102 protein-coding genes, 2 tRNA genes, 1 pseudogene and 1 riboswitch (1 of these 106 running past the window's edge) are annotated in these 112,800 nt (G+C 72.8%); of the genes and pseudogenes, 42 read left to right on the plus strand and 63 right to left on the minus strand.

The annotated features are described in order from the left end of the window. Window positions 1-212, plus strand: the 3' portion of a protein-coding gene (sodX, locus tag ABZ873_RS04025; RefSeq protein WP_360864729.1) for a nickel-type superoxide dismutase maturation protease. The gene continues 211 nt to the left of window position 1, outside the view; 212 of the gene's 423 nt are visible here — the last part of the coding sequence; the start codon falls outside the window, past its left edge; its stop codon occupies window positions 210-212. Here sodX and ABZ873_RS04030 read toward each other — a convergent pair. Further along, the gene (locus ABZ873_RS04030) at window positions 116-745 is read right to left on the minus strand and encodes a CGNR zinc finger domain-containing protein (protein WP_360864732.1); all 630 of its coding nucleotides are present in this window, start codon (window positions 743-745) and stop codon (window positions 116-118) included. The genes sodX and ABZ873_RS04030 overlap by 97 nt on opposite strands. Window positions 746-827: 82 nt before the next feature. On the opposite strand from ABZ873_RS04030, the gene ABZ873_RS04035 reads away from it, so the two are divergent. Further along, window positions 828-1,598 carry a class I SAM-dependent methyltransferase gene (locus ABZ873_RS04035; protein ID WP_360864735.1) on the plus strand — a complete coding sequence of 257 codons (771 nt, stop codon included), beginning with the start codon at window positions 828-830 and terminating at the stop codon, window positions 1,596-1,598. Window positions 1,599-1,702: 104 nt separating this feature from the next. Here the strand turns inward: ABZ873_RS04035 and ABZ873_RS04040 are convergent, their stop codons facing one another. The 3 genes from ABZ873_RS04040 to ABZ873_RS04050 form a co-directional block, all read right to left on the minus strand. Further along, complete coding sequence (locus ABZ873_RS04040) at window positions 1,703-2,464, minus strand: amino acid ABC transporter ATP-binding protein (protein ID WP_360864738.1); 762 nt, start codon at window positions 2,462-2,464, stop codon at window positions 1,703-1,705. Further along, window positions 2,464-3,333 carry an amino acid ABC transporter permease gene (locus ABZ873_RS04045; RefSeq protein ID WP_360865035.1) on the minus strand — a complete coding sequence of 290 codons (870 nt, stop codon included), beginning with the start codon at window positions 3,331-3,333 and terminating at the stop codon, window positions 2,464-2,466. Before ABZ873_RS04045 ends, ABZ873_RS04040 begins: the two co-directional genes overlap by 1 nt. Window positions 3,334-3,444: 111 nt before the next feature. Then, window positions 3,445-4,407 (minus strand): ABC transporter substrate-binding protein, encoded by a 963-nt coding sequence (locus tag ABZ873_RS04050; protein ID WP_360864741.1) that lies wholly within the window; start codon window positions 4,405-4,407, stop codon window positions 3,445-3,447. A 526-nt stretch (window positions 4,408-4,933) separates the two neighbouring features. On the opposite strand from ABZ873_RS04050, the gene ABZ873_RS04055 reads away from it, so the two are divergent. The 4 genes from ABZ873_RS04055 to ABZ873_RS04070 all read left to right on the plus strand — a co-directional run bounded on the left by ABZ873_RS04055 (window position 4,934) and on the right by ABZ873_RS04070 (window position 8,006). Beyond that, on the plus strand, window positions 4,934-6,136 hold the full coding sequence (locus ABZ873_RS04055; protein WP_360864744.1) for an NADP-dependent malic enzyme: 1,203 nt from the start codon (window positions 4,934-4,936) through the stop codon (window positions 6,134-6,136). A gap of 124 nt (window positions 6,137-6,260) precedes the next feature. After that, complete coding sequence (locus ABZ873_RS04060) at window positions 6,261-7,223, plus strand: zinc-binding dehydrogenase (RefSeq protein WP_360864753.1); 963 nt, start codon at window positions 6,261-6,263, stop codon at window positions 7,221-7,223. A 64-nt stretch (window positions 7,224-7,287) separates the two neighbouring features. Continuing rightward, window positions 7,288-7,497, plus strand: coding sequence for a helix-turn-helix domain-containing protein (locus tag ABZ873_RS04065; RefSeq protein WP_360864755.1), 210 nt, complete (start codon window positions 7,288-7,290; stop codon window positions 7,495-7,497). Continuing rightward, window positions 7,497-8,006, plus strand: a complete 510-nt coding sequence (locus tag ABZ873_RS04070; RefSeq protein ID WP_360864758.1) for a Clp protease N-terminal domain-containing protein — start codon at window positions 7,497-7,499, stop codon at window positions 8,004-8,006. The genes ABZ873_RS04065 and ABZ873_RS04070 overlap by 1 nt, the downstream gene beginning before the upstream one ends. Window positions 8,007-8,213: 207 nt before the next feature. On the opposite strand, the gene ABZ873_RS04075 is transcribed toward ABZ873_RS04070, so the two are convergent. From ABZ873_RS04075 to ABZ873_RS04085, 3 genes are all read right to left on the minus strand, one after another. Then, the gene (locus ABZ873_RS04075) at window positions 8,214-9,119 is read right to left on the minus strand and encodes a helix-turn-helix transcriptional regulator (RefSeq protein ID WP_360864762.1); all 906 of its coding nucleotides are present in this window, start codon (window positions 9,117-9,119) and stop codon (window positions 8,214-8,216) included. Between the two features lies 1 nt (window position 9,120). Further along, the gene (locus ABZ873_RS04080; RefSeq protein WP_360864765.1) at window positions 9,121-10,095 is read right to left on the minus strand and encodes a DUF4097 family beta strand repeat-containing protein; all 975 of its coding nucleotides are present in this window, start codon (window positions 10,093-10,095) and stop codon (window positions 9,121-9,123) included. A 200-nt stretch (window positions 10,096-10,295) separates the two neighbouring features. Continuing rightward, window positions 10,296-11,228 (minus strand): LysR family transcriptional regulator, encoded by a 933-nt coding sequence (locus ABZ873_RS04085; RefSeq protein WP_360864768.1) that lies wholly within the window; start codon window positions 11,226-11,228, stop codon window positions 10,296-10,298. A 213-nt stretch (window positions 11,229-11,441) separates the two neighbouring features. Between ABZ873_RS04085 and snpA the strand changes: the two genes are divergently transcribed. After that, complete coding sequence (gene snpA / locus ABZ873_RS04090; protein ID WP_360864771.1) at window positions 11,442-12,095, plus strand: snapalysin; 654 nt, start codon at window positions 11,442-11,444, stop codon at window positions 12,093-12,095. A 57-nt stretch (window positions 12,096-12,152) separates the two neighbouring features. On the opposite strand, the gene ABZ873_RS04095 is transcribed toward snpA, so the two are convergent. The 4 genes from ABZ873_RS04095 to ABZ873_RS04110 all read right to left on the minus strand — a co-directional run bounded on the left by ABZ873_RS04095 (window position 12,153) and on the right by ABZ873_RS04110 (window position 16,001). After that, entirely contained in the window at window positions 12,153-12,737 is a 585-nt protein-coding gene (locus ABZ873_RS04095; protein ID WP_360864774.1) for a dihydrofolate reductase family protein, read from the minus strand. Window positions 12,738-12,806: 69 nt separating this feature from the next. Further along, the gene (locus ABZ873_RS04100) at window positions 12,807-13,406 is read right to left on the minus strand and encodes a GNAT family N-acetyltransferase (protein ID WP_360865038.1); all 600 of its coding nucleotides are present in this window, start codon (window positions 13,404-13,406) and stop codon (window positions 12,807-12,809) included. Between the two features lie 139 nt (window positions 13,407-13,545). Further along, window positions 13,546-14,604: a family 2 encapsulin nanocompartment cargo protein polyprenyl transferase gene (locus ABZ873_RS04105; RefSeq protein WP_360865041.1), complete on the minus strand. Its 1,059-nt coding sequence runs from the start codon at window positions 14,602-14,604 to the stop codon at window positions 13,546-13,548. Beyond that, complete coding sequence (locus ABZ873_RS04110; protein WP_360864776.1) at window positions 14,595-16,001, minus strand: family 2B encapsulin nanocompartment shell protein; 1,407 nt, start codon at window positions 15,999-16,001, stop codon at window positions 14,595-14,597. Before ABZ873_RS04110 ends, ABZ873_RS04105 begins: the two co-directional genes overlap by 10 nt. Window positions 16,002-16,233: 232 nt before the next feature. Between ABZ873_RS04110 and ABZ873_RS04115 the strand changes: the two genes are divergently transcribed. From ABZ873_RS04115 to ABZ873_RS04130, 4 genes are all read left to right on the plus strand, one after another. Continuing rightward, a complete protein-coding gene (locus ABZ873_RS04115) occupies window positions 16,234-16,683 on the plus strand; it encodes an Rrf2 family transcriptional regulator (protein WP_360864780.1) in 450 nt (149 codons plus the stop codon). Between the two features lie 151 nt (window positions 16,684-16,834). Beyond that, window positions 16,835-18,031 carry a globin domain-containing protein gene (locus tag ABZ873_RS04120; protein ID WP_360864783.1) on the plus strand — a complete coding sequence of 399 codons (1,197 nt, stop codon included), beginning with the start codon at window positions 16,835-16,837 and terminating at the stop codon, window positions 18,029-18,031. A gap of 128 nt (window positions 18,032-18,159) precedes the next feature. Next, the gene (locus ABZ873_RS04125) at window positions 18,160-18,750 is read left to right on the plus strand and encodes an N-acetylmuramoyl-L-alanine amidase (RefSeq protein WP_360864786.1); all 591 of its coding nucleotides are present in this window, start codon (window positions 18,160-18,162) and stop codon (window positions 18,748-18,750) included. Between the two features lie 65 nt (window positions 18,751-18,815). Next, the gene (locus ABZ873_RS04130) at window positions 18,816-19,697 is read left to right on the plus strand and encodes a pyridoxal-phosphate dependent enzyme (RefSeq protein WP_360864789.1); all 882 of its coding nucleotides are present in this window, start codon (window positions 18,816-18,818) and stop codon (window positions 19,695-19,697) included. A gap of 254 nt (window positions 19,698-19,951) precedes the next feature. Here ABZ873_RS04130 and ABZ873_RS04135 read toward each other — a convergent pair whose 3' ends face one another. After that, window positions 19,952-21,532: a Na+/H+ antiporter gene (locus ABZ873_RS04135; RefSeq protein WP_360864792.1), complete on the minus strand. Its 1,581-nt coding sequence runs from the start codon at window positions 21,530-21,532 to the stop codon at window positions 19,952-19,954. Window positions 21,533-21,587: 55 nt separating this feature from the next. Here ABZ873_RS04135 and ABZ873_RS04140 point away from each other — a divergent pair, with 55 nt between their 5' ends. The 3 genes from ABZ873_RS04140 (at window position 21,588) to ABZ873_RS04150 (ending at window position 23,499) form a co-directional block, all read left to right on the plus strand. Beyond that, window positions 21,588-21,848, plus strand: a complete 261-nt coding sequence (locus ABZ873_RS04140; protein ID WP_360864796.1) for a UBP-type zinc finger domain-containing protein — start codon at window positions 21,588-21,590, stop codon at window positions 21,846-21,848. Window positions 21,849-22,054: 206 nt separating this feature from the next. Continuing rightward, window positions 22,055-22,468, plus strand: a complete 414-nt coding sequence (locus ABZ873_RS04145) for an anti-sigma regulatory factor (RefSeq protein ID WP_360864799.1) — start codon at window positions 22,055-22,057, stop codon at window positions 22,466-22,468. Next, on the plus strand, window positions 22,465-23,499 hold the full coding sequence (locus ABZ873_RS04150) for an RNA polymerase sigma factor SigF (RefSeq protein WP_360864802.1): 1,035 nt from the start codon (window positions 22,465-22,467) through the stop codon (window positions 23,497-23,499). Before ABZ873_RS04145 ends, ABZ873_RS04150 begins: the two co-directional genes overlap by 4 nt. Before the next feature lie 52 nt (window positions 23,500-23,551). Here ABZ873_RS04150 and ABZ873_RS04155 read toward each other — a convergent pair whose 3' ends face one another. Further along, window positions 23,552-23,995: a hypothetical protein gene (locus ABZ873_RS04155; protein ID WP_360864805.1), complete on the minus strand. Its 444-nt coding sequence runs from the start codon at window positions 23,993-23,995 to the stop codon at window positions 23,552-23,554. Window positions 23,996-24,079: 84 nt separating this feature from the next. Between ABZ873_RS04155 and ABZ873_RS04160 the strand changes: the two genes are divergently transcribed. Together ABZ873_RS04160 and ABZ873_RS04165 are read left to right on the plus strand one after the other, a co-directional pair. Further along, window positions 24,080-25,045: a diacylglycerol kinase family protein gene (locus ABZ873_RS04160; RefSeq protein WP_360864808.1), complete on the plus strand. Its 966-nt coding sequence runs from the start codon at window positions 24,080-24,082 to the stop codon at window positions 25,043-25,045. A 322-nt stretch (window positions 25,046-25,367) separates the two neighbouring features. Then, window positions 25,368-25,625: a WhiB family transcriptional regulator gene (locus ABZ873_RS04165; RefSeq protein WP_003953983.1), complete on the plus strand. Its 258-nt coding sequence runs from the start codon at window positions 25,368-25,370 to the stop codon at window positions 25,623-25,625. 169 nt (window positions 25,626-25,794) lie between these two features. Here the strand turns inward: ABZ873_RS04165 and ABZ873_RS04170 are convergent, their stop codons facing one another. Beyond that, window positions 25,795-27,267 (minus strand): PAS domain-containing sensor histidine kinase, encoded by a 1,473-nt coding sequence (locus ABZ873_RS04170; protein ID WP_360865043.1) that lies wholly within the window; start codon window positions 27,265-27,267, stop codon window positions 25,795-25,797. A gap of 624 nt (window positions 27,268-27,891) precedes the next feature. Here ABZ873_RS04170 and nagB point away from each other — a divergent pair. Then, complete coding sequence (gene nagB, locus ABZ873_RS04175; RefSeq protein ID WP_360864812.1) at window positions 27,892-28,677, plus strand: glucosamine-6-phosphate deaminase; 786 nt, start codon at window positions 27,892-27,894, stop codon at window positions 28,675-28,677. Between the two features lie 82 nt (window positions 28,678-28,759). On the opposite strand, the gene ABZ873_RS04180 is transcribed toward nagB, so the two are convergent. The 4 genes from ABZ873_RS04180 to ABZ873_RS04195 all read right to left on the minus strand — a co-directional run bounded on the left by ABZ873_RS04180 (window position 28,760) and on the right by ABZ873_RS04195 (window position 33,617). Next, window positions 28,760-30,259 (minus strand): glycoside hydrolase family 3 protein, encoded by a 1,500-nt coding sequence (locus ABZ873_RS04180; RefSeq protein WP_360864815.1) that lies wholly within the window; start codon window positions 30,257-30,259, stop codon window positions 28,760-28,762. A 7-nt stretch (window positions 30,260-30,266) separates the two neighbouring features. After that, the gene (locus tag ABZ873_RS04185; RefSeq protein WP_360865046.1) at window positions 30,267-31,085 is read right to left on the minus strand and encodes a carbohydrate ABC transporter permease; all 819 of its coding nucleotides are present in this window, start codon (window positions 31,083-31,085) and stop codon (window positions 30,267-30,269) included. A 68-nt stretch (window positions 31,086-31,153) separates the two neighbouring features. Beyond that, window positions 31,154-32,173: a sugar ABC transporter permease gene (locus ABZ873_RS04190; RefSeq protein WP_360864819.1), complete on the minus strand. Its 1,020-nt coding sequence runs from the start codon at window positions 32,171-32,173 to the stop codon at window positions 31,154-31,156. 163 nt (window positions 32,174-32,336) lie between these two features. After that, window positions 32,337-33,617: an extracellular solute-binding protein gene (locus ABZ873_RS04195; RefSeq protein ID WP_360864822.1), complete on the minus strand. Its 1,281-nt coding sequence runs from the start codon at window positions 33,615-33,617 to the stop codon at window positions 32,337-32,339. 289 nt (window positions 33,618-33,906) lie between these two features. On the opposite strand from ABZ873_RS04195, the gene ABZ873_RS04200 reads away from it, so the two are divergent. The 6 genes from ABZ873_RS04200 (at window position 33,907) to ABZ873_RS04225 (ending at window position 41,567) form a co-directional block, all read left to right on the plus strand. After that, window positions 33,907-34,671 carry a GntR family transcriptional regulator gene (locus tag ABZ873_RS04200; protein WP_360864825.1) on the plus strand — a complete coding sequence of 255 codons (765 nt, stop codon included), beginning with the start codon at window positions 33,907-33,909 and terminating at the stop codon, window positions 34,669-34,671. 122 nt (window positions 34,672-34,793) lie between these two features. Further along, a complete protein-coding gene (locus tag ABZ873_RS04205; RefSeq protein WP_360864827.1) occupies window positions 34,794-37,013 on the plus strand; it encodes a carbon starvation CstA family protein in 2,220 nt (739 codons plus the stop codon). Continuing rightward, a complete protein-coding gene (locus tag ABZ873_RS04210) occupies window positions 37,010-37,207 on the plus strand; it encodes a YbdD/YjiX family protein (protein WP_360864830.1) in 198 nt (65 codons plus the stop codon). Before ABZ873_RS04205 ends, ABZ873_RS04210 begins: the two co-directional genes overlap by 4 nt. Window positions 37,208-37,354: 147 nt before the next feature. Next, a complete protein-coding gene (locus ABZ873_RS04215; protein ID WP_360864833.1) occupies window positions 37,355-37,852 on the plus strand; it encodes a GNAT family N-acetyltransferase in 498 nt (165 codons plus the stop codon). Between the two features lie 44 nt (window positions 37,853-37,896). Beyond that, a riboswitch (cobalamin riboswitch) is annotated at window positions 37,897-38,026 on the plus strand. Between the two features lie 143 nt (window positions 38,027-38,169). Then, the gene (locus ABZ873_RS04220; RefSeq protein WP_360864836.1) at window positions 38,170-40,551 is read left to right on the plus strand and encodes a ribonucleoside-diphosphate reductase subunit alpha; all 2,382 of its coding nucleotides are present in this window, start codon (window positions 38,170-38,172) and stop codon (window positions 40,549-40,551) included. Next, a complete protein-coding gene (locus ABZ873_RS04225; RefSeq protein ID WP_360864839.1) occupies window positions 40,551-41,567 on the plus strand; it encodes a ribonucleotide-diphosphate reductase subunit beta in 1,017 nt (338 codons plus the stop codon). The genes ABZ873_RS04220 and ABZ873_RS04225 overlap by 1 nt, the downstream gene beginning before the upstream one ends. A gap of 105 nt (window positions 41,568-41,672) precedes the next feature. Here ABZ873_RS04225 and ABZ873_RS04230 read toward each other — a convergent pair whose 3' ends face one another. Further along, window positions 41,673-41,885, minus strand: a complete 213-nt coding sequence (locus tag ABZ873_RS04230; protein WP_360864841.1) for a hypothetical protein — start codon at window positions 41,883-41,885, stop codon at window positions 41,673-41,675. Window positions 41,886-41,966: 81 nt separating this feature from the next. Between ABZ873_RS04230 and ABZ873_RS04235 the strand changes: the two genes are divergently transcribed. After that, window positions 41,967-42,935, plus strand: a complete 969-nt coding sequence (locus ABZ873_RS04235) for a helix-turn-helix domain-containing protein (RefSeq protein ID WP_360864843.1) — start codon at window positions 41,967-41,969, stop codon at window positions 42,933-42,935. Window positions 42,936-43,009: 74 nt separating this feature from the next. On the opposite strand, the gene def is transcribed toward ABZ873_RS04235, so the two are convergent. The 8 genes from def to ABZ873_RS04275 all read right to left on the minus strand — a co-directional run bounded on the left by def (window position 43,010) and on the right by ABZ873_RS04275 (window position 50,569). Then, window positions 43,010-43,645 (minus strand): peptide deformylase, encoded by a 636-nt coding sequence (gene def, locus ABZ873_RS04240; RefSeq protein ID WP_360864846.1) that lies wholly within the window; start codon window positions 43,643-43,645, stop codon window positions 43,010-43,012. A 68-nt stretch (window positions 43,646-43,713) separates the two neighbouring features. Next, window positions 43,714-44,706 carry a hypothetical protein gene (locus ABZ873_RS04245; protein WP_360864849.1) on the minus strand — a complete coding sequence of 331 codons (993 nt, stop codon included), beginning with the start codon at window positions 44,704-44,706 and terminating at the stop codon, window positions 43,714-43,716. 121 nt (window positions 44,707-44,827) lie between these two features. Then, complete coding sequence (locus ABZ873_RS04250) at window positions 44,828-46,090, minus strand: HD domain-containing protein (protein ID WP_360864851.1); 1,263 nt, start codon at window positions 46,088-46,090, stop codon at window positions 44,828-44,830. Continuing rightward, complete coding sequence (locus tag ABZ873_RS04255; protein ID WP_360864854.1) at window positions 46,087-47,616, minus strand: HD-GYP domain-containing protein; 1,530 nt, start codon at window positions 47,614-47,616, stop codon at window positions 46,087-46,089. The genes ABZ873_RS04250 and ABZ873_RS04255 overlap by 4 nt, the downstream gene beginning before the upstream one ends. A gap of 200 nt (window positions 47,617-47,816) precedes the next feature. Continuing rightward, window positions 47,817-48,122 (minus strand): mycothiol system anti-sigma-R factor, encoded by a 306-nt coding sequence (gene rsrA, locus ABZ873_RS04260; protein ID WP_360864857.1) that lies wholly within the window; start codon window positions 48,120-48,122, stop codon window positions 47,817-47,819. After that, window positions 48,119-48,763, minus strand: coding sequence for a sigma-70 family RNA polymerase sigma factor (locus tag ABZ873_RS04265; protein WP_360864860.1), 645 nt, complete (start codon window positions 48,761-48,763; stop codon window positions 48,119-48,121). Before ABZ873_RS04265 ends, rsrA begins: the two co-directional genes overlap by 4 nt. Before the next feature lie 296 nt (window positions 48,764-49,059). Next, window positions 49,060-49,713 (minus strand): alpha/beta family hydrolase, encoded by a 654-nt coding sequence (locus tag ABZ873_RS04270; protein WP_360864863.1) that lies wholly within the window; start codon window positions 49,711-49,713, stop codon window positions 49,060-49,062. Window positions 49,714-49,750: 37 nt separating this feature from the next. Continuing rightward, the gene (locus ABZ873_RS04275; protein ID WP_360864866.1) at window positions 49,751-50,569 is read right to left on the minus strand and encodes an SOS response-associated peptidase; all 819 of its coding nucleotides are present in this window, start codon (window positions 50,567-50,569) and stop codon (window positions 49,751-49,753) included. A gap of 53 nt (window positions 50,570-50,622) precedes the next feature. Between ABZ873_RS04275 and ABZ873_RS04280 the strand changes: the two genes are divergently transcribed. The 4 genes from ABZ873_RS04280 (at window position 50,623) to ABZ873_RS04295 (ending at window position 54,209) form a co-directional block, all read left to right on the plus strand. After that, window positions 50,623-51,336, plus strand: a complete 714-nt coding sequence (locus tag ABZ873_RS04280; protein ID WP_360864869.1) for a M50 family metallopeptidase — start codon at window positions 50,623-50,625, stop codon at window positions 51,334-51,336. Window positions 51,337-51,404: 68 nt separating this feature from the next. After that, complete coding sequence (aroA, locus tag ABZ873_RS04285) at window positions 51,405-52,766, plus strand: 3-phosphoshikimate 1-carboxyvinyltransferase (protein ID WP_360864872.1); 1,362 nt, start codon at window positions 51,405-51,407, stop codon at window positions 52,764-52,766. Between the two features lie 8 nt (window positions 52,767-52,774). Then, entirely contained in the window at window positions 52,775-53,785 is a 1,011-nt protein-coding gene (rsgA, locus tag ABZ873_RS04290; RefSeq protein WP_360864876.1) for a ribosome small subunit-dependent GTPase A, read from the plus strand. Window positions 53,786-53,885: 100 nt separating this feature from the next. Continuing rightward, window positions 53,886-54,209, plus strand: coding sequence for a multidrug efflux SMR transporter (locus ABZ873_RS04295; RefSeq protein WP_360864879.1), 324 nt, complete (start codon window positions 53,886-53,888; stop codon window positions 54,207-54,209). Here ABZ873_RS04295 and ABZ873_RS04300 read toward each other — a convergent pair. Next, window positions 54,175-54,717 (minus strand): TetR/AcrR family transcriptional regulator, encoded by a 543-nt coding sequence (locus ABZ873_RS04300; protein WP_360864882.1) that lies wholly within the window; start codon window positions 54,715-54,717, stop codon window positions 54,175-54,177. The genes ABZ873_RS04295 and ABZ873_RS04300 overlap by 35 nt on opposite strands. 143 nt (window positions 54,718-54,860) lie before the next feature. Here ABZ873_RS04300 and hisN point away from each other — a divergent pair, with 143 nt between their 5' ends. Together hisN and ABZ873_RS04310 are read left to right on the plus strand one after the other, a co-directional pair. Next, window positions 54,861-55,664 (plus strand): histidinol-phosphatase, encoded by an 804-nt coding sequence (hisN, locus tag ABZ873_RS04305; protein ID WP_360864885.1) that lies wholly within the window; start codon window positions 54,861-54,863, stop codon window positions 55,662-55,664. A 209-nt stretch (window positions 55,665-55,873) separates the two neighbouring features. Next, window positions 55,874-56,269 (plus strand): CBS domain-containing protein, encoded by a 396-nt coding sequence (locus ABZ873_RS04310; protein WP_360865049.1) that lies wholly within the window; start codon window positions 55,874-55,876, stop codon window positions 56,267-56,269. Between the two features lie 116 nt (window positions 56,270-56,385). Here ABZ873_RS04310 and ABZ873_RS04315 read toward each other — a convergent pair whose 3' ends face one another. After that, a complete protein-coding gene (locus tag ABZ873_RS04315) occupies window positions 56,386-57,855 on the minus strand; it encodes a catalase (protein WP_360864888.1) in 1,470 nt (489 codons plus the stop codon). Window positions 57,856-57,982: 127 nt separating this feature from the next. Here ABZ873_RS04315 and ABZ873_RS04320 point away from each other — a divergent pair, with 127 nt between their 5' ends. Continuing rightward, the gene (locus ABZ873_RS04320; protein ID WP_360864891.1) at window positions 57,983-58,399 is read left to right on the plus strand and encodes a Fur family transcriptional regulator; all 417 of its coding nucleotides are present in this window, start codon (window positions 57,983-57,985) and stop codon (window positions 58,397-58,399) included. 134 nt (window positions 58,400-58,533) lie between these two features. Here ABZ873_RS04320 and ABZ873_RS04325 read toward each other — a convergent pair. The 4 genes from ABZ873_RS04325 to ABZ873_RS04340 form a co-directional block, all read right to left on the minus strand. Beyond that, window positions 58,534-58,607: transfer RNA gene (locus ABZ873_RS04325), tRNA-Met, on the minus strand. A gap of 58 nt (window positions 58,608-58,665) precedes the next feature. Then, entirely contained in the window at window positions 58,666-60,525 is a 1,860-nt protein-coding gene (locus ABZ873_RS04330; protein ID WP_360864894.1) for a tetratricopeptide repeat protein, read from the minus strand. A 192-nt stretch (window positions 60,526-60,717) separates the two neighbouring features. Beyond that, window positions 60,718-60,791: transfer RNA gene (locus ABZ873_RS04335), tRNA-Met, on the minus strand. A 53-nt stretch (window positions 60,792-60,844) separates the two neighbouring features. Beyond that, on the minus strand, window positions 60,845-63,733 hold the full coding sequence (locus ABZ873_RS04340; RefSeq protein WP_360865052.1) for a UPF0182 family protein: 2,889 nt from the start codon (window positions 63,731-63,733) through the stop codon (window positions 60,845-60,847). 132 nt (window positions 63,734-63,865) lie between these two features. Here ABZ873_RS04340 and ABZ873_RS04345 point away from each other — a divergent pair, with 132 nt between their 5' ends. Further along, window positions 63,866-64,435 (plus strand): PPA1309 family protein, encoded by a 570-nt coding sequence (locus ABZ873_RS04345; RefSeq protein ID WP_360864898.1) that lies wholly within the window; start codon window positions 63,866-63,868, stop codon window positions 64,433-64,435. Window positions 64,436-64,477: 42 nt separating this feature from the next. Here ABZ873_RS04345 and ABZ873_RS04350 read toward each other — a convergent pair whose 3' ends face one another. From ABZ873_RS04350 to ABZ873_RS04365, 4 genes are all read right to left on the minus strand, one after another. After that, window positions 64,478-65,569 carry a PDZ domain-containing protein gene (locus tag ABZ873_RS04350; protein WP_360864901.1) on the minus strand — a complete coding sequence of 364 codons (1,092 nt, stop codon included), beginning with the start codon at window positions 65,567-65,569 and terminating at the stop codon, window positions 64,478-64,480. Between the two features lie 122 nt (window positions 65,570-65,691). After that, the gene (locus tag ABZ873_RS04355) at window positions 65,692-65,925 is read right to left on the minus strand and encodes a hypothetical protein (RefSeq protein WP_360864904.1); all 234 of its coding nucleotides are present in this window, start codon (window positions 65,923-65,925) and stop codon (window positions 65,692-65,694) included. Between the two features lie 144 nt (window positions 65,926-66,069). After that, on the minus strand, window positions 66,070-66,531 hold the full coding sequence (locus ABZ873_RS04360) for a molybdenum cofactor biosynthesis protein MoaE (RefSeq protein ID WP_360864907.1): 462 nt from the start codon (window positions 66,529-66,531) through the stop codon (window positions 66,070-66,072). Between the two features lie 232 nt (window positions 66,532-66,763). Beyond that, complete coding sequence (locus ABZ873_RS04365) at window positions 66,764-67,942, minus strand: SDR family oxidoreductase (protein ID WP_360864910.1); 1,179 nt, start codon at window positions 67,940-67,942, stop codon at window positions 66,764-66,766. A gap of 193 nt (window positions 67,943-68,135) precedes the next feature. Between ABZ873_RS04365 and ABZ873_RS04370 the strand changes: the two genes are divergently transcribed. Both ABZ873_RS04370 and ABZ873_RS04375 read left to right on the plus strand, forming a co-directional pair. Then, window positions 68,136-69,581, plus strand: coding sequence for a zinc-dependent metalloprotease (locus ABZ873_RS04370; protein WP_360864913.1), 1,446 nt, complete (start codon window positions 68,136-68,138; stop codon window positions 69,579-69,581). Continuing rightward, window positions 69,578-70,111: an NUDIX hydrolase gene (locus tag ABZ873_RS04375; protein WP_360864916.1), complete on the plus strand. Its 534-nt coding sequence runs from the start codon at window positions 69,578-69,580 to the stop codon at window positions 70,109-70,111. The genes ABZ873_RS04370 and ABZ873_RS04375 overlap by 4 nt, the downstream gene beginning before the upstream one ends. A gap of 58 nt (window positions 70,112-70,169) precedes the next feature. Here the strand turns inward: ABZ873_RS04375 and ABZ873_RS04380 are convergent, their stop codons facing one another. The 4 genes from ABZ873_RS04380 to ABZ873_RS04395 all read right to left on the minus strand — a co-directional run bounded on the left by ABZ873_RS04380 (window position 70,170) and on the right by ABZ873_RS04395 (window position 74,047). Further along, the gene (locus ABZ873_RS04380; RefSeq protein WP_360864919.1) at window positions 70,170-70,925 is read right to left on the minus strand and encodes an AIM24 family protein; all 756 of its coding nucleotides are present in this window, start codon (window positions 70,923-70,925) and stop codon (window positions 70,170-70,172) included. Window positions 70,926-70,941: 16 nt separating this feature from the next. Next, a complete protein-coding gene (locus ABZ873_RS04385; RefSeq protein ID WP_360865055.1) occupies window positions 70,942-71,622 on the minus strand; it encodes an AIM24 family protein in 681 nt (226 codons plus the stop codon). 20 nt (window positions 71,623-71,642) lie between these two features. Beyond that, window positions 71,643-73,316: a TerD family protein gene (locus ABZ873_RS04390; protein ID WP_360864922.1), complete on the minus strand. Its 1,674-nt coding sequence runs from the start codon at window positions 73,314-73,316 to the stop codon at window positions 71,643-71,645. 191 nt (window positions 73,317-73,507) lie between these two features. Continuing rightward, a complete protein-coding gene (locus ABZ873_RS04395; RefSeq protein WP_360864924.1) occupies window positions 73,508-74,047 on the minus strand; it encodes a M48 family metallopeptidase in 540 nt (179 codons plus the stop codon). A 223-nt stretch (window positions 74,048-74,270) separates the two neighbouring features. Between ABZ873_RS04395 and ABZ873_RS04400 the strand changes: the two genes are divergently transcribed. Then, complete coding sequence (locus ABZ873_RS04400; RefSeq protein ID WP_360864928.1) at window positions 74,271-75,353, plus strand: ThiF family adenylyltransferase; 1,083 nt, start codon at window positions 74,271-74,273, stop codon at window positions 75,351-75,353. Window positions 75,354-75,429: 76 nt separating this feature from the next. Further along, complete coding sequence (locus tag ABZ873_RS04405; protein ID WP_360864931.1) at window positions 75,430-76,758, plus strand: AarF/ABC1/UbiB kinase family protein; 1,329 nt, start codon at window positions 75,430-75,432, stop codon at window positions 76,756-76,758. Window positions 76,759-76,785: 27 nt separating this feature from the next. Here the strand turns inward: ABZ873_RS04405 and ABZ873_RS04410 are convergent, their stop codons facing one another. From ABZ873_RS04410 to ABZ873_RS04430, 5 genes and pseudogenes are all read right to left on the minus strand, one after another. After that, window positions 76,786-76,992 carry a hypothetical protein gene (locus ABZ873_RS04410; RefSeq protein WP_360864934.1) on the minus strand — a complete coding sequence of 69 codons (207 nt, stop codon included), beginning with the start codon at window positions 76,990-76,992 and terminating at the stop codon, window positions 76,786-76,788. Window positions 76,993-77,093: 101 nt separating this feature from the next. After that, window positions 77,094-77,426, minus strand: a pseudogene (locus tag ABZ873_RS04415) (hypothetical protein). After that, window positions 77,423-77,794: a WhiB family transcriptional regulator gene (locus ABZ873_RS04420; RefSeq protein ID WP_360864937.1), complete on the minus strand. Its 372-nt coding sequence runs from the start codon at window positions 77,792-77,794 to the stop codon at window positions 77,423-77,425. The pseudogene ABZ873_RS04415 and the gene ABZ873_RS04420 overlap by 4 nt, the downstream one beginning before the upstream one ends. Window positions 77,795-77,977: 183 nt before the next feature. Next, window positions 77,978-78,301, minus strand: a complete 324-nt coding sequence (locus ABZ873_RS04425; protein WP_360864940.1) for a hypothetical protein — start codon at window positions 78,299-78,301, stop codon at window positions 77,978-77,980. Window positions 78,302-78,468: 167 nt separating this feature from the next. Beyond that, a complete protein-coding gene (locus ABZ873_RS04430) occupies window positions 78,469-80,646 on the minus strand; it encodes an ATP-dependent DNA helicase UvrD2 (RefSeq protein WP_360864943.1) in 2,178 nt (725 codons plus the stop codon). Between the two features lie 170 nt (window positions 80,647-80,816). Between ABZ873_RS04430 and ABZ873_RS04435 the strand changes: the two genes are divergently transcribed. The 4 genes from ABZ873_RS04435 to ABZ873_RS04450 all read left to right on the plus strand — a co-directional run bounded on the left by ABZ873_RS04435 (window position 80,817) and on the right by ABZ873_RS04450 (window position 82,855). Further along, on the plus strand, window positions 80,817-81,077 hold the full coding sequence (locus ABZ873_RS04435; protein WP_360864946.1) for a mycoredoxin: 261 nt from the start codon (window positions 80,817-80,819) through the stop codon (window positions 81,075-81,077). A gap of 263 nt (window positions 81,078-81,340) precedes the next feature. After that, a complete protein-coding gene (locus ABZ873_RS04440) occupies window positions 81,341-81,547 on the plus strand; it encodes a hypothetical protein (protein WP_360864949.1) in 207 nt (68 codons plus the stop codon). Beyond that, window positions 81,531-82,028, plus strand: a complete 498-nt coding sequence (locus ABZ873_RS04445; protein ID WP_360864952.1) for a DUF6879 family protein — start codon at window positions 81,531-81,533, stop codon at window positions 82,026-82,028. Before ABZ873_RS04440 ends, ABZ873_RS04445 begins: the two co-directional genes overlap by 17 nt. Continuing rightward, window positions 82,025-82,855 carry a helix-turn-helix transcriptional regulator gene (locus ABZ873_RS04450; protein WP_360864954.1) on the plus strand — a complete coding sequence of 277 codons (831 nt, stop codon included), beginning with the start codon at window positions 82,025-82,027 and terminating at the stop codon, window positions 82,853-82,855. The genes ABZ873_RS04445 and ABZ873_RS04450 overlap by 4 nt, the downstream gene beginning before the upstream one ends. Before the next feature lie 461 nt (window positions 82,856-83,316). Here the strand turns inward: ABZ873_RS04450 and nudC are convergent, their stop codons facing one another. The 5 genes from nudC to ABZ873_RS04475 form a co-directional block, all read right to left on the minus strand. Then, window positions 83,317-84,258 (minus strand): NAD(+) diphosphatase, encoded by a 942-nt coding sequence (gene nudC / locus ABZ873_RS04455; protein ID WP_360864957.1) that lies wholly within the window; start codon window positions 84,256-84,258, stop codon window positions 83,317-83,319. Window positions 84,259-84,308: 50 nt separating this feature from the next. Next, window positions 84,309-85,739, minus strand: coding sequence for a dipeptidase (locus ABZ873_RS04460; RefSeq protein ID WP_360864960.1), 1,431 nt, complete (start codon window positions 85,737-85,739; stop codon window positions 84,309-84,311). A 9-nt stretch (window positions 85,740-85,748) separates the two neighbouring features. After that, entirely contained in the window at window positions 85,749-89,363 is a 3,615-nt protein-coding gene (locus tag ABZ873_RS04465) for an ATP-dependent DNA helicase (RefSeq protein WP_360864963.1), read from the minus strand. A gap of 116 nt (window positions 89,364-89,479) precedes the next feature. Then, entirely contained in the window at window positions 89,480-93,142 is a 3,663-nt protein-coding gene (locus ABZ873_RS04470; protein WP_360864967.1) for a UvrD-helicase domain-containing protein, read from the minus strand. 180 nt (window positions 93,143-93,322) lie between these two features. After that, complete coding sequence (locus ABZ873_RS04475) at window positions 93,323-93,706, minus strand: MGMT family protein (RefSeq protein WP_360864969.1); 384 nt, start codon at window positions 93,704-93,706, stop codon at window positions 93,323-93,325. 167 nt (window positions 93,707-93,873) lie between these two features. On the opposite strand from ABZ873_RS04475, the gene ABZ873_RS04480 reads away from it, so the two are divergent. Both ABZ873_RS04480 and ABZ873_RS04485 read left to right on the plus strand, forming a co-directional pair. Continuing rightward, window positions 93,874-96,717 (plus strand): lysylphosphatidylglycerol synthase transmembrane domain-containing protein, encoded by a 2,844-nt coding sequence (locus tag ABZ873_RS04480; protein ID WP_360864972.1) that lies wholly within the window; start codon window positions 93,874-93,876, stop codon window positions 96,715-96,717. A 203-nt stretch (window positions 96,718-96,920) separates the two neighbouring features. Then, window positions 96,921-98,537, plus strand: a complete 1,617-nt coding sequence (locus tag ABZ873_RS04485; RefSeq protein ID WP_360864975.1) for an alpha/beta hydrolase — start codon at window positions 96,921-96,923, stop codon at window positions 98,535-98,537. An 89-nt stretch (window positions 98,538-98,626) separates the two neighbouring features. Here the strand turns inward: ABZ873_RS04485 and moeZ are convergent, their stop codons facing one another. The 12 genes from moeZ to ABZ873_RS04545 form a co-directional block, all read right to left on the minus strand. Next, a complete protein-coding gene (gene moeZ, locus ABZ873_RS04490) occupies window positions 98,627-99,805 on the minus strand; it encodes an adenylyltransferase/sulfurtransferase MoeZ (RefSeq protein WP_360864978.1) in 1,179 nt (392 codons plus the stop codon). An 84-nt stretch (window positions 99,806-99,889) separates the two neighbouring features. Continuing rightward, the gene (locus ABZ873_RS04495; protein ID WP_360864981.1) at window positions 99,890-100,645 is read right to left on the minus strand and encodes a spherulation-specific family 4 protein; all 756 of its coding nucleotides are present in this window, start codon (window positions 100,643-100,645) and stop codon (window positions 99,890-99,892) included. After that, window positions 100,633-101,631 (minus strand): NAD-dependent epimerase/dehydratase, encoded by a 999-nt coding sequence (locus ABZ873_RS04500; protein WP_360864984.1) that lies wholly within the window; start codon window positions 101,629-101,631, stop codon window positions 100,633-100,635. Before ABZ873_RS04500 ends, ABZ873_RS04495 begins: the two co-directional genes overlap by 13 nt. 140 nt (window positions 101,632-101,771) lie before the next feature. Further along, on the minus strand, window positions 101,772-102,674 hold the full coding sequence (locus tag ABZ873_RS04505; RefSeq protein ID WP_360864988.1) for a hypothetical protein: 903 nt from the start codon (window positions 102,672-102,674) through the stop codon (window positions 101,772-101,774). Next, window positions 102,671-104,329: a DUF3492 domain-containing protein gene (locus ABZ873_RS04510; RefSeq protein WP_360864991.1), complete on the minus strand. Its 1,659-nt coding sequence runs from the start codon at window positions 104,327-104,329 to the stop codon at window positions 102,671-102,673. Before ABZ873_RS04510 ends, ABZ873_RS04505 begins: the two co-directional genes overlap by 4 nt. A 203-nt stretch (window positions 104,330-104,532) precedes the next feature. After that, window positions 104,533-106,161, minus strand: a complete 1,629-nt coding sequence (locus ABZ873_RS04515) for an ABC transporter ATP-binding protein (RefSeq protein WP_360864994.1) — start codon at window positions 106,159-106,161, stop codon at window positions 104,533-104,535. Next, on the minus strand, window positions 106,158-107,150 hold the full coding sequence (locus ABZ873_RS04520) for an ABC transporter permease (RefSeq protein WP_360864997.1): 993 nt from the start codon (window positions 107,148-107,150) through the stop codon (window positions 106,158-106,160). The genes ABZ873_RS04515 and ABZ873_RS04520 overlap by 4 nt, the downstream gene beginning before the upstream one ends. Beyond that, on the minus strand, window positions 107,147-108,130 hold the full coding sequence (locus tag ABZ873_RS04525) for an ABC transporter permease (protein WP_360864999.1): 984 nt from the start codon (window positions 108,128-108,130) through the stop codon (window positions 107,147-107,149). Before ABZ873_RS04525 ends, ABZ873_RS04520 begins: the two co-directional genes overlap by 4 nt. Continuing rightward, on the minus strand, window positions 108,127-109,863 hold the full coding sequence (locus ABZ873_RS04530; RefSeq protein ID WP_360865002.1) for an ABC transporter substrate-binding protein: 1,737 nt from the start codon (window positions 109,861-109,863) through the stop codon (window positions 108,127-108,129). The genes ABZ873_RS04525 and ABZ873_RS04530 overlap by 4 nt, the downstream gene beginning before the upstream one ends. A gap of 197 nt (window positions 109,864-110,060) precedes the next feature. Further along, window positions 110,061-110,156 (minus strand): Ms4533A family Cys-rich leader peptide, encoded by a 96-nt coding sequence (locus tag ABZ873_RS04535; RefSeq protein WP_351301183.1) that lies wholly within the window; start codon window positions 110,154-110,156, stop codon window positions 110,061-110,063. Between the two features lie 57 nt (window positions 110,157-110,213). Further along, on the minus strand, window positions 110,214-111,782 hold the full coding sequence (locus tag ABZ873_RS04540; RefSeq protein ID WP_360865005.1) for a DUF3152 domain-containing protein: 1,569 nt from the start codon (window positions 111,780-111,782) through the stop codon (window positions 110,214-110,216). Window positions 111,783-111,787: 5 nt separating this feature from the next. Then, the gene (locus tag ABZ873_RS04545) at window positions 111,788-112,783 is read right to left on the minus strand and encodes an alpha/beta hydrolase (protein WP_360865008.1); all 996 of its coding nucleotides are present in this window, start codon (window positions 112,781-112,783) and stop codon (window positions 111,788-111,790) included. Window positions 112,784-112,800 lie beyond the last annotated feature (17 nt).

Here is a 112,800-nt window from a genome sequence, read left to right on the forward strand (position 1 = left end):
GGGTGCTGGGCGACAACCCGTACAACGCGACCGGCGACAGCACCGACTACGGGCCGGTGCCCGCCGAGCTGGTGCTGGCGACGGCCGTGCTGCGCCTGCGGCCGCGCGAGGCGGATCAGCGCTCGCTGAAGGCCCGGCTGTCCTGGGCGGTGTCGGCGCTGCGGGTGCTGCGCGCGGACTCCTCGGCCTCCAGCCGCTTGCGGGCCCGGTAGGCGGCGACGTTCGCCCGGGTGGCGCAGCGGTCGGAGCAGTAGCGGCGGGAGCGGTTGGTGGAGGTGTCGAGGTAGGCGTTGCGGCAGGGCGCGGCCTGGCACAGGCCCAGCCGGTCGGGGCCGTGCTCGGTGAGGGCGAAGGCCAGGCCCATGGCCGCCATGGCGGCGTAGCCCGCGGAGGCGTTCGAAGGGTGCTCGGCGAGGTGGATGTGCCAGTCGGGGCCGCCGTCGTCCTTGAGGAGCTCGTGGCCGGAGACCTGGGGGCTGACGGGGAACTCCAGGAGGAGGGAGTTCAGCAGGTCGACGGCGAGGACGTGGTCGCCGCCGTCGGCGGCCTCGAAGACGGCGCGCAGGCGGCCGCGGACGTTGCGGAAGCGGGTGACGTCGCCGTCGGTGACGCGGCGGGCCATCTGCTGGCTGGCGCCGAACAGGGCGCGCACGGCGTCCACCGAGGTGAGCGTGTCCTTGCTGCGGGCCGGCTCCTCGGTGTTGACCAGGCGCACGGCGAAGTCCGAGTAATGGGCCAGTTCCACTTGTAGTCCTTACGGCTGCGGATTAATGTCTCGGGTAAGAGCTGAGACGTCTTCGAGGGTATTACGCATGGAGGGGTTCGGGATGACGGATACGACCGCGGCGACCGGCACGACCGACTGGCAAGCCTGGCAGGACAGCTGGGACCGTCAGCAGGAGTGGTACATGCCCGACCGCGAGGAACGCTTCCGGGTGATGCTGGACATGGTCGAGGCACTGGTGGGACCCACTCCCCGGGTACTGGACCTCGCGTGCGGTACGGGAAGTATCACGGACCGCGTGCTCAAGCGGTTCCCGGACGCCACGAGTACGGGCGTCGATCTCGATCCCGCGCTGCTCGCCATCGCCGCCGGGACCTTCGCCGGTGACGAGCGCGTCACCCTCGTCACCGCCGACCTCAAGGACCCCGCCTGGTACGCCGCCCTCCCCCACGAGTCCTACGACGCCGTGCTGACCGCCACCGCCCTGCACTGGCTGCCGAGCGCCGGCCTGGAGGTCCTGTACGGGCAGCTCGCCCCGCTGGTGGCGCCGGGCGGGGTCTTCATGAACGCCGACCACATGCCCGATCCGCAGACCCCCCGCATCAACGCCGCCGAGCGCGCCCACCGGCACGCCGGCATGGACCGGGCCAAGGCCGCCGGGGCGCTGGACTGGCGCGAGTGGTGGGAGCTGGCCGCCGCCGACCCGGTGCTGGCCGGGCCCACCGCGCGCCGCTTCGAGATCTACGGGGAGCACGCGGACGGCGACACCCCCTCCGCGGCGTGGCACGCCGCCACCCTGCGCGCCGCCGGCTTCGCGGAGGCCCGTACGGTCTGGCGCTCGCCCTCCGACGGCCTGGTGCTGGCCGTCAAGTAGGCCCCCGGCCCGCGCCCCCGGGCCGCGGGCCGGACACCCGGTGGCGCACGAACGCCCGAGGGGCGGTACGGGGGTCCCGTACCGCCCCTCGGGGCTGCGACCGACTACAGCACCTTCGACAGGAACGCCTTCGTCCGGTCGTGCTGGGGGTTGCCCAGCACCTCGCGCGGGTGACCCGACTCGACGACCACGCCGCCGTCCATGAAGACGAGGTTGTCGCCGACCTCGCGGGCGAAGCCCATCTCGTGCGTGACCACGATCATGGTCATGCCCGATTCGGCGAGGTCCCGCATGACGTCGAGGACGTCACCGACCAGCTCGGGGTCCAGGGCCGAGGTGGGCTCGTCGAAGAGCATCAGCTTCGGCTCCATGGCGAGCGCGCGGGCGATCGCCACGCGCTGCTGCTGGCCGCCGGAGAGCTGGCTCGGGTAGTTCCCGCCCTTCTCCCCGAGGCCCACGCGGTCCAGCAGGCGGATGGCGCGCTCGCGGGCCACCGCCTTGGACTCGCGCTTGACCATGACCGGCGCTTCCATGACGTTCTCGATGGCCGTCATGTGCGGGAAGAGGTTGAAGCGCTGGAAGACCATGCCGATGTCCCGGCGCTGGGCCGCGACCTCGCTGTCCTTCAGCTCGTAGAGCTTGTCGCCCTTCTGGCGGTAGCCGACGAGGTCCCCGTCGACGTAGAGCCGTCCGGCGTTGATCTGCTCCAGGTGGTTGATGCACCGCAGGAACGTCGACTTGCCGGAGCCGGACGGGCCGACCAGGCAGAAGACCTCACGCGGGGCGACCTCCAGGTCGATGCCCTTGAGGATGTGCGCGGCACCGTAGGACTTGTGGACGCCCTCGGCCTTCACCATGGCAGTCATCAGGCCACCGCCTTGCGGTTCGAGAAGATGGACAGTTTCGCCTTGACCTTCTGCAACGGCGTGGGCGGCAGGGTGCGGAGCGCGCCACGGGCGTAGCGGCGCTCCAGGTAGTACTGGCCCACGCTGAACACGCTGGTCAGCGCGAGGTACCAGATGGAGGCGACGAAGAACATCTCCATGACCGCGAAGGAGGTGGAGGCGATGTCCTGCGCCGCGCGCAGCAGGTCGAAGTACTGCACCGCGACGACGAGCGACGACGTCTTGAGCATGTTGATGAACTCGTTGCCCGTCGGCGGCACGATCACGCGCATGGCCTGGGGCAGCACGACGCGGCGCATGGTCTGCGTCCGGGTCATGCCGAGCGCGTGGGACGCCTCGGACTGGCCCTCGTCGACCGACTGGATGCCGGCGCGGACGATCTCCGCCATGTACGCGCCCTCGTTGAGGCCGAGGCCCAGCAGGGCGGCCAGGAACGGCGTCATGACCTGGGTCATCTCGTCCTTGTAGAACCCGAGGTTCAGGATCGGGAAGATCAGGGCGAGGTTGAACCAGATGAGGAGCTGCACGTACACCGGGGTGCCGCGGAAGAGCCAGATGTAGAACCAGGCGATGGTGCTGGTGACCGGGTTCTTCGAGAGGCGCATCACGGCGAAGAGGACACCGAGTACGAGACCCAGCGCCATCGCGGTGACGCTGATCCAGATGGTGTTCAGGACACCGCGCAGGATCGACGGGTCGAACAGCTTCTCCGGCACGGTCGCCCAGCGCACGTTGCCCTGCGAGAAGGCGATGGCGAGGGCCACGACCAGGCCGATGACGACCACGGCACTGATCCAGCGGCCGTAGTGGCGGACCGGGATGGCGCGGATCGCCTCGGGGGGGACGGACCCGGCCGGCGGGGTGTCCGCCGGGCCCGGGACCTTGTCGAGCTTGTCAGTCACAGTGACTGCCCTTCAGTGTGCTGCGGTGGTACGCGGAGATCAGGAACCGGCGTTGATCTTGGCCTCGGTCACGGCGCCGGAGCCGGCGTTCCACTTGTCCAGGGCGGCCTTGTAGGTGCCGTCCTTGATGATCGCGTCCAGGGCTTCCTTGAGCGCGTCGCGCAGCTCGGTGTTCTTCTTGTCCACCGCGATGCCGAAGAGGCCGGCGTCGGTCGGGTTAGCGATGGCCTCGAAGTCGTTGCCGCCGCCGGCGGTCTGCGCGATGTACGCGGCGACCGGGGAGTCGTTCAGGTCGGCGGCGGCGCCACCGGCCTTCACGCGGGTCTGGGCCTCGGCGTCGGTCGGGAAGGACTCGACCTTGAGCTCACCCTTGCCGTCCGTCTTGCACTTCTCGGCCTGGGTCTTCGCGGACTCCTCGTACGTGGTGCCGCGCTGGACGGCGACCGTCTTGCCGCACAGGTCGTCGAGGGTCTTGATGCCCTGCGGGTTGCCCTTCTTGACCAGGATGCCGGTCGAGGCGGAGAAGTAGTCGACGAAGTCGACGCCCGCGCCGGTCTTGGCGCCCTTGTCGTCCAGGCCCTCCTGGCGGGCCTTGGTGTCGGTCAGGGAGGACATGACCAGGTCGCTGCGGCCGGTCTGCATGCTGCCGATCAGCGTGTCGAAGGTGCCGGACTCGAACTTGAACGAGACACCGAGCTGCTTGCCCAGGGCCGCCGCCACGTCGGGGTCGACGCCGACGATCTTGCCGCCCTCGGTGAACTCCATCGGCGCGTAGGTCGCGTCGGTGCCGACCTTGATCACACCGGCGTCCTGGATCTTCTTCGGGAGCTTGGAGAAGAGCGGCGCGCTGCTGTTGTTCGCCGCACCCGAGGGGGTGGAGGTCGCCTTGTCGGTCTGGTCGCCACAACCGGTGAGGATCAGGGCGCCGGCGACCGCGATCGCGCCGACCGCGGCGATCCGGGACCGGGCGGCGGTCGTACGACGGGTGGTGCTTGCGGTCATGGCTTCGTTCCTCCGACAGGGGTGGAAAAGCATCGAAAAACGGTCGGACACGCACCATCGAGTGTCGCGACCTTGTGTGATTACGGCATCTTGCCATTCGGACTGAGACATTCAGGCTGCCCGTCAGGTCAAAATCGCATAACGGGCGACCGGGGTAGGCCAACAGGACTGCGGGCAAGGGGCTTCGGGGCCGCAGATACTGCCGTGACCAGGGCTTTTGAGCGCAGTTTCTGCGGCGCGTCTCGCCCATCGGACGGCAAGGTTTGGACTTTTCGCCAAAAGGCGGGCAAGTGACCTACGGTTGAGCCGGAATCGACTCGTCTGAGCGAGTGTTCTTCGGGTAGAACAGATCCTTACACCCCTCATCCGGGGCTCAGGGCGCGCGTGCGGCGCGCCCGCGCGTACGAACCTCCCCTTCGCGGAGACGGGCCAACCGTTGACGCGGAGTACGGACGCGGTGCCCGCCCACCCCTTAACCAGGAGTGGCCACCCTCAATGAACATAAGGAATTAAGGGGTCACACGAAGTGGCAGCGGAGATCGTCAACCCTCGCAGCGACAGTGCGACGGACAACAACCCCGACGCGGTGTTCGCGCTGCACCGGGGCGGCAAGATGGCCATCCAGGCCACCGTCCCGGTCAACGACAAGGACGACCTGTCCCTGGCGTACACCCCCGGCGTGGCGAAGGTGTGCACCGCCATCGCCGAGCAGCCGGAGCTGGTCAACGAATACACCTGGAAGTCGAACGTGGTCGCCGTCGTCACCGACGGTACGGCCGTGCTCGGCCTCGGTGACATCGGCCCGGAAGCCTCCCTCCCCGTGATGGAGGGCAAGGCCATCCTCTTCAAGCAGTTCGGTGGTGTGGACGCGGTCCCGATCGCGCTCGCCACCAAGGACACGGACGAGATCGTCGAGACGGTCATCCGTCTGGCGCCGTCCTTCGGCGGGGTCAACCTGGAGGACATCTCCGCGCCCCGCTGCTTCGAGATCGAGCGCCGCCTCCAGGAGGCGCTGGACATCCCGATCTTCCACGACGACCAGCACGGCACGGCCATCGTGACGCTGGCCGCCCTGCGCAACGCCGCCAAGCTCACCGGGCGCACCCTCGGCGACCTGCGCGCCGTGATCTCGGGCTCGGGCGCGGCGGGCATCGCCATCGCCAAGATCCTGGTGGACGCGGGCATCGGCGACGTCTGCGTCACCGACCGCAAGGGCGTCGTGTCCGCGGACCGCTCCGACCTGACGGACGTCAAGGCGGAGATCGCGGGCCTGACCAACAGGACCGGCCTGACCGGCTCGCTGGAGCAGGCGCTCGCCGGCGCGGACGTCTTCATCGGCGTCTCCGGCGGCACGGTCGCGGAGGAGGCGGTGGCGACGATGGCGAAGGACGCCTTCGTCTTCGCCATGGCCAACCCGAACCCGGAGGTCCACCCGGACGTCGCGCACAAGTACGCGGCGGTCGTGGCCACCGGCCGTTCGGACTTCCCGAACCAGATCAACAACGTCCTGGCCTTCCCCGGCATCTTCGCGGGCGCCCTCAAGGTGCGCGCGAGCAGGATCACCGAGGGCATGAAGATCGCCGCCGCGGACGCCATCGCCGGTGTCGTCGGTGACGAGATCTCCGCCGACTACGTGATCCCCTCGCCGTTCGACGCGCGCGTCGCGGAGGCCGTGGCCTCGGCCGTGGCCGCCGCCGCCAAGGCCGACGGCGTGGCCCGCCTGGTCTGAGGCAGCACGTGGGGAGGCCCGGCCGGATCGACTCCGGCCGGGCCTCTTCGCGTACGGGGCCGGGCGGGGGGTGTGACGGGAACGGGGGTGGCTGCGGAGGCTACCGGGCGGTAGCGTCGCGGCCATGTTCGCTGCCTACGCCGCCCGAATCGACCGTGACCAGCCGCTGAACGGCCTTGAACTGGGCGACCGCCCGGCTCCGGAGGCCCGGCCCGGCTGGGTGACCGTGAACGTCAGGGCCGCCTCCCTCAACCACCACGACCTGTGGTCGCTGCGCGGAGTCGGCATCGGGGAGGAACGCCTCCCCATGATCCTCGGCTGCGACGCAGCCGGGACCGACCAGGACGGCAACGAGGTCGTCCTGCACTCCGTCATCGGCCAGAGCGGCCACGGCGTCGGCCCGGACGAGCCCCGCTCGATCCTGACCGAGCGCTACCAGGGGACTTTCGCCGAGCAGGTCACCGTGCCCGCCTGGAACGTGCTGCGCAAGCCCGCCGAGCTCTCCTTCGAGGAGGCCGCCTGCCTGCCCACCGCCTGGCTGACCGCCTACCGGATGCTGTTCACCAACGCCGGGGTCCGCCCCGGGGACTCCGTCCTGGTGCAGGGCGCGGGCGGCGGGGTCGCCACCGCCGCGATCGCCCTCGGCAAGGCGGCGGGCCTGCGGGTCTACGCCACCAGCCGGGACGCGGCCAAGCGGGAGCGGGCCGTGGAGCTGGGCGCGGTGGAGGCGTACGAGCCGGGGGCGCGGCTGCCGCAGCGGGTGGACGCGGTGATCGAGACGGTGGGCGCGGCCACCTGGTCCCACTCGGTGAAGTCCCTGCGCCCCGGCGGCACGCTGGTGATCTCCGGCGCCACGAGCGGAGACCGGCCGGCGCACGCCGAGCTGACCCGCATCTTCTTCCTGGAGCTCAAGGTGGTCGGCTCGACCATGGGCTCGAAGGAGGAGCTGGAGGACCTCCTCGCCTTCTGCGCCACGACGGGCCTGCGACCGGTCATCGACGAGGTCCTGCCGCTGGACCGGGCCCGCGAGGGCTTCGAGAAGCTGGCGTCGGGCGACCTCTTCGGCAAGATCGTCCTCAAGCCCTGAGCCCCGGCGGGCGCTCCTGTCAATGTGGGTTGACGTCACCTCCCCGTCAACCTACATTGACACCATGACGGAAGCGACCGATCTCGCCGAACGGGCCGGTGACCGCGACCCGCGCGTGGGCCTGCGTGCCGTGGCGGCACTCCGCCGGCTGCTGGAGCAGCTGGAGTCCGTACAGGTACGCAGCGCCCGCGCGCAGGGGTGGTCCTGGCAGGAGATCGCGGCCGAGCTGGGCGTCAGCCGGCAGGCCGTGCACAAGAAGTACGGGAGGCTGTGATGTTCGAACGTTTCACCCGCGATGCCCGTTCGACCGTGACGGGTGCCGTGGCCGAGGCCCGGCGGGCGGGCGCGGCCCGGGTCACCGAGGAGCACCTGCTCCTCTCGCTGCTGGCCCTGGGAGCCCTGGACCCGCTCGGCGTCGACGCCCCGGCGGTGACCGCCGACCTGGCGGCCGCACGCCGCCGCGGCGGCATCTCCCGCGCGGACGAGAAGGCCCTGGCGGAACTCGGCATCGACCTCGCCGAGATCATCACCCGCGTGGAACGGACCCACGGCGAGGGCGCCCTGGCCACTCCGGCACTCCGCCGCACGGGACGGGTCCGCCTCACGGAGGACGCGAAGAAGACCCTGCAGCAGTCCCTCCGCATCGCCCTGGGCCGCAAGGACCGCCACATCGCCCCCCTCCACCTCCTCCTGGCCCTCCTCTCCCACCCCGGCCCGATCTCCGAAATCCTGACGGACCACGGCATCACGTACACCACAGCAGAATCCACCCTGGCGGCCTAGCCAACGCGTAAGGCGCGGCAACCAAACCCAGCCCCGCCGGCGCTTGAGGCGCAGCAACGGCGCCGCAGCCGAACGACGGCCGGGGGCCAAATCCAGCCCCGCCGGCGTTTGAGGCGCGGGGCCCGGGGCGGAGCCCCAATCCCAGCCCCGCCGGCGCTTGAGGCGCGGGGTGCGGGGCGGAGCCCCGGAGGCGGCGGCGCGGACGGGCTACGGCGTCGGCCCCAGCGTCCCCCGCAGCCGCGCGGCGGCAGCCGCAAGATGGTGACGGGCCTCGGCCAGCCGATCCGCGGTCACCCCATGGTCCCGCGCAGCATCCCGCACCTCGTCCCGGAACCGGTCCAGCAACCGGTCAAGATCCCGCGCCGCATCCCCACTGGGCACCAGATCCGCAGCCCACTCCGCAGCCCACTCCGAGGCGGGAGCCTCAGCATCCCCCCGAGCCGCGCTCCCAGCGGCAGCACCCCCGCCACCCCCCAACCACGCCCCCGCCAAACTCCCCAGCACGCCCCCCGACCGCGCAAACTGCTCCTGCAACTGCCCAGCGATCCGCTGGACCTCCTCCCGCGCCCGCTCCTGCGCCTCTTTCGCCTGGCGCCGCGCCGCCTGCGCCTCCTCCCGCGCCCGCCGGCTCTCGTCCTTCGCGCGCCGCGCCTGCTCCTTCCACTCCTGCCGGGCCTTCCGCAGCTCCTCCTTGGCCACCTGCCAGGACTCGTCGTCGACCCGGGTCGCCGACGCGCTCGCCGCCTCCCGCATCTCCCGCCGCAGATCACCGGCCGCGCCCCGCACATCGCTGCGGATCTCGGCCGCCAGCTCGCTCACCGAGTCGCGGATCTCCAGTTCCAGATCCGCCAGCTCACCCCCGCGGTCGGCCAGTTCGGCGCGGCCCGCCTCCGTGATCGAGTACACCTTCCGCCCGCCCTCGGTGGCGTGCGTGACCAGCCCCTCGGCCTCCAGCTTGGCCAGGCGCGGGTACACCGTGCCCGCGGAGGGCGCGTAGAGGCCCTGGAAGCGTTCCTCCAGCAGGCGGATCACCTCGTACCCGTGGCGCGGCGCCTCGTCCAGCAGCTTGAGGAGGTACAGGCGGAGGCGGCCGTGGGCGAAGACGGGCGGCATGTCAGAGCACCTTCTTGTCGAGCGTGGGCGCGAACGGCGCCTCGGCGGGGGCGGCGGTACCGGGCTCGCTGTCGGCCGGCGGCCGGCGCAGCAGCGCGATGCCCCCGGAGACGGTGGTCGCCCGCAGGGTGCCGGCGCCCGAACCGAGCGTGCCGGTGATCCGCTTGGCGCCCAGCTGGCCGGAGACGCGCAGGTCCTCGAAGGCGTTGGAGACGCCCCCGGTGGCGGTGTTGGCCTCGACGCGCGCGTCGGCGGGGTGCGGGAGGCGGATGGCGACCTGCCCGGAGACGGAGGTCAGCGTGATGTCCACGGGGTGCTCGGCGGCCGGCCCCGGGTCCAGGTCGATGAGCATGTCCCCGCTGACCGAGTCGGCCCGCAGGCTCACCCCGGCCCCGTCGACCACGGTCAGCCCGCCGGAGACCGAGTGGAAGGAGAGGTCCCCGGTGACGGACTGGGCCTCGACCCCGCCGGAGACGGTGTGCGCCTTGACCCGGCCGGAGAGCCCGATCAGCGTGGTGTCGCCGGAGACTCCGTTGACGTCGGTGGAGGTGTGGATGCCGGAGACGAAGGCGGTGGCGTCGACCACGGTGACGTGCACGCGCGTGGCGGCCGGCACGGTGAGGGTGACGGCGGCGCGGCGCTCCCACGCCTTGCGGCCGGATCCGGTCCACGCCTTCCAGGGCTTGGTCTCGACCCACTGCTTGAAGCCGTGGGAGCCGTTCCACGGCAGGTCCTCGTAGGAGACGGTGAGGGTTCCGCCGTCCTGCACCGCATACAGCGGCTGGCCCTCCACCTCGGTGACCTCCAGCCGGGCGGGGCCCTCCTCGGCGGCGACGACGTTGACCGTGCCGCTGACGAGGCGGACGCGGAGCTCGGTCACGGGCTCCGGGAGGTCGAGCTTGCGCGGTCCGTCGAAATGCCAGGTGGACGGCTCCGGCCGCGGTGACTCCGACGACTGGGACGGCTGCTCTGTCATGGGGCTGATCCTCCTCGTGCGTTCACGGACCGGGCTCGACGACGCACGCAACATATCGCGTCTTCTGAACAACACGATATATCGCGGTCAGGTGAAGTCAAGAGCGATCGCGATACAGGGCGGGATCCGGCCCGGCAGAAGGGCAGGGCGAAGCCGCGGACCGGGACCGTACGAGGCCCCGGCCCGCGGTACGTCAGCGGCTACGCCGCCAGCAGCGGGCTCGCGTGGTGGTGCAGCCAGGCCCGGTACGGGGGCGTCCCCAGGGCGGCTTCGCGATAGGCCGCGCGCAGGTCCTCGTACACCTCGGCGTGCTCGCCCGGCCGGGTCGCGAGCAGCAGGCGGACGGCCAGCGGGTCCCCGCACAGGGGCCGGATGGCCATGTCCTCGCGCGGCCCGGAGGTGGGCTGGCAGGGGGCGACGGCCTCGCCGGAGATGATCAGCGAGGTGGCGGTGTGGTAATCGGCGTGCAGGACCGGCGGATCGAGCCCGGCGCCGGCGAAGACCCGGCGCAGGCCGTCGTACTCCCCGTCCACCGAGGGATCCACCATCCAGCGGTCCTCGGCCAGGTCCCGTAAGGAGACCACCGGCTGCAGGGCGGCCGGATGGTCGCGGGACATGGACACGAACTGCGGTTCGCGCTCCATCAGTACGCGCACCTGCAAGCCCTCCGGCAGCCGCAGCGGGCTGCCCTCCACCTCGTGGACGAAGGCCACGTCGAGCTGCCCGGCGGCCACCATCCGCAGCAGCGCGTTGGCCGAGACGTCCACCACGAGGGAGGTCTCGGTCTCGGGCAGCCTCCGGTGCAGGCGGCGCAGCCACCCGGGGAGGGCCCGGCTGGCGGTGGAGCCGATCCGCAGCCGCGGCCCGCGGGCCTGCGCGCGGGCCTCGGCGACGAGGGCCGCCATGTCCGCGAGCAGCGGGCGGGCCCGGCCGAGGACGGCCCGGCCGAAAGGTGTGGGGCGACATCCGGTCCGTTCGCGGAGGAACAGCTCGCCGTCCAGGGCCCGTTCGATACGTTGCAGCTGCGTGGTCAGCGAGGGCTGGCTCACGCCGAGGTGCCGGGCCGCCTTGTGCAGGCTCCCGGCGTCGGCGATGGCGCACAGTGCGCGCAGGTGCCTGACCTCCAGCTCCATCCCCTGAGGGTAGGCCGGTCACGGTGGACCGCACCAGCCACTGATAGCCCCCCGAATCCCGCCATTCTCACCCTAGTTGGGCTGTCGAAATCTTCCCGATAGGGCTGAGCTATCGGCTGGTGACATCATCCGCCGGGCACTTCCGCTCCCGCAGACTCCGGTACCGAACCACCCACCCCCCACCGCACCGGAAACGAGTAGGAGCTCCCCCACATGCGCCACTCCCGTAACGCCATGCTGGCCACCGCCGTCGGCATCGGCCTCGCCGCCACCCTGGGCGCCGTCCCCACCGCCACCGCCGCTCCCGCCCCCGCCGGGAACGCCGTGAGCTACGCCGCGTACGAGCGCTCCCCGGAGAACGCCGCCGCCAACCAGGCGTTCTTCGAGGCCGTCCAGCGCGCGGTCGCCGAGCAGCGCGCCGCGAACCCGGGCGCCCTGGCCGTGACGGTCACGTACAACACCCGCAGCGCGCCGAGCTTCCGTACCCAGATAGCCAGCTCCACCCGCATCTGGAACAGCTCGGTCAGCAACGTGAAGCTCCAGGAGGTGTCCTCCGGCGGGAACTTCTCCTACCGCGAGGGCAACGACTCGCGCGGCTCGTACGCGAGCACGGACGGCCACGGCCGCGGCTACATCTTCCTGGACTACCGCCAGAACCAGCAGTACAACTCCACCCGGGTGACCGCGCACGAGACGGGTCACGTGCTGGGCCTGCCGGACCACTACTCGGGCCCGTGCAGCGAGCTGATGTCGGGCGGCGGGCCGGGCACCTCGTGCACCAACGCCAACCCGAACTCCGCCGAGCGGTCGCGCGTCAACCAGCTCTGGGCCAACGGCTTCGCCTCCGGCCTGGGCACGAAGGGCTAGTCAGCGCCCCTGTCACCGGCCCACCGTCACGGTGGGCCGGTTTCGCGCGTCCGGGGGTCAGCGCCGGCGGGCGTAGGCAGTGACGGTCTGGCCGCCGCCGAAGGTCTTCGACCAGGTGAGCTCCAGGGGGCGCGCCCCGAAGCCGGCCCGGGACATGGGCATTCCGGTGCCGAGGAAGACCGGGTAGGTCTTGACGACGAACTCGTCGATCTCGTCGATCAGCTGCGCGGCGAGGTCGGCGCCGCCGCAGAGCCAGATGCCGAGGCCGTCGCGGGCCTTGAGCTCGCGGACGGCGGCCACGATGTCCCCGTGGAGCAGGCGCACCTCCGGGTCGGGGGCGGCGGTGAGGCCGCGGGAGACGACGTACTGCTCGGGCAGGTGGCCGTAGGGGCTGGTCATCCCGACCGCGAGGCCCGGCTCGTAGGTGCGGCGGCCCATGATCACCGCGTCGAAGTGCCGGGGCGGGGCGCCGGCGATGCCGAGGTGTTCGCGGCCCAGGGCGGAGACGGTCTCCGGGTACTCGCTCGCGAGGTAGCCGGTGAACTCGGGGTCCAGATGGGCGTAGAAGCAATCGCCGTTGCCGTCCGGGGCGCCGATGAAGCCGTCGACGGAGGTGGCGATGAAGTAGGTGAGCTTGCGCAAGCGAGTCTCTTTCGTCAGGGAGCGGCCCCGCATCGGAGCACGTCGATGAAAGTACTTCACCTGTAGTGGTTACGCAAGGCCCCGCGGCTTGCGCCACATCGGCCACATCAGCGGCCCGTCCGGCAGCCGCACCGCCTCGCCCGTGAACTCCCAGCCCAGCCGTTCGTACAGCCCCTTGCTGCGCTCGCTGCTCGCCTCCAGGTACGCCGGCACGCCCTCGCGGTCGCAGCGCTCCAGCACCGGCCGGATCAGCTCGGTGCCCAGCCCCTCGCCCTGCCGGCCCGGGGCCACCGCGATCATCAGCAGGTACTCGTGCTCCTCCGCCGTCGGGTGCACCGCCCCCGTCAGCCGGCCCACCAGCTCGCACCGCTCGTTGTCCGGATCGGCCACGGCCCGCATCCGCGCCGGGATCTCGTCCTCGCCCTCCGGCTCCCCGGCGGGGATCCGCAGCCACAGCGCCGCCGCCGAGCCGTCCGCCGCGTAGTCGATCCGGCCCTCGGCGAGCGCCACGTCCACGAACACGCCGAGGAACCGGCCGTGTACGGCGGCCCGGTGACCGGGGTCGGGGAAGACCCAGCTGCTCACCGGGTCGGTACGGAACGCCTCGTCGAGCAGCGCGGCCACCGCGTCCCGGTCCGAAGCGTCCGCCTGACGTATCTCCAGCACCACTGGTCTCACCCTTCGCTCACGCGTCAACAACCGTCAGCGATCCTAGAGTTGGCTCCCGGATGCGGTAAGGCCCGTTCCGGCACCGTGCGGTGCCGGAACGGGCCTCCCCCCGTACGCCGGGACGCTCAGCCGGTGGCGCTCACCTCGTCCGGCGCGTCACGAACTCCGCCAGTGCCAGCAGTCCCCCGGCCGCCGCCAGGTCCGGCACGGCCCGGGAGAGCTGCTGCACCGCCCGGCCCATCCGGTCCGCGGCGTGGGCCTGCGCCCAGTCCCGCCCGCCGGCCCGGTCCACCGCGTCGGCCGCCCGGCGTACGTCGTCCCCGGTCATGGGCCCGGCGTACAGATCGGCCAGTTCCCGCCCGGCCGCGGTGCCCGAGGTGAGGGCGGCCACGACCGGGAGGGACTTCTTGCGGGCGATCAGGTCGGCCCCGGCGGCCTTGCCGGTGTGCCCCGGGTCCCCCCAGATGCCGATCAGGTCGTCGATCAGCTGGAAGGCCAGCCCGGCCTCGCGGCCGAAGGCGTCCATGGCGTCGACCTCGTCCGGCCCGGCCCCCGCGTAGAGGGCGCCGAGCGCGCACGCGCAGCCGAGCAGCGCCCCCGTCTTGGCCGTGGCCATCGCCAGGCACTCGTCGAGGGAGACGTCCGGGCGCCGTTCGAAGGCGCAGTCGGCCTGCTGTCCGGCGCACAGCTCGATGATGCAGGCCGCGAGCCGGGAGGAGGCCGCCGCCGAGGCCGGATGCGGGTCGTCCGCGAGCAGCCGGAGCGCGAGCATCATCATGGCGTCGCCCGTGATGATCGCGTCCGGGGTCCCGAAGACGGTCCACGCGGTGGGCCGCCCGCGCCGCCGGACGTCCTTGTCGACCACGTCGTCGTGCAGCAGCGTGAAGTTGTGCGCGAGCTCCACGGCCGCCGCCGGCCGCACCGCGTCCCCGGCCGGCTCCGGGCCCGGCCCCCGCAGGGCCTGGGCGGCGGCCAGTACCAGCGCCGGGCGGATGGCCTTGCCGGCGCCGCCGGCGGCCGGGGTGCCGTCCTGCTCCACCCAGCCGAAGTGGTACATCGCCACGCGCCGCATCGCACCGGGCAGGCTCTCCACCGTGCGGCGCAGTTCGGGGTCGACCGCTTCTCTCGTCCGTTCCAGCAGGGCCGCGGCCTCCTGGCCCTCGCCGGTCGCGATGGTGTTCACGTCGCTCAGCGCCAGCGGCCGATCTCGACGTTCTCCAGCACCCCGAGCGCGTCCGGGACCAGCACCGCCGCGGAGAAGTACGCGGTGACCAGGTAGGAGATGATCGCCTGCTCGCTGATCCCCATGAAGCGGACGGACAGGCTCGGCTCGATCTCGTCCGGGATCCCCGGCTGGTGCAGGCCGATCACGCCCTGCTCGTCCTCGCCGGTGCGCATGCAGAGGATGGACGTCGTACGGGCGTCACTGATCGGGATCTTGCTGCTCGGGAAGATCGGCACCCCGCGCCAGGAGGGCACGCGGGTGCCTTCGATGTCGATGGTCTCGGGGTAGATGCCGCGCTTGTTGCACTCGCGGCCGAAGGCGGCGATGGCCTGGGGGTGCGCGAGGAAGAGCTTGGAGCCGCGCCGCATGCTGAGCAGCTGGTCCATGTCGTCGGGGGTGGGCGCGCCCTCGTGGGGCTGGATGCGCTGGTCGTAGTCGGCGTTGTGGAGCAGGCCGAAGTCGCGGTTGTTGAGCATCTCGTGCTCCTGGCGCTCGCGCAGCGCCTCCACCGTCAGCCGCAGCTGCTGCTCGGTCTGGTTCATCGGGTGGTTGTAGAGGTCCGCGACGCGGGTGTGCACCCGCAGCACGGTCTGCGCGATGGAGAGCTCGTACTCGCGCGGGCGGGCCTCGTAGTCCACGAAGGTGCCGGGGAGCAGGGCCTCGCCGCGGTGGCCGGCGGAGAGCTCGATCTCGGCCTCGCCGTGGGCGTTGGTGCGCCGGGCGGGGGCCGAGCGGAGGCGGTCGACGTGCGCGCGCAGCGAGGCCACGCGGTCCGCGAGCAGCTGGAAGTCCTGGCGGGAGAGGGCGAGCACGGTGCCGGGGGTGGCGGCCCGGGCGGTGTACTCCCAGATCGATTCCTCGTCGACGAGGGAGTCCTCGCCGAAGTAGGCGCCGTCGGCCACGGTCCGCAGGACGGCGTCCTCGCCGTAGGGGCCCGGCCCGATCTGCTCGATGCGGCCGTGGGCGAGGAGGAAGACCTGGTCGGAGGGGCTGCCGAAGGAGGTGAGCTCCTGTCCGGGCTCGAAGTCGATCTGGCGGCAGCGCTGGGCGAGCTCGCCCAGGACGTCGAGGTCGTCGTAGTCGCGCAGCAGCGGGAGCTCGCCGAGCTCGGCGGGGATCACCTGCACCTGGGACCCGGTCTGCACGAACTCGACGAGGCCGTTGCCGACCGAGTGGCTCAGCCGGCGGTTGACGCGGTAGGCGCCGCCCTGCACGGACACCCACGGCAGCATCTTCAGCAGCCACCGGGAGGTGATCTCCTGCATCTGCGGCGCGGACTTGGTCGTGGTTGCCAAGTTCCGCGCGGCCGCTGTTCCCAGACTGCGCTGCGGTGTCTGGACCTCGGACTCGGAACCTGCCTGGACCGACATGTCTTTCCCCTCACTCCATGGATCTGCGGCAGGCAGCCTTGCAGCACGCAACGTGGTGGGACCATTACACAAAAGGGTGGGACTACTCCGTCCGGGTGCGGGGCACCCTCTCGGACCGCACTGCGCCGCGACGGCCCGCGCGAGCCCTCGGCGACCAACGATTTTCGGCCAACCCGTGAGGCCGTACCGCCGTTAATTTGTATCTGCGATGCAAGTTTCCTACGGTGTCCCCATGCGGCTGACGCGATTCACCGACCTGGCGCTGCGCACCCTGATGCGCCTGGCCGTCGAGGAGACGGACCTCCCCACGACCCGCGAGGTCGCGGCGACGATGGAGGTCCCCTACACGCACACGGCCAAAGTGGTCGCCAGGCTGCAGCATCTCGGTCTCGTCGAGGCGCGGCGCGGCCGCGGCGGCGGGCTCGCCCTGACCTCCGCCGGCCGGGCCGCCTCGGTGGGCGCCGTGGTGCGCGAACTGGAGGGCGAGGGCGACGTGGTGGACTGTGAGGGCGCCACGCCCTGCCCGCTGCGCGGCGCCTGCCTGCTGCGCGGCGCGCTGCGCCGGGCACAGGACGCCTTCTACGCCACCCTGGACCCGCTGACGGTGAACGACCTGGTGGCGGCCCCGACGGGGCCGCTTCTGCTGGGCATCTCCGGCCGGCCGCCGACCGGGGTGGACTGATGGCCGGTTAACACCGCTCCCCCACCCGCCCGGATCAAACCCCGGCGAGAGCTCGAACAGAAGTCCGCATCCCCGCGGACCACTGCACCCAAAAATACGCATCTAAGATGCCAATTATTGCTCCACCAGCACCCGCACATGAGGAGTCCGCATGCTGTCCGAGACCTCGGCCGCGACCGTACGAGCCACCCTCCCCGCCGTCGGAGCGGCCATCGGTGACATCACGGAGCTGTTCTACGAGAAGCTGTTCGCGGCCCACCCGGAGCTGCTGCGCGACCTCTTCAACCGCGGCAACCAGAACGCCGGCCTGCAGAAGCAGGCCCTCGCCGGCTCCATCGCCGCCTTCGCCACCCACCTCCTCGCCCACCCGGACACCCGCCCCGACGTGATGCTGGGCCGGATCGCCCACAAGCACGCCAGCCTCGGCGTCACCCGCGAGCAGTACGCGGTGGTCCACCTGCACCTCTTCGAGGCGATCACCGAGGTGCTGGGCGAGGCCGTCACCCCCGGGGTCGCCGCCGCCTGGGACGAGGTGTACTGGCTGATGGCCAACGCCCTCATAGCCATCGAGGAGCGGCTGTACGCGGAGCGCCGTACCGTCGCCGGGGACGCGTGGCGCGAGTGGACCGTCACCGGGCGGGTGGAGGAGACCGCCGACTGCGCCACCTTCCGCCTCGCCCCCGCCGACGGCTCCCCCGCGCCCGCGCACCTGCCCGGCCAGTACGTCTCCGTCCAGGTGGAACTGCCCGACGGGGCCCGCCAGATCCGCCAGTACAGCCTGTCCACCGCGCCCGGCTCCCCGGTCCGCGCGATCACCGTCAAGCGGATCCACGGGCCCGCCGCGCACGGGCCCGACGGCGAGGTCTCCCACCACCTGCACACCCGGGTGCGCGTCGGCGACACCCTGCGGGTCTCGCTCCCGTACGGCGATCTGACCCTGGAGGACTCCGGCGCGCCGGTCCTGCTCGCCTCGGCCGGAATCGGCTGCACCCCGATGCTCTCGATGCTGGAGCACCTGGCCGACACCGGCCACACCGCCCCCGTGACGGTCCTGCACGCGGACCGCTCCCCCGCCGACCACGCCCTGCGCTCCGACCACCGCGCCCTGACCCACAAGCTGGCCGACGCCACGGCCCGCTTCTGGTACGAGGAGTCGGCGGAGCCGGGCGACGCCACCGGCCTCATGGACCTGACCGGCGTGAACATCCTCCCGGGCACCCTGGCCTACCTCTGCGGGCCGCTGCCGTTCATGCGCTCCGTACGCGCGCAGCTCCTCGCCCAGGGCGTACCGGCGGCCGACATCCGCTATGAGGTGTTCGGCCCGGACCTGTGGCTGGCCTCCGCGTGACGCCTGTCCGGATCCGCTCGCTCGCCGTACGAAAACACTAGCCGCGGAAGGGTCGCCTCCACTAAACCGGAGCGTGACGATACGGACACATGGGGTGTCCGTCGCGCACCGCACGAAGGGAGGCGGCCATGGCCGCACCCATGTCCGCGGACCGGTTCATCAACGCACTCCGGGGCGAAGGTCTGACCGTCGTCGAGGTCGGCGCCTGGCGCACCCACAACCGCAACCACAAGGGCCCCTGGGGCCCCGTGCACGGGGTGATGATCCATCACACCGTCACCCGCGGAACCCCTTTCACCGTCGACCTCTGCCGCAACGGCCGCAGCGACCTCCCGGGGCCGCTCTGCCACGGCGTGATCGCCAAGGACGGCCGCGTCCACCTGGTCGGCTACGGCCGCGCCAACCACGCGGGCAGCGGCGACTCCGACGTCCTGGCGGCGGTGATCGCGGAGAAGCGGCTCCCTCCCGACAACGAGACCGACACCGACGGCAACCGCCACTTCTACGGCTTCGAGTGCGAGAACCTGGGCGACGGCAAGGACCCCTGGCCGGAGGTCCAGCTCGACGCGATCACCCGCGCGGCGGCGGCCCTGTGCCGCGTCCACGGCTGGAAGGCCCCCTCCGTGATCGGCCACCTGGAATGGCAGCCGGGCAAGATCGACCCCAGAGGCTTCACCATGGCCGCCCTGCGCACCCGCATCGCGGAACGCCTGAAGTGACCCCCGGGTGACGAGGCGGCACCACCGCTTCGTCACCCGCCGGAGAACCGCCCCACAATGGTCGGGTGGACCACCCCGAACTGCGCCCCCGCCCGCCCTCCCCCTTGCAGGAGGTGCATGACGAGCGGTTCGAGCAGCGGGGGGTACGGCTCCTGCTCAAGCGGGACGACCTTGTGCACCCCGAGCTCCCCGGCAACAAGTGGCGCAAGCTCGCCCCCAACCTGCGGGCCGCACTGGAAGCGGGCCACGACCAGGTCGTCACCTTCGGTGGGGCCTACTCCAACCACCTACGGGCCACCGCAGCGGCCGGCCGGCTGCTGGGCATCGAAACCATCGGCATCGTCCGCGGCGACGAGCTCGCCGGCCGCCCCCTCAACGACTCCCTGGCCCGCTGCGCGGCCGACGGCATGCGCCTGCACTTCGTCTCCCGCTCCCGCTACCGCGCGAAGTCCGCCCCGGAAACCCAGGCCCAGCTGGTGCACGAGGCAGGGGCCGGCAACGCGTACGTCGTACCCGAAGGCGGCAGCAACGCCCTCGCCCTCACCGGCTGTGCCGAGCTCGGCCGGGAACTCAACGGCCTCACGGACATCGCCGCCGTGGCCTGCGGCACCGGCGGCACCCTGGCCGGCCTGGCAGCCGGCCTGGCCCCCGACCAAAGGGCCCTCGGCGTCCCAGTCCTGGCCGGCGCCTTCCTCCCCGAGGAGATACGTTCCCTCCAGCAAGCGGCCTTCGGCGCCCCCACTCCGAACTGGACCCTGGCCGAGGGCTTCCACCACGGCGGCTACGCCCGAGTCCCCCCAGAACTCGACCGCTTCGCCGCCGACTTCGAGACCCGCCACAACCTCCCCGTCGAGCGGATCTACGTGGCCAAACTCCTCTGGGCCCTCACGGCACTCCCCTTCCCACCCGGCACCACCGTGACAGCGATCATCACCGGCCGCCCCTGACCGCCGGGGCCGGGGACGGGGTGGGGGTGATGTCCGGGACGTAGAACGTGATTTGTTGGCGCGGCAGGAGCCCGTACAGCACACCCCCGCCAGGGCGCCATAAATCATGAGTCCCGGACGTCACCCCCACCCCGTCCCCGGCCCCACCACACACCGCCGCACCGCCGCACCCGGGCCAGCCCGCACCCCGCCGCACCGCCGCACCGCCACACCGGGCCAGGCCAACCCCGGCCGAGCCCCCCGCAGGGACCTCGTCACGACGCCTCCCGATACGCCGCCGCCTCCTCCAGATCCAGCCTCCGCAGCAACACCCGCAGCATCTCGTCGTCGATCCGCCGCCCGTCCCGCAGCGTCACGAACACCTCCCGCTCCGCCTCGATCATCTCCCGCGCCAACCGCCGGTAGACATCGTCCGCCGACTCCCCCGTCAGCGCGTTGACCTCCCCCAGCCGCTCCCACACCGCGTTGCGCCGCCGGTCCATCACCGTCCGCAGCCGGTCCGCCAGCGGCGGCGGCAGGGTGGCGTTCTCCGGCTCCTCCAGCAGCTCCGCCAGCCGCTCCTCCGCCGCCCGCGACGCCTCGCTCTGCGCCTGCGCCTCCGCCAGCGTCTCGGCCTGCACATCCCGCGGCGGCAGCCGCAGCGCCTTGATCAGCGGCGGCAGCGTCAGCCCCTGCACCACCAGCGTGCCGATGACCGTCGTGAAGGTGAGGAAGAGGATCAGGTCCCGGTGCGGCACGGACATCGGTACGGAGAAGGCGATGGCCAGCGAGACCACGCCCCGCATCCCGGCCCACCCCACGATCACCGGCGCCTTCCAGTCCGTCTCCGGCTCCCGCTCACGGATCCGCGGCGACATCCAGCGCGGCACGAAGGTCGCCGGGAAGACCCACACGAACCGGGCCACCACCACCACGACGAACACCGCCACCGCGTACCAGGCCGCGGCGGCGCCCTCGTACTCCCCGAGCCCCTGGAGCACCACCCGCAGCTGGAGCCCGATCAGCGCGAAGACCACCGACTCCAGGATGAAGGCGACCATCTTCCAGACGGCCTCCTCCTGGAGCCGCGTCGCGAAGTCGACCTGCCAGTTCCGGTGCCCGAGGTACAGCGCGACCACCACCACCGCCAGCACCCCGGAGGCATGCACCCGCTCGGCCGCCGCGTACGCCACGAACGGGATGAGCAGCGACAGGGTGTTCTGGAGCAGCGGCTCCTTCATCCGCTTGCGGAGCTGGTGGATCGGCACCATCAGCAGCAGGCCCACGCCGATCCCGCCCACCGAGGCGAGCAGGAACTCCGCGATCCCGCCCGCCCAGCCGGCGCTCACTCCGACCGCCGCCGCCAGCGCCACCTTGTAGGCGGTGATCGCGGTGGCGTCGTTGACCAGGGACTCCCCCTGGAGGATGGTCGTCATCCGGTTCGGCAGCCCGAGCTTGCGCGCGATGGCCGTGGCCGCGACCGCGTCCGGCGGGGCGATCACCGCGCCGAGCACGAGGGCCACCGGCAGCGACAGCCCCGGCACCACCAGGTAGGCGGCGTAGCCGACGGCCACCGTCGCGAAGAGCACGTAGCCCACGGACAGCATCGCGATCGGCCGGGCGTTGGCCCGCAGGTCCAGGTACGAGCTGTCCACCGCGGCCGTGTGCAGCAGCGGCGGGAGCAGCAGCGGCAGCACGATGTGCGGGTCGAGGGTGTACTCGGGCACGCCCGGCACGTACGAGACCGCGAGCCCGGCCGCGACCAGCAGCAGGGGCGCCGGCACCGGGGTGCGGCGCGCCAGCCCCGCGACGGCCGCGCTGAACGCGACCAGCGCCACCAGCGGCAATACCTCCATCGAAGATCCCTCCTCCTCCGTCGCGCGCCCGCGCCCTGGCCGTACGCTGGCCATCATGAGCGAGTGCACCCACGTTGCCGAACTGCCGCGCCCCGAACCGGTCCCCTCTGACCGGACCTGTCCCGAATGTCTGGCCGTCGGCAGCCACCCCGTGCAGCTGCGGATGTGCCTGGCCTGCGGGCACATCGCCTGCTGCGACTCCTCCCCCTTCCGGCACGCCACCGCGCACCACCAGGAGACCGGTCATCCCGTGATGCGGAGCTTCGAGCCGGGCGAGAGCTGGCGATGGTGCTTCGTGGACGGTTCGATCGTCTGAGGCAGGGGTAGATCAACCCTCCGCCGGCTCCCCGGATTTGAACCCCGCAGACCCCTAGCCACTGTGCGTACCCATGGGCTTACCATCGGTCACTGGCCGCAGTGCGGGGTGCTCCGAGCGGGCGCCAGCAGGGGTGCCGCGACACGATCGCCCGGATCGCGGTAGCGTCACCGGCGAACAGAGCTCGTACCACCTTGGAGGTGAGGGTGTCCCAGATCGCAGGCGAGCCCGGGACTCAGGACTTCGTGGAAGTCCGGCTGCCCGCTGCGGGTGCCTACCTGTCGGTGCTGCGAACGGCCACGGCCGGTCTCGCGGCACGTTTGGACTTCACCCTCGACGAGATCGAGGACCTCCGCATCGCGGTGGACGAAGCCTGCGCGATCCTGCTCCAGCAGGCCGTGCCGGGCTCCGTCCTCAGCTGCGTCTTCCGGCTGATCGACGATTCGCTGGAGGTGACCGTCTCGGCCCCGACCACGGACGGCCGCGCGCCGGAGCGTGACACGTTCGCGTGGACGGTCCTGTCGGCGCTGGCCGGCAAGGTCGAGTCCACGGTCGAGGAGGACCGGACGGTGAGCATCAGCCTCTACAAACAGCGCGGCGCGGGACCAGGCCCGGCGTGAGCGGCGGGGAGATCCCGGTGCGGGACGGTGATCGGCCCCGGGTACGGCACGAGGTCGACGGCGGCATCCCGGAACAGCAGTACGCCCGGCCGCACCCGGCTGACGCGGATGCGGAAGACGGCTTTTTGGACTCGGCGGAGCGACGGGCGGGCCCTATGAGCGAGAACCAGCACGACCAGTCACAGCCGACGCGGCCTCCGGAGGAGGCGGCCGCCGCGGCGGCCGACGGGCTGCCGGTGTACCCGGTGTCCCCGCCGCCCCCGGCGCTGCCCGATCCCCGCGACCGCAGCAGCGCGCGGGCCCTCTTCGTCGAGCTGCGGGCGCTGCCCGACGGCTCGGCGGAGAAGGCGGAGCTGCGCAACCGGCTGGTACGGATGCACCTGCCGCTCGTCGAGCACCTGGCGCGGCGCTTCCGCAACCGCGGCGAACCGCTCGACGACCTGACGCAGGTGGCGACGATCGGCCTGATCAAGTCGGTGGACCGGTTCGACCCGGACCGCGGGGTCGAGTTCTCCACGTACGCCACGCCCACGGTGGTCGGCGAGATCAAGCGCCACTTCCGTGACAAGGGCTGGGCGGTACGGGTCCCCAGACGCCTCCAGGAGCTGCGGCTCTCGCTGACCACGGCCACGGCCGAGCTGTCCCAGCAGCACGGCCGCTCCCCGACGGTGCACGAGCTGGCGGAGCGGCTGGGCATCTCCGAGGAGGAGGTGCTGGAGGGGCTGGAGTCGGCCAACGCCTACAGCACGCTGTCGCTGGACGTCCCGGACACCGACGACGAGTCGCCGGCGGTCGCGGACACCCTGGGCGCGGAGGACGAGGCGCTGGAGGGGGTCGAGTACCGCGAATCCCTCAAGCCGCTGCTGGAGGGGCTGCCCCCGCGGGAGAAGCGGATCCTGCTGCTTCGTTTCTTCGGGAACATGACGCAGTCGCAGATCGCGCAGGAGGTCGGCATCTCCCAGATGCACGTCTCCCGGCTGCTGGCCCGCACCCTGGCCCAGCTCCGGGACAAGCTCCTCGTCGAGGAGTAGGCCGAGGAGCGGGCCCCGGCTCCGCAGACCCTCGTACCCCGGGGAGAGGGTGTTATTCGGACGGGCTTCCGATGCCCAGTGCCTCGGTCGCCGTCGGGTTCACCAGGAGGACGACGACGGCCACCGCGGCCACGGCGAGCGCCACCGCGGCGGCGATCATCGCGCCGCCGGTGCTGTACAGGGTCCAGGCCACCGGCAGCGCCATCAGCTGGGTGATCAGTGCCGGGCCGCGGCTCCAGCGGCGGCCCAGGCGCAGCCCGCGGGCCGCGATCAGCGGCAGGGCGGCGAGGGCGAGCAGGGTGATCCCGCCGGTCTCGGCCTGCTGCGGGGAGTCGGGGTCGCCGGCGATGCCCACGAACAGCATGTAGACACCGAGGCCGGCCAGCGCCAGGCCCTCCAGGGCGGTGAGCGCGGCGGCGGCGGTCAGCCGGCCGGGCAGCGCGGCGGGCGGGGCGGACTCGGCGGCGGGGGTCTTCGCGGGCTGCTTCTTACTCACCCCAGCAGGGTAGCCGCGGTGCCCCGGGCCCGGAGGGGGCGGGCAGTAGGGTCGGCCCCGGACGGGGTGGGTAGTCTGGCGCACATGCGTGCACTTCTCGTGGCCAACCCAGCAGCGACGACCACCAGTGCGCGCACGCGCGATGTCCTGATCCACGCCCTGGCCAGCGAGATGAAGCTGGAGGCGGTCACCACCGAGTACCGCGGGCACGCCCGCGACCTGGGGCGCCGGGCCGCGCACGAGGGGCTGGACCTCGTCGTCGCCCTCGGCGGCGACGGCACGGTGAACGAGGTCGTGAACGGGCTCCTGCACGACGGGCCGGATCCGACCCGGCTGCCCCGGCTGGCGGTGGTGCCCGGCGGGTCCACGAATGTGTTCGCCCGCGCCCTCGGGCTCCCCAACGATTCGGTGCAGGCCACCGGCGCCCTGCTGGACGCGCTGCGCGAGGAGCGCGAGCGGACGGTGGGCCTCGGTCTGGCGGCGGGTGCCCCGGGCACGGAGGACGAGTCGGTCCCGGCGCGCTGGTTCACCTTCTGCGCGGGCTTCGGCTTCGACGCCGGGGTGGTGGGCCGGGTCGAGCAGCAGCGCGAACGCGGCAAGCGTTCGACGCACGCGCTGTACGTTCGGCAGCTGATGCGGCAGTTCTGGGAGGAGCCGAACCGCCGGCACGGGACGGTCACGCTGGAGCGGCCCGGCGCGGATCCGGTGACGGACCTGGTGCTGTCGATAGTGTGCAACACCTCACCGTGGACATATCTGGGGAATCGTCCCTTGTACGCCTCCCCGGAGGCGTCGTTCGATACTGCGCTTGACGTATTGGCCCTGGACCGTTTGTCAACTCCGGCGGTCGCCCGGTACGCGACGCAGCTCCTGACCTCCACTCCTGAGCGGGGTCCGCACGGCAAGCACGCGGTGTCTCTGCACGATCTGACCGACTTCACCTTGCATTCGAAGGTTCCGCTTCCGTTCCAGATGGACGGCGATCACCTCGGACTGCGCACCAGCGTTCGGTTCACAGGCGTACGCCGGGCACTGCGTGTGATTGTGTGAGTAGAAGGGCCCCGGGGCCTTTCAGTCGAACGTTTACACGCCGGTCCACCCTCACGATGTAGGGCTGTGACCTAGTAGACACCGACGAATCAAAAAAAACTTTCCGGAAGGGGTTGTATCCCCGTCCGAGGTTTGCGAATCTCTTCATGGCGATCGGGACAGCCCGCAAGACCCGGCACCCACACAGACCGCCAGAACCCCTCCACGAATCTCTGACTGATCACCCGGGAAACTGGGCGGTCGCCCTTCCCTCACGGGGGGATTCGTGAAAGCGTTCACATTCACAAGCAACCTGTTCGCAATACAAGGAGATGGAGCAGCCATGGACTGGCGTCACAACGCCGTTTGCCGCGAGGAAGACCCGGAACTCTTCTTCCCCATCGGCAACACCGGTCCTGCGCTGCTGCAGATCGAGGAAGCCAAGGCCGTCTGCCGCCGCTGCCCCGTCATGGAGCAGTGCCTGCAGTGGGCGCTCGAGTCCGGTCAGGACTCCGGCGTCTGGGGCGGTCTCAGCGAGGACGAGCGCCGCGCCATGAAGCGCCGCGCCGCTCGCAACCGGGCGCGCAACGCCAGCGCCTGACAACGACTTTCGAGCCTCGACGCGCAGCGCGTAGCACCGGACAGCGCTCAGCACCGTGCTCTTGAGCCCCGGACCGAATCCTTCGGTCCGGGGCTCAGTGCTGTGATCCGGCTACGCAGCGTACGGAGGGCGGCGAGGCCGCCCGTCACGCCGGGTGACGGTTCCGCTGCTACTTCTGCGGGCTGGACGGCAGGTCCAGCACGACCTTGGTGCCGCGCGGCGCCGCCGGGACCATGTCGAAGGTGCCGCCGAGCTCCCCCTCCACGAGGGTCCGTACGATCTGCAGCCCGAGGTTGCCGGCCCGCTGGGGGTCGAAGCCCTCGGGCAGCCCCTTCCCGTCGTCGATCACGGTGATCAGCAGGCGCCCGTCCTTGCGGCCCGTGCCCGAGCGCATCGCGGAGACCTCGACGGTGCCGCGCCCGCCCTCGTCGGGGAAGGCGTGCTCCAGGGCGTTCTGCAGGATCTCGGTCAGCACCATGGACAGCGGCGTGGCCACCTCCGCGTCCAGGATCCCGAAGCGGCCGGTGCGCCGGCAGTCCACCTTGCCCGGGGAGATCTCCGAGACCATCGCGATCACCCGGTCGGCGATCTCGTCGAACTCCACGCGCTCGTCCAGGTTCTGAGAGAGCGTCTCGTGCACGATCGCGATCGAACCGACGCGGCGCACGGCCTCGTTGAGCGCTTCCCGGCCCTGCGGCGAATCCATCCTGCGGGCCTGGAGCCGCAACAGGGCGGCCACCGTCTGGAGGTTGTTCTTCACCCGGTGGTGGATCTCCCGGATGGTGGCGTCCTTGGTGATCAGTTCACGTTCGCGACGGCGCAGTTCGGTGACGTCGCGGCAGAGCACCAGGGAGCCGATCCGGGTCCCCTTCGGCTTGAGCGGGATGGCGCGCAGCTGGATGACCCCGCCGTTGCCCTCGACCTCGGTCTCCCGGGGGGCCCAGCCGCTGGCGAGCTTGACCAGGGCCTCGTCCACGGGGCCGCGGGAGGGCGCCAGTTCGGCCGTGGTGGCGCCGAGGTCCTGGCCGACGAGGTCGGAGGCGAGGCCGAGGCGGTGGTAGGCGGAGAGGGCGTTCGGGGAGGCGTAGGTGACCACGCCGTCGGCGTCCAGACGGATCAGGCCGTCCCCGACCCGCGGGGAGGCGTCCATGTCCACCTGCTGGCCGGGGAAGGGGAAGGAGCCCGCCGCGATCATCTGGGCGAGGTCCGAGGCGGACTGGAGGTAGGTCAGCTCCAGCCGGCTCGGTGTACGCACAGTGAGCAGGTTGGTATTCCGCGCGATCACTCCGAGTACGCGTCCCTCGCGGCGCACGGGGATGGACTCGACCCGGACCGGGACCTCCTCGCGCCACTCCGGGTCGCCCTCGCGCACGATGCGGCCCTCGTCGAGCGCGGCGTCGAGCAGCGGGCGGCGGCCGCGGGGCACCAGGTGGCCGACCATGTCGTCCTGGTAGGAGGTCGGACCTGTGTTCGGGCGCATCTGGGCGACCGAGACGTAGCGGGTGCCGTCGAGGGTGGGGACCCACAGCACGAGGTCGGCGAAGGAGAGGTCGGAGAGCAGCTGCCACTCCGAGACCAGCAGGTGCAGCCACTCCAGGTCGGTTTCACCGAGAGCGGTGTGCTGGCGTACGAGGTCGTTCATGGAGGGCACGGGGCGAGCGTACCCCGGGTACGTGTGATGACTTTCCCCACGACGGTACTCGGGAGTATCCAGGAGGGGTTCACTCCGCGTACTGTTGGAGGAAGTGACGGGTTTTCCCGCACCGTCATTGGATGGACAGAACAGAATGGTCTAGTCCAGAATTGACCCCACAGTCTCCGCCCTCCCCGCACAGGAGGACGGAACCGAGGGAGCCGCGCACTCTGCCCTGACTGCGCAGGCCCCTCGCACCGGCCGCCGGGAACCGCACACCTGACGGCCGTAAGTACTCCGGGCTACGGTGCCGGGCGGGTTGAGGGTCCCGCCCTGCACCGTGGCCCAGAGGAATTCCGGGGCCTCTCCCCTTTTCGCCGCCGGCCCGTCGAGCCGGACGAGCCTCCACGGCCAGGCATGCGGGGCCCGTCCCGCCACCGCTTCCCGTACCGCCCCGTCGCCTCCCCGTCGCCGCCCGGCCGCCCCGTCGCGCGACCGCTGCGGCATGCCCGGGAGGCCGGTGTCCGCGATACGGAACACCATGGAAAAGACGGGCGCGAGCCCCCTGCGCACCCGCCCCGCTCTGCTAGATTGGTCTATACCACACCACCACTCCAGATCGGCAGGCCACGCGTGGAAGTTGTCATCGTCCCGGACGCCAAGGCAGGCGGAGAGCTCATCGCGGAGGCCATGGCCGCCCTGGTACGCCGCAAGCCCGACGCCCTGCTCGGCGTGGCGACCGGCTCTACCCCGCTGCCCGTCTACGAGGCCCTCGCGGCCAAGGTCGCGGCCGGTGAGGTCGACGCCTCCGCGGCCCGTATATGCCAGCTCGACGAGTACGTCGGCCTGCCCGCCGGACACCCCGAGGCGTACCGGGCCGTCGTCCTGCGCGAGGTGGTCGAGCCGCTGGGGCTCTCCGCGTCCTCCTTCATGGGCCCGGACGGCTCGGCCGAGGACATCACCGCCGCCTGCGAGGCGTACGACCGGGCGCTGGCCGAGGCCGGCGGGGTCGACCTCCAGCTGCTGGGGATCGGCACGGACGGGCACATCGGCTTCAACGAGCCCTGCTCCTCGCTGGCCTCGCGCACCCGGATCAAGACGCTCACCCACCAGACCCGGGTGGACAACGCGCGCTTCTTCGACAACGACCTGGAGCAGGTGCCGCACCACGTCATCACCCAGGGCATCGGCACCATCCTGGACGCCCGCCACCTGGTCCTGCTGGCCACCGGTGAGGGCAAGGCGGAGGCCGTCGCGCAGACCGTGGAGGGCCCGCTGTCGGCCCTGGTCCCGGCCTCGGCCCTCCAGCTGCACCGGCACGCGACCGTCGTGGTGGACGAGGCGGCCGCCTCGAAGCTCAAGCTGGCCGACTACTTCCGCCAGACCTACGCCGACAAGCCCGCCTGGCAGGGCCTGTAGCGGCCACGGAGCCGTACGGGAAACGCCGCGCCCCCCGGACCCCTGTCCGGGGGGCGCGGCGTTTCCCCCGCGGCCGGGGCGGTCAGCTCCCGGCCCCGCTGGCGACCACCTCGGCGGCGGCGCGGCCGCAGACGCGGGCGGCGCCGTGGGTGGCGATGTGCAGGGCGCCGCGCGGCTCGGCGCCCGGGAGGCCCATCTCGACCACGACGGTGTCCGGGCGGGCCGCGACGAGGGCGTCCAGGACCGCGGTCATCCACGGGTGGCGGTGCGCGTCGCGGACCACGGCGACGACGGTGCGCTCCCCCGCGGCGGCCAGGATCCCGGCGGCGTCGGCGCCCTCCGGGTAGCGGCCCGAGAGGGTGCCCGGCACCAGGGCGGCGAGCTCGTCGGCCAGGCCCCAGGGGGTCTCGTCGCCGACGGCGATGTTCGCGACCGGGGTGAGGGTGGCGACGTAGGCGTCGGTCAGCGGGCCCGCCGAGCCGGTGACGGCCAGGGCCCGGCGGGCGGCGGCCAGCCCGATGCCGGACGCGCGGCCCCCCTCCTGCCGCGCGTCCGGCCGGGCGGCGACGGTCCACGCGGCCAGCGCGCGGACCCGTGCGGCGGCGTCGGCGAGGCGCTCCTGCGGGAGCGTGCCCTCGCGGACGGCGGCGACCAGGGCGTCGCGCAGCCGCAGGACGGTGTCCTCGTCGGCGAGTCCGCCGCCGACGCAGATGGCGTCGGCGCCGGCCGCGATGGCGAGGACGGAGCCGCGCTCGATGCCGTAGGTGCCGGCGATGGCGTTCATCTCCATGCCGTCGGTGACGATCAGGCCCTCGTAGCCGAGTTCCTTGCGCAGCAGCCCGGTGAGGATCCGCGGGCTGAGCGTGGCCGGGCGGGTGGGGTCGAGGGCGGGCACGAGGATGTGCGCGCTCATCACGGCCTTGGTGCCCGCCTCGATGGCGGCCTTGAAGGGGACGAGCTCCCGGGCGACGAGGGTGTCGAGGTCGGCGTCGATGCGCGGGAGGGCGTGGTGGGAGTCGACGTTGGTGTCGCCGTGCCCGGGGAAGTGCTTGGTGCAGGCGGCGACGCCGGCGGCCTGGAGGCCGTCGACGTAGGCGGCGGTGTGCCGGGCGGCGAGGTGGGTGTCGGCGCCGAAGGAGCGGACTCCGATGACCGGGTTGTCCGGGTTGGAGTTGACGTCGGCGGAGGGCGCCCAGTCGAGGTTCACCCCGCAGGCGGCGAGGCGGCGGCCCATCTCGTGGGCGACGCCGCGGGTCAGGGCGGTGTCGTCGACGGCGCCGAGGGCCAGGTTGCCGGGGAAGGAGGAGCCGTCGCGGACCTCCAGGCGGGTGACGTCGCCGCCCTCCTCGTCGATGGCGACGAGGACGTCGTCCCGCTCGGCGCGCAGCTGCGCGGTCAGGGCGGCGAGCTGTGCGGGCGAGGCGATGTTGCGGCCGAACAGGCCGACGGCGGTGAGCCCTTCGCCGATCTGCCGGAGCAGCCAGGCGGGGGCGGTGGTGCCCTCGAAGCCGGGCTGGAGGACGGCGAGGGCGTCGCGGGTGACCTCGTCGGAGGCGGTGGCGCGGTGCGCAAGGACTGTCATGACGGCGTCATCCCTTCACTGCGCCGGAGGTCATGCCGCCGACGGCCTTGCGCTGGAGGAAGATGAAGATGAGCAGGACCGGGATCGCGAAGAGCGAGGACGCGGCCATGGTGGCGCCCCAGTCGTTGCCGAAGGCGGACATGAACTCGGTCAGCCAGAGCGGCAGGGTCTGCGCGGTCTTCTCCTTGTTGAGGATCAGGACCATGGCGAACTCGTTCCAGGCGGTGATGAAGCCGAAGAGCGAGGTGGACATCAGGCCGGGCGCCAGCAGCGGGAAGATCACCTTGCGGAACGCCTGGCCGCGGGTGCAGCCGTCGATCTGGGCGGCCTCCTCCAGGGTCACCGGGACGGCGGCGATGAAGCCGCGCAGGGTCCAGATGGTGAAGGGGAGGATCATCACGAAGTAGATCGCGGTCAGCAGCGGGAGGCTGTTCAGCATCTCGCCGTCACGGGCGATCATGTACATCGCGATGACCATGACCTCCCAGGGGGCCATCTGGGCCATCATCACGGTGAGGACGAGGCCCTTGCGGCCGCGGAAGCGCATCCGGGCGATGGCGAAGCTGGCGGCGAGGGCGACGAGCAGGGCCAGCATGACGGCGCCGAGGGTGACCAGGACGCTGTTGGTGACGTAGGTCCAGAAGTTCTCGACGCCGGTGGCCTTGGCGAAGTTGGCCGTCGTGGGCGTGAAGACGAAGACGGGGTCCTTCGTCAGCATCTGGTCGGCCGGCTTGAGGGCCGAGGAGAACATCCAGTAGACGGGGAAGACGAAGACCAGGGCCAGCAGGAGCGCGCCGATGTTCTTGGCCACGGCGCCGGGACGCACCGGCCGGCGGGTGCGGAGCTGCTGCGCGGGCCGTTCGGGGGCCGCGGGCTTCGGGGCGGTGGTGGTGCTCACTGCTCCTCCTCCTGCTTCAGGATCAGGCGGAAGTAGAAGGACATGACGATCACGAGGATCAGGATCGTCAGGACGGAGATCGCGGCGGCGAGGCCGTAGTGGGCCTGGCTCTGGCCCTCGACGTAGGCGAAGACCGGCAGGATCTCGGAGCCGCGGTCCGGGCCGCCCTTGTTCATGGCGTAGACCTGGGTGAACGCCTTGAAGACCCAGATCACCTCCAGGAAGGTGGTGATGAGGAAGAAGGGCTTGAGGTTCGGGAAGACGATCTTCCAGAAGGTCTGCCAGCCGTTCGCGCCGTCCATGCGGGCGGCCTCGTACAGCTCGGCGCCCACGGTGGTGAGGCCGGCGTACATGTTGAGGGCGACGAAGGGGATGGAGCCCCAGACCACCAGGAGGGTGACGATCACCATCGTGGAGAGGCCGGTCTCCATCCAGTTGTGCTGCTCGTAGCCGGAGAAGCCGGCGGTGCGCATGACCCAGTTCATGACGCCGAACTGCTCGTCGAACAGCCAGCGGAAGACCTGGACGGAGGCGACGATGGGCATGGCCCAGGCCATCACCAGCGCCATGGAGAGGACCAGGCGCATCTTCGTGCCGAGCCTGTTCAGCAGGATGCCGATGAGGCTGCCCAGGACCATGATGAGCGCGACATTGGCCAGGGTGAAGGCGAAGCTGCGGACGACGACGGTCCAGAAGGCGGAATCGCCCAGCAGCTCGGTGTAGTTGGCCAGGCCCGCGAAGGGGTACTTCCGCTGGATGAACTCGACCTTGTTGATGTCCTGGAGGGACAGGATCACGTTCTTGATCAGCGGGTACAGCAGCAGCGTCGCGAGGGCGAGCACGGCGGGCGCGACCAGCAGATAGGGCAGCCATCCCGAGGGGAGCGGCTTTCTGCCTCCGCGAGGCGGCACGGCGCTGGTGCCGGGGGCTGGGGCCGGCGCCTGGGGCCGTCCGGCGGACTTCGGTGGTGCGTCCTGTGGAGCGCTGGTCGTCGCTCCCTGGGAGTGCACGGTCATGGCTTGGCTTCCTCGCGGTTGACTGTGGAGTCAAATGCGCGACCGGGGGCGCGGCGGGTGTCCGGGCACCTGCCGCACCCCCCGGTGCGTTCACACTGCTGGTTCGTGCGGGTACTGCGGGTCCTGCGGGTACTGCGGGTTCTGCCGATACCGCGGGGCGGGACTACTTGTTGATGCGCTTGGCGATCTCGGCGTCCGCCTCGGCGCCGGCCTTGGCCGCGTCCTCACCCTTCAGGACCTTGGTCATGAACTCCTTGATGGGGTTCGGCTCGGTCTCGACGTTCGCCCAGCCCGCGGTGACCGGGGTGATCTTGCCGTTGACGCCGGCCTTGCCCATGGCCTCGGCGAAGGAGCCCGCGGCCGGGGTGAAGTTGGCGCCGGCCTGGTTCGGGAGCAGCGCGCCCTTGGTCTCGGCGGCGTACTTCGTCATCTGGTCCTTGCCGGCGGCGAGGGCCAGCCACTCCTTGGCGAGGTCCTTGTTCTTGGAGCGCTCGGCGACGGCGAGGTTGGAGCCGCCGAGGAAGACGGTGCTGGTCTTGTCGGCCGTCTTGCCCGGGATCGGGAAGTAGCCGAAGTCGGCCTCCTTGCCCGCTTCCTTGAGGGCCTTCTCCGCTCCGCCGGCCTCCCAGCCGAGACCGATCCAGGAGGCGACGCCGCCCTTGGGGACGATGTCGGTGGACTGCTGCGGGTTGGCCTCGTCCTTGTCCTTGGGCGCGGTGGAGAACGCCTGGAGCTTCTTGTAGAACTCCATCGCGGCGCCGGCCTGCGGGGTGCCGAGGGCGCCCTTCCACTTGGAGCCGTCCTTGACGGCGAGGTCGCCGCCCTCGTCCCAGACCAGACCGGCGAGGACGTACCAGCTCTGGCCGGGGAGGTAGATGGGCTGGGTGGCCGGGTCGGCCGCCTTCAGCTTCTCCAGGCCGGCGATCCACTCGTCACGGGTGGTGGGCGGGGTGACGCCGGCCTTGGCGAACGCCTTCTTGTCGTAGATGACGACGCGGTTGGCGGCGTACCAGGGGGCGGAGTAGAGCTTGCCGTCGACCTCGGCCGAGGCGAGCATGCTCTTCTGCCAGGCGTCGGCGCCGAGCTGGGCCCGGTCCTTCGTCAGGTCGGCGAGGCCGCCGGTGACCGCGTAGCCGGCGGTCTGGGTGTTGCCGAGTTCAAGGACGTCCGGAGGGTTGTTCTCGGAGAGGGCCGTGGTGACCTTCTCCTGGATGCCGGTCCACTTCTGCTCCTCGACCTTGACCGTGACACCGGGGTGCTTGGCCGAGAACTCCTTGTTGACCTCGTCGATCCAAGCCTTCGGCGCGGAGCCGTCCATGACCCAGACGGTGATCTCCTTGGGACCCGCGTCGGCCTTGGCCTTGTCGTCGTCCCCGTTGCCACACGCCGCGAGACCGACCATCATGCCCGCGACACCGACCGCCGCGATGAGCTTGCGCTTCACGCCACCCTCCTCAGGGATGCCTGCCTGCACTTCCCTTGCCCGCCGCGGTGACATACGCGAAGTACTGCCGTGGGGCTGGGATCTGATCCATATTGGTGTAGACCAGTAGCTGGAGCTTGGCCTAGACCTATAGGGGTGTCAAGGGTCTAATGAGCGGGTGCCCGGTCCGTTATCGGACCGACACCTGGGGAGAGAGAAGGCCAGTACCCCCACTCGTGTCACCATGTGACCGCACATATCGGAGGAGCCGGTGACGGCAGCGAAACTGGAGTCGGGAAGGCGGGCGGCGATGGCCACCGAAGGCACGCTCACGGAGCCGGAGGGCGGGGCAGTCACCCGGACGGCGCGTGTTCCCAAGTACTACCGACTCAAGCGGCACTTGCTCGACATGACCGAAACCATGCCCCCCGGGACGCCGGTACCGCCGGAGCGCACCCTCGCGGCCGAGTTCGACACCTCGCGGACCACCGTCCGGCAGGCCCTCCAGGAACTGGTGGTGGAGGGGCGGCTGGAGCGGATCCAGGGCAAGGGCACCTTCGTCGCCAAGCCCAAGGTCTCCCAGGCCCTGCAACTCACCTCGTACACCGAGGACATGCGCGCCCAGGGACTGGAGCCGACCTCCCAGCTCCTCGACATCGGCTACGTGACGGCCGACGACACCCTGGCCGGACTGCTCAAGATCAACACCGGCGGACGGGTCCTGCGCATCGAGCGGCTGCGCCTGGCCAGCGGCGAGCCGATGGCCATCGAGACCACCCACCTGTCCGCCAAGCGCTTCCCCGCGCTGCGGCGTTCGCTCGCCAAGTACACCTCCCTCTACACCGCCCTGGCCGAGGTGTACGACGTCCACCTCGCCGAGGCCGAGGAGACCATCGAGACCTCCCTCGCCACCCCGCGCGAGGCCGGGCTGCTCGGCACCGATGTCGGCCTGCCCATGCTGATGCTCTCCCGGCACTCCCTGGACGCCGACGGCGAGCCCGTGGAGTGGGTGCGCTCGGTGTACCGCGGCGACCGCTACAAGTTCGTCGCCCGGCTCAAGCGCCCCGCCGTCTGAGCCGTCCCCCGCGCCGCGTACCGGAATCCCTCGACCGGAATGCGGACGGGGGCTTACGTTCACCAGGCATTCCCCCGTAGATTCCGCCTGCTTACGCAGATGATCGACGAGGGGACGAGGTCATGCCTGAACCGGAAGCAACAGGGACAGAACGGGACACGGCGAGTCCGGCCGCCACACCGGGCTCGCTCTCCCCGAAGTCCGTCGCCGTGTGGGTGCTCGTCGGCCTCGTCGGCGCCATCGGCTGGGGCGTGCTCGCGCTCTCCCGCGGTGAGGAGATCTCCGCCGCCTGGCTGCTCGCCGCCGCGCTGGGCTCGTACGCCATCGCCTACCGCTTCTACGCCCGCTTCATCGCCCACCGCGTGCTCAAGGTGGACGCCACCCGGGCCACCCCCGCCGAACGCCTCGACAACGGTGTCGACTTCCATCCCACCGACCGCCGGGTGCTCTTCGGCCACCACTTCGCCGCCGTCGCCGGCGCCGGGCCGCTCGTCGGTCCCGTGCTCGCCGCGCAGATGGGCTACCTGCCGGGGACGATCTGGATCGTCGCGGGCGTGATCTTCGCCGGCGCGGTGCAGGACATGGTCACCCTGTTCTTCTCCACCCGCCGCGACGGGCGCTCCCTCGGCCAGATGGCCCGGGACGAGATCGGCCCCGTGGGCGGAGCCGCCGCCCTCGTCGCCGTGTTCGCCATCATGATCATCCTGCTGGCGGTGCTGGCGCTGGTCATCGTCAACGCCCTGGCGCACTCCCCCTGGGGCGTGTTCTCCATCGGCATGACCATCCCGATCGCCGTCTTCATGGGCTTCTACCTGCGCGTGCTGCGGCCGGGCCGGGTCACCGAGGTCTCCTTCATCGGCGTCGCGCTGCTGCTGCTCGCCATCGTCGCGGGCGGCTGGGTGGCCGAGTCCTCCTTCGCCGGGACCTTCACCCTGGAGAAGGAGACGCTGGTCATCTGGATGGTGGTGTACGGCTTCCTGGCGTCGGTGCTGCCGGTGTGGATGCTGCTCGCCCCGCGCGACTACCTGTCCACCTTCATGAAGATCGGCACCATCGCGCTGCTCGCCCTCGGGGTGGTCATCGCGATGCCCACGCTCAAGATGCCCTCGGTCACGGAGTTCGCCGCCCGCGGCGACGGGCCGGTCTTCGCCGGGTCGATGTTCCCCTTCGTCTTCATCACCATCGCGTGCGGCGCGCTCTCGGGCTTCCACGCCCTGGTCTCCTCGGGCACCACCCCGAAGATGATCCAGAAGGAGACCCAGGTCCGCATGATCGGCTACGGCGCCATGCTGACCGAGTCCTTCGTCGCCGTGATGGCGATCATCGCGGCCTGCATCATCGAGCCGGGCCTGTTCTTCGCGGTCAACTCCCCCGGCGGCGTCATCGGCACCACCGTGGAATCCGCCTCCCAGGCGGTGACGAACTTCGGCTTCGCGATCTCCCCCGAAGCGCTCGCGCAGGCCGCGAAGGACGTCGAGGAGGCCAGCCTGCTGTCCCGTACGGGCGGCGCGCCGACCTTCGCACTCGGGATGTCCGAGATCTTCTCCGCCGTGCTCGGCGGGGCGGGCATGAAGGCGTTCTGGTACCACTTCGCGATCATGTTCGAGGCGCTGTTCATCCTCACCACGCTCGACGCGGGCACCCGCGTGGGCCGGTTCATGCTCCAGGACAGCCTCGGCAACGTCCACAAGTCCTTCAAGGACGTCAGCTGGAAGCCCGGGGTGTGGTTCGCGAGCGCGATCGTGGTCGGCGGCTGGGGCTACTTCCTGTGGGTCGGCATCAAGGACCCGCTGGGCGGCATCAACCAGCTCTTCCCGCTCTTCGGCATCGCCAACCAGCTGCTCGCGGCGGTCGCGCTGGCCGTCTGCACCACGCTGCTGGTGAAGTCCGGGCGGCTCAAGTGGGCCTGGGTGACGGGTGTCCCGCTGGTCTGGGACGCCACGGTGACGCTGACCGCGAGCTACCAGAAGATCTTCTCGGAGGACGTGAAGGTCGGCTTCTTCGCCCAGCGCGACAAGTACCAGGCGGGCATCGACGCCGACAAGGTGCTGCCGCCGGCGAAGAACATGGACGACATGCACACCGTGGTCACCAACGCCACGGTGGACGGGGTGCTGTGCGCGCTGTTCGCGATCCTGATCCTGGTGGTCCTCGCGGACGCGGCCCGGACCTGCTGGAAGGCCGTCCGGGATCCGGGGTCGGCCACCCTCTCCGAGGTCCCGTGGACCGAGTCGAGGATCGTCGCGCCGGCCGGGCTCATCGCGACCGCCGAGGAGCGCGAACAGCTCGCGGCGGCCGGCCGCGACTCCGGGGGCGGCCAGGTCAAGGAGCCGGTGGCGTGAGCTCCGTACGGAGCGCGCTGGCCCGGGCGCGGTACTGGGTACGGGAGTTCTCCGGCGAGGCCGCCTACGACCGCTACGTGGCCCACGCGCGCTCCCACGACCCGCAGGCGCCGGTCCTCACCCGCCGCGCCTTCGAACACGCCCGCACGGACGCCCGCGAGGCAGACCCCCGCAAGGGCTTCCACTGCTGCTGACCCACCCGAGGGGCCCCGCCGCAACCCGCGCCGGGGCCCCTCCGCATATTCAGCGCACCCAGCCCTCGTACGGGCGCACCCTCCTCGACGGTGCCCGCCACAGACGACAGCGGTGCCCGCCGCCCGGCGTGCGGCACACTCGGGCGCATGGACATGGTGATCAGGCGGGCAGTGCCCGGGGACTACGTGGGGCTCGGGGAGATCACGGCGCGGGCCTATCTCGACGACGGGCATCTGGACTTCAACGAGGACGACGCCTATCTGGGCGTGCTGCGGGACGTGGCCGGGCGGGCCGCGGTGGGTGAGGTGCTGGTCGCCGAGCAGGACGGGCTGCTGCTCGGCGGAGTGACCTTCGCCGCACCCGGGAGCCCGCTCGCGGACATAGCCGGGCCGGACGAGGCCGAGTTCCGGATGCTCGCGGTGGATCACGCCGCGCGGGGCAGAGGGGCCGGGGAGGCGCTCGTACGGGCGTGCATCCAGCGGGCGCGGGCCCTGCCCGGGGTCACCGGCATCGCGCTCTCCACCCAGCGCAGCATGGGCGGGGCCCACCGGATCTACGCGCGCCTGGGCTTCCAGCGCACGCCGGAGCGGGACTGGGCGCCCATCGAGGGCCTGACACTCCTCACGTATCGGCTCAAGCTGTAGCCACGCCGACACTACATGTGGGGGTTGCGGCAACGGGCCGCCCCCACATGTATGCTCATGCCTGCTGTCGCCGCAGGGGAATCCGGTGGGAATCCGGAACTGTCCCGCAACGGTATGAAGTGTCCGACATCCGGACACCAAGTCCGATGACCTGCCGACAGCGTGCCCGGCTCGACCGAACCGGGTGCCGACACGTCCGGGCCTCGCGGTTGGGCCGGTGGACGCCATGCGGGGGTACGCGTTCGCGTCGCGCCCGCGTGCGCCCACCCGCGCCCCGCCCCGCCGATGACCGGGCCGAGCGAGGGAGAGCTCCCGCCGTGACCATCGCGCCTTCCGCACCGCGCGCCGAGTCCATTTCTGGCGACAACACCGAGGGCCCGGGGGCCACGCTGCTGCGTACCCTCACCGAACTGACGGCGGACCTCCCCGACACCGACCCCGGCCGGGTCGCCGCCGCCGCCCTGCGCGGCCGCAGCGCCGCCGCCGACGAGGCCGAACTGCGCGGGCTCGCCACCGAGGCCGCCGCCGGGCTGATCTCCGAGGACCCCGCCTACTCCAAGCTCGCCGCCCGCCTGCTGACGCTGGCCGTCCGCGACGAGGCCGCGAGCCAGGGCTCGACCTCCTTCTCCGCCTCCGTCGCCGTCGGCCACCGCGAGGGCCTGATCGCCGACCGCACCGCCGAGTTCGTCGCCGCCCACGCGGCCCGCCTCGACGCGCTGGTCGAGCACACCCTCGCCGAGGGCGCCGACGACCGCTTCGGCTTCTTCGGCCTGCGCACCCTGCACAGCCGCTACCTGCTGCGCCACCCGATCACCCGCCAGGTCATCGAGACCCCGCAGCACTTCATGCTGCGCGTGGCCTGCGGTCTGGCCGCGGACGAGAGCGTGCAGGCCGTCGAGGAAGTGGCCTCGCTCTACCGGCTGATGAGCCGCCTGGACTACCTGCCCTCCTCCCCCACCCTCTTCAACTCCGGCACCCGGCACCCGCAGATGTCCTCCTGCTACCTGCTGGACTCCCCGCTGGACGAGCTCGACTCGATCTACGACCGCTACCACCAGGTCGCCCGCCTCTCGAAGCACGCCGGCGGCATCGGCCTGTCGTACTCCCGCATCCGCGCCCGCGGTTCGCTGATCCGCGGCACCAACGGCCACTCCAACGGCATCGTGCCGTTCCTCAAGACCCTCGACGCCTCCGTCGCCGCCGTGAACCAGGGCGGCCGCCGCAAGGGCGCCGCCGCCGTCTACCTGGAGACCTGGCACGCGGACATCGAGGAGTTCCTGGAGCTCCGCGACAACACCGGTGAGGACCAGCGCCGTACGCACAACCTGAACCTCGCCCACTGGGTGCCGGACGAGTTCATGCGCCGCGTGAACGCCGACGCCGACTGGTCGCTGTTCTCCCCGGCGGACGTGCCCGGGCTGGTCGACCTGTGGGGCGACGACTTCGACGCCGCCTACCGCAAGGCCGAGGCGGACGGCCTGGCCCGCAAGACCATGCCCGCCCGCGAGCTGTACGGCCGGATGATGCGCACCCTCGCGCAGACCGGCCAGGGCTGGATGACCTTCAAGGACGCCTCCAACCGCACGGCGAACCAGACCGCCGAGCCGGGCACCGTCGTCCACTCCTCCAACCTCTGCACCGAGATCATCGAGGTCACCAACGACGGCGAGACGGCCGTCTGCAACCTCGGTTCGGTCAACCTGGGCGCCTTCGTCCTCACCGAGACCGGTGAGATCGACTGGGAGCGGCTGGACGAGACCGTCCGCACCGCCGTCACCTTCCTCGACCGCGTGGTGGACATCAACTTCTACCCGACCGAGCAGGCGGGCCGCTCCAACGCCCGCTGGCGTCCGGTCGGCCTGGGCGCCATGGGCCTCCAGGACGTGTTCTTCAAGCTCAAGCTGCCCTTCGACTCCCCCGAGGCGAAGGCCCTGTCCACCAAGCTCTCCGAGCGCATCATGCTCGCCGCGTACGAGGCGTCCTGCGACCTCGCCGAGCGCAGCGGCCCGCTCCCCGCCTGGGAGCAGACCCGCACCGCCCGCGGCGTGCTGCACCCGGACCACTACGACGTGGAGCTGAACTGGCCGGAGCGCTGGGCCGCGCTGCGCGCCCGCGTCGCCGCGACCGGTATGCGCAACTCCCTGCTGCTCGCGATCGCCCCGACCGCCACGATCGCCTCGATCGCCGGCGTGTACGAGTGCATCGAGCCGCAGGTCTCCAACCTCTTCAAGCGCGAGACCCTGTCGGGCGAGTTCCTCCAGGTGAACGGCTACCTGGTCGAGGAGCTCAAGCAGCTCGGCGTGTGGGACGCCCAGACCCGCGAGGCGCTGCGCGACGCCTCCGGCTCCGTCCAGGGCTTCGGCTGGATCCCGGCCGAGGTGCGCGAGCTGTACCGCACGGCGTGGGAGATCCCGCAGCGCGGTCTGATCGACATGGCGGCGGCCCGTACGCCGTTCCTGGACCAGTCGCAGTCGCTGAACCTGTTCCTGGAGACGCCCACCATCGGCAAGCTCAGCTCGATGTACGCGTACGCCTGGAAGCAGGGGCTGAAGACCACCTACTACCTGCGCTCGCGCCCGGCGACGAAGATCGCCCGCGCCGCCCAGGCCGCCGCCCCCGTCGCACTGCCCCAGGCCGTCGACGCGGACGCGCTCGCCTGCTCCCTTGAGAACCCCGAGTCCTGCGAGGCATGCCAGTAATGAGCTCCACCGACCACAAGAACCTCCTGGACCCGGGCTTCGAGCTCACGCTGCGCCCGATGCGCTACCCGGACTTCTACGAGCGCTACCGGGACGCGATCAAGAACACCTGGACCGTCGAGGAGGTCGACCTCCACTCGGACGTCGCGGACCTCGCGAAGCTGACGCCCTCCGAGCAGCACATGATCGGCCGGCTGGTGGCGTTCTTCGCCACGGGCGACTCGATCGTCTCCAACAACCTGGTGCTGACGCTCTACAAGCACATCAACTCCCCGGAGGCGCGCCTGTACCTGTCGCGCCAGCTGTTCGAGGAGGCCGTGCACGTCCAGTTCTATCTGACGCTGCTCGACACCTACCTGCCCGACCCGGACGACCGCGCGGCCGCCTTCGACGCGGTCGAGGAGATCCCCTCCATCCGCGAGAAGGCGCAGTTCTGCTTCAAGTGGATGGACTCGGTCGAGAAGATCGAGCGCCTGGAGACGGCCGCCGACCGCCGCCGCTTCCTGCTGAACCTGATCTGCTTCGCGGCGTGCATCGAGGGCCTGTTCTTCTACGGCGCCTTCGCCTACGTGTACTGGTTCCGCAGCCGCGGCCTGCTGCACGGCCTGGCCACCGGCACCAACTGGGTGTTCCGTGACGAGACCATGCACATGAACTTCGCGTTCGAGGTCGTGGACACCGTCCGCAAGGAGGAGCCGGAGCTCTTCGACGACGCGCTCCAGCAGCAGGTCACCGACATGCTCAAGGAGGCCGTGGAGGCGGAGCTGCAGTTCGGCCGGGACCTGTGCGGTGACGGCCTGCCGGGCATGAACACCGAGTCGATGCGCGAGTACCTGGAGTGCGTCGCGGACCAGCGTCTGGTCCGGCTCGGGTTCCCGGCGGTGTACGGCTCGCAGAACCCGTTCTCGTTCATGGAGCTCCAGGGTGTGCAGGAGCTGACGAACTTCTTCGAGCGGCGCCCGTCGGCCTACCAGGTGGCGGTCGAGGGCACGGTGGACCTGGACGAGGACTTCTAGGACCTTCCGGGGCCTCGCGGGATCGTTCCGGGGAGCCGGGATGCGGATGGATGATCATCCGTGTCCCGGCTTCTCGCGTTCCCGGCCCCTCGTGCGCGAGCGCGGTCAGTGGATGACGGGGCCCAGGTGCCAGCCGCCGCGGCGGCGCGGGGTGGGCGGCAGGCCGCCCGAGCGCTGGCGGGGCAGCCATACGAGGCGGGTGGCGACGGCGCGCATCTGGCGGTCGGAGCGGCGGTCGCGCCGGTTGAGGTACAGCGCGGGCCCGATGAGGAGGGCGGCGAAGGAGAGGACGACGAGGTAGTTCACGAAGGTGGTCATGTCTCTACTGTCCGCCTGATCGCCCATGATCGACAGTGGCAGTACTGCCACAGAAGACAGAATTACTGCCACACTGTGTCCATGCTGAAAAACGTGGCCGTGGCCCTCGTCGACGGAGTCGCCCCCTTCGAGCTGGGGATCTTCTGCGAGGTGTTCGGAATCGATCGCAGTGACATGGGACTTCCGGTCTACGACTTCGCCGTGTGCGCGGCCGAGGAGGGACCGCTGACCGTGGGAGGGGGCGCCTTCGCCATCACCCCCGCGCACGGAATCGAGCGCCTGGAGGAGGCCGACCTGATCTGCCTGCCCGCCGCCGACGACGCCGGCCGGCGCATCTACCCCGAGCCCCTGCTCGCCGCCCTGCGCCGGGCCGTGGACCGCGGCGCGCGGGTGCTCAGCGTGTGCAGCGGGGCCTACGTCGCCGGCGCCGCCGGGCTGCTGGACGGCCGCCGGTGCACCACGCACTGGATGCACTCCGCCGCCCTGGCCCGCCGCTTCCCGCGCGCGGTGGTCGACCCGGACGTGCTGTACGTGGACGAGGGCCCGGTGATCACCGCCGCGGGCACCGCCTCCGGCATCGACGCCTGCCTGCACGTGATCCGCCAGGAGCACGGCGCCGAGACGGCCAACATCATCGCGCGCCGGATGGTCGTCCCGCCGCACCGGGACGGCGGCCAGGCCCAGTTCATCCAGCGGCCGCTGCCCCGCACCGCCTGCGACACCGTGGGCGAGGTGATCGCCTGGATGGGCCGCCACCTGGAGGAGGAGATCACCGTCGAGCAGCTGGCCGAGCGCGCACACATGTCCCCGCGGACCTTCGCCCGCCGCTTCCTCCAGGAGACCGGCACCACCCCGTACAAGTGGGTGCTGCGCCAGCGCGTCCTGCTCGCCCAGGAGCTGCTGGAGACCACCGACGAGACGGTCGACGCGATCGCCGGCCGCTGCGGCTTCGGCAACGCGGCCGCCCTGCGCCACCACTTCCTGCGCACCCTGGGCACCACCCCGAACGCCTTCCGCCGCACCTTCCGCGGCCCCCGGCTGGCCGCCTGACACACCGAAAGGCCCCGCTCCGGATCCGGGGCGGGGCCTTCGGGCGTACGCGGTACGGGGCCGCGCGGGGACGGTCAGGCGTTCGGGACCGTCTCGTAGCGCGGGGTGCCCTCGGACATCTGTCGCAGCGCGTCCTTGCGGTCGCGCTTGGAGAGCCGGTCGATGTACAGGTAGCCGTACAGGTGGTCCGTCTCGTGCTGGAGGCAGCGGGCGAAGTAGCCGGTGCCGCGGACCTTGACCGGGTTGCCCTGGGCGTCCTGCCCGGTGACCTCGGCGTAGTCCGGGCGGGCCAGCGCGGCGTAGGCCGTCGGCACCGACAGGCAGCCCTCGTTGGAGTCGTCCAGCACCCGCGCGGCCGCCGGCAGCTCGACGAGCTTCGGGTTGACCACGACACCGGTGTGGCGGACGCCCTCGTCGTCCGGGCAGTCGTAGACGAAGACCTTGGCGTCCACACCGATCTGGTTCGCGGCCAGGCCCACGCCCTCGGCGGCCTTCTGGCTGGCGAACATGTCGTCGATCAGCCGCGCCAGCTCGTCGCCGAACTCGGTGACGTCCTTGCACTCGCGGTGCAGGACCGGGTTGCCGACCACCGTGATGGGGCGGGCGGTACCGCGCTCCCGGTGGGCGAGCTCGCGCGCCTCACAGTCCTCGGTGTCCACGACGTACCCGTCGTTCACGCTCTCGACGACCTCGTTCTCCTGCTGCGCCATGTCTCCGCCGTACGCCTTCCGTAAATGCTGCCCGTCACCGATGTGCCCGTACAGCCTACGGCCCCGGCTCAGCAGACTTCTTCGAGATCCCGCCACTCGCGGGTGCCCGGACTGTCCGCGACCCAGCCGTCGAGCAGCCCGCGCACCAGCCCGGCCGGGGCCGCGATACCGCATTCGCGCTCCGGCACCCACAGGGAACCGGACCCGGCGGTACGGTGCCCCAGCGGCCCGGGGTGCCCCGGCTCGCTGTGGTCGTGCGGGTCCAGGTGCTCGCCGTCGCCCTCGTCGCTCGGCATCTCGCTCTCCGAGCAGGTCCGGCACAGCAGCCGCACCGACGAGGACCAGTCCTCGGCGGCGAAGCCCGCGTCCGAGGCCAGCTGCTCCAGCGCGTCCCGGTCCGCCTCCGTGGCCGCCTCCAGCAGCACCACCCAGGTCGGCACCGGCGACGGCGCCCACAGCTCGATCTCGTCGAACACCGGGTACGAGGGCCCGGCCGCGGTCACCCGCTCGCCGTGCGGGACCCCGTCGTGCAGCACGACCTCGCCCCAGCGCCGCCCCGAGGAGGGCAGCGGGATCGACAGGACCTCCAGCCGCGCCGGGTCCAGCCTGCGGCCCCACACCACCTCGGCCTCGCCCTCGGGCGAGAGCCGCACGGCGGCGCTGCCGAGCTCCATGCCGACCGGTTCGCCGTTCCCGCCGCCGTGCGGGTCGCCGGGCACCTTGAGCCCGTACGCCTGCCAGGCCCGCCGGGCCAGCGGCCAGTCCTGGAGCGCGGTGGCGGCGATGCCGACGTTCCACCAGTCCGGGGCGCCCGTCTCCCGGTCCAGCAGGGCCACGGCGCGCAGGCCGGCGGCCCGCGCCTGTTCCCAGTCGTGCCGGAACTTGTGCAGGAGCGCCAGATTGAACCAGGACTCGGACAGCCAGGGCTCCAGGTCCGCCGCTCTGGTCAGGAGCGCTCCCGCGTCCTCGTACCGACCGTCGCCGATCAGCGTGAACGCGCGGTCGGTGGCCTGCCGCCACGAGGCGGAGGGCCTGTGCCGTACCTTCCCGAAGATCCTCACGATTCCCGCCTGCCTGGGGGCACCCTCCCGGCGGAAGCCGGGACACTTACGGTGCAGCCTTGCGGACACTCTTACTGGCATCCAACCATGCCCGCTCGGACGGCCGCTCATTACCCATGGGTTACCCCGGTGGGACGGGTACGACTCGGGCCCGTTCCCCCCTGGCCAGAACCCTCGCGAGGCACTCCACGACCTCCGGCTGGTAATCCCGCCCGGTGCCCAGCCGGAGCTGTTCCAGGGCCTCCAGTGAGCCGCCCGGGTGACGGCCGGCGCCGGCGAGCCGGGCCGCCAGGTCCTCGTACGCGTTCACCGCGCGCACGATCCGGGCGGGGACGGGCTGCTCCCGGTACGGATCGGCCTGCCGCTCCACCACCTCCGCGACCTCGGCGGGCACCCCGGTCTGCCGGGCCACCTCCCCGCCCAGCCCGGCGATCCGGCGGGCCTCGGCGGCGGGCAGCCCGGCCGTGGCCCCGTCCGGCACCGGGTCGACCAGGGAGAGCTGGCCGATGTCGTGCATCAGGGCCGCGTACTCCAGCACCGTGAGCTCCCGCTGCGACAGGCCCAGCTCCCGGCCGACCGCGCAGCTGAGGGCGGCGACCCGGCGGGAGTGGCCGGGTGGGGTGTATCCGGCGATCTCGGTGGCGCGGGCCAGGGAGGTGATGGTCTGGCGGTAGGTGGTGCGGATCGCGGTGATCCGGTGGAAGGACAGCTGCGTCAGCAGCAGCGGCACACTGAGCACGGGGACCGCCCACAGCCCCGCGACGGCCACGCCCAGCGCCATCACCACCCCGGTGGCGCCGATCGCGGAGCCGATGCCGAGCCGGGCGCGCAGCTCGTCGCGCAGCAGGTGGCCGTACGGGCGCCCCGTGCGGCCCCCGGCCAGCGCGGCGGCGAGCACGGCGTCGCACAGGGCGGTCAGGCCCAGCAGGAGGACCAGGAAGAGCGCGAGCCCCGGGCCCTGCCCCACGGCCCCGCCCGCCGCGTGCAGCGGCTGGAAGCAGACGGCGGCGAAGGCCACGGTGAGCACCCGCCGCGCCAGGTGGTCGGCGGCGGGCCCCCGGCCGCGCGCCACGTGCGGGACGATCCCGGCCAGCGCGGCGGCGACCACGACGGCGAGGGTCTGGAGCACGCCGTGCCGGGTGGGGAGGCCCGCGTTCTGGCCGAGCAGGGCGTAGGCGAGGGCCCCGGCGGCGCCGAGCGGGGCGGGCTGCGGCCCGGCGAGCCCGCCCGGATCCCGGCGGGCGAGCTCCCCCAGGGCGATCAGGGCGCCGAAGGCGAGGGCGGTGCCGGACTCCGCGAGCCCGTGCCACAGGGTGTGCGCGAGCGCGGCGAGCGCGAGCAGCACGGCGGCGGCGCGCACGCCCCGGGCGACGGCCCCCCTCACCGCGGCCCCCGGGCGCCGGGCTCGTCCGCGGCGGCCCCCTCGCGGCGGGCGGCGGGCCCGGGCAGCGCCCCCGGGGGCCCGGGGCTGCGCGGCGGCGGGGCGGCGGGCCCCGGCGCGGCCCCGCCCGCGCCTGCCGCCGGGGCGGCGGGGGCCGGGGCCGCAGGGGCCGCAGGAGCCGGGGGCGCGGCGGCCGGGTCGGCGATCACCTGGAGGTCCTCGTCGGAGGTGACCACCGGATGCCAGCCGTGCCGCCCGATGGCCTCGGTGAGGGCCCGCACCATGGCCGGGTCGAAATGGGAGCCCGCGCAGCGCTCCAGCTCGCCCAGCGCGGCCGGCACCGGGCGGGCCCGGCTGTAGGAGCGGGTCGAGGTCATCGCGTCGAAGGCGTCGGCCACCGCCACCACCCGGGCCAGCACCGGGATCTGCTCCCCGCTCAGCCCGTAGGGGTAGCCCGAGCCGTCGACCCGTTCGTGGTGGTGCAGGATCGCGGACCGGGCCTCCCCGAGGAAGCCGATGCCGCGCACCATCTCGTGCCCGTACTCGGGGTGCAGTTCGATGGTGCGGCGCTCCTGCGGGGTGAGCGGGCCGTTCTTGCGCAGCAGCCGGGTGGGGACGCCCAGTTTGCCGACGTCGTGCAGGATCCCGGCGATGCGGACCACTTCCAGCCGGTCCTCCGCCATGCCCAGTTCGCGGGCGATCATGGTGGACGCCTGGCCGACGCGCTCGCTGTGCCCGCGCGTGTAGCGGTCCTTGATGTCGACGGCCTGGACGAGGGCGCGGATGGTGGCCCGGTGGGCGGCGCGCTCGCGGTGGTACTGGGCGAAGACCCAGCAGGAGACGTACATCGGCAGCAGGACGAGCAGCGCGGCCGGGAGTCCGTACGGGCTGCGCCACATGACGGCCATCATCAGCCCGGCCAGCCCGTGGACGCAGTGCGGGGCGAGGGACCGGCCGAGCGGGACCCGCCAGGCGGAGGTGAGGGGCCGGCCCTCCACCGCGGCCAGGACGCCCCCGTCGAGCAGGGTGATCACCAGGCAGAAGGCCCCGGCGGCGGCCATGGCGGGCAGCAGCACGTACGGGAAGTCGGCCAGGTCCGGGCCGCTTCCGGCGCGGGCGGCGGGGCCTCCGCCGAGGGCGGCCGGCCCGTGCAGCAGGCCGAACACCAGGGCGGCGGCCCAGGCGGCCAGCGCCTGCTGCGCGCCGTGCCACACCCGGCGCACCCCGGCGGCCGGCCGCTCGGCGGCGCCCGCGAAGCCGCCGGGCAGCGCGACGAGCGCGGCGGCGGCCGGCGGCAGCAGGAAGACGGCGGCGAGCACCACGGGGAAGAAGGAGCCCAGGCCCTCGGGGACCCGGGTGCCGGGCAGCGGGCAGATCCGGACGAGTTCGCAGCCGAGGTGGAGCACGGCGAGCAGGGCCACGGCCACCCAGGGCGTGGCGGGATCCGTCAGGGCGGGGGCGGTGCAGGCGGCGGCCGCGAGGACGGCGCACAGGACGTGGCCGCGGGCCGCCGGCGGTGGTTCCCGCATGGCGCTCTCCTCCCCTGGGCCGTGCGAAGCCTGACGCCGCGTCGGACCGGCACCGTCTCGGGAGAATAGGTGGGGCCCCCGGCCGGGGTGGGCCACATCGTGGCATTCCGGCATGCGGACGCCCCCGGATTAGCACATTCGGGTGAACGAACGGCTCTTCCGGGGGCGGCGGTCGGGAACGCGGCCGAACAGGTGCGCGATCAGCCGGGGGCGGGGTTGTCGGCGGTGACGTCGTGGTCGGGCACGGCCTGGCCCGAACGGATCAGCTCGATCCGGCCCATCACCTTCGACCGCAGGTCGGCCGGCACGTCGTCCGAGCCGCAGCAGCGCTTGACCAGCTTCTTCACGGCCTGCTCCAGGCCGTACTTCTCCAGACAGGGATTGCACTCGCCGAAGTGGGTCTCGAACTTCGTGCAGTCGCTGTCGGGCATCTCATGGTCGAGGAACTCGTACAGGTGGTCCAGGACCTCAGAGCACTCTGTCTCGTGCGGCTCTCCGCAACTCATGAGCCCGAGCCTTTCCGGTCGTCCGTCTCTCCCGCGCCCGCGGGAACCAGCCCGCGCTCGCGGGCGTAGTCCTCCAGCATTCCGCGGAGCTGGCGGCGGCCACGGTGCAGTCGTGACATGACCGTTCCGATGGGTGTACCCATGATGTCCGCGATCTCCTTGTACGCAAAGCCCTCTACGTCCGCAAGATAGACCGCGATGCGGAACTCCTCCGGGATGGCCTGCAGGGCCTCCTTCACGTCCGAGTCGGGCAGGTGGTCGAGCGCCTGCGACTCGGCGGAGCGCAGACCCGTCGACATGTGCGACTCGGCGCGGGCCAGCTGCCAGTCCTCGATCTCCTCCGCCGCGCTGCGCTGGGGCTCGCGCTGCTTCTTGCGGTAGGAGTTGATGAACGTGTTGGTCAGGATGCGGTAGAGCCACGCCTTGAGGTTGGTGCCCTCGCGGAACTGGTGGAAGGACGCGTACGCCTTCGCGTACGTCTCCTGGACCAGGTCCTCGGCGTCGGCCGGGTTGCGCGTCATGCGCAGCGCGGCCGAGTACATCTGGTCGAGGTAGCCGAGGGCGTCCCGTTCGAAGCGCGCGTTGCGCTCCAGGGTCGTCTCCTCCGCGTGGCCTTCGTCGGTCCCAGCGACAGGACCCACCTCCTCCGACTGCGTGGCGGCTCCGAAAGCGGATCCGCTCGAATCGGAGAATAGTCGACCTTCCCGGCCCCCCGCCGCTCGGAGTGAGCCGCGCCTGGGGGCGGGCAGCACCGTCCAGTCCAGGTCAGCGGCCTGCGAACGGTTCTGGCTGATGACCTGGGTCATGCGCTCCCTCTCCTCCGACGTTCCCGTACGTACCGACATCCGAGACAACAGAGGGGCCGGGCGGCGCATTCCCGGGCGGGGGAAGGGATTTCGGTGCCGGGCCCTGGGCCGTCGGGGCGGTCGGGCGGCCGTCAGCCGGGCAGCCGCGCGAGCCAGTCCGCCACAGCGTCGGTGATCGTCCGCAGGGCCTCCTCCTGGGTGGTGTCCGCCTTCTTCGGCACCGCGAAGCCGTGATCGCCGTGCGCCACCTCCACCAGCTCGTACGGGTGCTCCGCGGCCGGCTGCGGGAACTCCTCCGGCCGCCCGAAGGGGTCCCGGCCGCCCTGGACCACCAGGGTGGGCAGGCCCGAGCCGGTGAGCTCGGCGGCGCGGGACTTCTCGGGGCGGCCCGGCGGGTGCAGCGGGAAGGCCAGCGCCAGCACCCCGGCGGCGCCGAGGCCGGCGGAGGTCCGGCAGGCCACGCGGGCCCCGGCGCTGCGCCCGCCGGCGACCACCGGCGGTCCGGGCGCCGCGAGCGCGGGCCAGAGCCCGCGCCAGCCCTCGTCGAGCACCTTGGGGGCGGCGGCGACCTTCTTCCCGGCGACCCGCCAGGGCTGTTCGACCAGGGCCACGGTGATCCCGCGGGCGGGCAGGGCGGCGGCCAGGGCCTGGAGGTCGCGGGCCTCGACCCCGCCGCCGGCCCCGTGGCTCACGGCGAGCACCAGCCGGGCCCGGCGGGCGGGGTGCCAGAGGATGCGGGCCTCGCCCGCCGGGGTGTCGACGCTCTCGGTTCGGGTGGTGGTCATGGCCCCCATCCTGCCCGGGGCGCCCGGAGGGGACGGCCTAGAAGAGGGTCTGCTCCTCCGGCGCGGCGAGTTCCGTGAGCAGTTCCGGGCCGTTGTTGCGGACGCTGCTGACGGCGGTGGAGACCGGGTAGGCCCGCATCAGCCCGCCCGGCGGGGGCGCCAGCAGCTCGCGGAGGGAGCCCTCGGTGTCGGTGTCGGCGGGGTCCAGCCAGGCGTCCCAGCGGTCGGGGGTGAGCATCAGCGGCATCCGCGGGTGGATGTCGGAGAGCGAGCGCGGCCCCTCGGCGGGGGCCACCCCCAGGGGGGTGGTCTCGGCCTCGGTGGTGATCACCGAGCAGGTGACCCGCCAGGCGAGCGGGTGCTCGACGGGCAGGGTCCGGTCGCGCCAGAACTCGTATATGCCGGCCATGGCGAAGGGGGCGCCGTCGGTGGGGAGCACGAAGTAGGGCTGCTTGCGGGCCCGCTTCTTCCTGCCCTCCACCTCCAGCTCGCGTTCGTCGTGGGCGGTGACCCACTCGTAGTAGCCGTCGGCGGGGACGAGGCAGCGGCGCTGGGCGAAGGCGCGGCGGAAGGAGGGCTTCTCGTGCAGGGTCTCGGACCGGGCGTTGATCATCCGGGCGGCGCCGTCGGGGTTCTGCGCCCAGGAGGGGACCAGGCCCCATTTCAGGACGCGCAGCTGGCGAACCGGACGCGCGTGCGAGGCGTCCTTGAGGGGGCGGTCGAGGACGACATGGACGTCCTTGGTCGGCGCCACGTTCCAGTCCGGGGCCAACGCCTCCTCGGGCTCCCACCGTTCGATGCCGAAAGCCTCCACCAGCTCCTCGGCCCCACGACTCGCTGCATACCGTCCGCACATGGCTGCCACACTGCCATGTCACCCGTACACCACCGCAAGGAGTCCGCCACCCCATGGACAGCAGCACGACCGCCGGCCTCTGGGACCGGCTCACGGGCATACAGACCCCGCCCGACCGGTGGCTGGTGATCGCCACCGGTCTGGTCGCGCTGGTGGCGGTGGGGCCCCGCCCGCTGTGGCGGCTGTCCCGCAACGCCATCACCATCGCGCACGAGGGCGGGCACGGACTGCTGGCGCTGCTGACCGGCCGGCGCCTGAGCGGGATACGGCTGCACTCCGACACCAGCGGGGTCACCGTCAGCCGGGGCCGGCCCACCGGCCTGGGCATGATCCTCACGGCCGCCGGCGGCTACACGGCGCCCTCGCTGCTCGGCCTCGGCGGGGCGGCCCTGCTGTCCGCGCACCGCATCACCCTGCTGCTGTGGGCGGCCACCGCCCTGCTGCTGGTCATGCTGGTGATGATCCGCAACGCGTACGGGGCGCTGACGGTGGTGCTGACCGGCGGGGCCTTCCTGCTGGTGTCCTGGCTGACCCCCGCCGAGGTGCAGGCGGGCTTCGCGTACCTCGTGGTGTGGTTCCTGCTGCTCGGCGGCGTACGGCCGGTGTTCGAGCTGGGCGCGAAGCGCAGGGGCGGCGGGGCGCCCGACTCGGACGCCGACCAGCTGGGCCGGCTCACCCACCTGCACCCGGTGGTGTGGCTGCTCTTCTTCCACGTCGTCGCCCTGTGCTCGCTGCTCGGCGGCGGCCGCTGGCTGCTCGGCCTCTGACCGTCCACCCCCCGGGACGGGACGGCGATCAAGATCTGGGTACGGAGGAAGCCACTAAAGTGGGGGCCATGACCGAGACCCCCGCGCTCCCTGCCCTCTGGCCCGCTCCGCTCGCCGAGGGGACCGTCCACGCCACCGTCACGGTGCCGGGGTCCAAATCGGTCACCAACCGCGCCCTGGTGCTCGCCGCGCTCGCCTCCGAGCCCGGCTGGGTGCGCCGCCCGCTGCGCTCGCGCGACTCCCAGCTGATGTCCGACGCGCTGCGCTCGATGGGCGTGGGCATCGAGGAGACGGTCTCCTCCAGCTCCGCCGGGGCGGGCGCGAGCGGCGAGGCGTGGCGGGTCATCCCGGCGGCCCTGCACGGCCCGACCACCGTGGACGTCGGCAACGCGGGCACGGTCATGCGCTTCCTGCCGCCCGTCGCCACCCTCGCCGACGGCGACATCCGCTTCGACGGCGACCCGCGGTCCTACGAGCGCCCCCTCGGCCAGGTCATCACCGCCCTGCGCACCCTCGGGGCCCGCATCGACGACGACGGCCGCGGCGCCCTGCCGATGACCGTCCAGGGCGGCGGCGCCCTGGAGGGCGGCACGGTCGAGATCGACGCCAGCAACTCCTCGCAGTTCGTCTCCGCGCTGCTGCTTTCCGCCCCCCGCTTCAACCAGGGCGTCGAGGTCCGGCACGTGGGCACCAGCCTGCCGTCCATGCCGCACATCCGGATGACCGTGGAGATGCTGCGCGCCGCGGGCGCCCAGGTCGACACCCCGGAGGCGGGCGGCGAGAAGGACGTCTGGCGGGTCGCCCCCGGCGCCCTGCTCGGCCGCGACATGGTGGTGGAGCCGGACCTGTCCAACGCCCAGCCCTTCCTGGCCGCCGCGCTGATCACCGGCGGCACGGTCACCGTCCCGGACTGGCCGCACCGCACCACGCAGCCCGGGGACGCGCTGCGCCGGATCTTCACCGAGATGGGCGGCTCCTGCGAACTGACCGACGCGGGCCTGGTCTTCACCGGCACCGGCAAGATCCACGGCATCGACGTGGACCTCAGCGAGGTCGGCGAGCTGACCCCGGGCATCGCCGCGGTGGCCGCGCTGGCCGACTCCGAGTCGGTGCTGCGCGGTGTCGCCCACCTGCGCCTGCACGAGACCGACCGGCTCGCCGCGCTGACCAAGGAGATCAACGCGCTCGGCGGCGACGTCACCGAGACCGAGGACGGCCTGCGCATCCGCCCGCGCCGGATGCACGGCGGGGTGTTCCACACGTACGACGACCACCGCATGGCCACCGCGGGCGCGGTGATCGGGCTGGCCGTGGAGGGCGTACAGATCGAGAACGTGGCGACGACGGCGAAGACCCTGCCGGACTTCCCGAAGATGTGGACGGACATGCTGGCCGGACGGCCGGGCTCCGGAGCGGGTGCGGGAGCGTAGGGCCCGTCATGCGCAGGTACGGCAAGCACACCGACGAGGACGACATCCGCCAGCGCCCGAACCCCAAGGGCAACCGGCCGCGGACCAGCATCCGGCCCAAGCACGAGGACGCCTCCGAGGGCTTCGTCCTCACCGTGGACCGCGGCCGGCTGACCTGCCTGGTCGACGGCCGCACCGTCACCGCCATGAAGTCCAGGGAACTGGGCCGCAAGGCGGCGGTGGTGGGCGACCGGGTGTGGATCGTCGGTGACCTGTCCGGCAAGAAGGACACCCTGGCCCGCATCGTGCGGATCGAGGAGCGCAAGTCCGTCCTGCGGCGCACCGCCGACGACGACGATCCGTACGAGCGGGTGGTCGTCGCCAACGCCGACCAGCTGGCCATCGTCACGGCCCTGGCCGATCCGGAGCCCCGGCCCCGGATGATCGACCGCTGCCTGGTCGCGGCGTACGACGCCGGGCTGGAGCCGCTGCTGGTGCTCACCAAGTCGGACCTGACCTCCGCGGACAAGATCCTGGAGATCTACGCCACGCTGGGCCTGAACTACGTGGTGACCAACCGCGAGGAGCTGGCCGCGGGCGACGCCGCCGAGCGGGTCCGCGAGCGGCTGACCGGGCGGATCACCGCCTTCGTCGGGCACTCCGGTGTCGGCAAGACCACCCTGGTGAACTCGCTGGTCGCCGAGGGCCGCCAGCGCGCCACCGGCCATGTCAACGCGGTCACCGGCCGCGGCCGGCACACCACCACCTCGGCGCTGGCGCTGCCGCTGCCGAGCGGGGACGGCTGGGTCATCGACACCCCGGGCGTGCGCTCCTTCGGCCTGCACCACGTGGACCCGTCCCGGGTGATCCTGGCCTTCCCGGACCTGGTGCCGGGTACGGAGGAATGCCCGCGGGCGTGCAGCCACGACGAGCAGGACTGCGCGCTCGACGCCTGGGTGGAGAGCGGCCACGCGGATCCGGCGCGGCTGTACTCGCTGCGGCGGCTGCTGGAGACCCGGGAACGCCGCGAGGGGGACTGACCCTCCGGCGGCTGTGCCGTGTTTGTCGGGCAACGGCTCCGGACAAATGCATAATCGCACCGAGTGACGCGATGTCACCTGACGCGGGGAGGCATTCGCCATGGCGTGGCTGCTGGTCGTGGTCGCCGGACTGCTGGAGACCGGTTTCGCGGTCTGCCTCAAGCTCTCCCACGGGTTCACCCGGCTGTGGCCGACCGTCGCCTTCGCCTGCTTCGCGCTCGGCAGCTTCGGGCTGCTGACGCTCGCGCTCAAGAAGCTGGACGTGGGCCCGGCGTACGCGGTGTGGACGGGCATCGGGGCGGCCGGGACGGCGATCTACGGGATGATCTTCCTCGGCGACCTGGTCTCCACCCTGAAACTCGTCTCGATCACGCTGGTCATCCTCGGCGTCATCGGGCTCCAGCTGTCCGGATCGGCGCACTGAGCAGCCCCAGCAGCTCCCCCGGACCCGGCTCCTCCCCCGGGGCGACCACGTAGGAGAGCGCCAGCCTGACCGCCAGCTCGCACCGCTGCGGCCCCTCCCCCGGCATCAGCGCGGCCGCCGCCCGGTCGCGTACGGCACGGGCCAGTTCGCCCGGGCCCGGGGTGCGGGCGCCCGCGGCGGGCAGGGCGGGATCCCAGCCGCCGGTGAGCAGGGCCCGCAGCAACGGCCGCGCGCGGGCCGCCCGTACGGTCCACTCCGCGACGGCGGCGAGCCGGTCGGAGGCCCGGAGCGGGGCGGACAGCGCCCGGTCCACGCCCTCCAGATACCGGTCGGCCTCGCGGCGGACCAGGGCCCGGCCCAGGCCCGCCTTGCCGCCGAACTCGTTGTAGAGGGTCTGCCGCGACACCCCGGCCGCGGCCGCCACCTCGACCATGCGCACGTCCGGCCAGGGGTGCGCGGAGAGCGCCGCTGCCGCCGCGTCCAGCAAGGTCTCCCGCGCTGCCGGCATCCGCGCCTCCCCCGCTCGGCCCTGCGGCCAGATTTGACGGGCCGCCAGGGCCTGTCAAGGGGCGCGTGCGCGGCCAGGGGCGGGATCCGGCCGCACTGCGGACCTCGCTCGCCGGGGCCGGCCGGTCCCGATACTGTTCGGGCATGCCCGAGTATGACGATGACCTGCGCCTCGCCCTCGAACTCGCCGACGCCGCGGACGCCACCACGATGGAACGGTTCCGCGCCCTCGACCTCAAGGTCGAGACGAAGCCGGACATGACCCCGGTCACCGAGGCGGACCGGGCCGCGGAGGAGGTCGTCCGGGCCGGCATCGAGGCCGCGCGGCCGGACGACGCCATCCTGGGCGAGGAGTACGGCCTCAAGGGCAGCGGCCCGCGGCGCTGGGTCGTGGACCCGATCGACGGGACGAAGAACTACGTGCGCGGGGTCCCCGTCTGGGCGACCCTGATCTCCCTGATGGCCGAGGACGCCGACGGGGAGTTCCGCCCGGTGGTGGGCGTGGTGTCGGCGCCGGCACTGGGCCGCCGCTGGTGGGCGGCCCGCGGCCGGGGCGCGTACGCGGGCGGCGCGCTCGGCGAGCCGACCCCGGTGGGCGTGTCGAAGGTGGGCGCGCTGGGCGATGCCTCGTTCGCGTACTCCTCGCTGGGCGGCTGGGAGGAGCAGGGCCGGCTGCCCGGCTTCCTGGAGCTGACGCGGGCCTGCTGGCGGACCCGCGGCTACGGCGACTTCTGGCCGTACATGATGGTCGCGGAGGGCTCGCTGGACCTGTGCGCCGAGCCGGAGCTGAACCTGTGGGACATGGCGGCGGTCGCGGTGGTGGTCGAGGAGGCCGGCGGCCGCTTCACCAGCCTGGACGGGGTGGCGGGCGTGCACGGCGGGAACGCGGCCGCGTCGAACGGGCTGCTGCACGACGAGATGCTGGAGCTGCTGCGCCCGCGCGGCTGACCGGCGCGGCGGAGAGCGGCGTACGCGCCGGGCGCACGGCTCACGTGGCCCCGGCGCGCTCCTCCCGCACGCCTCCTTGCTGGTGCCCGCGGTCCGTGGGAATCTGAGAATCCCCACGCTTGTGCGCTTGTGAAACGTTTCTCGTGAGACGTTCCACCGGCCGCACCCACCCCGGCGCGGGGGCTCACCCCCAGGAGGTGGCTCTCTTCATGCTCGTCCGTGACGCCATGAGCACCGTGATCCTCACCCTCGGACCCGCACACACCCTCCGGCAGGCGGCCTGCCTGATGTCCGGCCGGCGCGTCGGCGCGGCCGTCGTCCTCGATCCCGACCACTGCGGCATCGGCATCCTGACCGAGCGCGACATCCTCAACTCCCTCGGCGCGGGCCACGATCCGGACCGCGAGTCCGTGGCCGCGCACACCACCGGCAATGTGGTCTTCTGCACCCCCGACGCCACCGTGCAGGAGGCCGCCGAGGCCATGGCGAACGGCGGCTTCCGGCATCTGATCGTGCTGGAGCACGGCGGACCGGTGGGCATCGTGTCCGTGCGCGACGTCATCCGCTGCTGGGTCCCGGCCCGGCGCAGCGGCGTGGCGGCCTAGGTCCCGGACAGGCCCCGGGTCCCGGACAGACCCGGCGGCCCGGACAGGCTCTGAGCAAGCCGGAGGGCCGGACCCCGGCAGGGGTCCGGCCCTTCAGCTCTCGGCGAGCCGGTGCCTCAGCCGCGGAGGGCCTGGACCGCGGCCTCCAGCCGCTTGCCGAAGTCACCGTCCGCCTGGCGGAAGTTGTCGATCGCGCGCTCGGCGATGTCCTCGCGGGAGACCTTGGCGATGAAGCCGGACAGGTTCTCGATGAGGCGCGCCTTCTCCTCCTCCGAGAGCAGCCGGTAGAGGTTGCCCGCCTGGACGAAGTCGTTGTCCTCGGCGTGGAGGGGGGCCTCGTGGTGGCCCGTGCCGCCGCTCACGCCGACCGGCTGCCACAGCGGGCTGTCGGTCTGGCGCGGACCGCCGAAGCTGTTCGGCTCGTAGTTCTTCGCGCCCTTGTGGCGGCCGTCGTAGAGGTAGCCGTCACGGGAGTGGGTGCGCGCCTCGGTGGCGTGCGGACGGTTCACCGGCAGGTGGTCGGCGTTGATGCCGACGCGGTAGCGGTGGGCGTCGCCGTAGGCGAAGAGGCGGCCCTGGAGCATCTTGTCCGGGGAGGGGCCGATGCCGGGGACGAAGTGCGCCGGGGAGAAGATCGACTGCTCGACCTCGGCGAAGATGTTCTCCGGGTTCCGGTTGAGCTCCAGCGTGCCGATCTCGATCGGCGGGTAGTCCTCGTGCGGCCACACCTTGGTGAGGTCGAAGGGGTTGAAGCGGTACGCCGCCGCGTCGGCCGCGGGCATGATCTGGACCTGCACGGTCCAGCTCGGGAAGTCACCGCGCTCGATGGCCTCGCGCAGGTCGCGCTGGTGGCTGTCCGGGTCGACGCCCGACAGGCGCACGGCCTCGTCGGTGGTCAGGTTCTTGATGCCCTGGTCGGTCTTGAAGTGGTACTTGACCCAGAAGACCTCGCCCGCGGCGTTGTTCCACTGGTAGGTGTGCGAGCCGTAGCCGTTCATGTGGCGGTAGGAGGCCGGGATGCCGCGGTCGCCGAAGAGCCAGGTCACCTGGTGGGTGGACTCGGGGCTCAGCCCCCAGAAGTCCCAGACGTTGTCCGCCTCCTGCGAGCCGGTGTAAGGGTCGCGCTTCTGGGTGTGGATGAAGTCGGGGAACTTGATGGCGTCCTTGATGAAGAACACCGGGGTGTTGTTGCCGACGAGGTCGTAGTTGCCCTCCTCGGTGTAGAACTTCAGCGCGAAGCCCCGGGGGTCGCGCGCGGCGTCGGCCGAGCCGAGGTTGCCGGCGACGGTGGAGAAGCGGAGGAAGGTCTCGGTCTGCTTGCCGACCTCGGAGAGGAAGGCGGCACGCGTCCACTGCGAGACGTCACGGGTCAGGGTGAAGGTGCCGTACGCGCCGGCGCCGCGGGCGTGCACCACGCGCTCCGGGATGCGCTCGCGGTTGAAGTGGGCGAGCTTCTCCAGCAGGAGCTGGTCCTGGACCAGCACGGGCCCGCCGACGCCGGCCGTCTCGCTGTTCTGGTTGTCGGCGACCGGAGCCCCGGCCTCCGTGGTGAGCGGTCCCTGCGTCACGTGCGCCTCCTGCGTCATTCCAGCGTCCTGTCCTTGGTGTCTGCCGTACTCGATCCTACAATGGACATTGTCTAAGTCAAGTAAGCATCCAGGTCCATATCGATTCGGGAGTTACACCGGATCCCCCACTGTTAGGCTGATACCCATGAGTGACCTGCTGGAACGACTTCGTGGACGCGGCTGGCGCATGACGGCACAGCGGCGCGTCGTGGCCGAGGTGCTCGACGGTGACCATGTACACCTGACGGCCGACGAGGTGCACGCGCGCGCCGTGGCCAAGCTGCCCGAGATCTCCCGCGCCACCGTGTACAACACACTGGGCGAGCTGGTGACCCTCGGCGAGGTCCTGGAGGTCGCCACCGACCGCCGCGCCAAGCGCTACGACCCGAACGCGCACCGCCCCCACCAGCACCTGGTCTGCGCCCGCTGCGGGGCCATCCGCGACGTCCACCCGGCGGGCGACCCGCTGGCGGACCTGCCCGACACGGAGCGCTTCGGCTTCGTCGTGTCGGCGGTCGAGGTGACCTACCGCGGCCTCTGCCCGGGCTGCGCCGGGGTCTGAGAACGACACAGGAAGGGCCCGGACTCCCTCACGGGGGTCCGGGCCCTTCCTCGTGCGGATGCGGCGGGCGCGCTCTTCGCACGCGGAAACGACTCGGGGCCCGGATCCAATGGATCCGGGCCCTGAGTTCTTAGTAGCGGGGACAGGATTTGAACCTGCGACCTCTGGGTTATGAGCCCAGCGAGCTACCGAGCTGCTCCACCCCGCGTCGGTGAACCCCACGTTACGGGAAGCCCCCCGGCGGATGCAAATCCCTGGTCGGGGCCTCAGGCGGACAGCTCCTCGGCCAGGGCCTCGCGCAGCCGGGCCGCGCGCTCCGAGACCTCCGCCGGGCCCAGCTCCATGGCGCGGGCGCACCACTTCTGCCCCTCGGCCAGGTCCCCGTGGCGGGCGGCCAGCAGCCCCAGGCGCAGGGCGGCCCGCCCGTGGCCCGCCACCGCGGCGCGGGTCCACCACAGGGCGGCCTCGGGCTCGTTGCCCTCGCGGGCCAGGAGCAGCCCGAGGTTGAAGGCGCCGTTGCGGGACCCGGCCTCGGCGGCCTCCCGGTACCAGCGGGCGGCCACGGTCATGTCACCGCGGGCGGCGGCCAGCATGCCGACGCGGACCTGGGCCCGGCGGTGCCCCAGCTCGGCGGCCCGCTCGTACCACTCCTCGCTCTCCGTACGCGGGGCACCGCCGACCGGCTCGCCCAGCGCGGGCGGCTCCGGCGGCGGGGCCAGCGACTCCAGCAGCGCGGCCAGCCGGAAGGCGGCCTCCGCGCTGCCGCCACCGGCCGCACAGCGCAGGTGGCGCTCGGCGGCCCGCTCCTCGCCGTCCCGGACCAGCGCGATGCCGACCTGGAGCGCGGCGTCGGTGTGGCCGGCCGACGCGGCCCGCTCGTACCACTTGAGCGCCGTACGGTCCTCGTCGCGGCTGGCGAAGAGGATGCCGAGGTTGAAGGCCGCGTCGACGCTGCCCGCCTCCGCCGCCTTGGAGAACCACGGCTCGGCGCCCGCCGCGTCACCGACCTGGAGGAGCATGATCGCCAGCGCGTTGGCCGCCTCGCGGTGCCCGGCGTAGGCCGCCCGGCGGTACCACTGCTCGGCCTGCGCGGTCCGGTCCTGTGCCGCGCAGAGCAAAGCAAGGTTGTACGCCCCGTTTTGGTCTCCGGCATCCATCGCGGTCCGGTACCACCGCTCGGCGGTCTGGGTCTCGCCCCGCGCGGCGTGCAGCGCGCCCAGGGCGTTGGCCGCGTTGCCGTCGCCGTCCTCGGCGGCCCGGTGCCACCAGGCGGCGGCGCTCTCCTCGTCCCCGGCGTCGCGCAGCAGGAAGCCCAGCGCGCACGCGGCCCGCGCCTCACCCTGCTTGGCGGAGGTCAGGTACCAGCGGCCGGCCTCCTTGAGCTCCCCGCGCGCCTCCAGGAGGGCGCCCAGGTGCAGGGCGGCGCGGCGGTGCCCGCGCGCGGCGGCCTGCCGGTACCACTGCTCGGCCTCGGTGGGGTCGCCCTTGCGCAGGTGGCGGGCGAGCCGGTAGGCGGCCTCGCGGTGGCCCTGCTCGGCGGCGGCGCGGAACCACCGCTCGACGCCCCGGTCGCCGCGGTGCTCCAGCAGGTCGGCCAGGCCGAAGGCGCCCAGGGCGTGGCCGGATTCGGCCGCCTGGCGGAGCCAGTACTCGGCGGCCGGCTCGTCCCCGCGCTCGCGGAAGTGGCGGCCCAGGGCGTGCGCGGCGGGTGCGGATCCGGCCACGGCGGCCACCCGCCACCAGCCCGCGGCCTCGTCGGGGTAGCCGCGCTGGAGCAGCAGGACGCCCAGGTTGTTGGCGGCGGCGCGGTCCCCTTCGCCGGTGGCCCCCCGCAGGTACGGCTCGGCGCCGTCCAGGTCTCCGCGGCGCAGCAGCAGGGCCCCGAGCACGCTCATGGCACCGGGGTCGCCCTTGTCGGCGGCCACCCGGTGCCGGGCCTCCAGCTCGGCGGCGTCGCTCGCCGTGTCGGCCTCGGCGAACATCTCCTCCGCGAAATCCGCATCGGTCAGTGCGGTCTGCGTGTCGGCGACGGGGGCCGACTCGTTGGCTCCTGTGCCCGCTTCGGCCCGCGCCCTCACAAACCGCCCTGTCTCCAGCAGAGTTGACCTGTCCCCCATAAATCCCATCGTCGCATCACCTGCTACCCGCGTACACCTGGTATGTCGCAGTCAGTGAGGTCACTACAGCGTTTTGTCGACATGCCCACAGTCAGGCAAGTCAAACACGCTCCCACCCCAACTCACCCGTCTTGGTGACCGCGTGTCCGGTCCGGACATGACGAAGGCCCGGATCCATCGGATCCGGGCCTTCGTTTTCAGTAGCGGGGACAGGATTTGAACCTGCGACCTCTGGGTTATGAGCCCAGCGAGCTACCGAGCTGCTCCACCCCGCGTCGGTGAAACCACACTATCACGACGCGGGACGGAGCCCCTCACGGGTTGATCATCAGCCGCCCGTGGGGGGCGGCGTGGCCGGCGGGGTGGCCTTGGCCTCGGCCTCGATCGCCCGCTTGAGCGCGGCCTTGATGTCGTCCTGGGCCTTGCCGTAGGCCGCCCAGTCACCGGACTGCCGGGCCTTCTCGGCCTCCTCGATCGCCTTCTGGGCGTCGGCGAGGGCCGCCTTGACCGTCGGGTTCTGGTTGGTGGGGGGCGTGACCGTACCTTCGCCCGGCGGCTGGGCCGGGGGCACCGGGACCGTCGGCGCCTCGGCACCGAAGACCACGTTCAGCGCCTTCTCCAGGGTGTCCTCGAAGGCCGTCTGCCCGCCGTAGGTCACGAGGACCTTGCGCAGCAGCGGGTACTTGAGGCCGGAGCTGCGGACGTACACCGGCTCCACGTAGAGCATTCCGCCGTCGAGCGGCACCGCGAGCAGGTTGCCGTACTCGATCTCCGAGTCGCCACCGCGCAGCAGGCGGATGGACTCGGCGATCTTCGGTTCGGACTGGAACTTGCTCTGCACCTGGCCGGGGCCGTCCGGCGGCTTGCTCGTCGGCATCTTCAGAATTCTGATCTTGCCGTAGTCCGAGGTGACCGGATCGGCGTTGACCGCCATGAAGGCACTCAGGTTGGGCCGCTCGTTCGGCGTGAACGTCGTGGTGAGCGAGAAGACCTGGTCCTTCTCCTTCTGGTCCGGCATCTTCATCGACAGGTAGTACGGCGGGACCGCCGTACCGGCCTTGGTCGTCGGGTCGTCCGGGACGGCCCACGCCTCGCTGCCGCTGAGGAAGGTCTGCGGGTCCGTGACGTGGTAGCGGGTCAGCAGCTCGCGCTGGACCTTGAAGAGGTCCTGCGGGTAGCGCAGGTGGTCCATGAGCGGCTTGGCGATCTCGGCCTTGGGCTTGACCGTGCCCGGGAACGCCTTCATCCAGGTCTTGAGGACCGGGTCCTCGGTGTCCCACTGGTAGAGGTCCACCGAGCCGTCGTAGGCGTCGACGGTGGCCTTCACCGAGTTGCGGATGTAGTTGACCTGGTTCTCCTGGGCGACCACCGCGCGCTGGCTGTTGGTGAGCGAGTCCGCGGTGCTCTGGCCCAGCGTGGTGCGCGAGGCGTACGGGTAGCCGTTGGTGGTCGTGTAGGCGTCGACGATCCACTTGATCCGGCCGTCGATGACCGCCGGGTACGGGGCCCCGTCGATGGTCAGCCAGGGGGCGACGGCCTCGACGCGCTGCTTGGGCGTGCGGTTGTACAGGATCCGCGAGCCGTCGCCGATGGCGCCCGAGTAGAGGATCTGCGGCTCGCTGAACGTCAGCGCGTAGGCGGCCCGGTTGACCGGGTTGTCCAGGTTCACCCCGGAGTCGCCCTGGTAGCTGGTCTCCTTCTCGCCCTTGTCGTCGGAGTAGTCGAGCTCCTTCTGCGGGCCGCCGACGATCGAGTACTGCTTCGTCTGCTCGCCGTAGTAGATGCGCTGCTCGAAGTCCGCGCCGAACATCCCCTTGGAGGGCAGGTCGGACTGGGTGAAGTCGGGGGCGCCGTCCTTGACGGTGGTGCCCTTGGCCGCGACCACGCCGTAGCCGTGCGTGTACTTGAAGTGGTCGTTGATCCAGTTGTTCTTCGGGATGCCGCCGATGTTCAGCTCGCGCAGGCCGATCACGGTGTCCTGGCCGCTGTAGCGGTCCACGGCCAGCGTGGAGGGGAAGGCGTAGTAGCCCTTGACCTGCTGGAGCTGCTGGAAGGCCGGCGAGACGATGTTCGGGTCGAGCAGGCGCAGGCTGGCCGTGGTGTCGGCGGCCGACCGCAGCTTGGTGCGGTCCTCGGTCTGCGGGACGCCCGGGTAGTCCTTCACCTCGGCGCCGGCGATCCCGTAGGCGTCGCGCGTGGCCTTGATGTTCTTCTGGACGTACGGGGATTCCTTGGCCTGCTCGTTCGGCTGGACCTGGAACTTCTGGACGATCGCCGGGTAGAGCCCGCCGATCAGGATCGCCGAGAGGACCATCAGGCCGAAGCCGATCACGGGAAGCTGCCAGGTGCGCCGCCACAGCGTCGCGAAGAAGAGCACGGCGCAGATCGCGGCGATGGCGACCAGGATCGTCTTGGCGGGCAGGTAGGCGTTGGCGTCGACGTAGCGCAGGCCCGTCCAGTTGTCGGCCGCCTTGAAGTCACTGGACTTCACGGCGAGGCCGTACCGGTCGAGCCAGTAGGCGATGGCCTTGAAGGTGACGAAGAGGCCGAGCAGCACCGACAGGTGCCCGGTCGCGGCGGCGGTGGCCCGGGCGCCCGGGCTGGTCACGCGCAGTCCGCCGTACAGGTAGTGCACGACGGCGGCGGCGATCACCGACAGGACGACCGCGGCGAAGCCGAAGCCGAGCAGGAAGCGGTACCAGGGCAGGTCGAAGGTGTAGAAGGACACATCCATGTGGAACTGGGGGTCCTTCGTGCCGAAGGGCACCCCGTTCACGAACATGAGCCAGGTCTTCCACTGGCCGGCCGCCGAGGCGCCCGCGATCAGCCCGACGAGCACCGAGATGCCCAGGAGCAGCCACTTCTTGTAAGGGGCGATGCTCATCCGGTAGCGGTCGAGGCTCTGCTGCTCCAGCGACATCGCGCTGAGCGGCGGCCGCAGCCGGTAGGCCAGCCAGATGTTCAGCCCCACCGCGCCGGTCATCAGCATGCCGAAGACGGCGAAGAGGCCGATCTTGGTCCACAGCGTGGTCGTGAAGACGGTGGAGTACTTCACGGAACGGAACCAGAGCCAGTCCGTCCAGAAGCCGGCGAACATGATGAAGAGCATGGCCAGGACGGCCAGCACGCCCAGGGTCATCAGGAGAGTGCGCGCCCGCCGGGAGGGGCGGCCGACTCTCATCCGTGGCCCCGAAGGGCCTCCGCCGCGGTCCGGCATCTGGAAAGCCAAGGTGTGCCACCTCGAAAGTCGCTGAGTCTGGTGAGGAACGGGGCCCCCGATCGTAGGGCCCACTCGTGCAACTTACTGAGGCTTTAGTCAGTTCCCGTTATCGGCCGGAAAGGAGGCAGGATGTTGTCCATGTCCAACGTTTCGCCTTCCCCCGGCACTCCCATGGCGGCCAGTCCGCTCACCCGCGCCTGCCTCGAGATCGACGAGTACGCGGCGGGCCTCGGCTGGGACAAGCCCGCGCGGCTGTTCGCGCTGGTCGACACCGCCCGGCTCAAGAAGCAGGAGCCGCGCCTCGCCTCCCAGCTCGGCCTCGACCAGGACGACGCCGGCAAGAGCTCCCTCACCCCGATCGAGCAGGACCAGGTCCCCGCGGGGACCCCGCTCGACAAGTTCCTCGGCACCATCGCCTGGCCCGACGCGGTGGTCGGCTGCGCGCTGACCGTGGAGCGGCTGATGCTGCCGCCGTCCGCGGAGGCGTCCGTACCGGAGGGGCTGTCCGACAAGCAGCTGGCGAAGTGGGTCGCCGGGCACCCCGAGCGCCAGGAGGTGCGGATCACCGTGGCCGTGCTGCGCGACGGCTCGCGGGAGTCGGCCGTACGGCTGCGGGAGAAGGACTCCGCCACCGAGGTGCTCACCGGCGGCGGCCTGGTGCCGGGGCTGGCCGAGGCACTGGCCGCGACCTTCTCCTAGGGCTCCTGGGGCCCGGGCCTCAGGGCCGCCGGGGCGGACCGGTCAGGGCTTGGCGGTGCACCGCGGGAGCCCGGCCGTGTCCCCCTTGCTGATCTTCCGCAGGGACTGCGTGGCGTCGGCAATGGTGTCGACCTTCACCAGGGTCAGCCCGTCGGGGACGTTGCCGGCGGCGGAGGCGCAGTTGTCGGCCGGCGTCAGGAAGTACTCAGCGCCGGCCTTGCGGGCGCCGATGGTCTTCATCTGGATGCCGCCGATGGGGCCGACCTTGCCGGTGTCGTCGATGGTGCCGGTGCCCGCGACGAACTTGCCGCCGGTCAGGTCCTCCGGGGTGAGCTTGTCGACGATGCCGAGGGCGAACATCAGGCCCGCGCTCGGGCCGCCCACGTCGGCCAGCTTGATGTCGATCGTGAACGGGAAGGTGTGGTCGCTGCCGGCCCGGATGCCGACGACGGCCCGGCCGTCGCCCTCCGCCTTGCCGGCGGTGATCGTGACCTTGCTCGTTTCGGAGGGGTCGCGTCCGGCCTTCGCCGCGGCGGCCGCGTCGGCGGCGGGCACGATGGTGAACTCGACGGGCTCGCCGGGCTTGTGCCGGGTGACGAGCTTGGCCACGTCCTCGGGGGCGGTGACCGGGGTGCCGTCCACGGCCTTCACCACGTCACCGGCGTGCAGCCGGCCCTCGGAGGGGCTGTCCTTGACCACGGAGGCGACGATCACGCGGGCGGTGACCGGGATGCCGAGCTGCTTGAGGGCGGCCACCTTGGCGCTCTGCTGCGACTGGCTGAACTCCTCGGCGTTCTCCTGGGTGGACTCCGCGTCGGTCTTGCCGTTGGGGTACAGGTTCTCGTGCGGCACGACGATGTTGTCGCCGGCCAGCCAGCCGTAGACGGCCTCCACCAGGTTCATGTCGTAGTCCGCGCCGGTGACCCGGACCGTCGTCATGTTGAGGTGCCCGCTGGTCGGGTACGTCTGGCGCCCCGAGATGTTGAGGACGGGCGCGCCGTGGGAGTCCGCGAGGGTGTTCACGGTGGGGCCGGGGCTCATCTCGGAGTACGGGACCTTGATGAACACGCCGGCGCAGAGCAGCGCGAACAGCACGAGGGTGGAGGCGAGCATCGTCGCGGTGCGGCGTGGCATGGTTCCGACAGTACGGGACCACCCTGGGGGGCGGCCCTCGGGGCCGGTCCGTACGGGCGCCGGGGGCGGAACTCTCACGAGAATCTCAGGAGGCGGGGCGGAGCGGCCGGTTCCGCGCCATGTCAGAGGGCGTCGGAGGCGGAATGCGCTTCGGCCTTGGCCCGGGCCTGCTGGGCGTCGGCGGGCGTGGGGGCGGGCGTAGGGGCGTGGGTGTTACCCATGGCTTCGCGGAACCGTGCGTATCCCGCGAGCTCGGATATGTCCCCCTGCGTGCGGTCGCGTGCCGCCCAGCTGCCCCATATGCCCGCGCCGATCGCGGCGAACAGCGGAATCAGCAACCACGCCAGAGACGCCATGGGCGTGCCTCCCTACCCCGGTCTACGTTTCGTTGGTGGCTTCAACGCTCGTGCCCGTGGGGGGGTTACGCAAATCGAGGGCGTGTTGCGCGGCCGAACGGGTGCGAGGCTACTCCCCGCCCGGGGCCCGGCCGCGACCGGGGGTCAGCAGGCGCCGACCCACTCCTCCGTGCCGTCCGAGAAGGTCTGGTGCTTCCAGATCGGGACCTCGTGCTTGAGGTCGTCGATCAGCATCCGGCACGCCTCGAACGCCTCCCCGCGGTGCGGGCAGGAGACGGCGACGACGACGGCCAGGTCGCCCACGGACAGGTCGCCCACGCGGTGCACGGCGGCCAGGGCGCGGACCGGGTACTTGGCCACGACGCGCTCGGCGATGCGGCGCATCTCCGCCTCGGCGGTCGGGTGGCAGGAGTAGCCGAGGGCGTCGACGTCGGCCCCGCCGTCGTGGTTGCGCACCGTGCCGACGAAGAGGGCCGTGCCGCCCGCCGCGTCGTCGCCGACGGCCTGGAAGACCTCGTCGAGGGAGAGCGGGGTCTCGCGGATCGCGAGCAGCCGGACCGGGTCCTGGGCGGCCTGCTCGCCGGGGTGGTCGAAGTGCGGTGCCATAGCGCCCATCGTGCCCCAGGCGCCGACGGGGGCGAAATAGCTGATTCACCCGGGGTGGGGCGGGCGGCTTGGGAGCCTCCTACAGGGCGCCGGGTCGCCGGGCCGCCGCGCCGGGCGGACGCGGCGGGCGGACGCGGCGGGTCCGGGGTGCTGGCCGGGCGGGGCCGGTCGGGTCCGGGGCGGGGCCGGTCCGGGGCGGGGCCGGTCAGCTCCGGGGCTGGGCCCGCCCCGGTCAGATTCCGCGCCGCTTGCGTGCCAGGCGGACCGCCGCGGCCGCGCCCAGCAGGGCCACCGTCGCGCCCGCCGCACCGGCGGCCGTGGCGGCGTCCCGGCGGCCGAGCCTGCGCCCGGCGACCGTGTGCCGGCCCGCGACCTCCTGGAGCAGTTCGGCCAGCACCTCCTCGTTGGTCCAGCGCGGCCGCCAGCCCGCCGCGTGCAGCCCGCTGACGCTCACCACCCAGGGGTGCATGGTGTAGGCGAGGTCCCCGGCCGGGGAGGGGGTCAGGCCGATGCGGTGCAGCCGGGCCGCCGCGCCCAGCGCCACCGCCGAGGGCAGCTCCATGCGGCGGATGCCGCTCAGCTCCTCGACCTCCTCCTGCTCCAGCCAGCCCTCGCAGCCCACCGCCAGCTCGCCCTCGACCTTCTCCAGCGCCGCGTACTCCAGGGCGCTGACCAGGTCGTCCACATGGCAGAACTGCCAGGTGGGGCGGGAGCCCGCGACCACGAGCAGCCGCGGGGACTCGAAGTACCGGGTCAGGGCGGTGTCCGTACCGCCGACCAGGACCGCCGGGCGGACCACGGTGACGTTCAGGCCGGGGTGGGCGCGGGGCGCGCGGCGGCCGAGGCGTTCGATCTCCAGCAGGTCGCCGACGCCGGTGGCCTCGGCGGTGGCGCGCAGCTCGGAGTCCTCCGAGAGCGGGATGTCGTTGTCGGGCAGGGCTCCGTAGACCATGGCGGAGGTGCAGAGCACGACCCGGTGCACCCCGGCCGCGGCGGCCGCCGTCAGGACGGTCTGGGTGCCGCGCACGTTGTACGCCGTGCGGGCCGCCGGGTCGGTCTCCAGGTCGAGGTCGAGCGCGAGGTGCACCACGACGTCGGCGCCGCGCAGCTTCTCGGCGATGGCGGGGTCCCGTACGTCCAGGACGTGCCACTGGGCGGCGGCGCAGTCCCCGCGCCGCTCGTCGATGGCGACGACCTGCTTGACCTCGTCGGAGGCGGCCAGCCGGCTCACCAGGGCCGCGCCGACGCCCGAGGCGGCGCCGGTCACGGCGATCACCGGGCTGGGCCGGCGCGGGCCGGCCGGGTTTCGCGCCTGGCGAACGCCGGGGGCGCCGTCCCCCTGGTCGGGGCCGTTTTCGTCGTGCGTCGCGCCGTTGCGGTCATCCGAAACGTGCGGATCTGGGGAACTCACCGGGCGTCTCCAGCGGTTGTCTTCAGTGAGGACGCGCCGTGACGCGTACCCACCAGGTGATGTCCATCCTGCCGCAGCCCAGGAGTCGGCGGAGCACCGAGCCCGGATGCGGGCTCCGGTGTCTACGCTGGGTGGTGTTGTCGGACCATTGCCCGTCGGCACCCGCCGGCGGCCCTACGAGCCGAGGAAACCCGTGAGCGACACCCCATTCGGATTCGGCCTTCCGCCGGAGGAGCCGGACAACGGCGACGAAGGCAAGAAGAAGGGCAACGAGGGCGGTCAGGGCGGCCCGAATCCGTTCGGGTTCCCCGGCTTCCCCGGCGCGGGCCTGCCCAGCGGTGCCGGCGGCCCCGGCGGCGCGGACAATCCGTTCGCGGCCATGTTCGGCGCGATGAACCCGAACGACCTGGGTGCGGCCTTCCAGCAGCTCGGCCAGATGCTCAGCTACGAGGGCGGTCCCGTGAACTGGGACATGGCCAAGGACATCGCCCGCCGGACCGTCGCCCAGGGCACGGCGGACGGGGTGAAGGACACCAGCGTCGGGATCGCGGAGCGGTCCGCCGTCGAGGAGGCCGTGCGCCTCGCCGACCACTGGCTGGACGGGGTGACCTCGCTTCCCTCGGGCTCCACCACGGCCGTCGCGTGGAGCCGCGCCGAGTGGGTCGAGGCGACCCAGCCGGTGTGGAAGGAGCTGGTGGACCCGGTGGCCGAGCGCGTCGGCTCGGCCATGGGCAATGTGCTGCCCGAGGAGATGCAGGCCATGGCGGGCCCGCTGCTCGGGATGATGCGCTCCATGGGCGGCGCCATGTTCGGCCAGCAGATCGGCCAGGCCGTGGGCACGCTCGCGGGCGAGGTCGTCGGGTCGAGCGACATCGGCCTGCCCCTGGGCCCGGCCGGCAAGGCCGCGCTGCTGCCGCTGAACATCGAGTCCTTCGGCAAGGACCTCGGCGTGCCCTCGGACGAGGTGCGGCTGTACCTGGCCCTGCGCGAGGCCGCCCACCAGCGGCTCTTCGCGCACGTGCCGTGGCTGCGCTCGCACCTGTTCGGCGCGGTCGAGGGCTACGCCCGCGGCATCACCGTCGACACCTCGAAGCTGGAGGACGTGGTCGGCCAGCTCGACCCGACCAACCCGGAGCAGCTGCAGGAAGCCCTCCAGGGCGGCATGTTCCAGCCGCAGGACACCCCGGAGCAGAAGGCCGCCCTGGCCCGGCTGGAGACGGCGCTCGCGCTGGTCGAGGGCTGGGTGGACGCCGTGGTGCACGAGGCGGCCAAGCCCCGGCTGAGCTCGGCGGACGCCATGCGCGAGACCATGCGGCGGCGCCGCGCCTCCGGCGGCCCGGCGGAGCAGACCTTCGCCACACTGATCGGCCTGGAGCTGCGCCCGCGCCGGCTGCGCGACGCCTCGCGCCTGTGGGCCTCGCTCACCGACGCGCGCGGCATGGACGGCCGGGACGCGCTGTGGGAGCACCCGGACATGCTGCCGACCGCCTCCGACCTGGACGACCCGGACGGCTTCGTGCACCGCGAGCAGCTGGACTTCTCCGAGATCGACAAGATGCTCGGCGAGGCCGCGGAGCAGCACGGCAAGGACCGCAAGGGCGGCACCGAGGGCGACGACGAGGGCGAAGAGAAGAAGTGAGCCTGCACGAGGAGACGGCCCTGGTCCTCAAGGGCTACGAGGGCCAGCCGGAGCTGCGCGAGGTCTACCTGGAGCACCTGGCGGCCCACCCGGACGGCATGTACAAGCCGTGCACGGCCGGCCATGTCACGGCCAGCGCGCTCGTGATCGACCCGGAGCGCGAGCGCGTCCTGCTGACCCTGCACAGGAAGCTGGGCATGTGGCTGCAGATGGGCGGCCACTGCGAGGACGGGGACGCGACCCCGGAGGAGGCGGCGCTGCGCGAGGCCCGCGAGGAGTCGGGCATCGCGCACGGGCTGACCCTGCTGCCGGGCGGTCCGGTGCGCCTGGACCGGCATCCGATCCCGGCGCCCTGCAACTGGCACCTGGACGTGCAGTACGCGGCGCTGGCCCCGGCGGGCGCGGAGGCGGAGATCAGCGAGGAGTCGCTGGACCTGCGCTGGTTCCCGTACGCGGAGGTGGCGGACGTGGCCGACACCTCGGTGGTGCGGCTGCTGGAGGCGACCCTGGAACGGCTCGCCGCGCGCTGACGTAGGGAAATGACGGAGGGGCGGTCCCGTGCGGGGCCGCCCCTTTCGCCGTGCCGGGTCAGTTCCAGGCGTTGTTCTGGTTCTGCGCGTGGGCGCCGTGCTGTCCCATGCCGAACTGCGCGGCGACGCCCTGGCCGAGCTGGGCGTTCTGCGGGGGCAGCACCTCGCTGGGCTGGACCAGCGCGATGCCGGTGCCGAGGAAGCTGAGCTCCCAGCCCTCGCCCGTGTTGCCGCGGCGCCGCCAGACGCCGCTGGAGTGCGTCTGGGCCTGCATCTGGACCCGCAGCGAGGTGGACCAGGCGACGATGGCGTCCGCGTCGACGTTGACGTACTTGTCGGGCGTGACGTGCATCATCAGCGGCTGCCCGGAGGTCATCAGGGCGACCTTGCCGCGGCCGCTGATGTTGAGCTGGTACTTGCCGGAGCCGGAGATCCCGTACTGGCTGTCCACCGCGATGACCTCGGTGTGCAGGGTGGAGTCCAGCGCGAGGACGTAGCTGCTGTCGACGGTCAGGCCGTCCTGGTCCACATCCACGACGTGGACGTACTGGGCCAGGTTGGCCAGGTAGACGGTGCCCTGGCCGGAGCACCGCATGAGGTCCAGGCCCTCGCCGGTGCGGCGGCGGGCGCCCCGCTGGTTGCTGTTCTGGTACTCGCCGTCGAAGTCGATAAGGCCCTGGTAGGCCACCATCGCGCCCTTGCGGGCGAGGACGTCGTCGGAGCCCGTGAGCGAGACCCGCAGCAGCTGCGGGTTCTGGATGGCGTACCGGTCCTGGGACGGGACCTCGGCGTGGGCGAAAAGTGCGCTCTGCATGATGTGTCCGCTCCCCTCAGCCCCGGGCCCGGAGCCGGTCGGTGCTGTCCTCGCTGGGCTGTACGACGACGATCCCCTGGCCGGAGAAGGCCATCTGGTACGCCTCCCCGCTGCCACGGCCGATCATGGACGACGCCTTGAAGCTGCGCTTGCCCTTGACCTTCAGATTGGGCGACCAGGCGACGAGCGCGTCGGGGTCGACGTACGTCTCGTCCTCGCCGCGGCCGCAGTCGACCACGATCGGGGTGCCGCGCGAGGTCAGGGCGACCCAGCCGGTGCCCGCGACCTGGACGTTGAACAGGCCCTGCCCGGCGAACTTGGCGAGGCCCTTGACCCGCTCGACGCCCCACTGGAGGTGCGCGTCGAAGGCGAGGAGGTTGGTGCCGTTGACCGAGAGGGCGTCGTTGTTGAGGTTGACCACGACCACGTCGGCGCCGTAGTCCGCGAGGTACAGCAGGCCGTCGCCGGTGCACTTCATGACGGGGGCGCCCTCGCCGGTGATCCACTGGGAGGCCATCTGGCGCACGGCCGGCGGGTTGGGCTCGTACTGCACGAAGCCCTCGTAGGCGACCATCGAGCCGGTGCGGGCGTAGAGGTCCTGGCCGCTCTGCATGGCGACCTTGAGCATGGACCGGCCGTGGTTCTCCATGCGGGCCGTGACCGGGGTCGGGGCGTAGCCCGCGAGCTGCTGGTTCATTGCGTTCATGTCGGGCTCCCTCAGACCTCGTACGGCTGGACGACGATGAAGTTGCCGGGGGCGCCGCGGAACTGGAGGTTCACGGTCTCCCCGCTGTGGCCGGGGTAGGCGGTGCGCCGGAGCCGGACCTGGCTGGAAATGATCACCTGCGAGGCGGCCGACCACGCCACGATGGCGTTGCTGTCCGCGAACGTGGTGGGGGTGACGGGCAGGACCACGGGCACGCCGTGCGTCTTGACGATCACCGTGCCGGTGCCCTGGAACTGCATGGTGAACAGGGCGCCGCCGGGGATGCCGTGGCCCTCGATGCGGCGGACCTCGTGCTGGAGGGTCTCGTCGAAGGCGAGGACGGCCTCGGCGGAGACGCAGAGGGCATCGCCCTGGAGCTCGATGGCGTGCAGGTGGGCGCCGTTCTCGGCGAGGAAGACCTGGCCGCGGCCGGTGCAGCGCATGAGCTGCATCTCCTGGCCGGTGGCGTTGCCGACGATGCGGCCGGCGAAGCCGGCGCCCTTGTAGCTGAAATCGACCTTGCCCTGGTAGAGCACCATGCTGCCCTGGCGGGCCAGGACGGCCTGGCCGCCCATGCTGAGGTCGACGCGCATGAGCTGCTGGTTCTGCGCGGTCCAGCGGGCGCCGGTGGGGGCTTCCTTGTACGGCTGGAGGGCGGCCGTGAGGCCGGCGCCGGGGGCGGTGGCCTGCGGGGCGTGGCCGGGCTGCTGGCCGGGGAACTGGCCGGGCTGCTGGCCGGGGGCCGGGGCCGCGGGGTAGCCGTAGCCGGGCTGCTGGCCGTAGGGGGCCGGGGCGGGCGCGGGCGGCGGGACCTGGCCCGGGTACTGGCCGGGGACCTGGCCGTACGAGGGCTGCTGCGGCTGGCCGTACGGCGCGGGGGCGGGTGCCGGGGCCGGCGGGGCGAGCGGCGCGGCCATGGTGGGCGCGGTGTGCACCGGGGCGGGCGGCTGCTGGTACTGCGGCGGCTGCGGGGCCTGCGCGGCGGCGGGGACGGGTGCGCCGAAGGAGGGGGCGGGGACCGGGGCCTGAGGGGCTTGCGGGGCCTGCGGGGCTTGCGGGGCGGGGGCGCCGAAGGAAGGGGCCGGGGCGGCGGCCTGCGGCGGCGGGGCGAAGCCGGGGGCGGCGGCCGGGGCCGGCTGCTGGGGCTGCGGGTCCTCCTCGGCGACCTCGCCGCCGAAGTTGCGCAGCAGGGCTTCCAGTCCGCCGTCGAATCCCTGGCCGACGGCAGCGAAGCGCCAGACGTCCTTGAGGTAGAAGTCGCCGAGCATGACGGCCCGCTCGGTGCTGAACTCCGAGCCGGTGAAGGCGTACCGGACCACTTCCTCGCCGCCCGCGACGATGCGGATGTAGCCGGGGCCGATCTGCGACATCTGGCCGGCGCCGTCGAGGGTGGCGGTGAAGGACAGCTTGTGGATGGAGGCGGGAACGCGGTCCAGGCTCACGCGGAAGGACTCGGTGTCGCCGGCCTGCGCGCCGAGCAGCTGGACGGACTCCTCCGGCGACTTCGGCTGGTTGAAGAAGACGAAGTAGCGGTCGTCCGACAGGCGCTCGTCGGCGTCGAGGCCGAAGCAGCTGATGTCGAAGGTGAGTCCGGGCCCGGCGATCTGGACGCCTACGTACAGATCCGTGCCCGCCGTGAGGTCACTGATCTTGGCCTTGTGGCCGCGTTGGAATTCCCTTGCCATGCGAAACGACGTCCCCCATCCCGACTGTGAATTTCGTGCCGCTCAGGCTAACGGCATCTGCCGACATCAGGCCAAGCCGGTACCAAGCCGGTACACATCACGCTGTGTGACATGACGGCCGGTCTGTGAGCCGGGCCACGCGGGCGACCCGGAGCGACCGGGGATGCCCGGGGACGTCCGGGGTGCCCGCCTCACTCCTCGCGGGCGGCGGGGACCTGCGGGAGGCGTTCGGCCGCGACCACACCCTCCAGGTAGCCGCGGGCCCGCTCCGTCCGCGGGTACGCCTCCAGCAGCTCCCAGAAGCGCGGCCCGTGGCCGGGCACGAGGAGGTGGGCCAGCTCGTGCAGGAGCACGTAGTCCACGACGTACTCCGGCATGCCCTGGAGGCGGTGCGAGAGCCGGATGCTGCCCTCGGCCGGGGTGCAGGAGCCCCAGCGGGTGTTCTGGTTGGTGACCCAGCGGACCGTCCGGGGGCGGGCCCGGCCGGCGAAGTACTGCTCGGAAAGACGCTCGGCGCGCTCGGTGAGTTCCGCGTCCCCGAGTGTGCGTTTGCTCTCCTGCGCGGCGAGCTTGTCGAGCATGACGCCCACCCAGCGCCGCTCCTCCGCCTCGGACATGCGGGCAGGGATGAGGACGACCGTACGGTCACCCTCGCGGTAGGCGGATACGGTCCTGCGGCGGCGCGCGCTCCGGCGTACTTCGACCGGGCGCTGCGATGGGTCGGCGGACACGCCACGACGGTACCCGGTGGCGGTGGCGGAAGTCCCGCCCGTCCGGGGGTCGAACACGGGCGGCGCGGAGCCGTGGTCCGGGCGGCCGCATCTTTCATCTCATATGACCAATACCCCCTGCCTGTGGACAAACTTCCGCGCGGTGCGCGGCGGGCGGGCACTGTGGTGGGGACAGCCGGACGCGGGCGGCGGGAGCCCGCGCCGAAGCGGAGGGGGATGTGACATGTATCCGAAGGTGAAGCCGGCGCTGGCGCGGGCCTGGCGGGATCTGCAGACGGTGCAGTTCGGGGTGACACCCGCGCACGCGGTGGTGCTGGGGCCCGTGGACACGGCGACGGGGGTGCTCATCGACCGGATCGACGGGACGCGCGGAATGGACCTGCTGCGGGCCGAGGCCACGGGGATAGGGCTGCCGGACGGCCGGGCGGACGCGGTGGTGAGATGGCTGGCGGGGGCCGGTCTGCTCGACGACGCCACCGCGGGCGGGCCGCGGGCGCAGGCGGTGCGCGGGCATCCGGAGGCGGTGGAGCGGCTGGGCCCGGATCTGGGCTCGCTCTCGCTGGTCCACCGGGAGCCCGGCGGGGACCTGCGGGGGATCGCCTCCCGCCGGGCGATACGGGTACGGGTGCGGGGCAGCGGCCGGGTCGGGACGGTGATCGCGGCGGTCCTGGCGGGAGCCGGAGTCGGGCGGGTGGAGGTGATGGACGGCGGCCGGGTGGAGCCGGCGGATGTGGCGCCGGGCGGTCTGGCCCCGGGCAGCGTGGGGCGGATGCGGGCCGAGGCGGCGGCGGGGGCGGTGCGCGAGTCGGCCCCGGGGCGGCCGCCGGGAGCCGGGGAGGAGGGCGCGGAGGCGGGGCTGTCCCTGGTGGTGGTCGCCCCGAGGGACGGGCTGGACGCCTGGGCCCCCGATCCGGGTCTGGCCGCGGACTGGATGGCCTCGGGCATTCCCCATCTGTACGCGGGGGTGCTGGAAGGGACGGGGCTGGTGGGGCCGCTGGTGCTGCCGGGGGCGACGGCGTGCGCGGGGTGCATGGAGCGCGAGCGCGTGGACCGGGATCCGGCCTGGCCGAGGATGCTGGTGCAGTGGCGCTCGCTGCACCGCCGGCGCACGGGCGCCGCCTGCGACCTGGGGCTCTCCACGGCGGTGGCCGGGCTGGCCGCGGCCCACGCGCTCTCCTTCCTCGACGGGCAGTCGCCCGCCTCCGCGGGCGCCCGGTGGGAAGCGGCCCTGCCCGCCCTGCACTGGGAGCCGGCCCCGGTCCGGCCGCACCCCGACTGCCCCTGCGGTGCGTCCGGGGAGCCGTGACAGGATGCGTCAGGACCGACAGGTCTTCGCCCGAACCGCCGCTCGCGGCGCAGCTGTCTGGGAAATGGAGGGGCGCATGTCTGATCTTCCCCGGAAGGCGGTCACCCGCACCGTCAAGCTGGCCGCGCTGCCGCTCGGCCTCGCGGGCCGGGCCACCTGGGGGCTGGGCAAGCGGATCGGGGGCAAGTCCGCCGAGATCGTGGCGCGCGAGCTCCAGCAGCGCACCGCCGAGCAGTTGTTCCGCACACTCGGTGAACTGAAGGGCGGCGCGATGAAGTTCGGGCAGGCCCTCTCGGTCTTCGAGTCGGCCCTGCCCGAGGAGGTCGCCGGTCCCTACCGGGCCGCGCTGACCAAGCTCCAGGAGGCCGCCCCGCCGCTGCCCGCGGCGACGGTGCACCAGGTGCTGACGGACCGTCTCGGGGCGGACTGGCGGGACCTCTTCGAGGAGTTCGAGGACAAGCCGGCCGCGGCGGCGTCCATCGGGCAGGTGCACCGGGCGGTCTGGCACGACGGGCGGCGGGTGGCGGTCAAGGTCCAGTACCCGGGGGCCGGCGAGGCCCTGCTGTCGGACCTGAAACAGCTGGGCCGGTTCGCGGGCCTGCTGGGACCGCTGGTCCCGGGCATGGAGATCAAGCCGCTCATCAAGGAGCTGCGCGACCGGGTCTCCGAGGAGCTGGACTACGAGCTGGAGGCGGAGGCGCAGCGGATCCACGCGGACGCCTTCGCGGACGACCCGGACGTGTTCGTGCCGGATGTGGTGCACCAGGGGGACCAGGTGCTCGTGACCGAGTGGATGGAGGGGATCCCGCTGTCGGAGGTGATAGCCGACGGCACGCAGGAGGAGCGCGACCGCGCCGGTCAACTGCTGGCCGCCTTCCTCTTCGCCGGTCCGGCCCGCACCGGTCTGCTGCACGCCGACCCGCATCCGGGGAACTTCCGGCTGGTGCTCGGGGAGGACGGGCGCACACGGCTCGGGGTGCTGGACTTCGGCACGGTCGACCGGCTGCCGGGCGGCTGGCCCAAGCCCATCGGGCGGTCCCTGCGGATGACCCTGGACGGGGACGCCGAAGGGGTCTACGGCCACCTGCGCGCGGAGGGCTTCGTCCGGGAGTCCGTCGAGCTGGAGCCGGACGCGGTGCTGGAGTACCTGAAACCGATCATCGAGCCGGCGGAGGCGGAGGAGTTCACCTTCACCCGGCCCTGGCTGCGCGGCCAGGCGGCGCGGATAGCCGATCCCCGCTCCCCCGCCCACCAGTTGGGACGGCAGATCAACCTGCCGCCGTCGTACCTGCTGATCCACCGGGTGACGCTCAGCACCATCGGGGTGCTGTGCCAGCTGGGGGCGACGGTGCGGCTGCGCGACGAACTGGACACCTGGCTGCCGGGATTCGCACCCGCCACGTGACGGGCGGCACGGCGACGGGCGGCGGGGTCACCACCAGGACGAGTCGAGCCTGCCCTCGATCGACCTGAGATTGGCGCGGGCGCAGTCCACGCAGAAGTACTGCCGGCTCCCGTTCTCCACCGAGCAGGTCCAGGTGGGCGGCGGGCCGCCGGGCGACCGGGCGCCGCAGCGCGCGCAGACGACGGGCCGGGCCTCGGGGCCCGGAGGGTCGGGCTGGGGAGTCTGCTGGTTCATTTCCGGACGATATCGCCGTCCGGGGCGGACCGCCGTGCGCAACGCCCCGGGGGGACCGGTCCCTTCGGACCGGTCCCCCCGGAGTGTCGGTTGTGCGGCCGTCAGTGCATGACGGCCATGGCCAGTGCGCGGCGGGCGCGCATCGAGACGCGCTCGGCCCGTCGCTACATGCGCCGGGCGGCCACCAGGCGCACGGCGTGACGCTCGGCGTCCACCTCACGCATGCGGTCGTCCATATGGGCACGGGCCAGGGCTTCTGGGATGAGTTGCATTTCGCGGGTCCTGTTCTGGCGCGAGGTGACCGCGCCGGCGGTGATGAAGTCTGCGTGGGCGGCGCCGTGGGGCTGCTCGCTCGAGGTGTTGTAGGCGGTCATGAGGGCCTGCTTCAGGGGGTCGTGCGTCAGGGGGCGGTCGATGGTTCCGGTGGTGGTCATGCCGAGACGACCGGGTTCTTGCGCGGACGGCCACGGGGCCGCTTGCGGGCCACGACGACACCCTGGACGAAGAGCTCGCCACCCCAGACACCCCAGGGCTCGCGGCGCTCGACCGCACCGGCGAGGCACGCCTCGACCAGCGGGCAGGTCCGGCAGAGGGACTTGGCGTACTCGACGTCCGCCGGGGACTCGGCGAAGAAGACCTCGGGGTCGAAGGTGCGGCAGGGAACCGGGACGCCGAGATTCTCGATGGCGTCGTCGAGCGCGGTGAGCGCGGTGAGCGGGGTCAAGGCGTGGTCCTCCGGGACTGCGGGCGGGGAGATCTCTCGGGTCTGCGGTACGGACGGGGCGTGCGCTTCGAGTTGCACGGTGTTTTCTTCCTCGTCTTGTTCGGCTAGTCGTTCCGGCCGGTCGGCCGGGTGCGGCTGGTACCTGGTTCTGCCAGTCCCGAGGCCCCTTCGCTCCGTCGTTCCCCGGTCGGGGACAAACAGAAGGGCCGCGGATCCCGGGTGGGGTTCCGCGGCCCTGAAGGCGCCGGCCTGATCATGAGATCAGGCTGGATCACTCCAGGGTTCGAGCCCGCGGTAGGCCCACATCAGGTGGTACTGCTTCGTCTGCTTCGTCTGGATTCCGGCACCGGCTGCGGCGGCCGCAAAACCGTAGGCGCCATGCGCCCGGCCTTCTGCTGCCATTACCGCCACCGGTGCCCCGGTCGGTCGCTCGTTGCGCTCACTGACCGGAAGGGTCGCCGACAGGGCGGGGGAGCCCGCGGAAATCGCGGACATACCGGTACCCAGGAGGGAGACGGAACCGAGCAGGCAGGAGGCATCGACCGGGCGATCGGTCATTTTGGTGAAGGTCATGAAGCTGGTCACTGGTCTCGCCTCCTCTCGGCGTCTCGGGGACCCGGCCCGAGGGCCTGTCCCATGCGTATTCGGATAAGTACAGCACGGAACCAGGGCTTCGGAGAAGCCACCGTTTCCGTTGCTAAGAACCTATGGGTCTTCGCTGGGCATGTGCAAACTATTTTTCCGACGAGTTTCTACGCGTCGTCAGGATCCTCACCCCCGGGCTCCTGACCTGCGCAGATGGCCAGGACATCGGCTCCGTACCGGTCGAGCTTGCGGGCGCCCACGCCGGAGATCATCGAGAGCTCTCCGGGCTCCGCCGGAGCGGCCTCCGCGATGGCCATCAGCGTCTTGTCCGTGAAGACGCAGTAGGCCGGCAGGCCCTGCCCCTGCGCCTCGGCCGCGCGCCAGTCCCGCAGCCGCTCGTACAGGCCCTCGTCCATGTCGGAGGGGCAGTCCTCGCAGCGCATCAGTTTGAGCTCGCCCGCCTCGGTCAGCGTCCGGCCGCAGACCCGGCACAGCGCGGGGCCGCGGCGGCGGCGCGCACGGGGGCTCCGCTCGGCTGCGGGGCCCGGTCCGGCCGCGGGGGCCGCGGAGCCCGGCCGCAGGCCGTTCAGGAAGCGGCTGGGGCGCCGGGAGGGCCGCCCGCCGGGGGACCGCGAGAGCCCCCAGGACAGGGTCAGGTGCACCCGGGCGCGGGTGACCCCGACGTAGAGCAGCCGCCGTTCCTCCTCGACCTGCTCGTCGGTCTTGGCGTAGGTGATCGGGAGCATGCCGTCGGTGAGGCCGACGAGGAACACGGCGTCCCACTCCAGGCCCTTCGCCGCGTGCAGCGAGGCCAGGGTGACGCCCTGGACCGTCGGGGCGTGCTGGGCGGCCCGGCGCTCCTCCAGCTCCACCGTGAGGTCCGCGAGGGTGGCGCCGGGCCGGGCGCGGGCGAAGTCCTCGGCGAGGCGCACCAGCGCGGCCAGCGATTCCCACTGGTCGCGCACGGCCCCGGAGCCGGCGGGCGGCTCGGCGGCCCAGCCGGTGGAGCTGAGCACGGCCCGTACCTGGGCACCGAGCTCGACGACCTCGTCGAGCAGCGGGTCGTTGCCCGCGGAGCGGGCGGCTCCGCGCAGCGCGAGCAGCGCCTTCTGGACCTCCTGCCGCTCGAAGAACCGCTCGGCCCCGCGGAGCTGGTAGGGAACCCCGGCGTCGGCGAGGGCCTGCTCGTAGACCTCGGACTGGGCGTTGATGCGGAACAGTACGGCGATCTCCCCGGCCGGGACCCCGGCGGCGATGAGGTCGCGGATCCGGCGGGCGACACCCTCGGCCTCGGCGGGCTCGTCGGCGTACTCGGCGTAGACCGGGTCGGGGCCGCCCTCGCGCTGCGAGAGCAGTTCGAGGCGGTGCTCGGCGGCCCGCCCCCGGGCCTGCTTGAGCAGGCCGTTGGCCAGGTGCACCACCTGGGGGGTGGAGCGGTAGTCGCGGACCAGCTTGACCACGGTCGCCCTCGGGTAGCGCGTCCGGAAGTTCAGCAGGTGGTCGGGGGTGGCGCCGGTGAAGGAGTAGATGGTCTGGCTGGCGTCGCCGACGACGCAGAGGCTTTCGCGCTCCCCGAGCCACAGCTCCAGCAGCCGCTGCTGGAGCGGGCTGACGTCCTGGTACTCGTCGACGACGAAGTGCTGGTACTGGGCGCGGATCTGCTCCGCGATGTCGTGGCGGTCCTGGAGGATGCCGACGGTCAGCAGCAGCACGTCCTCGAAGTCGATCATGCCGCGGTCGCGCTTGAGCTGCTCGTACGTGCCGTAGATCTGGGCGATCTCGGCCATGTCCCGGGGGGCCTCGCGGCCCGCCTTGAGGGCCGCCGCCGGATAGTCGCCGGGCACGGTCTGGGTGACCTTGGCCCACTCGATCTCACCGGTGACATCGCGCAGCTCGTTGCGGTCGAGGCGGATCCGGCAGCGGGCCCCGGCCTCCGCGACGAACTGGACCTTGCGTTCCAGCAGCCGGGGCACGTCCCCGCCGACGGCCCTGGGCCAGAAGTACTGGAGCTGGCGCAGGGCCGCGGAGTGGAAGGTCCGGGCCTGGACCCCGCCCGCGCCCAGGGCGCGCAGCCGGCCGCGCATCTCCCCCGCGGCGCGGTTGGTGAAGGTGACGGCGAGCACGCTGGCGGGCATGAGCTGCCCGGAGCGGACCCCGTAGGCGATCCGGTGGGTGATCGCGCGGGTCTTGCCGGTCCCGGCTCCGGCCAGCACGCACACCGGTCCGCGCAGGGTCGTCGCGACCTCGCGCTGCTCCGGGTCCAGGCCCAGGAGCACCGCGTCGGCCGAGTCGGCGGAGGCGGGGCCGCCGCCCGGGAACGGTGAGGAGTGCGTTGCTGCTGTCACCCCGCCATGCTGCCAGGTCGGGTGGGACGGGCGGGAAATCCGTCCACAGGGGGCCCGGATTCGTCATATCGGTCACACCGGCGGTGCGCCCGCGCACGGACGGGAATGGTCGCGGGGTCGCGTACGTTCGGATACTCGGACCACCGAGCCCTCACGAAGGAGAGCCCAGCATGCAGGACACCGGCACCGTCACGATGTACAGCACGACCTGGTGCGGCTACTGCCGTCGGCTGAAGAGCCAGCTGGACCGGGAGGGCATCGCGTACAACGAGATCAACATCGAGCTCGACCCGGAGTCCGCGGCGTTCGTGGAGAAGGCCAACAACGGCAACCAGACGGTCCCCACCGTCCTCGTGAAGTCGGCCGCGGGCAGCGAGTCCGTCATGACGAACCCGAGCCTGGCCCAGGTCAAGCAGGCCCTCGCCGTCTGACCGGCCGTCCTGCACACAGAGCGGCCCTCGCTTCGGCGGGGGCCTTCTGACGTTCCGGCCCCCTCGCGGCTGTGTACGCCGCTGAGCGCCGCTACACCGGAGCAGGGGCCTTTGGGGGGTCCCTCCCAGCGCCTCGGAAGGTCGTAGGACGCGTTTATGCGAACACGCGCATAGTCGCGTTCGCGCATGGACAGCCTCGCCGGCCCGTCCGTACGGTCATGGCGATCAGGCCCAGTGGGGGCCTGGCAGCGAGGGGGCTCCCCATGGCGCGTGAGGAACTGAACCGGCTCACAGGCAACGGAAACGGCGAGTGCGGGCAGGGCGACTGCCCGAACGTCTACCGGACCGCGTCCGGCTCGTTCATCGTTCAGGGCGGCACGTCCGACGCGTTCATCCCGCCGGCCGGGGAGGCGCTCGTGGAGATCCCCGAGGCAGTGCTCAGGGAGGCATTCCGTGCTCTTGGATGGTGAGGACTGGGCGTCGAAGTTCAAGACGTTCCGGACGGAAGCCTGGCGGCTCGAGACGCTGCCCCAGTACCTCGTACCGCAGGAGGCCGACGAATTCGCCGCCTTCAAGGCAGGGGCCCGGTTCCCCGGCCCCTACGAGGATGCGTGGACGGAGATGGTGCGGACCCGCCACGTCGGGCGCGTCCACGTACTGGCCCAGCCGCTGAGTGACTACCTGCGGTTCGAATTCGCGCGGTACTACCAGCACCAAGCCGCTGCCGGCGAGGACATCCGCATCCTCGACGTGACCGACCGGCCGAACCCGTTGCCGGATGTTCAGGACTTCTGGATGTTCGACCGCTCCACGGTCGTCCTCATGCACTACGAGCCGGATGGCAGGCAGATCAGCCGCGAACTCCAGGAGGGCGACCCCGCCCCGTTCATCGAGTACCAGCGCATCGCCGTAGCCGCGTCCGTGCCGTTCCTGGAGTACGTCGCCAGGTGAGTGTGGAACCGACGGAGCTTGGCCGGTCGGGCGAGGAACTGGCAGCCCTGTTGAAGGCGGTGCGCAAGCGGTCGGGGCTCTCCGGGGCTCGGGCCGCTGCCCGCTGCAACATGTCTCAGTCGAAGGTCAGCCGGATCGAGAACGGCAAGGTCCGACCGTCTCTCGTGGACGTGGAGCAACTTCTGAGGGCTTGCGACGCGGCCCCCGCTCTTGTCACGCAGGTCATGGCCCTGGCCCGGCTGGCGAACACCGAGTGGCAAGGCGCCCGGGGTATGCGGCGCAAGGGCTTGGACAAGAAGCAGCTCGAGTTGGCCGGCCTCGAAGCGTCGTCGTCAGAGTTCCGGTTCTTCCTGCTGTCGATGATCACGGCCCTGCTCTCGACTCCGGAGTACATCCGGGCGAGCCTCGCCCACATCCCTGGCGATCACTCCAGGACCATCGCCAGGAAGCTGGAACGGCAACAGGTCCTGTATGACCGTTCAAAGCACTTCGCGTTCCTACTCACCGAGCAAGCCGTCCGCTGGCCCCTCGTCGGCGCGGATGCGTTGGCTGTGCAGATCGACCACCTCGCGTCACTCACGCATCTGCCGAACGTACGGCTCGGAGTCCTCCCGCTGACCCTCTCCACGGGGCCCGCGCCGCTGAACACCTTCACGGTCTACGACGACCGCATCTCCACAGTCGAACTGTCCACCGGGGTCATGGTCTTCCGAGACCCCCGAGATGTGAGGAGCCACCTGGAAGAGTTCGCCCACATGGAGAGCCGGGCCCTCTTCGGGGACGACGCCCGCGCCTTTCTCGGGGCGTGCGCGGCCGCCATCAGGTGATCTTTAGTCCATGACGCGCATGATCAGCCTCGGCCGCCGCCGACGAGTGAAAGATGGCCGCCGGAACGAATGCGACGGCGACGGCAGAGGGCATGCACATGGACAAGGCAGCTGATCAATGGCGACAGATCCCCCAGCGGAACCCCTTCGAGCGGCCGGATGCGGAGCCTTCCCCCGGATGCGACGTGTGTGCGGCCCTGGTGAAGCAGCGGTCCGAGTACCGCCGCATGCGGGACGCGTCCGGGGTCACCGACTGCAACGTGGAGATCCGGCAACACCCTCACCGCATGGGGAGCCGTGTCGTGCGTCAGGCAGGGACGGCCCCATGATCCGCAGCGCTGCCGAGACGGCCGGGCTCCGGCCCCGCTCCCCCAGGCCGCGTGCGCGGCTCGGCGTGTGCGCAGGTACGCAGGCAGCAATAACTGGAGGGGCCCCCGCCGTGGCGGGGGCCCCTTCGTGTGTCAGGGGAGGGTTTTCGGGAGGGGTTCGCCGTACCAGCGTTCCACCAGGCGGGCCGCGATGGAGATGCCCGACGGGGGCAGGACCTCGCCCGAGGCGAAGGCCGCGCGCAGTTCCTCGCGGGAGAACCAGCGGGCCTCCTGGATCTCCTCGCCGTCCACGGTGATCTCCGAGCTGGTGGCGCGGGCCGTGAAGCCGAGCATCAGGCTGTACGGGAAGGGCCACGGCTGGCTCGCCACGTACTCGACGCGGCCCACCCGCACGCCCGCCTCCTCCCACACCTCGCGGACCACGGACTGCTCGATCGACTCGCCCGGCTCCACGAACCCGGCGAGCGTGGAGAAGCGGCCCTCCGGCCAGTGCACCTGGCGGCCCAGCAGCGCCCGGTCGTGCTCGTCGGTGACCAGCATGATCACCGCAGGGTCGGTGCGCGGGTAGTGCTCGGCGCCGCAGCCCGGGCAGCGGCGGATGTGCCCGGCGGCCGCGACCACCGTGCGCTCCCCGCAGCGGGAGCAGAAGCGATGCATGCGCTGCCAGTTCTCCAGCGCCACCGCGTTCACCATCAGCCCGGCGTCGCGGTCGTTGAGCAGCAGTCCGGCCTCGCGCAGGCCGGCCGGGCGGGCCGACTGGTCCATGCGGCCGGGCAGGGAGTCCTTCTGGAGCGCGAAGTACCGTACGCCGTCCTCGTCCGTGCCCAGGAAGTAGCGGTGGGTCTCGGTGACCGGGGCCTCGAAGGCCGGGGTCATGAGGATGCCGGTGCCGCCGTCGGGGGTGTCGTCGATGAGGACCTGGCCGCCGGAGACGACGAAGACGCGCGTCGTCGGGTGGCTCCAGGCGGCGGCGAGCCATGCCTCGTCGAGGCGGTGGTGCGCCGCGCGGTCGATGCCGCTGGGCGCGGTGAGCGAGAGAGGGCGCTCGGTATGGATGCTCACGGGTACTTCCAACTCCCCCGGTGGTGGACAGGCAGGCTGGTACGAAGGCTGGGTGCGCCGGATCAGGCGGTCGTGCGGGGTGTGCGGGTGCGGTGGGCGCGGAGGCCGTCGGCCAGCTCCCCCCAGAGGTAGGCGGAGGTCTCCACCCCCTTGAGCAGGAGGGCCAGCTCGACCTTCTCGTTCGGCGCGTGCCAGCCGTCGGAGGGCACCGAGATGCCGAGGAAGAGCACGGGCGCGCCCAGGACGTCCTGGAGGTCGGCCGCGGGTCCGGAGCCGCCCTCGCGGGTGAAACGGATCTTCTGGCCGAAGGCGCGGCCCATGGCCCGGACCACCGACTGCAGGGCCGGGTGGTCCAGCGGGGTCAGGCAGGGGCGGGTGGGCGCGCCGAAGGTGACGCTGTGCCGGATGCCGTCCGGGACGCGGGCGGCGATCCAGTCGCGGACGGCGGCCTCGACCTCGTAGGGGTCCTGGCCGGAGACCAGGCGGAACGACAGCTTGAGGTGGGCGGAGGCGGGGACGATCGTCTTGCCGCCGGGGCCCTGGTAGCCGCCGCCGATGCCGTTGACCTCGGCGGTGGGGCGGGTCCAGACGCGCTCCAGCGTGCTGTAGCCGGCCTCGCCCGCGGCCGCGTGGGACTTGGCGGTGCGCAGCCATTCCGCCTCGTCGAAGGGCAGCTCGGCGATGAGGGCCCGCTCGGCGTCGGTGAGCTCGGCGATGCCGTCGTAGAAGCCGGGGACGGTGACGCGGCCGTCCTCGTCGTGCAGGGCGGCGACCAGGCGGGCGGCGACGGTGGCCGGGTTGGGCACGGCCCCGCCGAAGGCGCCGGAGTGGATGTCCTGGTCCGGGCCGTGCAGGTCGATCTCGCAGTCGGCGAGACCGCGCATGCCGGTGCAGACGGTGGGGGTGGTCTCGGACCACATGCCGGTGTCGGAGACGATCACGGCGTCGGCGGCGAGCTCGGTGGCGCGGGCCTCCACGAGGGCGCGGAAGTGGGCGGAGCCGGACTCCTCCTCGCCCTCGACGATCAGCTTGAGGTTCACGGCGGGGGCGGTGGCCCCGGTGGCCGCGAGGTGGGCCCGTACGCCGAGGGTGTGGAAGAACACCTGGCCCTTGTCGTCGGCGGCGCCGCGGGCGTACATGCGGCCGTCGCGGACCACCGGCTCGAAGGGGTCGGTGTCCCAGCCGTCGGCGAGGGCGGCGGGCTGCACGTCGTGGTGGCCGTACACCAGGACGGTGGGGGCCTCGGGGTCCTCGCTGGGCCAGTGCGCGTACACGGCGGGCAGGCCGTCCGTCTCCCAGACCTCGGCCACCGGGAAACCGGTCTCCTTGAGCTTCGCCGCCAGCCATTCGGCACTCCGGCGTACGTCCTCCGCGTGCTCGGGACGGGCCGAGACGGAGGGGATGCGCAGCCAGTCGGCGAGGTCGTCGAGGAAGGCGCCGCGGTGGGTGTCGATGTACGTGCGGACGGCGTTGTCCGGCGAGGTGTCGCTCATGCCCCGAGCCTAGCCGTCCGCCCGGGGGGCACCGTCCGGGCCCGTTTCGCCTTGGAGGATCCGCTCAAGGCGGGCCCTGCCGGGGAGGTCGCGGGGGCGGATGACGCGGCCGCTGCGGACGTGGAGGAAGGCGGCGGAGACCCGGTCCAGGGGGGTGTTCGTGGCCTCGGCCCACGCCAGGCGGTAGACGGCGAGCTGGAGGGGATCGGCCTGGGTGGTGCGGCCGGTCTTCCAGTCGACGATCTCGTACGTGTCCCCGTGCTCGGTGGTGGTCCGGTACACGGCGTCGATGCGGCCGCGGATGACGCGGCCGGCGAGGGTGAGCTGGACCGGGGCCTCCATGCGGTAGGGAGGCCGGTCGGCGTACGGGCTGCGCTCGAAGGCGGCCTTGAGGGCGTCGAGGTCGGCCTCGTCGGCGATGTCCTGGCCGGCCTCCGCGGCGCCGGGGAGGTCGGCGACGGGGTCGAGGACGTCGAGGAAGGGGAGGGGGAGCTCGTCGAAGCGGGATTCGACCCAGGCGTGGAAGCGGGTGCCCTGGCGGGCGGCGGGCTGGGGGGGCTGGGGCATGGGGCGGGCGAGGTCGCGTACGAAGCCCTGCTCGTCGGCGGCGAGCCGGAGCAGCTGGCTGGCGGACAGGGCCGCGGGCAGCTCCACGTCCCGGACCGCCGCCCGGGCCCGCCGCAGCTCCCCCTCCAGTGCGTCGAGATCCCGGTCCCAGGAGGCGACGGCCCGCGCCTCCTCGGGCGTGAGCGCGGGACCGGCGGAGCCGGGGCGGCCGTCCGCCCCGGCGGCCGGGGGCCCGGCCGCGGCGCGCTGCCCGGGCACGGCCCCGGCTGCGGCCCCGGCCGCGGGCAGCACCGGACCCGGCGCCAGGTCCTCACCGGCCCACGGGTCCTCGTCGGGGGCCTCATCGGCCCAGGCGTCGTCGTACGCCGGGGCGTCGGCCTCCGCCGCGCGCGGGTGCGCGACGCGGGCCGGCCCCGGCCCGGCCTCGGCGGCTTCGCCGCCCCACAGGTCGTCCGGCGGCGGGGCCTCGCCCGACCAGAGGCCGGCGTCCGGGGCCTCGTCGGCCCAGGCGTCGGCGGGCGCCGGCGGGGGCGGTGTCCTCAGGTAGGACTCGACCAGGGTGGCTGCCGCCCGGCGGAGGGTCAGGGAGTGGGGGTCCAGAGGGAGGGGCCAGGTGGGGTCCGGGGTGGTGGGGGAAGTGGCCAGGGTGGGGTTCTCCGCGGTGGGGTCGGGTTCCTCCGCCCAGGCTTCGATCTCGCCGAAGCCTGCCGCGCAGTGCTTGTACAGGGCCCGGAGGAAGGCCGACGGGCCGCGGCGCTTTTTCTGGGTCGGGCCCCACCAGTGGGCCGAGGCCAGCAGGAGGGAGCGGGGGCGGGTGAAGGTGACGTAGCCGAGGCGCAGCTCCTCCACCGCCTTGTGCTCCTTGAGCGCGGCCTTGAAGTCCTTGAGGCCCGCCGAGGTCAGGGCCGGGTCGGCGGGCAGGGTCGGGGCGTCACCGCGCAGCGCGTACGGGAGGACCTTCGCGTACGAGGTCCACGCCTCCGGGGGCTTCTCCTTCGGGAAGGAGCCCGCGCACAGGTCCGGGACCACCACCACGTCCCACTCCAGCCCCTTGGACTTGTGCGCGGTGAGCACCTTCACCGTGTTCTCGCCGCCCGGGAGCGCGTGGTCGAGGCCCTTCTCGTACTGGGCGGCCGTGCGCAGGAAGGCCAGGAAGGCCAGGAGCGTGGCCTCGCCGTCGAGCGCGGCGAACCCGGCGGCCACGTCCAGGAAGTTCGACAGGGTCTCGCGGCGGCGGGCCGCCAGCGCGTGCGGGGACGCGGACAGCTCCACCTCCAGCCCGGTGGTGGACAGCACCCGGTGCAGTACGTCCATCAGCGGGTCGGCGAGGGAACGCCGCAGGTCACGCAGCTCCTGCGCGAGGTGTGCGAAGCGGATCCGCGCTTCCGCCGAGAACGGCAGATCGTCCGGGGCGCTCTGCCCGGCCCCGTCGAGGAAGGTCTCCAGCGCGTCCGCCAGCGAGACCACCTCGGCCGGGTCCACGCCCTCCACGGCCGCCGCGAGCCGTTCGTCCGGATCGGCCTCGGCGGGGGCCCGGCCGACCAGGAGCCGCGCCCGGCGCCCCAGCAGCGCCAGGTCGCGCGCGCCGATCCGCCAGCGCGGGCCGATCAGCAGCCGGACGAGGGCGGCGTTGGCGCCGGGGTCCTGGAGGACCTCGCAGACGGAGACGAGGTCCGCGACCTCCGGGAGGTGCAGCAGCCCGGACAGGCCGACGACCTCCACCGGGACGTCCCGGTCCACCAGTACGGCCTGGATCCGCGCGAAGTCCCCCGCCGAGCGGCACAGGACGGCGATCTCGCGCGGCTCCGTACCCGTGCGCACCAGGTGGGCGACGGAGTCGGCGAGCCAGTCCAGCTCCTGGGCGTGGGTCTCCAGCAGCGCGACGCGGACCTGCCCGGCGGCCTCCGCCCCGGGCGCGGGGCGCAGCGCCTCCACCCCCTCGTGCATCGAGCGCAGCGGCGCGGCGAGCCCGTTGGCCAGGTCCAGCAGGCGGCCGCCGCTGCGCCGGTTCTCGCTGAGGGAGAGCCGGGTGGCGGGGGTGCCGTCGGCGTGCGGGAAGTGCTGCGGGAAGTCGTCCAGGTTGGCCACGGAGGCCCCGCGCCAGCCGTAGATCGCCTGGCAGGGGTCCCCGACGGCGGTCACGGCATGGCCGGTGCCCCCGCCGAACAGGCCAGACAGCAGCAGCCGCTGCGCGACTGAGGTGTCCTGGTACTCGTCGAGCAGCACCACCCGGAACTCCTCGCGCAGCATCGCCCCGACCTCGGGCCGGGTGGTGGCGAGCCGGGCGGAGAGGGCTATCTGGTCGCTGAAGTCGAAGAGGTCGCGGGAGCGCTTGGCGGCGCGGTAGCGGCGGACCAGCTCCAGCAGTTCGAGGCGGCCGCGCACGGCACCGGGGATCTTGCGCAGGTCCTCGTTGGTGAGCCGGGTGCCCGCGAGGGTGTCCAGCAGCTCGGTGTCGTAGGCGCGCAGGGTGTCCGGTTCGACCAGGTGCTCGGAGAGCTCGGCGTCGAGCGCGAGCAGGTCCCCGACCAGGTCGGGCACGGACTTGGTGAGCGCGGGGTACGGCCCGGGGGCCTCGCGCAGCACCTTCGCGGCGAGCTGGAAGCGGGTGGCGTCGGCGAGCAGGCGGGAGCTGGGCTCCAGGCCGATGCGCAGGCCGTGGTCCTTCAGCAGCTGCCCGGCGAAGGCGTGGTACGTGGAGATGCGCGGCTCGCCGCCGGCCCCGCCACCGGCGGTCCCGGCGGTCTCGGCCGGGGAGGGGTCCGGGTCGCTGATGCCGGCCCGCGCGAGGGCTCCGCGTACGCGCTCGGACAGCTCGCCGGCGGCCTTGTTCGTGAAGGTGAGGCCGAGCACCTGCTCGGGGGCGACGGCGCCGGTGCCGACGAGCCAGACCACGCGGGCGGCCATGACGGTGGTCTTGCCGGAGCCCGCTCCGGCGACGACGACCTGGGGGGCGGGCGGGGCGGTGACGCAGGCCATCTGCTCGGGCGTGAAGGGGATCCCCAGCAGCTCCTTGAGCTGCTCGGGATCGGAGAGGGCGGGCGGACGCGCGGGCACCCGAAAAGGCTAGCCGCCCGCGCCGACAGCCCGGACCGGCCGCGGCCTGGGGCCCGCGCCCGGACCGCGCTGACCTGCGGCTTTCCCGCCGGGCCGGCTGCCCTCCGTACCGGAGGTCACTCCACCGTCTGGCGGCCCTCGGGGCGGGCGCTGCACGCGCTGCGGAAGGAGCAGTGGTCGCAGTGGCGGCCGACGGCGGGCGCGAAGCGCTCGTCCAGGACCCGCCCCGCGGCGTCGGCCAGCAGGTCGCCCACCCACTCGCCGTCCAGCGGCTGCTGCGCCTGCACCTTCGGCACGGCGTCGCCGCCCTCGCGGACGGGCGCGCCCTGGCGGAGCTGGACCAGCTCGGCGCCGCCGGGTGCGGGCCGCGCGCCGTCGAAGACCTCGTCGACGGCGCCCTCGCGTACGGCGAGCTGGTAGACCGCGAGCTGCGGGTGGCGGGCGACCTCGTCCTTGGTCGGGGCGGACTTCCCGGTCTTGAAGTCGACGACGTACGCGCGCCCCTGCGCGTCGGCCTCGACGCGGTCCATGGAGCCGCGGATGCGGACGGCGACCTCGCCGGCTTCGAGCGTGACGTCGAACTCGTGCTCCGTGGCGACGGCCTCGCGGCCCCCGCGGTCGGTGGTGTGCCAGCGCAGGAAGCGCTCCAGGGCTGCGCGGGCGTTGTCCTTCTCCTGGCGGGACTTCCAGGGGGCGTCGAAGGCGAGGGCGTCCCACACCGAGTCCAGGCGCTCCATGAGGACGGCCAGGTCGGCGGGGGTGCGCCCGGAGGCGACCTCGTCGGCGAGGACGTGCACGACGTTGCCGAAGCCCTGGGCGGCGGTGGACGGGGTGTCGGCCTTGACCTCGCGGCCGAGGAACCACTGGAGGGAGCAGGTGTTGGCGAGCTGGTCCAGGGCGCTGCCGGACAGGGCGACGGGCCGCTCCCGGTCGCGCAGCGGGACGCTGCTGCGGGTGGGCTCGTACAGCCCCCACCAGCGCTGCGGGTGCGCGGCGGGGACGAGGGGGCGGTCCTCGTCGTCGGTGAGCGCGGCGAGCCGGGCGAGGCGGCGGGCGGCCGCGTCGCGCAGGGCGGGCGAGGCGTCCGGGTCCACGGTGGTGGCGCGCAGCTCGGCGACGAGCGCGGGGACGGCGAGGGGGCGGCGGGGGCGGCCGCCGACGTCCTTCGGGGGGACGCCGAGCTCGGTGAGCAGGCGGGAGGGCTGGTCGCCGTCCTCGGCGGGGGCCTTGACGGCGGTGACGACGAGGCGGTCGCGGGCGCGGGTGGCGGCGACGTAGAAGAGGCGGCGCTCCTCGGCGAGGAGCGCGCCGGGGGTGAGGGGTTCGGCGAGGCCGTCACGGCCGATGCGGTCGGCCTCCAGGAGAGAGCCGCGGCGGCGCAGGTCGGGCCAGACGCCCTCCTGGACGCCGGCGACGACCACCAGGGACCACTCCAGGCCCTTGGAGCGGTGCGCGGTCATCAGCCGGACGGCGTCGGGGCGGGTGGCGCGGGCCGTCAGGGTGTCGGCGGCGATGTCCTCCGCCTCCAGCTGTTCGAGGAAGTTGAGGGCGCCACGGCCGCCGGTACGGTCCTCCGCGCGCGCGGCGGTGTCGAAGAGGGCGCAGACGGCGTCGAGGTCGCGGTCGGCGTTGCGGCCGGCCGCGCCGCCGCGGCGGGCCTGGCGTTCGAGGCGGTCGGGCCAGGGGGTGCCGTCCCAGAGCACCCACAGGGCCTCTTCGGCGGTGCCGCCGCCCTGGAGCAGTTCGCGGGCCTTGCGCAGGAGCAGGCCGAGGCGCTGCGCTCCGCGGGCGTAGGCGGGGTCGTGCGCGGTGAGCCGCTCGGGCTCCGCGAGGGCGCGCGCGAGCAGCACGTCGGAGGGCGCGGGCACCTTGACCCCGGCGGCCCGCTCCTCGTCCCGCAGCGCCCGCCCGAGCCGCCGCAGATCGGCGGCGTCCATCCCCCCGAGCGGCGAGGAGAGCAGCCCGATGGCAGCCTCGACCATCTCGCCTCCGGCAAGGCCCGCCCCTTCGGTCCCCTCCCCGCCTGCGGGATCCGCCTCGGCGGGGCCGTCCCCCGGCTCCGGCCCGCCTGCGGGGGCCGAGAGCGCCGGGTCGGCGGCGGGGGCCTGGTCGTCCCCGTGGGCGGAGGTCGGCGCGGGGGCGCCCTCGGTCGCGGCGTCGGCCGGCTCGCCGGGGGCACCCCCCGGGTCCGTGCCGCCTGCGGCGGCGGACAGGGCCGGATCCGCTGCGGTGGGGGCCTGCCCACCGTGCGTGGCGGACGCAGAGCCGTCTGCGGAGGCGAGGCCCGGCTCGTCTGTGGCGGCCGAGAGCGCCGTGGCGTCCGTATCGGCGGGAGGCAGCGGCTCGGGGGCGTCGGTCGGCTCGCCGGGGGCGTCCGCCGGGCCCGGCTCGTCTGTGGCGGCCTCGGCGGCGGCGCCGTCCGCGGTCGGCTCGGGGTACGGGGTGGCCGTGAAGCGGAGGGCCGTCAGGAGGGGGGTGATGGCCGGTTCGTGGCGGAGGGGGGTGTCCGTGCCGTCCGTTTCGACGGGGACGCCCGCCGCGATCAGGGCGCGCCGCATCGACGGGAGGGTGCGGCCGCCCGAGCGGACCAGGACGGCCATGTCCTGCCACGGCACGCCGTCCTCCAGGTGGGCCCGGCGCAGGATGTCCGCGATGTTGTCCAGTTCCGCCCCCGTCGTGGGGTACGTGAACACCTCCACGCGGCCTCCCTCCCGCGTCGGCGACAGGTTGCGGTGGGCGCGGACCGCTTCCGACGGGAGGCGGGGGACCGGCATGCGGGTGGTCAGGAGGCGGGTGGCGGCCAGCAGGGCCGCCCCGGAGCGGCGGGCCACCGTCAGGGCCTTGATGCGCGCGCCCGGGAACGAGGACGCGAAGTCCAGGATGTTGTTGATGTCCGCGCCGCGGAAGGCGTAGATCGACTGGTCGGGGTCACCGAAGGCGACCAGCGTGCCGCCCGGCCCCGTCAGGGCCCGCAGCAGCCGGAGCTGCGAGGCGTCCGTGTCCTGGTACTCGTCCACGAAGATCGCGTCGTAGGCGGAGGCCAACGACGGCGTGCGTTCCGCCAGGAGCACCGCGCGGTGCAGGAGTTCCGCGTAGTCCAGCGTGCCCTGCATGTCCAGGACGTCCAGGTACTCGGAGAGGAACGCCGCCGCCGCCTTCCAGTCCGGCCGCCCGATGCGCTCGGCGAAGGAGGCCAGGGCCCGCGGGCCCAGCCCCAGCTCGCGGGCGCGGGCCAGCACCGCCCGGACCTCGTCCGCGAAGCCGCGCGTGGTCAGCGCGGCCCGCAGGTCGTCCGGCCAGCGGATGGAGCGGATCCTGCGCTGGCCCTCCAGCAGGGTGCGGACCATCACGTCCTGCTCCGGCCCCGACAGCAGCCGCAGCGGATCCGCGAAGAGGTCGGTGTCCTGGTGGGCGCGGACCAGGCCGTAGCAGAAGGAGTGGAAGGTGGTGGCCTGCGGGGCCCGCGCGCCGCCCAGCCGCAGGGCGGCCCGGTCGCGCAGTTCCACGGCCGCCTTGCGGCTGAACGTCAGGATGAGGATCCGCGCGGGATCGGCGCCCGCCTCCACCCGGGCGGCGACCGCCTCGACCAGCGTGGTCGTCTTCCCGGTGCCCGGTCCGGCCAGGACCAGCAGCGGTCCGGCCGTGTGCTCAACCACAGCCCGCTGCGCTGCGTCCAGCACAGGAGGATCCACCCGTCCCGGCCCGGTGCGCACGAGGCGGTACGCGTCGGTGGTCCGCGTGTGCCGCCGTTCGGTGCGGTCGGAGGAAGAGGTGATCACGTGAGGTGCCGGTCCTGGTGGGTCTGCGGGGTGGGGCGGTGGTGCCGTGCCGGCTCGCGCGGAGGCCGAAGTGGCAACGCTACGCCAACCGGACGACGCCGCGCAGTCCCCACGGGTCCCCCGTACGGGTGTTCGCGTCCTCGCCCGATCGCCCGTCCGGGCCCCGCATGGCCGAAGCTGTCAGGTGTGAGCCTCGTCGCGCCCGCCGCCCCGCCCCTCGCCTCCCGGGTCCCGTCCGCCGTCCCCTCCCGGGTCCCCGTCCCAGCGCGCCCGCCGCATGTCCAGGCGGGGCTCGCCGGCCGCCGTCAGGCGCAGCGGGGTGCCCTCGGTGCGGTAGTGCTCCAGGGCGCGCGGCTCGTGGCCGGGCAGGGGCGTGCCGTCCGCCCGGACCACGCGCCACCAGGGCACGGCGCCCCCGTACAGGGCCAGGACGCGGCCGACCTGGCGGGGTCCGCCCTCGCCGAGCCATTCGGCGACGTCGCCGTATGTCATCACCCGGCCGGGCGGAATACTCTCGACCGCCTCCAGTACACGCTCCGCGTAGGCGGGCAGCTCCTCACTCATTCAGCACATGGTGCAGTACGCCGGGCAGCCGCTGGTGGAAGTCGTCGTTCCGGACCGGCGCGCACCCTGATGCCCTCATGGCCCCTCGGTCCGTGCCACCATCTTCCGGGCGGTGACTGGTGATACGTGATCAAGAAGAGACGGATGTGACGACGAAGGAGCAGGGTGTGAGCCCTCCGGAAGGCGCGCCGGCGGACGACGGCGCACGCCCCGACGACGGCCGCGCCCCCCGCCCGCAGGACCTCCCCGGAGGCCGCCCCGGCAGCCTCCCGGCCGGCCTCCCGGAGCCCGCTCCGGAGGAGCCGCGTACGCGGGAACCACGTACGCAGGAGCCCCCCGCGCCCCCGGCCGACGCTGCCGCCGACGCCGACGCCGGGCCCGGCGCCCGCGCCGAGGACGACCCCGACCCCGGCGCCGAGGGCCCCCTCGGCCACGCCGCCACGGCCGCCGACCCCGTCGAGGTCGACGAACCGCTGCTCGCCGCCCGCGTGCACCGCCCCTCCGACCTCGTGCGCCTCCTCGTCGGCATCCTCGGCATCGCCGTCCTCCTCGGCATCGCCGCCTTCGCCCACGGCACCACCGTCGGCCTGGAGGAGGACATCACCAAGGGCACCGGCCAGGCCCCCGACCTGCTGATCAAGGTCGCCGCGCTGGTGTCCAGCATCGCGGTGCTGCTGCTCCCCGTCGCCTTCGCCATCGAACGCCTCATCAAGCGCGACGGGCTGCGCATCGCCGACGGCGTCCTCGCCGCCGTCCTCGCGCACGGCGTCACCCTCGCCACCGACCTGTGGGTCTCCCAGGCCGCGCCCGGCACCATCCAGGACGCCCTGACCCGCCCCGCGGGCGGCGGCACCCTCACCGACCCGGTGCACGGCTACCTCGCGCCCGTGATCGCGTACATGACCGCCGTCGGCATGACCCGCAGGCCGCACTGGCGCGTGGCGCTCTGGGTGGTGCTGCTGCTCAACGCGCTCACCATGCTGGTCAACGGGTACACCACCCCCTTCTCGATCATCCTCACCGTGCTGATCGGCTGGAGCGTCGCCTACGGCACCCTCTACGCCGTCGGCTCCCCCAACGTCCGCCCCACCGGGCAGAACCTCCTCGCCGGACTGCGCCGCGTCGGCTTCCAGCCGGTCAGCGCCACCCGCGCCGAGATGCCCGGCGGCCCCGAGGCGTCCGAGGTCGGCGACCGGGGCCGCCGCTACCACGTCACCCTGGAGGACGGGCCGCCGCTCGACGTCACCGTCGTCGACCGCGAGCAGCAGGCCCAGGGCTTCTTCTACCGGGTCTGGCGCCGGCTCACCCTGCGCGGCATCACCACCGGCCGCAGCATCCAGTCACTGCGCCAGGCCCTGGAGCAGGAGGCCCTGCTCGCCTACGCCGCCATCGCGGCCGGGGCGAACGCGCCGAAGCTGATCGCCACCTCCGAGCTCGGCCCGGACGCGGTGATGCTCGTCTACGAGCACCTCGGCGGCCGGCCCCTGGACGCCCTGCCGGACGAGGAGATCACCGACGGGCTGATCCGCGACGCCTGGGAGCAGGTGCACGCCCTGCAGTCGCGGCGGATCGCCCACCGCAGGCTCACCGGGGACGCGCTGGTGGTGGATCGTTCCGGCAATGTCACCCTCACCGACCTGCGCGGCGGGGAGATCGCCGCGGGCGACCTGGTGCTGCGCATGGACGTCGCCCAGCTGCTGGCCACCCTCGGCCTGCGGGTGGGCGCCGAGCGCTCGGTGGCCTCGGCGGTGTCGGTGCTCGGCCCGGACATCGTCGCGGACTGCCTGCCGCTGCTCCAGCCGATCGCGCTGAGCCGTTCCACGCGGGCCACGCTGCGCCGGCTGGCCCGCGAGCGGGCCGACCGGGAGCGGGAGGCCGTACTGGAGTCCTCGCGCGCGGCGAAGGCCGCCCGCGAGGAGGAGTCCGCCGCCTCCACCACCTCGGCGGCGGCCGAACGCAAGGCGGAGAAGAAGGCCCTGGAGGACGCGCTCGACGGGGCGCGCGAGGAGGACCTGCTGACGCAGATCCGCCACCAGGTGCTGCTGATCCGCCCGCAGGCGCCGGTGGAGCCTGCCCGGCTGGAGCGGATCCGGCCGCGCACGCTGGTGTCGTTCATCGCGGGCGCGTTCGGCGCGTACTTCCTGCTCACGCAGCTCGCGCATGTGGACTTCGCGACGATCATCGGCGAGGCGCAGTGGGGCTGGGTCGGCGCGGCCCTCGCCTTCTCGGCGCTGACCTACTTCGCGGCGGCGATGAGCCTGCTGGGCTTCGTACCGGAGCGGGTGTCCTTCCTGCGGACCGTGGTGGCGCAGGTGGCCGGGTCCTTCGTGAAGCTGGTGGCTCCGGCGGCGGTGGGCGGTGTCGCGCTGAACACCCGCTTCCTCCAGCGGGCCGGGGTCCGGCCGGGGCTGGCGGTCGCGAGCGTGGGCGCCTCGCAGCTCTTCGGGCTGGCCAGCCACATCCTGCTGCTGCTGTCGTTCGGCTATCTGACCGGGACCGAGAAGACCCCGGAGATGACGCCGTCCCGGGCGGTGATCGCCGGGCTGCTGACGGTGGCGGTGCTGGTGCTGGTGGTGACGGCGGTGCCGTTCCTGCGGAAGTTCGTGGTGACGCGGGTACGGGCGCTGTTCGCGGGCGTGGTGCCGCGCATGCTGGACGTGCTCCAGCGGCCGAAGAAGCTGATGACCGGCATCGGCGGGATGCTGCTGCTGACGGGCTGCTTCGTGATGTGCCTGGACGCGTCGATCCGGGCGTTCGGCGGCGGCGAGGCCATCAGCTACGCCAGCATCGCGGTGGTGTTCCTCGCGGGCAACGCGCTGGGGTCGGCGGCGCCGACGCCGGGCGGTATGGGCGCGGTGGAGACCACGCTGACCCTGGGTCTGATCGCGGCGGGGCTGGAGAAGGAGGTCGCGATCTCGGCGGTGCTGCTGTTCCGGCTGATGACCTTCTGGCTGCCGGTGCTGCCGGGGTGGATCTCGTTCAACTTCCTGACCCGCAAGGAAGCGATCTAGCCTCCGGCTGGGTCGGCAGGGGTACGGGGCTCCGCCCGCGGGCCCCTGTGCGGCTCGGCGGTGGGTCCCGCACCCCCGACGGCGCTTCGCGCCCGCGCCTCAAACGCCGGCGGGGCTGGATGGGGCGGCCGGGCCTGGGGGCCCGGCCACTCGAAAGGGTCAGCGCGGGAGCGGGGTGGGGTGGGCGCCGTCAGGATGGGGGCATGTCGAGAATCCTCCTGCGGGTCGCCGTCGCCGTTGCCCTCGTCGCCGGGGCAGCCGGTACCAGTGGTTGTTCCGACGGCGGGGAGGAGAAGCCGCCCCGGGCCGGCGGCACCGAGGGGGCGCCGCCCCTCAAGTGGACCGACTGCGACGCGCCCACGCCCGCCGAGGGCGGCGGCCAGGCCCCGCCCAAGGACTGGCAGTGCGCCACGCTCCATGTGCCGCTGGACTACGCCAAGCCCGAAGGAGAAACGATTCCTCTGGCGCTGATCCGGGCCAAGGCCCGTGATCAGGGCAAGCGTCTCGGCTCCCTCGTCTTCAACTTCGGCGGCCCCGGCGGCTCCGGGATCACCACCCTGCCCGGCGCAGCCAAGGAGTACGAGGCCCTGCGCGAGCGCTACGACCTCGTCAGCTTCGACCCCCGCGGGGTCGGCGCCAGCGCCCCGGTCCTCTGCCTGGACAACAAGCAGCTCGACGCCTACTACGCCTCCGACTCCTCCCCCGACACCCCCGAGGCGCAGCGCAAGTACGTCGCGAACACCCGCGCCTACCAGGAGGCGTGCAAGGCGAAGTCCGGCAAGGTCCTCCCCTACGTCGGCACCGAGAACGCCGCCCGCGACCTCGACCGGATCCGCCAGGCCCTCGGCGACGAGAAGCTGAACTACTTCGGCATCTCCTACGGCACCGAGCTCGGCGGGGTCTACGCCCACCTCTTCCCCGAACGCGTCGGCCGGGCCGTCTTCGACGCCGTCGTCGACCCGACCAAGACCGCGGAGCAGGGCGCGCTCGGCCAGGCGAAGGGCTTCCAGCTGGCCCTCGGCAACTTCGCGCAGGACTGCGTGAACCGCGGCGACGAGTGCCGGCTCCAGGGCAGCACCGCCAAGGAGATCGAGGACAACATCATCAAGCTCCAGAAGTCCCTGGCGGCCAAGCCCGTCCCCGGCATCGGGGACCGGATGCTGACGGAGTCCTCCGCGACCAACGGCATCGCCCAGGCCCTGTACTCCCAGGAGCTGTGGCCGCTGCTGGAGCAGGGCATCGACGAGGCCGAGGGCGGCCAGGGGCAGCTGCTGATGGCCCTGTCGGACGCGCTCAACGGCCGCGACCAGCAAGGCGCTTACAGCAATATCGGGGCGGCCAACACGGCCATCAACTGCGTCGACTCCAAGGACCGCTACACCCTGGAGCAGACGAAGGCCAAGCTGCCCGAGTTCCGCGCCGCCTCGCCCGTGTTCGGGGACTTCCTCGGCTGGGCCATGATGAGCTGCACCGGCTGGCCCGTCCCCGGCACCTGGGAGACGCCGGACGTCTCCGCCCCCGGGTCCGCCCCCATCGTGGTGATCGGCAACACCGGCGACCCGGCCACCCCGTACGAGGGCGCCCGCAAGATGGTCGAACGGCTCGGCCCCGGCGTCGGCGTGGAGCTCACCTACAAGGGCCAGGGGCACGGCGCGTACAACAGCGGCGACCCGTGCGTGCAGGGGGCCGTGAACTCCTACCTGCTGGACGGGAAGGTGCCCGCGGGCGGCACGGTCTGCACGGCGGCCCCCGCTCCCACCCCGGACTCCTCGGGACAGCAGCCCGAGCCCTCCGAACCGGCGGCCCCCCTGGGCGCCTGAGCGGGACCGGGACGGCCCGCGGCCGGCCCGGACATGCCGAAGGGGTGCCCCGCGTACGGGACACCCCTTCGCACAGGAACCGTGACGGTCTAGTAGACCGGCTTGTCCGGCTCGATCTGGTGGACCCAGCCGATGACGCCGCCGCCCACGTGCACCGCGTCCGAGAAGCCCGCGGACTTGAGGACCGCGAGGACTTCCGCACTGCGGACACCCGTCTTGCAGTGCAGGACGATGCGCTTGTCCTGCGGCAGGTCCTGGAGGGCGGTGCCCATCAGGAACTCGCCCTTGGGGATCAGCTTCGCGCCCGGGATCGAGACGATCTCGTACTCGTTGACCTCGCGGACGTCGATGATCTCGATGTTCTCGCCGTCGTCGATCCACTCCTTGAGCTGCTTGGGAGTGATCGTCGAGCCGGCCGCGGCCTCCTGGGCCTCCTCCGACACCACGCCGCAGAACGCCTCGTAGTCGATGAGCTCGGTGACCGTGGCATTCGGGCCGCAGACCGCGCAGTCGGGGTCCTTGCGGACCTTCACCTGGCGGTACTGCATCTCCAGGGCGTCGTAGATCATCAGACGGCCGACCAGCGGCTCACCGACACCGGTGAGGACCTTGATGGCCTCGGTGACCTGGATGGAGCCGATGGACGCGCAGAGCACGCCCAGGACACCGCCCTCGGCGCAGCTCGGGACCATGCCCGGCGGCGGGGGCTCCGGGTAGAGGCAGCGGTAGCAGGGGCCGTGCTCGGACCAGAAGACCGAAGCCTGGCCGTCGAAGCGGTAGATGGAGCCCCATACGTACGGCTTGTTCAGCAGCACGCAGGCGTCGTTGACCAGGTAGCGCGTGGCGAAGTTGTCCGTGCCGTCGACGATCAGGTCGTACTGGCCGAAGATCTCCATCACGTTCTCGGCCTCGAGCCGCTCCTCGTGAAGGACCACGTTCACGTACGGGTTGATGCCCAGCACGCTGTCGCGCGCGGACTCGGCCTTGGAGCGGCCGATGTCCGCCTGGCTGTGGATGATCTGGCGCTGCAGGTTCGACTCGTCGACCTCGTCGAACTCCACGATGCCCAGCGTGCCCACGCCGGCCGCGGCCAGGTACATCAGGGCGGGCGAACCGAGGCCGCCCGCACCGACGGCGAGCACCTTGGCGTTCTTGAGGCGCTTCTGGCCTTCCATCCCGACGTCCGGGATGATCAGGTGCCGCGAATACCGGCGGACCTCGTCGACGGTGAGCTCAGCTGCTGGCTCGACCAGCGGTGGCAGCGACACGGGCACTCCGAAGATGGGGAGCATCCCCGCGGGTGCAGGGAGCGATCTGATGATGTCCTCCCCGTAACACTGCCACGGCCTTCTTCATTCCGAGACACCTGTTCCGATCCGCGAGACGATTTCGTCCCAGTACCCGGGCATGGAGGCCCAGGGGTCGCCGGCCTCGGCCGCGCGGCGGTCGGTGAACCAGATCGTGCCCGCGCCCTGCCAGCGCGCGACCCGCATCGCCTCCTCCAGGTGGGTGCGCGGCACGCCGTGGACCAGGTGGCAGAACCGCTCCGCCGGATGGTCCGCCGTCCACTCCGCCACCTGCGACCAGCGGTAGTCGGCCCAGGCCCCGGAGAAGGTGACCAGCTGGTCTGCGGCCTCCGCGTAGCCCTCGTACGGGTGGGTGCCGTGCCCGAGCACGATCGTGAGGTCCGGGCCCAGACCGCGCAGGGCGTCCACCACCCGGCACACCGCGGCCAGGTCCTCCTTGTCGGCGGGGGTCCCGGCCAGGTAGAAACCGCCGACGCCGTACCAGTCGCGGAAGCGGTGGGCGTCGGAGACCAGCTCCCCGAAGGACCGGGATCCGTCCCGCATGGCGAGATGGCCGAGGACCCGGCCGCCGGAGGTGCGCAGCCGCGCGGCGGCCTCCGTGCAGTGCGGGTCGGGCCGTGCGCCGGGCCCGTCCGAGACGTTGAGGACGGCCCAGTGCAGCGGGGTGCCGGGGCGGGTCAGCTCGGCCCATTCCACGGGCGCGAGCAGCGGGTGCGCGTAGCCGGGGATGCCGAGGCCCAGCCGGCCCGCCCCGGTGGCGGCGCCGGCCACGGCCCCCGGCGGCGTGGTCAGATGCGGCACGCCGCCTCCATCCAGATGTCCGCGAGGGATTCCTCCAGGCCGATCCGGGGCCGCCAGCCGAGCCGGTCCCGGGCGGTACGGACATCCGCCTGCTGCCAGGCGCCGCAGCCGTCGGGATAGGGGTACGGCTGGGGGGCGGCGGCGAGCTGCTCGCCCCCGGCCTCGGCGCGCGGGGAGCCGATGGAGGCGAGCCCGGGGCGGCCCGGGTGGTGCCCCTGCTGGGGCCCGTGAGGTACGTCGAGCTCGTGCAGGGCGCCTCCGTAGCCGGCGACCCGGGCCAGGACGGAGGCCGCGTCGCGCAGCCGGACCGCGCGGCCGGTGCCGATGTTGACCACGCCCTGCGCGGCCGACAGCGAGGCGGCGTGCACGGCGCGCGCCACGTCCCGTACGTCCACGAAGTCGCGCTGCACGCCCAGTCCGCTGAGCTTGAGCTCGCCGTCGCCGGACTGCATGGCCCGGCGCATGGCCTCGGCGAGCCGGCCGAGGGGGGATCCGGCGGGGGTGCCGGGGCCCACGGGCGAGAAGATCCGCAGGACGACCGCGTCCAGCCCGGAGCCCAGGACCAGTTCGGTGGCGGCGAGTTTGCTGACGCCGTACGGCCCGCCGGGTCTCGGGACGGCGTCCTCGGCCGTGGAGGAACCGGGCTGGCTGGGGCCGTACTCGGCGGCGCAGCCGAGCTGTACCAGCCGGGCCCCGCAGCCGCTGCGGCGCAGCGATTCGCAGATGGTGGCGACGGCGACGGTGTTGTGCCGGGTGAGCTCGCGGGCCCCGCCGCGGGTGGCTCCGGCGCAGTTGATGACGACGCCCGGGTGGACGGCGTCGAGGAAGCGGGTCAGCGCTCCGGGGCTGCCGGTGGCGAGGTCGAAGCGGACGTCGGCGTCGTCGCCGCGGCCGAGCGCGGTGAGCTGTACGGCGGGGTCGGCGAGCAGCCGGTCGGCGACGTAGCGGCCGAGGTATCCGTTGGCTCCGATCAGCAGCACCCTCATCGTGTGCCCCTTGGGTCGGTTGGCTGGCCGGTCATGTCGGTTTCTCCTTGCGGGCGGGCGGGCGGTGGGTGGGGCGGGCTACGGGCCGGGCGCCTCGGCGTCGGCTCCGAGGGTCCGGGGCGGTCGGTGGGGGCCCCGGCTCAGGTCCTCGCGTGCGCGGAGGCGCGGGACAGGGCGAGGACGGCGTGGACGAGGAGTCCGGCAGCGGCGGCGGCCGCCGCTGCCGGTACGGGGACCAGGGCCAGGCCGAGCGCGGCGGCGACGGGCCCGCGGTGGGCGCCGTGCCGGAGCAGCAGCCGGGTCAGGAAGAGCAGCAGGGCGAGCGGGACGGCCACCGGCAGCGGTGCCCCGGCGAGCGCGGCGGCGCCCGCGGCGGCCGCGGTGAACAGCGCGGCCGCGATGAGCAGCAGCGGCCGCACGCGTGCGGCGAAGTCCTCCAGGGCCCGGCTCCCCGCGAGCCGGGTGCGCCCGCCCGCGCCGAAGGCGGCGGCGGCCAGGTGCCCGGGGGCGACGGCCAGCGCGAGGGCGGCGGCGAGGGGCGTGCCGTAGCGGTGCGCGGCCCAGCCGGCGACGGCGGCGGCGAGCAGGTGCGCGAGCCAGGGGAACCGGGGCCCGGCGGCCCGGCCGGGCCACACCAGCGCGGCGACGGTGGCGGCCACGGCGGCGGGCCCGGCCCAGGGCTGCCCGGCGGCGGCCGCGGCGAGGGCGAGCGCCCCGGGCAGTACGGCGTACCCGAGGGCCCGGAAGGCGGCGGGCCCGGCGGCGGCCAGGGCGGGCGCGGCGGTGGCGTTCTCCCCGCGCGGGGTGCGGGCGTACAGCTCCTCGGCGAGGGAGAACACGTCGCGGTGGCGGAAGCGGGCGGCGGTGCGGTCGGTGAGGCCGTGGGCCTCCAGCCCGGCGGCGATCTCCAGCGGGTCCACGGCCCGCGCGCACAGCTCCCGGTGCCGGTGCAGCAGGGCCTTGACGGGATCCCCGCCCGCCCGCCGCCGCGCCTGCGCGGGGGCCTCGGCCGGCGGTGGCGCGGCCGGGTCTGCGGTGGTCATACGGCGGCCTCCGTGGTGGCGTCCGGGGCCGGTGCCCAGGTCGGGCTGGTCCAGTGGCCCGGGACCCGGGCCTCGGCGGGCCGGGCGAAGGGGACGGCCCCGGCGGCCCGTCCGGATCCCCGGGCCAGGAGCCGGAGGTAGGTCTCCTGGAAGGCGGTGACGTTCTGCTCGACGGTGAACAGCTCCAGGGCGCGGGCCCGGGCGGCGGCGCCGAGCCGCCCGGCGCGCTCGGGGTCGCCCAGCAGGGACAGGCAGGCTTCGGCCAGGGCCCGGGGGTTGCGCGGCGGGACGACGAGCCCCGTGCCGCCGATCACCTCGCGGACGGCGCCCACGTCGGTGGAGACGGTGGCCCGGCCGCAGAACATGGCCTCGGCCAGGGTGAGCGGGAAGCCCTCGATCACGGAGGAGAGCACGACGGCGCGGCCCGCTCCGTACGCCTCGGCGGTGGTGGGGACCTCGGGTCCGCCGATCTCCTCGAAGGTGACCGGGTTCTCCCCGGCGGTGACGCTGTCGGCGGCCTCGTCGGGGAAGAGCTGCGCGGCGAGTGAGCGGCAGTCCGCGAGGTATCCGGGGTCGGCGGCGGTGGCGAAGATCCGCAGCCGGGTGCGCGGGGCGGCCCGGCGGACCTCGGCGAAGGCGTGCAGCAGGGCGACGAGGTCCTTGGCCGGTTCCAGCCGGCCGACCCACACCAGGGTGTCCGGGTCCCCGCCGTCGGCGGACTCCCCGACGGCGGCGAACCGGCCGGCCTCCATCCCCGGGTACACCGTGCGCAGCCGGTCGCGGGTGGCGCCGCAGCGCTCCTGCCAGCGGCGGGCGTGGGTGTTGCCGGGGGTCAGGAAGTCGGCGCGGGTGTAGATCTCGGTGGCCAGCCGCAGGTGGAAGGCGCCGAGCAGGGCCCGTACGGCGGGGCGCGGTTCGTCCGCGCGGCCGGGGCCGAGGTGGGTGAGGTAGTGGGCGCGCAGCTGGACCCCGTACTCGGTGACCAGGAGGGGGACCCCGAAGAAGCGTTTGGCCAGCAGTCCGGGAAGGGCCGCGACCCCGCCGGCCGTGGCGTGGCAGACGTCGACCGCGCCCAGGCCCCCGCTGAGGCCGTCGCCCCGGCCGCCGCCCGTGCCCGGCCGCTCCCCCGCGCCCTCGTCCTCGTACCAGTCGAGGGACAGCGGGCGGAGCATGACCTCCAGTGCGTCCACGAAGTCGAGGAGGTCCGCGACGTGGGCGGTCTGGACGGGGCGGCCGGCGCCCGGGGCCCGGCAGGCGGACTCCAGGGCGCGCACGGCGGACTCGGAGCGCAGGGCGGCGTACAGACCGCCCTGGTCGCGGGCCAGTTCGGCCAGGCCGTACAGTCCGTCGGCGAAGGGGCCGGGCGCGGCGGCGCAGATGCCGTGGACCAGTTCCTTGAAGCAGTCCGTGAAGCGCCGGCGTTCGCGCCGGGAGTAGGTCCGGCCGTCGTCGGCGGGCGCCCAGAGGGGGGCGGTGCGGACGCGGGTGACGTGCGCGGGCAGCGGGAGCCGTTCGCGTTCCTGCTCGGCGCTGCGGCTCAGGGCGTACAGCTCGAACTCGTGCTGCGGGAGCCCGCGTACGAGCCGGTCGCACCAGGTCCGCGACTCTCCCGTCGCATACGGATAACCGCCTTCCGTGAGCAGTCCGATCCGCATGTGTGGCACCCCCCTTGTCTCCCGGTCTGCCGTTGAGGCGGTCGCGGACGGTCGGGCGATCCGCCGCGGGAGAACTCAAGCGGATATGCCGAAGGCGCGACGGACGGTTGTCCGTCGCGCCACCGGAAGGGGTGAAGAGTCGTAACTTTCCCGTACGGTTCGCGTTCGAGCACGCTAGAAGTACTGCCCCGGACGGCCCGGCGTCAGGCGGTGGGCACAGCCTCCCGGCGGGTGCTGCGGCGCTCGGCGGCGAGCCCCGGGTCCAGGGCCGGGACGGCGGCGAGGAGCCGGCGGGTGTAGGGGTGCGCGGGGCGCTCGTACACCTCGTCCACCGGGCCCTCCTCGACGATCTCGCCGGCCCGCATGACGGCGACCCGGTCGCTGACCTGCCGGACCACGGCGAGGTCGTGCGCGATGAAGACCAGCGCGAGGCCCAGCTCCCGCTGGAGTTCCGCGAGCAGTGCGGTGACCTGCGCCTGCGTGGTGACGTCGAGGGCGGAGACGGCCTCGTCGCAGACGATGAGGCGCGGCTCGGGGGCCAGGGCGCGGGCGATGCCGATCCGCTGGCGCTGGCCGCCGCTGAACTCGTGGGGGTAGCGGTCGTAGTGCTCCGGTTCCAGTCCGACGCGGCGCAGGAGTTCCCCGACGCGGGCCCGGATCGCGGTCTCGTCCCGGGCCCCGGCGGCGCGCAGCGGGTCCGCGACGGACTCGCCGACGGAGCGGCGCGGGTTGAGGGAGGAGGCCGGGTCCTGGAAGACCATCTGCACGCCGTCCGCGATCCCGGTGACGGGCACGCCCCGGTGGCGGACCTGCCCGGAGTCGGGGCGGACCAGGCCGACGAGCATCCGCCCGAGGGTGCTCTTGCCCGATCCGCTCTCCCCGACGATGCCCAGGGTCTCCCCCGCGCGGACGGCGAGCGACACCCCGGCCACGGCCTCGACGCGGCGCCGCCCGCGGCCGAAGCCGCGCCGCAGTCCCTCGGCCTCCACGACGGGCGGGCCCCCGGCCGCCGCCGCCCGGACCCCGGTGCGCGGCGCGTCCAGGCGCGGTACGGCGGCCAGCAGGGCCCGGGTGTAGGGCTCGGCGGGCGCCGCCAGGACCTCGTGGACGGGCCCGTGCTCGACGGCGGAGCCGTCCCGCATGACGAGCAGTTCGTCCACGCTCTCGGCGGCCACGCCCACGTCGTGGGTGACGAGCAGCAGCCCGAGGCCGCGCTCCTCGCGCAGGCCGTGCAGCAGGTCCAGGATCTGCGCCTGCACGGTGACGTCGAGGGCGGTGGTGGGCTCGTCCGCGATCAGCAGCTGCGGCGCGCAGGCCAGGGCCATGGCGATGAGGGCCCGTTGCCGCATGCCGCCGCTGAACTCGTGGGGCCGGGCGCGGGAGCGGCGGGCGGCGTCCGCGATGCCCACGCGCTCCAGCACGCCGACGGCCACCGCGCGGGCGGCCCGCCGGGAGGCGCCGGAGTGGATCCGGTGCACCTCGGCGATCTGGTCCCCGATGGCGTGGTAGGGGTCGAGGGAGCTGAGCGGGTCCTGGAAGACCATGGCGGCGGTGCCGCCGCGCAGCCGGCGCAGCTCGGCCGGGGTGGCCGCGGCCACGTTGGTGCCGCCGACGCGGACGGTGCCGGCCAGCCGGGCGCCCGTACCGCGGTGCAGTCCCAGGAGGGCGGCGGCCACGGTGGACTTGCCGCTGCCGGACTCACCGACGATGCCGAGGGCGCGGCCGGGTTCCAGGGTGAAGGAGACCCCGTCCACGGCGCGTACGTATCCGTCGGCGCCGCCCACGGGGAAGTCGACCACGAGGCCGCTGACGTCCACCAGTGCCGGGCTCATGCGAGGGCCACCCTTCGGTCCGCGACGGCGTACAGCAGGTCGGCGACGGCTCCCGCGAGGACCACGGCCGCGCCGATGGCGAGGACGACGCCGACCACGACGGGCAGGTCCACGACGCGGACCCCGTCGATGAGGGTCTTGCCGAGGCCGGGGATCCCGAACAGCGACTCGGTCAGCACGGCGCCGCCGATCATCGTGCCGAAGTCGACGGCGCTGAGGGCGATCACGGGGGCGACGGCGCCGCGCGCCGCGTGCCGGGTGACGAGGGCCCGCTCCCCCACCCCGTAGGCGCGGAAGGTCCGGATGTGGTCCTCGGCCAGTGTCTCCAGGGTGGAACTGCGGGTGAGCCGGGCGTACTTGGCGCTCTCGAAGAGGCCGAGGGTCAGCCAGGGCAGCAGCAGGTTCCAGGCCCACTGCTCGGGGTCCTCGGTGAGCGGCACATAGGTCGGGAAGGGCAGCCACTGGAGGTGGGCGCAGACGGCCATGAGCAGCAGCAGGCCCAGGATGAAGACGGGGGTGCCGGTCCCGGCGAGGGTGAGGACGGTCAGGGCGCGTTCGGTGAGGCCGCCGCGGCGCAGCGCGGAGAGCAGCCCGGTGCCGACGCCGACCAGCAGCCAGATGGCGAGGGCGCCCAGCGCGAGCGAGAGGGTGGCGGGCAGCCGCTCCAGGAGCAGCCCGGTGACCTGCTGGTCGTTCTGGTAGGAGAAGCCGAGGCAGGGGGCGTCGCAGTGCAGGACGAGCCCGGCGCCCGCGGAGTAGTCCCGTCCGGCCACGATGCCCTGGAGGAAGCGCAGGTACTGGGTGACGGAGGAGTCGTTCAGGCCGAGCTGCTCGCGGACCTGGGCGATCTGCTGCGGGTTGCAGCGCTCTCCGCAGGCGAGGCGGGCGGGGTCGCCGGGGGCGAGGTAGAAGAGGGAGTAGACGATGACGGACAGCGCGAGCAGCACGAACAGTGCGCCGCCGATCCGTTTGAGCACGAAGCGGGTCACCCCTTGCGCTCCTTTCCGGTGCCGACCCGCAGGCGGGAGCCTTCGCGCGGGTCGAGGGCCGTGCGGACGGCGTCGCCCAGCACGGTGAAGGCGAGCACGGTGACGAAGAGCAGCCCGGCGGGCAGCAGGACGTAGGCCGGGTCGGCGCGGAACCAGGTCTGCGCGCCGGAGAGCATCTGCCCCCAGGAGGGGGTGGGCGGTTTCACGCCGACGCCCAGGAAGGACAGCGACGCCTCGGCCACGATGGCGGTCGGCACCTTGATCGCCGCGTACGTGATGACGGGCGCGGCCAGCGAGGGCAGCAGCTCGCGCCGGGCGATGCGCAGCCGGCCGCTGCCGGAGAGCCGGGCGGCGTCGACGAAGTCGAGCCCGCGCAGCGCGAGGGCCTGGGCGCGCACCATCCGGGCGGTGCCGCCCCAGTCGAGCAGGCCGATGATGAGGATGAGCAGCAGCGGGCGGGGGAAGCCGGGCGGGACGACGGCGGTGAGGGCGATACCGATGACCAGCAGCGGCAGCGCGATCATCACATCGGTGAACCGGCCGATGACCTGGCCCGCGATCCGCCCGCCGAGCGCGGCGGCGAGTCCGACGGCGACGCCGACGCAGATCTGCACGGCGACCGCGCCGAGGGCGACGAGCAGCGAGATCCGCGCCCCGTAGGCGAGGCGGATGAAGAGGTCGCGGCCGGTGCCCGGTTCCACGCCGAGCCAGTGCTCGGCGGAGATCCCGCCGAAGGCGCCGGTCGGCACCCCGCCGCGGGCGGAGTCGACGAGGTCGTCGTGGTAGGCGTTCGGGTCCTGGCCGGTGAGCTGCGCGAGCAGGGGTGCGGCGAGGGCGAGCAGGACGAGCAGGGCCAGGACGGCGGCGGCCGCGACGGCGGAGGGCCGCCCGCGCAGCCGCCGCCACACCCGGCGTCCGGCGCCGGCGCCCGGGGGGATGTTCCCGGGCGCCGGCGCGGACCGTTCGAGGGCGAGGGTCACTTGACCGCGACCTGCGAGACGTCGAGGACCCCGGTCCAGTCGCTGATCACGACGTTCTTGACCTCCTTGCCGACCACCCGCTTGTAGACGGGGTGGAAGAGCGGCACGGTCAGGGCCTGCTCGCCGATCTTCTTGTCGAGGGCGCCCCAGCGCTTACCGGCCGCCGCGAGGTCGGTCAGCTTGGCGATCTCGTCGATCTCGGCGTTCACGGCCGGGTCGTTGAGCTGCGCGTGGTTGTAGTTGGAGCCGCCGGTCACGATCTGCCGGCCGTCGAAGATCGGGGCGAGGAAGGGGCCGCCGGAGGGCCAGTCGGCGCCCCAGCGGGAGAGGAAGAAGCCGGGGGTGTTGGCGGCGTCCCAGCGGCGCTCGTTGAAGGCGTTGTTCTCCAGGCCCTCCAGCTTGACGGTGATCCCGGCGGCGGCGAGCGCCTGCTGCACGGCGGTGGCCACCTCGGGGCTGGTCTGGCGGTTCTGCGCGGTGGAGTGGGTCAGCGTGACGGTGAGGCCGTCGGGGAAGCCCGCCTCCTTGAGCAGTTCCTTGGCCTTGGCCGGGTCTCCGGTCCTGCCCGCCGGGAAGTGGTCGTAGGGGGTGAAGCCGAACGCCTCGCGCTCGGGCAGGAAGGTGGTGGCGGGCTCGGCCAGGGCGGAGCCGCCGGCGGCGTTGACCACGCTGGTGCGGTTGATGGCGTGGGAGATCGCCTGGCGGACCTTCGGGTTGTCGAAGGGCGCCACCTTCGGGTTGAAGGCCAGGTAGTTGACGTAGCCGAAGTGCCCGGTGCCGACGCGCCCCGCCAGCTCCTTGTTGTCCCCGATCTGCGCCAGCTCGGCCGGTCCCAGGTTGGTGTCGGTGGTGACGGCGGCGGCGTCGGGGCCGGCGCTGGTGGTCAGGCGCTGGTTGATGACGGCGGCGTCGAGCCCGGAGCGGACGTCGATCCGGTCCGGGTACGCCTTGCGCTCCTCGTCGGTCTTCTCGTCCCAGTGCTCGTTGCGCTCCAGGGTGAGGTGCTCGCCGTCGTTGTCGTTCTTCACCACCTTGTACGGGCCGGAGGAGACGGGGTGCTCCTCGTACTTCGCGCCGGTGTCCTTGGCCTTGGGGACGGGGGCGAACTGCGTCTGGGTGGCGACGAAGGGGAATTCGCCCTCGGGCTTGCGCAGCTTGAAGACGATGGTCCTCGCGTCGGGCACGACGATGGAGTCCAGCCCCTTGCCGCCGTCCTTGTAGGGGCCCTCGTAGGACTCCCCGCCGACCAGCCAGTCCCGCAGGTACGGGGCTCCGCCCGACAGTTCGGCGGCGAAGGAGCGCTCGATGCCGTACTTGATGTCGGCGGTGGTGATCGGGGAGCCGTCCTCGTACTTCAGCCCGTCCTTGAGGGTGTAGGTCCACTCGGTGGCGTCGGCGTTGGCCCGCCCGGTGTCGGTGGCCAGGTCGGGCACGACCTTGGTGCCGGCGGCGCCGTCCTCCCGGTTGCGGGTGGTCAGCGTACGGAAGACCAGCGAGGGGACGTTGCCGCCGCCCGAGGTGTAGAGGCGGGCCGGGTCGAAGTCGTTCTGCGGCTCGGAGTTGAGGACGGTCAGCGTGCCGCCCTTCTGCGGGGTCCCGGCGGCGCCGGGCCTGTCGCCCGAACCCGCCCGGTCCGCGGCGTCCTTGGGCCCGCAGGCCGCGGCGCCCCCGGCCAGTACGAGGCTGACGGCGACCGCGGTGGCGCGGCGCGATATGTGGGACTGACGGGCCATCGGAAAGGGACCTCTCGGCGTGAAGGAAGGAAAAACGGCGGAAAAGGCCACGCGAGAGGCAGCGATCAGCGATCGGCGGCGGTGCCGGACCGGCACCGGGCAGGAAGGAGGAAGGCCGCGCCCGCGGGCAGAGGAATGCCCGGGCGCGCGGCGGCGTCACGGAAGGACGGAAGGGTCGCTGCGCGGTCGGGCCGGCGTCAGCGACAGAGGATGTCGGCCACGCTGTGCGCGGTCACACCAAGCAGCGCCAGCTCAATGGCGGCGCTCGCGGTCATGGTGTGGTGCTGCGACATGCGGAGAACCATTGCCGATGATCGGACGGGTTGTCAACGCGGGTCCGCGGCCGCTGCTCAATTCCCGGGGAACACCCAGGGGTTGGGCTTGCACTGGATCCCGTTGAGGTTCAGGGACTTGGTCTGCTGCTGCATGATCGGCGCGAGGGAGCCGGGGGTGCGGCAGTTCACATGGCCGTTGCCGAGCCGGTGGCCGACCTCGTGGTTGATGAGCATCTGCCGGTAGGCGAGCATCTGCTGCGGCCCGAAGGTGGCGGAGCCCTGCGCCCAGCGGAAGGCGTTGATCATCACGCGTTCCGTCTGCGCGGAGTCGCAGGAGACGTTGTCGACGGTGGTGTCCAGGTCGGACTTGGCGCACCACACGCCGGTGGTCCCGGGGCTGGCGAGGGTGATGACGAAGTCGGACTGCCCGCCCGGCACCCGCTCGAAGGTCTTGGTGCCGCCGTGGCCCCAGCTGCGGTCGTCGTTGAGGGTGCGGTGCACGGCCTCGGCGAAGAGCTGCGCGTCCAGGCCGAGGCCCTGCTCGATGTCGACCCGGTAGCGCACGACCCGGCCCTTGCCGGGGGCCTTGGCGACCCCGGGCACGGTGTCGAAGGTCCCGGGCCCGGCGAGCTTGGCGTCGAGGGGCAGCTGGAGCGCCATCTGCTGTTCGTACGTCAGCTCCGGCGCGGGAGCCGCCGCGGACGGGGCGACGGGGGCGGCGGCGACGCCGCCGTTGGGGGTCGGACGGCCGTCGGAGCGGGAGGCGGCCGCGTCGGTCCGCTCCCGGCCGGCGGCGGCGGGCGCCCCGGCGGCGGTGTCGTCGGTGCCGCCGTCGAGGAAGGTCTGGCCCGCGACGACCACGGCGAGGACGGTGGTGACCGCGGCCGCGGCCATCCCGGTGTACGTACGGACGCGGTGGCCGCGGCCGGACTTCTCCGCGACGGGCCCGGCGGCGGACTCGGCGTCGGTCCCGGTGTCCGCCTCGGCGTCGGACTCCGCGGCGGCGGGCCCGGCGGCCGGTATGGCCTCGGCCGGTCTGCGCGGACCGGGCACCATCGGACCGGGCACCAGCGGGCCGGGCACCACGGGGTGCGCGCCGGTGGAGGCCCGGTCGGCGTCGTCCGGGCCGGGCACCCGCGCGGTCAGGGTGACCTGCGGGAAGCCCACGGCGGGCGTGCCGAAGGCCGGGGTGTCGCTGTCCCGGGGCGCGGCGGGAGCCGCCGGGCGCGGGCGCGGCACCCCGCGCCAGTCCCCGTACAGGGAGTCCGGCCGGGAGCCCCGGGCGCCGCCGGGCTCGTGCTGCTGGGGGTGGCCGGCGGGACGGGTGCCGGGGCGGTCCTGGGAGGCGTACCCCTGGTGGGTGACGGTCGGCTCGGGCCACCCGGCGAAGGGGTCGTCCTCGCCCAGGGGGCCGGTCCCGGGGCGGCGGTCCGCGGGGCGGGCGTGCGCGGCGGTGTCGCCGCGGACGGCGCCGTTGCCGAAGACGTCGTCGCCGAAGGGGTCATGGGCGAACGGATCGCGGGCGAGCGGGTCGGGCGCGAAGGGGTCCTCGTACCCGAAGGGGTCCGGGCGCGCCGCGGCGGGCGCCGGTGCCGGAGCGCTGTCCGGAACCGGCGCCGCGGATTTTCGGCTGTGTCGTCCCACGGTGTTCAGCCCCTGCCCTCTTCGGTGTCCCGGTCCGCAGCCCCGGCGTCGGTGTCGCGCAGCAGCTCCGTGAAGGCGGCGGCCACCACCTCGGGGTACTCCATCATCGCCACGTGCCCGGCCTCGGGCAGGCACAGCAGCCGCGAGCCCCGGAAGGCGGCGGCGGCCCGGTGGGCCATGCGGTACGAGACCAGCTGGTCCCGGCCGCCGTAGACCAGCAGGGCCGGGGCGAGCACGCGCTGCGCCTGCCGCCACAGTCCGTGCTGGCCACCGAGGGTGTAGGCGTCGACGATGCCGCGCGAGGAGCGGCTCATCACGTCCCAGAAGTACGGCAGGGCCATCCGCCGCTCCATCTCCTGGACCGCGCGGGCGAAGCCCTCGGGCGTCACCCGGGAGGGGTCCCCGTAGCAGAGGCCCGTCACTCCCCGGGTGCGCTGCTCCGCGGTGAGCCCGCGGGTCAGCCGGCTGAACAGGCCGGGCACACCGGGCAGGGCGAGCAGCGCGGTCGGCACGGCCGAGCGCTGCACGCGCAGCTCGGGCAGGGCCGGCGAGACCAGCGTCAGGGTACGGACGAGGTCCGGGCGGACGGCGGCGACGCGGGTGGAGACGGCGCCGCCGAGGGAGTTGCCGAAGAGGTGGACGGGGCCGCGCCCGGCGGAGTCCAGATAGCGGATGACGGCGCGGGCGAACGCGGTGACGGAGTAGTCCCGGTCGGCCGGGGGCGGGGACCAGCCGAAGCCGGGCAGGTCCAGGGCCTCGCCGTCGACGGTGCCCTCCAGCCGGGCCATGAGCTCGGTCCAGTTCTGCGAGGAGCCGCCCAGGCCGTGCACGAACAGGGCCGGGGGCAGATCGGCGCGCCGCGGCGGGCGGGACCGGACGGCGAGTTCCAGTCCGGGCAGGCGGGCGGTGCGCAGCCGCTCTCCGTCGGCCGGCCGGGCCGCGCCTCCCGGGGAGGACGGTTCGGCGGTGGACCGCACACCCGGCGGCTCGGTCGAAGACATGCGGCAATGTTACGAGA

The sequence above is a fragment of the Streptomyces sp. NPDC047014 genome (genome assembly GCF_040644195.1).
Lineage (GTDB): Bacteria > Actinomycetota > Actinomycetes > Streptomycetales > Streptomycetaceae > Streptomyces.

Bases quoted from the DNA above. Each gene is read 5' to 3' on its own strand.
- ABZ873_RS04035 (WP_360864735.1), top strand. From the start codon at position 828: ATGACGGATACGACCGCGGCGACCGGCACGACCGACTGGCAAGCCTGG.
- ABZ873_RS04040 (WP_360864738.1), bottom strand. From the start codon at position 2,464: ATGACTGCCATGGTGAAGGCCGAGGGCGTCCACAAGTCCTACGGTGCC.
- ABZ873_RS04050 (WP_360864741.1), bottom strand. From the start codon at position 4,407: ATGACCGCAAGCACCACCCGTCGTACGACCGCCGCCCGGTCCCGGATC.
- ABZ873_RS04060 (WP_360864753.1), top strand. From the start codon at position 6,261: ATGTTCGCTGCCTACGCCGCCCGAATCGACCGTGACCAGCCGCTGAAC.
- ABZ873_RS04065 (WP_360864755.1), top strand. From the start codon at position 7,288: ATGACGGAAGCGACCGATCTCGCCGAACGGGCCGGTGACCGCGACCCG.
- ABZ873_RS04070 (WP_360864758.1), top strand. From the start codon at position 7,497: ATGTTCGAACGTTTCACCCGCGATGCCCGTTCGACCGTGACGGGTGCC.
- ABZ873_RS04075 (WP_360864762.1), bottom strand. From the start codon at position 9,119: ATGCCGCCCGTCTTCGCCCACGGCCGCCTCCGCCTGTACCTCCTCAAG.
- ABZ873_RS04080 (WP_360864765.1), bottom strand. From the start codon at position 10,095: ATGACAGAGCAGCCGTCCCAGTCGTCGGAGTCACCGCGGCCGGAGCCG.
- ABZ873_RS04085 (WP_360864768.1), bottom strand. From the start codon at position 11,228: ATGGAGCTGGAGGTCAGGCACCTGCGCGCACTGTGCGCCATCGCCGAC.
- snpA (WP_360864771.1), top strand. From the start codon at position 11,442: ATGCGCCACTCCCGTAACGCCATGCTGGCCACCGCCGTCGGCATCGGC.
- ABZ873_RS04110 (WP_360864776.1), bottom strand. From the start codon at position 16,001: ATGTCGGTCCAGGCAGGTTCCGAGTCCGAGGTCCAGACACCGCAGCGC.
- ABZ873_RS04115 (WP_360864780.1), top strand. From the start codon at position 16,234: ATGCGGCTGACGCGATTCACCGACCTGGCGCTGCGCACCCTGATGCGC.
- ABZ873_RS04120 (WP_360864783.1), top strand. From the start codon at position 16,835: ATGCTGTCCGAGACCTCGGCCGCGACCGTACGAGCCACCCTCCCCGCC.
- ABZ873_RS04125 (WP_360864786.1), top strand. From the start codon at position 18,160: ATGGCCGCACCCATGTCCGCGGACCGGTTCATCAACGCACTCCGGGGC.
- ABZ873_RS04135 (WP_360864792.1), bottom strand. From the start codon at position 21,532: ATGGAGGTATTGCCGCTGGTGGCGCTGGTCGCGTTCAGCGCGGCCGTC.
- ABZ873_RS04140 (WP_360864796.1), top strand. From the start codon at position 21,588: ATGAGCGAGTGCACCCACGTTGCCGAACTGCCGCGCCCCGAACCGGTC.
- ABZ873_RS04160 (WP_360864808.1), top strand. From the start codon at position 24,080: ATGCGTGCACTTCTCGTGGCCAACCCAGCAGCGACGACCACCAGTGCG.
- ABZ873_RS04165 (WP_003953983.1), top strand. From the start codon at position 25,368: ATGGACTGGCGTCACAACGCCGTTTGCCGCGAGGAAGACCCGGAACTC.
- ABZ873_RS04170 (WP_360865043.1), bottom strand. From the start codon at position 27,267: ATGAACGACCTCGTACGCCAGCACACCGCTCTCGGTGAAACCGACCTG.
- ABZ873_RS04180 (WP_360864815.1), bottom strand. From the start codon at position 30,259: ATGACAGTCCTTGCGCACCGCGCCACCGCCTCCGACGAGGTCACCCGC.
- ABZ873_RS04190 (WP_360864819.1), bottom strand. From the start codon at position 32,173: ATGACCGTGCACTCCCAGGGAGCGACGACCAGCGCTCCACAGGACGCA.
- ABZ873_RS04200 (WP_360864825.1), top strand. From the start codon at position 33,907: ATGGCCACCGAAGGCACGCTCACGGAGCCGGAGGGCGGGGCAGTCACC.
- ABZ873_RS04205 (WP_360864827.1), top strand. From the start codon at position 34,794: ATGCCTGAACCGGAAGCAACAGGGACAGAACGGGACACGGCGAGTCCG.
- ABZ873_RS04215 (WP_360864833.1), top strand. From the start codon at position 37,355: ATGGACATGGTGATCAGGCGGGCAGTGCCCGGGGACTACGTGGGGCTC.
- ABZ873_RS04225 (WP_360864839.1), top strand. From the start codon at position 40,551: ATGAGCTCCACCGACCACAAGAACCTCCTGGACCCGGGCTTCGAGCTC.
- ABZ873_RS04230 (WP_360864841.1), bottom strand. From the start codon at position 41,885: ATGACCACCTTCGTGAACTACCTCGTCGTCCTCTCCTTCGCCGCCCTC.
- ABZ873_RS04235 (WP_360864843.1), top strand. From the start codon at position 41,967: ATGCTGAAAAACGTGGCCGTGGCCCTCGTCGACGGAGTCGCCCCCTTC.
- def (WP_360864846.1), bottom strand. From the start codon at position 43,645: ATGGCGCAGCAGGAGAACGAGGTCGTCGAGAGCGTGAACGACGGGTAC.
- ABZ873_RS04255 (WP_360864854.1), bottom strand. From the start codon at position 47,616: ATGCGGGAACCACCGCCGGCGGCCCGCGGCCACGTCCTGTGCGCCGTC.
- rsrA (WP_360864857.1), bottom strand. From the start codon at position 48,122: ATGAGTTGCGGAGAGCCGCACGAGACAGAGTGCTCTGAGGTCCTGGAC.
- ABZ873_RS04270 (WP_360864863.1), bottom strand. From the start codon at position 49,713: ATGACCACCACCCGAACCGAGAGCGTCGACACCCCGGCGGGCGAGGCC.
- ABZ873_RS04275 (WP_360864866.1), bottom strand. From the start codon at position 50,569: ATGTGCGGACGGTATGCAGCGAGTCGTGGGGCCGAGGAGCTGGTGGAG.
- ABZ873_RS04280 (WP_360864869.1), top strand. From the start codon at position 50,623: ATGGACAGCAGCACGACCGCCGGCCTCTGGGACCGGCTCACGGGCATA.
- aroA (WP_360864872.1), top strand. From the start codon at position 51,405: ATGACCGAGACCCCCGCGCTCCCTGCCCTCTGGCCCGCTCCGCTCGCC.
- rsgA (WP_360864876.1), top strand. From the start codon at position 52,775: ATGCGCAGGTACGGCAAGCACACCGACGAGGACGACATCCGCCAGCGC.
- ABZ873_RS04295 (WP_360864879.1), top strand. From the start codon at position 53,886: ATGGCGTGGCTGCTGGTCGTGGTCGCCGGACTGCTGGAGACCGGTTTC.
- ABZ873_RS04300 (WP_360864882.1), bottom strand. From the start codon at position 54,717: ATGCCGGCAGCGCGGGAGACCTTGCTGGACGCGGCGGCAGCGGCGCTC.
- hisN (WP_360864885.1), top strand. From the start codon at position 54,861: ATGCCCGAGTATGACGATGACCTGCGCCTCGCCCTCGAACTCGCCGAC.
- ABZ873_RS04310 (WP_360865049.1), top strand. From the start codon at position 55,874: ATGCTCGTCCGTGACGCCATGAGCACCGTGATCCTCACCCTCGGACCC.
- ABZ873_RS04315 (WP_360864888.1), bottom strand. From the start codon at position 57,855: ATGACGCAGGAGGCGCACGTGACGCAGGGACCGCTCACCACGGAGGCC.
- ABZ873_RS04320 (WP_360864891.1), top strand. From the start codon at position 57,983: ATGAGTGACCTGCTGGAACGACTTCGTGGACGCGGCTGGCGCATGACG.
- ABZ873_RS04330 (WP_360864894.1), bottom strand. From the start codon at position 60,525: ATGGGATTTATGGGGGACAGGTCAACTCTGCTGGAGACAGGGCGGTTT.
- ABZ873_RS04340 (WP_360865052.1), bottom strand. From the start codon at position 63,733: ATGCCGGACCGCGGCGGAGGCCCTTCGGGGCCACGGATGAGAGTCGGC.
- ABZ873_RS04345 (WP_360864898.1), top strand. From the start codon at position 63,866: ATGTTGTCCATGTCCAACGTTTCGCCTTCCCCCGGCACTCCCATGGCG.
- ABZ873_RS04350 (WP_360864901.1), bottom strand. From the start codon at position 65,569: ATGCCACGCCGCACCGCGACGATGCTCGCCTCCACCCTCGTGCTGTTC.
- ABZ873_RS04355 (WP_360864904.1), bottom strand. From the start codon at position 65,925: ATGGCGTCTCTGGCGTGGTTGCTGATTCCGCTGTTCGCCGCGATCGGC.
- ABZ873_RS04360 (WP_360864907.1), bottom strand. From the start codon at position 66,531: ATGGCACCGCACTTCGACCACCCCGGCGAGCAGGCCGCCCAGGACCCG.
- ABZ873_RS04380 (WP_360864919.1), bottom strand. From the start codon at position 70,925: ATGCAGAGCGCACTTTTCGCCCACGCCGAGGTCCCGTCCCAGGACCGG.
- ABZ873_RS04385 (WP_360865055.1), bottom strand. From the start codon at position 71,622: ATGAACCAGCAGCTCGCGGGCTACGCCCCGACCCCGGTCACGGCCCGC.
- ABZ873_RS04390 (WP_360864922.1), bottom strand. From the start codon at position 73,316: ATGGCAAGGGAATTCCAACGCGGCCACAAGGCCAAGATCAGTGACCTC.
- ABZ873_RS04400 (WP_360864928.1), top strand. From the start codon at position 74,271: ATGTATCCGAAGGTGAAGCCGGCGCTGGCGCGGGCCTGGCGGGATCTG.
- ABZ873_RS04405 (WP_360864931.1), top strand. From the start codon at position 75,430: ATGTCTGATCTTCCCCGGAAGGCGGTCACCCGCACCGTCAAGCTGGCC.
- ABZ873_RS04410 (WP_360864934.1), bottom strand. From the start codon at position 76,992: ATGAACCAGCAGACTCCCCAGCCCGACCCTCCGGGCCCCGAGGCCCGG.
- ABZ873_RS04435 (WP_360864946.1), top strand. From the start codon at position 80,817: ATGCAGGACACCGGCACCGTCACGATGTACAGCACGACCTGGTGCGGC.
- ABZ873_RS04440 (WP_360864949.1), top strand. From the start codon at position 81,341: ATGGCGCGTGAGGAACTGAACCGGCTCACAGGCAACGGAAACGGCGAG.
- ABZ873_RS04460 (WP_360864960.1), bottom strand. From the start codon at position 85,739: ATGAGCGACACCTCGCCGGACAACGCCGTCCGCACGTACATCGACACC.
- ABZ873_RS04475 (WP_360864969.1), bottom strand. From the start codon at position 93,706: ATGAGTGAGGAGCTGCCCGCCTACGCGGAGCGTGTACTGGAGGCGGTC.
- ABZ873_RS04485 (WP_360864975.1), top strand. From the start codon at position 96,921: ATGTCGAGAATCCTCCTGCGGGTCGCCGTCGCCGTTGCCCTCGTCGCC.
- ABZ873_RS04500 (WP_360864984.1), bottom strand. From the start codon at position 101,631: ATGAGGGTGCTGCTGATCGGAGCCAACGGATACCTCGGCCGCTACGTC.
- ABZ873_RS04505 (WP_360864988.1), bottom strand. From the start codon at position 102,674: ATGACCACCGCAGACCCGGCCGCGCCACCGCCGGCCGAGGCCCCCGCG.
- ABZ873_RS04510 (WP_360864991.1), bottom strand. From the start codon at position 104,329: ATGCGGATCGGACTGCTCACGGAAGGCGGTTATCCGTATGCGACGGGA.
- ABZ873_RS04515 (WP_360864994.1), bottom strand. From the start codon at position 106,161: ATGAGCCCGGCACTGGTGGACGTCAGCGGCCTCGTGGTCGACTTCCCC.
- ABZ873_RS04530 (WP_360865002.1), bottom strand. From the start codon at position 109,863: ATGGCCCGTCAGTCCCACATATCGCGCCGCGCCACCGCGGTCGCCGTC.
- ABZ873_RS04535 (WP_351301183.1), bottom strand. From the start codon at position 110,156: ATGTCGCAGCACCACACCATGACCGCGAGCGCCGCCATTGAGCTGGCG.
- ABZ873_RS04545 (WP_360865008.1), bottom strand. From the start codon at position 112,783: ATGTCTTCGACCGAGCCGCCGGGTGTGCGGTCCACCGCCGAACCGTCC.